The 113,651-nt window shown below is 67.6% G+C and carries 100 protein-coding genes, 2 tRNA genes, 2 pseudogenes and 2 riboswitches (1 of these 106 running past the window's edge); of the genes and pseudogenes, 61 read left to right on the forward strand and 43 right to left on the reverse strand.

Features of this window, described 5'->3' with window-relative positions; translation table 11 throughout:
* The 16 genes from AC1RAA_RS21830 to AC1RAA_RS21905 form a co-directional block, all read left to right on the forward strand.
* The coding region (locus tag AC1RAA_RS21830; RefSeq protein ID WP_487861899.1) for an EF-Tu C-terminal domain-related protein at window positions 1-73 on the forward strand (73 nt) is incomplete at its 5' end.
* Between the two features lie 21 nt (window positions 74-94).
* Window positions 95-170: transfer RNA gene (locus AC1RAA_RS21835), tRNA-Trp, on the forward strand.
* 101 nt (window positions 171-271) lie between these two features.
* On the forward strand, window positions 272-655 hold the full coding sequence (gene secE, locus AC1RAA_RS21840) for a preprotein translocase subunit SecE (RefSeq protein ID WP_062479313.1): 384 nt from the start codon (window positions 272-274) through the stop codon (window positions 653-655).
* Window positions 655-1,266 (forward strand): transcription termination/antitermination protein NusG, encoded by a 612-nt coding sequence (gene nusG, locus AC1RAA_RS21845; RefSeq protein ID WP_062479316.1) that lies wholly within the window; start codon window positions 655-657, stop codon window positions 1,264-1,266. The genes secE and nusG overlap by 1 nt, the downstream gene beginning before the upstream one ends.
* 141 nt (window positions 1,267-1,407) lie before the next feature.
* Window positions 1,408-1,839 (forward strand): 50S ribosomal protein L11, encoded by a 432-nt coding sequence (rplK, locus tag AC1RAA_RS21850; RefSeq protein WP_056584627.1) that lies wholly within the window; start codon window positions 1,408-1,410, stop codon window positions 1,837-1,839.
* Window positions 1,840-2,538: a 50S ribosomal protein L1 gene (gene rplA, locus AC1RAA_RS21855; protein ID WP_062479319.1), complete on the forward strand. Its 699-nt coding sequence runs from the start codon at window positions 1,840-1,842 to the stop codon at window positions 2,536-2,538.
* A 246-nt stretch (window positions 2,539-2,784) separates the two neighbouring features.
* Complete coding sequence (rplJ, locus tag AC1RAA_RS21860) at window positions 2,785-3,324, forward strand: 50S ribosomal protein L10 (protein WP_056584633.1); 540 nt, start codon at window positions 2,785-2,787, stop codon at window positions 3,322-3,324.
* A gap of 47 nt (window positions 3,325-3,371) precedes the next feature.
* The gene (gene rplL / locus AC1RAA_RS21865) at window positions 3,372-3,746 is read left to right on the forward strand and encodes a 50S ribosomal protein L7/L12 (protein ID WP_070063901.1); all 375 of its coding nucleotides are present in this window, start codon (window positions 3,372-3,374) and stop codon (window positions 3,744-3,746) included.
* A 300-nt stretch (window positions 3,747-4,046) separates the two neighbouring features.
* Entirely contained in the window at window positions 4,047-8,171 is a 4,125-nt protein-coding gene (rpoB, locus tag AC1RAA_RS21870; protein ID WP_095743426.1) for a DNA-directed RNA polymerase subunit beta, read from the forward strand.
* Between the two features lie 21 nt (window positions 8,172-8,192).
* Window positions 8,193-12,428, forward strand: a complete 4,236-nt coding sequence (gene rpoC, locus AC1RAA_RS21875; RefSeq protein WP_062479330.1) for a DNA-directed RNA polymerase subunit beta' — start codon at window positions 8,193-8,195, stop codon at window positions 12,426-12,428.
* Between the two features lie 115 nt (window positions 12,429-12,543).
* Entirely contained in the window at window positions 12,544-13,143 is a 600-nt protein-coding gene (locus AC1RAA_RS21880) for a LemA family protein (RefSeq protein ID WP_062479333.1), read from the forward strand.
* Between the two features lie 94 nt (window positions 13,144-13,237).
* Window positions 13,238-14,626 carry a 16S rRNA (cytosine(967)-C(5))-methyltransferase RsmB gene (rsmB, locus tag AC1RAA_RS21885; RefSeq protein WP_492732735.1) on the forward strand — a complete coding sequence of 463 codons (1,389 nt, stop codon included), beginning with the start codon at window positions 13,238-13,240 and terminating at the stop codon, window positions 14,624-14,626.
* On the forward strand, window positions 14,604-15,248 hold the full coding sequence (locus AC1RAA_RS21890) for a DUF4390 domain-containing protein (RefSeq protein WP_492732733.1): 645 nt from the start codon (window positions 14,604-14,606) through the stop codon (window positions 15,246-15,248). Before rsmB ends, AC1RAA_RS21890 begins: the two co-directional genes overlap by 23 nt.
* A complete protein-coding gene (locus tag AC1RAA_RS21895; RefSeq protein ID WP_062480362.1) occupies window positions 15,245-17,575 on the forward strand; it encodes a sensor histidine kinase in 2,331 nt (776 codons plus the stop codon). Before AC1RAA_RS21890 ends, AC1RAA_RS21895 begins: the two co-directional genes overlap by 4 nt.
* 77 nt (window positions 17,576-17,652) lie before the next feature.
* Window positions 17,653-18,354, forward strand: coding sequence for a response regulator (locus AC1RAA_RS21900; protein WP_062480363.1), 702 nt, complete (start codon window positions 17,653-17,655; stop codon window positions 18,352-18,354).
* 18 nt (window positions 18,355-18,372) lie between these two features.
* Window positions 18,373-18,448: transfer RNA gene (locus tag AC1RAA_RS21905), tRNA-Phe, on the forward strand.
* A 77-nt stretch (window positions 18,449-18,525) separates the two neighbouring features.
* On the opposite strand, the gene AC1RAA_RS21910 is transcribed toward AC1RAA_RS21905, so the two are convergent.
* Window positions 18,526-18,954 carry a low affinity iron permease family protein gene (locus tag AC1RAA_RS21910; protein WP_095743449.1) on the reverse strand — a complete coding sequence of 143 codons (429 nt, stop codon included), beginning with the start codon at window positions 18,952-18,954 and terminating at the stop codon, window positions 18,526-18,528.
* A gap of 266 nt (window positions 18,955-19,220) precedes the next feature.
* Here AC1RAA_RS21910 and AC1RAA_RS21915 point away from each other — a divergent pair, with 266 nt between their 5' ends.
* Window positions 19,221-19,712 (forward strand): ferritin-like domain-containing protein, encoded by a 492-nt coding sequence (locus AC1RAA_RS21915; protein WP_447740797.1) that lies wholly within the window; start codon window positions 19,221-19,223, stop codon window positions 19,710-19,712.
* Between the two features lie 29 nt (window positions 19,713-19,741).
* Complete coding sequence (locus AC1RAA_RS21920; protein WP_447740800.1) at window positions 19,742-20,068, forward strand: hypothetical protein; 327 nt, start codon at window positions 19,742-19,744, stop codon at window positions 20,066-20,068.
* On the opposite strand, the gene AC1RAA_RS21925 is transcribed toward AC1RAA_RS21920, so the two are convergent.
* The gene (locus AC1RAA_RS21925) at window positions 20,069-20,497 is read right to left on the reverse strand and encodes a DUF1810 domain-containing protein (protein ID WP_447740803.1); all 429 of its coding nucleotides are present in this window, start codon (window positions 20,495-20,497) and stop codon (window positions 20,069-20,071) included. It lies immediately after the preceding gene.
* A gap of 5 nt (window positions 20,498-20,502) precedes the next feature.
* A pseudogene (locus AC1RAA_RS21930) lies at window positions 20,503-20,868 on the reverse strand (hypothetical protein); the annotation flags it as partial.
* Here AC1RAA_RS21930 and AC1RAA_RS21935 point away from each other — a divergent pair.
* The 3 genes from AC1RAA_RS21935 (at window position 20,869) to AC1RAA_RS21945 (ending at window position 22,938) form a co-directional block, all read left to right on the forward strand.
* Window positions 20,869-21,102: a FimD/PapC C-terminal domain-containing protein gene (locus AC1RAA_RS21935; RefSeq protein WP_492732739.1), complete on the forward strand. Its 234-nt coding sequence runs from the start codon at window positions 20,869-20,871 to the stop codon at window positions 21,100-21,102.
* Window positions 21,103-21,673: 571 nt separating this feature from the next.
* Window positions 21,674-22,273 (forward strand): fimbrial protein, encoded by a 600-nt coding sequence (locus AC1RAA_RS21940; RefSeq protein ID WP_492732730.1) that lies wholly within the window; start codon window positions 21,674-21,676, stop codon window positions 22,271-22,273.
* A gap of 209 nt (window positions 22,274-22,482) precedes the next feature.
* Window positions 22,483-22,938, forward strand: a complete 456-nt coding sequence (locus tag AC1RAA_RS21945) for a hypothetical protein (RefSeq protein WP_492732728.1) — start codon at window positions 22,483-22,485, stop codon at window positions 22,936-22,938.
* On the opposite strand, the gene AC1RAA_RS21950 is transcribed toward AC1RAA_RS21945, so the two are convergent.
* The 7 genes from AC1RAA_RS21950 to AC1RAA_RS21980 form a co-directional block, all read right to left on the reverse strand.
* Complete coding sequence (locus AC1RAA_RS21950; protein WP_492732727.1) at window positions 22,929-23,972, reverse strand: helix-turn-helix domain-containing protein; 1,044 nt, start codon at window positions 23,970-23,972, stop codon at window positions 22,929-22,931. The two genes, AC1RAA_RS21945 and AC1RAA_RS21950, sit on opposite strands and share 10 nt — an antisense overlap.
* A gap of 269 nt (window positions 23,973-24,241) precedes the next feature.
* Window positions 24,242-26,881: an ATP-binding protein gene (locus AC1RAA_RS21955; protein ID WP_492732726.1), complete on the reverse strand. Its 2,640-nt coding sequence runs from the start codon at window positions 26,879-26,881 to the stop codon at window positions 24,242-24,244.
* 28 nt (window positions 26,882-26,909) lie between these two features.
* Window positions 26,910-27,647, reverse strand: coding sequence for a response regulator (locus AC1RAA_RS21960; protein ID WP_070063911.1), 738 nt, complete (start codon window positions 27,645-27,647; stop codon window positions 26,910-26,912).
* 183 nt (window positions 27,648-27,830) lie between these two features.
* Complete coding sequence (gene nadE, locus AC1RAA_RS21965; protein ID WP_492732724.1) at window positions 27,831-28,679, reverse strand: NAD(+) synthase; 849 nt, start codon at window positions 28,677-28,679, stop codon at window positions 27,831-27,833.
* A 26-nt stretch (window positions 28,680-28,705) separates the two neighbouring features.
* Entirely contained in the window at window positions 28,706-29,887 is a 1,182-nt protein-coding gene (locus tag AC1RAA_RS21970; RefSeq protein WP_492732722.1) for a phospholipase A, read from the reverse strand.
* Window positions 29,884-30,345, reverse strand: a complete 462-nt coding sequence (locus AC1RAA_RS21975) for a hypothetical protein (RefSeq protein WP_062476193.1) — start codon at window positions 30,343-30,345, stop codon at window positions 29,884-29,886. The genes AC1RAA_RS21970 and AC1RAA_RS21975 overlap by 4 nt, the downstream gene beginning before the upstream one ends.
* Window positions 30,342-32,438 carry an ATP-dependent helicase gene (locus tag AC1RAA_RS21980; protein ID WP_489060894.1) on the reverse strand — a complete coding sequence of 699 codons (2,097 nt, stop codon included), beginning with the start codon at window positions 32,436-32,438 and terminating at the stop codon, window positions 30,342-30,344. The genes AC1RAA_RS21975 and AC1RAA_RS21980 overlap by 4 nt, the downstream gene beginning before the upstream one ends.
* A gap of 149 nt (window positions 32,439-32,587) precedes the next feature.
* On the opposite strand from AC1RAA_RS21980, the gene AC1RAA_RS21985 reads away from it, so the two are divergent.
* Window positions 32,588-33,607: an AEC family transporter gene (locus AC1RAA_RS21985; RefSeq protein WP_492732720.1), complete on the forward strand. Its 1,020-nt coding sequence runs from the start codon at window positions 32,588-32,590 to the stop codon at window positions 33,605-33,607.
* Between the two features lie 9 nt (window positions 33,608-33,616).
* Here AC1RAA_RS21985 and AC1RAA_RS21990 read toward each other — a convergent pair whose 3' ends face one another.
* A complete protein-coding gene (locus tag AC1RAA_RS21990; protein ID WP_492732719.1) occupies window positions 33,617-34,267 on the reverse strand; it encodes a hypothetical protein in 651 nt (216 codons plus the stop codon).
* Window positions 34,268-34,543: 276 nt separating this feature from the next.
* On the opposite strand from AC1RAA_RS21990, the gene AC1RAA_RS21995 reads away from it, so the two are divergent.
* Together AC1RAA_RS21995 and AC1RAA_RS22000 are read left to right on the forward strand one after the other, a co-directional pair.
* Complete coding sequence (locus AC1RAA_RS21995; RefSeq protein ID WP_062476199.1) at window positions 34,544-34,753, forward strand: hypothetical protein; 210 nt, start codon at window positions 34,544-34,546, stop codon at window positions 34,751-34,753.
* 116 nt (window positions 34,754-34,869) lie between these two features.
* The gene (locus tag AC1RAA_RS22000; protein ID WP_492732717.1) at window positions 34,870-36,513 is read left to right on the forward strand and encodes a S41 family peptidase; all 1,644 of its coding nucleotides are present in this window, start codon (window positions 34,870-34,872) and stop codon (window positions 36,511-36,513) included.
* Between the two features lie 22 nt (window positions 36,514-36,535).
* Here the strand turns inward: AC1RAA_RS22000 and priA are convergent, their stop codons facing one another.
* Entirely contained in the window at window positions 36,536-38,683 is a 2,148-nt protein-coding gene (gene priA, locus AC1RAA_RS22005) for a replication restart helicase PriA (RefSeq protein ID WP_492732737.1), read from the reverse strand.
* A 413-nt stretch (window positions 38,684-39,096) separates the two neighbouring features.
* On the reverse strand, window positions 39,097-40,206 hold the full coding sequence (gene hemE / locus AC1RAA_RS22010) for a uroporphyrinogen decarboxylase (RefSeq protein ID WP_369631113.1): 1,110 nt from the start codon (window positions 40,204-40,206) through the stop codon (window positions 39,097-39,099).
* Window positions 40,207-40,347: 141 nt separating this feature from the next.
* Here hemE and AC1RAA_RS22015 point away from each other — a divergent pair.
* The 10 genes and pseudogenes from AC1RAA_RS22015 to AC1RAA_RS22060 all read left to right on the forward strand — a co-directional run.
* Window positions 40,348-41,940: pseudogene (locus AC1RAA_RS22015) on the forward strand (GMC family oxidoreductase); the annotation flags it as partial.
* Between the two features lie 79 nt (window positions 41,941-42,019).
* Entirely contained in the window at window positions 42,020-42,826 is an 807-nt protein-coding gene (locus tag AC1RAA_RS22020; protein WP_492732716.1) for an SDR family NAD(P)-dependent oxidoreductase, read from the forward strand.
* Between the two features lie 15 nt (window positions 42,827-42,841).
* On the forward strand, window positions 42,842-43,642 hold the full coding sequence (locus AC1RAA_RS22025) for a MoaF C-terminal domain-containing protein (RefSeq protein ID WP_492732714.1): 801 nt from the start codon (window positions 42,842-42,844) through the stop codon (window positions 43,640-43,642).
* A gap of 26 nt (window positions 43,643-43,668) precedes the next feature.
* Window positions 43,669-44,061: a nuclear transport factor 2 family protein gene (locus tag AC1RAA_RS22030; RefSeq protein WP_095949463.1), complete on the forward strand. Its 393-nt coding sequence runs from the start codon at window positions 43,669-43,671 to the stop codon at window positions 44,059-44,061.
* A 46-nt stretch (window positions 44,062-44,107) separates the two neighbouring features.
* Window positions 44,108-45,610, forward strand: a complete 1,503-nt coding sequence (locus AC1RAA_RS22035) for an aldehyde dehydrogenase family protein (RefSeq protein ID WP_492732712.1) — start codon at window positions 44,108-44,110, stop codon at window positions 45,608-45,610.
* Between the two features lie 42 nt (window positions 45,611-45,652).
* The gene (locus AC1RAA_RS22040; RefSeq protein ID WP_492732710.1) at window positions 45,653-46,918 is read left to right on the forward strand and encodes an ABC transporter substrate-binding protein; all 1,266 of its coding nucleotides are present in this window, start codon (window positions 45,653-45,655) and stop codon (window positions 46,916-46,918) included.
* Window positions 46,919-46,930: 12 nt separating this feature from the next.
* Entirely contained in the window at window positions 46,931-47,800 is an 870-nt protein-coding gene (locus tag AC1RAA_RS22045) for a branched-chain amino acid ABC transporter permease (protein WP_062476232.1), read from the forward strand.
* Complete coding sequence (locus AC1RAA_RS22050; RefSeq protein ID WP_492732708.1) at window positions 47,797-48,867, forward strand: branched-chain amino acid ABC transporter permease; 1,071 nt, start codon at window positions 47,797-47,799, stop codon at window positions 48,865-48,867. The genes AC1RAA_RS22045 and AC1RAA_RS22050 overlap by 4 nt, the downstream gene beginning before the upstream one ends.
* Window positions 48,864-49,571, forward strand: coding sequence for an ABC transporter ATP-binding protein (locus tag AC1RAA_RS22055; RefSeq protein ID WP_489060911.1), 708 nt, complete (start codon window positions 48,864-48,866; stop codon window positions 49,569-49,571). Before AC1RAA_RS22050 ends, AC1RAA_RS22055 begins: the two co-directional genes overlap by 4 nt.
* Before the next feature lie 7 nt (window positions 49,572-49,578).
* Window positions 49,579-50,286: an ABC transporter ATP-binding protein gene (locus tag AC1RAA_RS22060; RefSeq protein ID WP_354346711.1), complete on the forward strand. Its 708-nt coding sequence runs from the start codon at window positions 49,579-49,581 to the stop codon at window positions 50,284-50,286.
* Here the strand turns inward: AC1RAA_RS22060 and AC1RAA_RS22065 are convergent.
* A complete protein-coding gene (locus tag AC1RAA_RS22065; RefSeq protein ID WP_492732707.1) occupies window positions 50,283-51,215 on the reverse strand; it encodes a LysR substrate-binding domain-containing protein in 933 nt (310 codons plus the stop codon). The genes AC1RAA_RS22060 and AC1RAA_RS22065 overlap by 4 nt on opposite strands.
* Window positions 51,216-51,378: 163 nt before the next feature.
* On the opposite strand from AC1RAA_RS22065, the gene AC1RAA_RS22070 reads away from it, so the two are divergent.
* Together AC1RAA_RS22070 and AC1RAA_RS22075 are read left to right on the forward strand one after the other, a co-directional pair.
* On the forward strand, window positions 51,379-52,368 hold the full coding sequence (locus tag AC1RAA_RS22070) for a tripartite tricarboxylate transporter substrate binding protein (RefSeq protein ID WP_492732705.1): 990 nt from the start codon (window positions 51,379-51,381) through the stop codon (window positions 52,366-52,368).
* Between the two features lie 4 nt (window positions 52,369-52,372).
* Window positions 52,373-53,671 carry a hypothetical protein gene (locus tag AC1RAA_RS22075; protein WP_492732703.1) on the forward strand — a complete coding sequence of 433 codons (1,299 nt, stop codon included), beginning with the start codon at window positions 52,373-52,375 and terminating at the stop codon, window positions 53,669-53,671.
* A gap of 10 nt (window positions 53,672-53,681) precedes the next feature.
* Here AC1RAA_RS22075 and AC1RAA_RS22080 read toward each other — a convergent pair whose 3' ends face one another.
* The 5 genes from AC1RAA_RS22080 to AC1RAA_RS22100 form a co-directional block, all read right to left on the reverse strand.
* A complete protein-coding gene (locus tag AC1RAA_RS22080; protein WP_492732701.1) occupies window positions 53,682-54,662 on the reverse strand; it encodes an AraC-like ligand-binding domain-containing protein in 981 nt (326 codons plus the stop codon).
* A gap of 152 nt (window positions 54,663-54,814) precedes the next feature.
* A complete protein-coding gene (locus AC1RAA_RS22085; RefSeq protein ID WP_492732699.1) occupies window positions 54,815-56,122 on the reverse strand; it encodes an MFS transporter in 1,308 nt (435 codons plus the stop codon).
* A gap of 129 nt (window positions 56,123-56,251) precedes the next feature.
* Window positions 56,252-56,944, reverse strand: a complete 693-nt coding sequence (locus AC1RAA_RS22090; RefSeq protein ID WP_174250269.1) for a redoxin domain-containing protein — start codon at window positions 56,942-56,944, stop codon at window positions 56,252-56,254.
* Between the two features lie 127 nt (window positions 56,945-57,071).
* On the reverse strand, window positions 57,072-59,300 hold the full coding sequence (locus tag AC1RAA_RS22095; RefSeq protein WP_492732697.1) for a protein-disulfide reductase DsbD family protein: 2,229 nt from the start codon (window positions 59,298-59,300) through the stop codon (window positions 57,072-57,074).
* A 62-nt stretch (window positions 59,301-59,362) separates the two neighbouring features.
* Complete coding sequence (locus AC1RAA_RS22100; protein WP_492732695.1) at window positions 59,363-60,136, reverse strand: alanyl-tRNA editing protein; 774 nt, start codon at window positions 60,134-60,136, stop codon at window positions 59,363-59,365.
* Window positions 60,137-60,266: 130 nt separating this feature from the next.
* Here AC1RAA_RS22100 and AC1RAA_RS22105 point away from each other — a divergent pair, with 130 nt between their 5' ends.
* Window positions 60,267-61,619 carry a PQQ-dependent sugar dehydrogenase gene (locus AC1RAA_RS22105; RefSeq protein ID WP_492732693.1) on the forward strand — a complete coding sequence of 451 codons (1,353 nt, stop codon included), beginning with the start codon at window positions 60,267-60,269 and terminating at the stop codon, window positions 61,617-61,619.
* A 15-nt stretch (window positions 61,620-61,634) separates the two neighbouring features.
* On the opposite strand, the gene AC1RAA_RS22110 is transcribed toward AC1RAA_RS22105, so the two are convergent.
* Both AC1RAA_RS22110 and AC1RAA_RS22115 read right to left on the reverse strand, forming a co-directional pair.
* Window positions 61,635-62,210, reverse strand: a complete 576-nt coding sequence (locus AC1RAA_RS22110; protein ID WP_492732691.1) for a GNAT family N-acetyltransferase — start codon at window positions 62,208-62,210, stop codon at window positions 61,635-61,637.
* 19 nt (window positions 62,211-62,229) lie between these two features.
* Window positions 62,230-63,240 carry a zinc-binding alcohol dehydrogenase family protein gene (locus AC1RAA_RS22115; protein ID WP_492732689.1) on the reverse strand — a complete coding sequence of 337 codons (1,011 nt, stop codon included), beginning with the start codon at window positions 63,238-63,240 and terminating at the stop codon, window positions 62,230-62,232.
* Between the two features lie 89 nt (window positions 63,241-63,329).
* Between AC1RAA_RS22115 and AC1RAA_RS22120 the strand changes: the two genes are divergently transcribed.
* Entirely contained in the window at window positions 63,330-64,238 is a 909-nt protein-coding gene (locus tag AC1RAA_RS22120; RefSeq protein ID WP_095949478.1) for a LysR family transcriptional regulator, read from the forward strand.
* Window positions 64,239-64,542: 304 nt separating this feature from the next.
* Here the strand turns inward: AC1RAA_RS22120 and AC1RAA_RS22125 are convergent, their stop codons facing one another.
* The 5 genes from AC1RAA_RS22125 to pgaA form a co-directional block, all read right to left on the reverse strand.
* On the reverse strand, window positions 64,543-65,340 hold the full coding sequence (locus AC1RAA_RS22125; RefSeq protein ID WP_307582778.1) for an SDR family oxidoreductase: 798 nt from the start codon (window positions 65,338-65,340) through the stop codon (window positions 64,543-64,545).
* 119 nt (window positions 65,341-65,459) lie between these two features.
* Window positions 65,460-66,026, reverse strand: a complete 567-nt coding sequence (gene pgaD, locus AC1RAA_RS22130) for a poly-beta-1,6-N-acetyl-D-glucosamine biosynthesis protein PgaD (protein WP_492731638.1) — start codon at window positions 66,024-66,026, stop codon at window positions 65,460-65,462.
* Window positions 66,016-67,296, reverse strand: a complete 1,281-nt coding sequence (pgaC, locus tag AC1RAA_RS22135) for a poly-beta-1,6-N-acetyl-D-glucosamine synthase (protein ID WP_492731640.1) — start codon at window positions 67,294-67,296, stop codon at window positions 66,016-66,018. Before pgaC ends, pgaD begins: the two co-directional genes overlap by 11 nt.
* Window positions 67,293-69,359, reverse strand: coding sequence for a poly-beta-1,6-N-acetyl-D-glucosamine N-deacetylase PgaB (gene pgaB, locus AC1RAA_RS22140; protein WP_492731642.1), 2,067 nt, complete (start codon window positions 69,357-69,359; stop codon window positions 67,293-67,295). Before pgaB ends, pgaC begins: the two co-directional genes overlap by 4 nt.
* An 8-nt stretch (window positions 69,360-69,367) precedes the next feature.
* Window positions 69,368-71,911: a poly-beta-1,6 N-acetyl-D-glucosamine export porin PgaA gene (pgaA, locus tag AC1RAA_RS22145; protein ID WP_492740628.1), complete on the reverse strand. Its 2,544-nt coding sequence runs from the start codon at window positions 71,909-71,911 to the stop codon at window positions 69,368-69,370.
* Between the two features lie 310 nt (window positions 71,912-72,221).
* On the opposite strand from pgaA, the gene AC1RAA_RS22150 reads away from it, so the two are divergent.
* The gene (locus AC1RAA_RS22150) at window positions 72,222-73,058 is read left to right on the forward strand and encodes a creatininase family protein (protein ID WP_492731646.1); all 837 of its coding nucleotides are present in this window, start codon (window positions 72,222-72,224) and stop codon (window positions 73,056-73,058) included.
* 7 nt (window positions 73,059-73,065) lie between these two features.
* Here AC1RAA_RS22150 and AC1RAA_RS22155 read toward each other — a convergent pair whose 3' ends face one another.
* The 10 genes from AC1RAA_RS22155 to AC1RAA_RS22200 are packed head-to-tail and all read right to left on the reverse strand — an operon-like array spanning window position 73,066 to window position 80,827.
* Window positions 73,066-74,034, reverse strand: a complete 969-nt coding sequence (locus AC1RAA_RS22155; RefSeq protein ID WP_492731648.1) for a threonine dehydratase — start codon at window positions 74,032-74,034, stop codon at window positions 73,066-73,068.
* Between the two features lie 18 nt (window positions 74,035-74,052).
* Window positions 74,053-74,685, reverse strand: a complete 633-nt coding sequence (locus AC1RAA_RS22160) for a LysE family translocator (protein WP_062480600.1) — start codon at window positions 74,683-74,685, stop codon at window positions 74,053-74,055.
* A 4-nt stretch (window positions 74,686-74,689) separates the two neighbouring features.
* The gene (locus tag AC1RAA_RS22165; RefSeq protein WP_492731650.1) at window positions 74,690-75,385 is read right to left on the reverse strand and encodes a VOC family protein; all 696 of its coding nucleotides are present in this window, start codon (window positions 75,383-75,385) and stop codon (window positions 74,690-74,692) included.
* A gap of 13 nt (window positions 75,386-75,398) precedes the next feature.
* Window positions 75,399-76,322, reverse strand: coding sequence for a PhzF family phenazine biosynthesis protein (locus AC1RAA_RS22170; protein ID WP_172438398.1), 924 nt, complete (start codon window positions 76,320-76,322; stop codon window positions 75,399-75,401).
* Window positions 76,323-76,327: 5 nt separating this feature from the next.
* The gene (locus tag AC1RAA_RS22175; RefSeq protein ID WP_307696614.1) at window positions 76,328-76,969 is read right to left on the reverse strand and encodes a glutathione S-transferase family protein; all 642 of its coding nucleotides are present in this window, start codon (window positions 76,967-76,969) and stop codon (window positions 76,328-76,330) included.
* 5 nt (window positions 76,970-76,974) lie between these two features.
* Window positions 76,975-77,610: a DJ-1/PfpI family protein gene (locus tag AC1RAA_RS22180; protein WP_492731653.1), complete on the reverse strand. Its 636-nt coding sequence runs from the start codon at window positions 77,608-77,610 to the stop codon at window positions 76,975-76,977.
* 14 nt (window positions 77,611-77,624) lie between these two features.
* Entirely contained in the window at window positions 77,625-78,812 is a 1,188-nt protein-coding gene (locus tag AC1RAA_RS22185; protein WP_070060271.1) for an aminotransferase-like domain-containing protein, read from the reverse strand.
* Window positions 78,813-78,861: 49 nt separating this feature from the next.
* On the reverse strand, window positions 78,862-79,269 hold the full coding sequence (locus AC1RAA_RS22190) for a VOC family protein (protein WP_062471216.1): 408 nt from the start codon (window positions 79,267-79,269) through the stop codon (window positions 78,862-78,864).
* An 11-nt stretch (window positions 79,270-79,280) separates the two neighbouring features.
* Entirely contained in the window at window positions 79,281-80,231 is a 951-nt protein-coding gene (locus AC1RAA_RS22195; protein WP_492731655.1) for a DMT family transporter, read from the reverse strand.
* Window positions 80,228-80,827: a LysE family translocator gene (locus AC1RAA_RS22200; protein WP_492731657.1), complete on the reverse strand. Its 600-nt coding sequence runs from the start codon at window positions 80,825-80,827 to the stop codon at window positions 80,228-80,230. The genes AC1RAA_RS22195 and AC1RAA_RS22200 overlap by 4 nt, the downstream gene beginning before the upstream one ends.
* Window positions 80,828-80,957: 130 nt before the next feature.
* Between AC1RAA_RS22200 and AC1RAA_RS22205 the strand changes: the two genes are divergently transcribed.
* The 4 genes from AC1RAA_RS22205 (at window position 80,958) to AC1RAA_RS22220 (ending at window position 86,195) form a co-directional block, all read left to right on the forward strand.
* Window positions 80,958-82,379, forward strand: coding sequence for an aminotransferase-like domain-containing protein (locus tag AC1RAA_RS22205; RefSeq protein WP_489060962.1), 1,422 nt, complete (start codon window positions 80,958-80,960; stop codon window positions 82,377-82,379).
* Window positions 82,380-82,443: 64 nt separating this feature from the next.
* Entirely contained in the window at window positions 82,444-83,235 is a 792-nt protein-coding gene (locus AC1RAA_RS22210; RefSeq protein WP_492731659.1) for a PhaM family polyhydroxyalkanoate granule multifunctional regulatory protein, read from the forward strand.
* Window positions 83,236-83,284: 49 nt separating this feature from the next.
* Entirely contained in the window at window positions 83,285-84,565 is a 1,281-nt protein-coding gene (locus AC1RAA_RS22215) for an FIST signal transduction protein (protein ID WP_070060267.1), read from the forward strand.
* A gap of 214 nt (window positions 84,566-84,779) precedes the next feature.
* Window positions 84,780-86,195 carry an RtcB family protein gene (locus AC1RAA_RS22220; protein WP_492731661.1) on the forward strand — a complete coding sequence of 472 codons (1,416 nt, stop codon included), beginning with the start codon at window positions 84,780-84,782 and terminating at the stop codon, window positions 86,193-86,195.
* Between the two features lie 19 nt (window positions 86,196-86,214).
* Here AC1RAA_RS22220 and AC1RAA_RS22225 read toward each other — a convergent pair whose 3' ends face one another.
* Window positions 86,215-87,522, reverse strand: a complete 1,308-nt coding sequence (locus AC1RAA_RS22225; RefSeq protein WP_062471173.1) for a D-amino acid dehydrogenase — start codon at window positions 87,520-87,522, stop codon at window positions 86,215-86,217.
* Between the two features lie 91 nt (window positions 87,523-87,613).
* Window positions 87,614-87,720: riboswitch (glycine riboswitch) on the reverse strand.
* 44 nt (window positions 87,721-87,764) lie between these two features.
* Window positions 87,765-87,855, reverse strand: a riboswitch (glycine riboswitch).
* Window positions 87,856-87,973: 118 nt separating this feature from the next.
* On the opposite strand from AC1RAA_RS22225, the gene rfbB reads away from it, so the two are divergent.
* From rfbB to AC1RAA_RS22285, 12 genes are all read left to right on the forward strand, one after another.
* On the forward strand, window positions 87,974-89,053 hold the full coding sequence (rfbB, locus tag AC1RAA_RS22230; RefSeq protein WP_095743503.1) for a dTDP-glucose 4,6-dehydratase: 1,080 nt from the start codon (window positions 87,974-87,976) through the stop codon (window positions 89,051-89,053).
* On the forward strand, window positions 89,050-89,940 hold the full coding sequence (rfbD, locus tag AC1RAA_RS22235) for a dTDP-4-dehydrorhamnose reductase (protein ID WP_369631154.1): 891 nt from the start codon (window positions 89,050-89,052) through the stop codon (window positions 89,938-89,940). Before rfbB ends, rfbD begins: the two co-directional genes overlap by 4 nt.
* Window positions 89,941-89,979: 39 nt before the next feature.
* Window positions 89,980-90,867, forward strand: coding sequence for a glucose-1-phosphate thymidylyltransferase RfbA (gene rfbA, locus AC1RAA_RS22240; protein WP_492731663.1), 888 nt, complete (start codon window positions 89,980-89,982; stop codon window positions 90,865-90,867).
* The gene (rfbC, locus tag AC1RAA_RS22245; RefSeq protein WP_492731665.1) at window positions 90,864-91,412 is read left to right on the forward strand and encodes a dTDP-4-dehydrorhamnose 3,5-epimerase; all 549 of its coding nucleotides are present in this window, start codon (window positions 90,864-90,866) and stop codon (window positions 91,410-91,412) included. Before rfbA ends, rfbC begins: the two co-directional genes overlap by 4 nt.
* Before the next feature lie 248 nt (window positions 91,413-91,660).
* Window positions 91,661-93,625, forward strand: coding sequence for a glycosyltransferase family 4 protein (locus AC1RAA_RS22250; RefSeq protein ID WP_492731667.1), 1,965 nt, complete (start codon window positions 91,661-91,663; stop codon window positions 93,623-93,625).
* Window positions 93,618-94,385 carry a glycosyltransferase family 2 protein gene (locus tag AC1RAA_RS22255; RefSeq protein ID WP_487848611.1) on the forward strand — a complete coding sequence of 256 codons (768 nt, stop codon included), beginning with the start codon at window positions 93,618-93,620 and terminating at the stop codon, window positions 94,383-94,385. The genes AC1RAA_RS22250 and AC1RAA_RS22255 overlap by 8 nt, the downstream gene beginning before the upstream one ends.
* A 43-nt stretch (window positions 94,386-94,428) precedes the next feature.
* Entirely contained in the window at window positions 94,429-95,967 is a 1,539-nt protein-coding gene (locus AC1RAA_RS22260; RefSeq protein WP_492731669.1) for a hypothetical protein, read from the forward strand.
* Between the two features lie 103 nt (window positions 95,968-96,070).
* Window positions 96,071-97,015, forward strand: a complete 945-nt coding sequence (locus tag AC1RAA_RS22265) for a glycosyltransferase (RefSeq protein ID WP_492731670.1) — start codon at window positions 96,071-96,073, stop codon at window positions 97,013-97,015.
* Window positions 97,012-97,968: an NAD-dependent epimerase/dehydratase family protein gene (locus tag AC1RAA_RS22270; protein WP_492731672.1), complete on the forward strand. Its 957-nt coding sequence runs from the start codon at window positions 97,012-97,014 to the stop codon at window positions 97,966-97,968. Before AC1RAA_RS22265 ends, AC1RAA_RS22270 begins: the two co-directional genes overlap by 4 nt.
* Before the next feature lie 48 nt (window positions 97,969-98,016).
* A complete protein-coding gene (locus AC1RAA_RS22275; protein WP_492731674.1) occupies window positions 98,017-98,415 on the forward strand; it encodes a GtrA family protein in 399 nt (132 codons plus the stop codon).
* Window positions 98,416-98,694: 279 nt separating this feature from the next.
* On the forward strand, window positions 98,695-99,918 hold the full coding sequence (locus AC1RAA_RS22280; RefSeq protein WP_492731676.1) for a rhamnosyltransferase WsaF family glycosyltransferase: 1,224 nt from the start codon (window positions 98,695-98,697) through the stop codon (window positions 99,916-99,918).
* The gene (locus AC1RAA_RS22285; RefSeq protein ID WP_492731678.1) at window positions 99,918-101,093 is read left to right on the forward strand and encodes a glycosyltransferase; all 1,176 of its coding nucleotides are present in this window, start codon (window positions 99,918-99,920) and stop codon (window positions 101,091-101,093) included. Before AC1RAA_RS22280 ends, AC1RAA_RS22285 begins: the two co-directional genes overlap by 1 nt.
* 57 nt (window positions 101,094-101,150) lie before the next feature.
* Here the strand turns inward: AC1RAA_RS22285 and AC1RAA_RS22290 are convergent, their stop codons facing one another.
* Window positions 101,151-101,852: an ABC transporter ATP-binding protein gene (locus AC1RAA_RS22290; protein ID WP_153280756.1), complete on the reverse strand. Its 702-nt coding sequence runs from the start codon at window positions 101,850-101,852 to the stop codon at window positions 101,151-101,153.
* 6 nt (window positions 101,853-101,858) lie between these two features.
* Window positions 101,859-102,662 (reverse strand): ABC transporter permease, encoded by an 804-nt coding sequence (locus AC1RAA_RS22295; RefSeq protein ID WP_492731680.1) that lies wholly within the window; start codon window positions 102,660-102,662, stop codon window positions 101,859-101,861.
* A gap of 418 nt (window positions 102,663-103,080) precedes the next feature.
* Here AC1RAA_RS22295 and AC1RAA_RS22300 point away from each other — a divergent pair, with 418 nt between their 5' ends.
* Window positions 103,081-104,859 carry a glycosyltransferase gene (locus AC1RAA_RS22300; protein WP_492731682.1) on the forward strand — a complete coding sequence of 593 codons (1,779 nt, stop codon included), beginning with the start codon at window positions 103,081-103,083 and terminating at the stop codon, window positions 104,857-104,859.
* Between the two features lie 4 nt (window positions 104,860-104,863).
* Window positions 104,864-105,847 carry a glycosyltransferase family 2 protein gene (locus AC1RAA_RS22305; RefSeq protein ID WP_492731684.1) on the forward strand — a complete coding sequence of 328 codons (984 nt, stop codon included), beginning with the start codon at window positions 104,864-104,866 and terminating at the stop codon, window positions 105,845-105,847.
* Between the two features lie 3 nt (window positions 105,848-105,850).
* On the opposite strand, the gene AC1RAA_RS22310 is transcribed toward AC1RAA_RS22305, so the two are convergent.
* Window positions 105,851-106,600 carry a glycosyltransferase family 2 protein gene (locus AC1RAA_RS22310; RefSeq protein ID WP_492731685.1) on the reverse strand — a complete coding sequence of 250 codons (750 nt, stop codon included), beginning with the start codon at window positions 106,598-106,600 and terminating at the stop codon, window positions 105,851-105,853.
* Between the two features lie 45 nt (window positions 106,601-106,645).
* Here AC1RAA_RS22310 and AC1RAA_RS22315 point away from each other — a divergent pair, with 45 nt between their 5' ends.
* From AC1RAA_RS22315 to AC1RAA_RS22330, 4 genes are all read left to right on the forward strand, one after another.
* The gene (locus AC1RAA_RS22315) at window positions 106,646-107,737 is read left to right on the forward strand and encodes a glycosyltransferase family 4 protein (RefSeq protein ID WP_492731687.1); all 1,092 of its coding nucleotides are present in this window, start codon (window positions 106,646-106,648) and stop codon (window positions 107,735-107,737) included.
* Window positions 107,738-107,801: 64 nt separating this feature from the next.
* On the forward strand, window positions 107,802-108,695 hold the full coding sequence (gene argB, locus AC1RAA_RS22320) for an acetylglutamate kinase (protein ID WP_062471140.1): 894 nt from the start codon (window positions 107,802-107,804) through the stop codon (window positions 108,693-108,695).
* A gap of 88 nt (window positions 108,696-108,783) precedes the next feature.
* Window positions 108,784-109,434, forward strand: a complete 651-nt coding sequence (slmA, locus tag AC1RAA_RS22325) for a nucleoid occlusion factor SlmA (protein ID WP_062471138.1) — start codon at window positions 108,784-108,786, stop codon at window positions 109,432-109,434.
* Window positions 109,435-109,621: 187 nt separating this feature from the next.
* The gene (locus AC1RAA_RS22330) at window positions 109,622-110,503 is read left to right on the forward strand and encodes a DMT family transporter (RefSeq protein ID WP_492731689.1); all 882 of its coding nucleotides are present in this window, start codon (window positions 109,622-109,624) and stop codon (window positions 110,501-110,503) included.
* Here the strand turns inward: AC1RAA_RS22330 and AC1RAA_RS22335 are convergent.
* The 3 genes from AC1RAA_RS22335 to AC1RAA_RS22345 form a co-directional block, all read right to left on the reverse strand.
* Window positions 110,500-111,558 (reverse strand): malate/lactate/ureidoglycolate dehydrogenase, encoded by a 1,059-nt coding sequence (locus AC1RAA_RS22335; RefSeq protein WP_492731691.1) that lies wholly within the window; start codon window positions 111,556-111,558, stop codon window positions 110,500-110,502. The two genes, AC1RAA_RS22330 and AC1RAA_RS22335, sit on opposite strands and share 4 nt — an antisense overlap.
* 71 nt (window positions 111,559-111,629) lie before the next feature.
* Entirely contained in the window at window positions 111,630-113,156 is a 1,527-nt protein-coding gene (locus AC1RAA_RS22340) for a UxaA family hydrolase (protein ID WP_492731693.1), read from the reverse strand.
* A gap of 47 nt (window positions 113,157-113,203) precedes the next feature.
* Window positions 113,204-113,651 carry the 3' portion of a TRAP transporter large permease gene (locus AC1RAA_RS22345; RefSeq protein ID WP_095743531.1) on the reverse strand. 947 nt of this gene lie beyond the right edge of the window, so only the last 448 of its 1,395 coding nucleotides appear in the window; its start codon lies beyond the right edge, outside the window; its stop codon occupies window positions 113,204-113,206.

Consider the following 113,651-nt stretch of genomic DNA (forward strand, 5'->3'; position numbering starts at 1 on the left):
CCTGCGCTTCGCCATCCGTGAAGGCGGCCGTACCGTGGGTTCGGGCGTCGTGGCCAAGATCCTCGACATCTAAGCCGAGCGTAAAGAGTACCGGAGGGGTATAGCTCAATTGGCAGAGCGTCGGTCTCCAAAACCGAAGGTTGTAGGTTCGATTCCTACTGCCCCTGCCACCTAGGTGGCACCCCGACAAGCCCATCGCGATCCGATGGGCTTCGGCGTCTCAAGAGACGCATTGAATTGAAGGCCGCGAGGTCACAGGAAATCAGCCGACATGGCCACTTCTCAAATCGAAACCGTGAGCACGGGTGCCGACAAAGCCAAGCTGGCTGCGGCGGTGGTGCTGGCAGTGGGCGCCATCGTGGCGTTCTACCTGCTGTCGCGCCAAGGCTCGCTGGTGCAATGGGCTGCGCTGCTGGTCGGCCTGGCCGCGGCCGTGGGCGCCTTCGGCAGCTCCGAGAATGGCCGTCAGCTGTGGGCTTTCGGTCGTGACTCGTGGCGCGAGGTCAAGAAGGTCGTGTGGCCGACCCGCAAGGAATCGATGCAGATGACGGCCTATGTGTTCGCCTTCGTGGCGATCATGTCCGTCTTCCTCTGGCTCACCGACAAGACGCTCGAATGGGTGTTCTTTGACCTCATTCTGGGCTGGAGAAAATAATGACCGACGACGCAGTTGAAACCACGCAGAGCACGCCGGAAGAGGAGCAGAACCCTCTCCTGACCCCCGCTGCCAACCCTGATCTGCGTTGGTACGTGGTGCATGCCTACTCGGGCATGGAAAAGGCTGTCGAGCGCAACATCACCGAGCGCATCACCCGCGCCGGCATGCAGGACAAGTTCGGCCGCATCCTGGTTCCGACCGAAGAAGTGGTCGAGATCAAGAACGGCCAGAAGCGCACCACCGAGCGCCGTTTCTTCCCGGGCTACGTGCTGGTCGAAATGATCATGGACGACGAGAGCTGGCACCTGGTGAAGCACACCAACAAGGTGACGGGTTTCGTGGGCGGCGCCAAGAACCGTCCGGCCCCGATCTCGCAGAAAGAGGTCGAGGACATCGTCAACCAGATGCAGCAGGGCACCGAGAAGCCGCGCCACAAGGTCGAGTTCACCGTGGGTGAGTTCGTGCGCGTCAAGGAAGGCCCGTTCACCGACTTCAATGGCACGGTGGAAGACGTCAACTACGAGAAGAGCAAGGTCAGCGTGTCGGTCATGATTTTCGGCCGCGCCACCCCTGTGGAGCTCGAATTCGGTCAGGTCGAGAAGACCTGATCCCGTGGCCTGCCTTCGGGCGGGCCTGCCAGTTTCCGGCTGCGCGTTGTCCGACTCGGCGCGCGGCCTTGATCGAAGAGTCGTTTAACCCCGGGGAGCCGCGGCGAGAGCCAAGGCGATATCACCCGCAAGGAGCAAAGCATGGCGAAAAAAATCGTCGGCTTCATCAAGCTGCAAGTGCCAGCTGGTAAGGCCAACCCGTCCCCGCCGATCGGTCCCGCACTGGGTCAGCGCGGTCTGAACATCATGGAGTTCTGCAAGGCGTTCAACGCGCAAACCCAAGGCGTCGAGCCGGGTCTGCCGCTGCCGGTGGTCATCACCGCGTTCGCTGACAAGAGCTTCACCTTCATCATCAAGACGCCCCCGGCGATCACCTTGATCAAGAAGGCCATCAAGCTGGACAAGGGCTCGGCCCGTCCGCACACCGACAAGGTCGGCAAGATCACGCGCGCTCAGCTCGAAGAAATCGCCAAGGCCAAGATGAAGGACCTGACTGCCGCCGACCTCGACGCAGCAGTTCGCACCATCGCCGGCTCGGCCCGCTCGATGGGCGTGAATGTGGAGGGCGTGTAAATGTCCAAGATCACCAAGAAGCAAAAGTCGCTGCAAGGCAAGGTCGACAGCAACAAGCTGTATCCCCTGGCTGACGCCATCGTCATCGTCAAGGATGCCGCCACCGCCAAGTTCGACGAATCGATCGACGTGGCCGTGCAACTGGGCATCGACGCGAAGAAGTCGGACCAGGTGGTTCGCGGTGCTGTCGTGCTGCCGAACGGCACCGGCAAGACCAAGCGCGTCGCCGTGTTCGCCCAAGGCGCCAAGGCTGAAGAAGCCAAGGCCGCCGGCGCCGATATCGTCGGCATGGACGACCTGGCTGCGATGGTCAAGGCTGGCGACATGCCTTTCGACGTCGTGATTGCTGCCCCCGATGCCATGCGCGTCGTCGGTACGCTCGGCCAGATCCTCGGCCCGCGTGGCCTGATGCCCAACCCCAAGGTTGGCACCGTGACGCCTGACGTCGCCACCGCTGTCAAGAACGCCAAGGCTGGCCAGGTCCAGTTCCGCGTCGACAAGGCCGGCATCATCCACGGCACGATCGGCCGTCGCTCGTTCGACAACGACAAGCTGCAAGGCAACCTCGCTGCGCTGATCGACGCTCTGGTCAAGGCCAAGCCGGCGACCAGCAAGGGCGTGTACCTGCGCAAGGTGGCTGTGTCGTCGACCATGGGTCTGGGTGTCCGCGTGGACACGCAAACCATCTCGGCGAGCTAAAGAGATTTGCCCGATCCCGCAAGGAGAGGGCAGATGTGGTGGGTCGCGGCAGCTTCGGTTGCCGCGAGCCATCCAAGACCGCTGGTGTGCAGGGCGCTGCACTTAATGGCCGGATCGATCTTTCCGGTATCCAGCGCAGATGGCGACCCCACTGCAAGGAATTTGATTTTTGTTCCGAAACAGTTGGTCGCTGCATGAAGCGCGATCCGAGGCCCCGGCCGAAGGTCGCATTAAAAGGAGTAGACCTTGAGTCTGAATCGCAGTGAGAAAGAAGCGGTCATCAGTGATGTGACCAGCCTCGCCGCAAAAGCTCAAACGCTCGTGATGGCGGAATACCGTGGCATCACGGTGGCCGATATGACCAAACTGCGCAGCGAAGCGCGCAGCAACGGTGTGACCCTGAGTGTTCTGAAGAACACGCTGGCTCGCCGTGCTGTCGCTGGCAGCCCGTTTGAGATCGTCGGCGACCAGATGACCGGTCCGCTGATCTATGGCTTCTCCGAAGACGCTGTGGCTGCCGCAAAGGTGGTGGCCAATTTCGCGAAGACCAACGACAAGTTGGTGATTCGCGGTGGCGCATTCGGTGGCAAGGCCCTGGACGTCGAAGGCGTGAAGCAACTGGCCAACATCCCTTCCAAGGAAGTGCTGCTGGCGCAACTGCTGGGCTTGATGCAATCCCCGATTTCTCGTACCGCCCGCGTGCTCGCGGCGCTGGCCGAGAAGCGTGGTGGTGGCGAAGCTGCACCCGTCGCCGATGCACCGGCAGAAGAAGCGCAGGCCGCCTGAGCGCGCCCTCGTTTTTGAATATTCAACCCAATTGTTAGGAAACAAAAATGGCATTCGATAAAGACGCATTTCTGACCGCGCTCGACGCAATGACGGTCCTGGAACTCAACGACCTGGTGAAGGCCATCGAAGAGAAGTTTGGCGTGAGCGCCGCAGCCATGTCGGCACCCGCTGCCGGCGGTGGCGCTGCTGCTGCAGTCGCTGAAGAGCAAACCGAATTCAACGTCATGCTGATGGATGCTGGCGCGAACAAGGTGTCGGCGATCAAGGCCGTGCGCGAAATCACCGGCCTGGGCCTCAAGGAAGCCAAGGACCTGGTGGAAGCCGCTCCCAAGGCTGTCAAGGAAGGCCTGTCGAAGGCTGACGCTGAAGCCGCCAAGAAGAAGCTGGAAGATGCCGGCGCCAAGGTGGAACTGAAGTAATTCAGACCCCCTAGAGGGCTGGAGGTGCCTGAAAAGGCCCTCCAGCCTTTGCCGCTTTCAGAGCGCACCCAAAAGCCGGCTTGGCGCCGGTTTTCTCAGAGACCGAAAGGTCGATGAAAAAGCAAAAGCCAAGACGTTTTTGAGTGTCTTCTGAACCCGACTGCAGAAGACCCCTTGGTTCGGGCGATGTGCAATGCATCGCCGTCCGCCAACGGCTGGTAGTGGCCAGCCGCCAAGCAGTGGTGCCGTTCGCCCGGCACTGCTGACAAGTCGCTGAAGATCTCAAGCACCGGAGCTCTCATGGCCCAATCGTCCGCGTACAGTTACACCGAACGCAAGCGCATCCGAAAAAGTTTCGGTAACCGCGACAGCGTCGTCGAAATCCCCTACCTGCTGCAGATGCAGAAAGACGCGTACACCGCGTTCCTGCAAGCCGGCATCGCCCCCAAGCACCGCACCGTCGAAGGCCTGCAGGCCGCGTTCGACGCTGCCTTCCCGATCGTCTCGCACAACGGTTTTGTCGAGATGAAGTTCCTCGAGTACAACCTGGCGAAGCCGGCGTTCGATGTGCGTGAGTGCCAGACCCGTGGTCTGACCTTCGCCTCGGCCGTGCGCGCCAAGGTGCAGCTCATCATCTATGACCGCGAGTCGTCGACCTCGCAGTCGAAGGTGGTCAAGGAAGTGAAGGAACAAGAGGTCTACATGGGCGAAGTGCCGCTCATGACCGACAAGGGTTCGTTCATCATCAACGGCACCGAGCGCGTGATCGTCTCGCAGCTGCACCGTTCGCCCGGCGTGTTCTTCGAACACGACAAGGGCAAGACGCACAGCTCGGGCAAGCTGCTGTTCTCGGCCCGCGTGATTCCCTACCGCGGTTCGTGGCTCGACTTCGAATTCGACCCGAAGGACATGCTGTACTTCCGCGTGGACCGTCGCCGCAAGATGCCGGTCACGATCCTGCTGAAGGCCATCGGTCTGAACCCGGAATCGATCCTCGCGAACTTCTTCGTGAACGACAACTTCCGCCTGATGGACAGCGGCGCGCAGATGGAGTTCGTCTCCGAGCGCCTGCGCGGCGAAGTCGCGCGCTTCGACATCACCGACAAGTCGGGCAAGGTCGTGGTCGCCAAGGACAAGCGCGTCACCGCGCGCCACACGCGTGAACTCGAGCAGGGCGGCACCACGCACATCAGCGTGCCGGAAGACTTCCTGGTCGGCCGCGTCATCGCCCGCAACATCGTCGACGCCGACTCCGGCGAAATCCTGGCCAAGGCCAACGACGAGCTGACCGAAGCGCTGCTCAAGAAGCTGCGCACGGCCGGCGTGCAGGACATCCAGGTCATCTACACGAACGAACTGGACCAAGGCGCGTACATCTCGCAGACGCTGCGCATCGACGAAACGGTGGACGAGTTCGCCGCGCGCGTGGCCATCTACCGCATGATGCGCCCCGGCGAGCCGCCGACGGAAGACGCGGTGCAGGCCCTGTTCCAGCGCCTGTTCTACAACCCGGACACGTACGACCTGTCGCGCGTGGGCCGCATGAAGTTCAATGCCAAGGTCGGCCGCGACGAATCGACCGGCCCGATGGTGCTGACCAACGAAGACATCCTGGCCGTGGTCAAGATCCTCGTGGACCTGCGCAACGGCAATGGCGAAGTCGACGACATCGACCACCTGGGCAACCGCCGCGTGCGTTGCGTCGGCGAACTGGCCGAAAACCAGTACCGCACCGGCCTGGCACGTATCGAGAAGGCCGTGAAGGAGCGTCTGGGTCAGGCCGAGCAAGAGCCGCTGATGCCGCACGACCTGATCAACAGCAAGCCGATCTCGGCCGCGCTGAAGGAATTCTTCGGTGCGTCGCAGCTGTCGCAGTTCATGGACCAGACGAACCCGCTGTCCGAAATCACCCACAAGCGCCGCGTGTCGGCCCTTGGCCCGGGTGGTCTGACGCGTGAACGTGCCGGCTTCGAAGTGCGCGACGTGCACGTGACCCACTACGGTCGCGTGTGCCCGATCGAAACGCCTGAAGGCCCGAACATCGGTCTGATCAACTCGCTGGCCCTGTACGCCCGCCTGAACGAGTACGGCTTCATCGAGACGCCGTACCGCCGCGTGGTCGACAGCAAGGTCACGATGGACATCGACTACCTGTCGGCCATCGAAGAAGGCAAGTACGTCATCGCCCAGGCCAACGCGGTCCTGGACAAGGACGGCAAGCTGACCGGCGACCTGGTCTCGGCGCGTGAAGCCGGCGAATCGATCCTGGTCGGTGCCGAGCGCATCCAGTACATGGACGTGTCGCCCGCGCAGATCGTGTCGGTGGCCGCCTCGCTCGTGCCGTTCCTGGAGCACGACGACGCGAACCGCGCGTTGATGGGCGCCAACATGCAGCGTCAGGCCGTGCCTGTGCTGCGTCCCGAAAAGCCGATGGTCGGTACCGGCATCGAGCGCGTTTCCGCGGTCGACTCGGGCACCGTGGTCACGGCCACCCGCGGCGGTATCGTCGACTACGTCGATGCGACCCGTGTCGTGGTGCGCGTGAACGACGCTGAAGCGGCTGCCGGTGAAGTCGGTGTGGACATCTACAACCTGATCAAGTATCAGCGTTCGAACCAGAACACCAACATCCACCAGCGCCCCATCGTCAAGCGCGGCGACAAGATCGCCAAGGGCGACGTGGTGGCCGACGGCGCATCGACCGACCTCGGCGAACTGGCCCTCGGCCAGAACATGCTGATCGCGTTCATGCCCTGGAACGGCTACAACTTCGAAGACTCGATCCTGATCTCGGAACGCGTCGTCGCCGAAGACCGCTACACCTCGATCCACATCGAGGAGCTGGTGGTGATGGCCCGCGACACGAAGCTGGGCGCCGAGGAAATCACGCGCGACATCCCGAACCTGGCCGAGCAGCAGCTCAACCGCCTCGACGAATCCGGCATCATCTATGTCGGCGCCGAAGTGCAGCCGGGCGACACGCTGGTGGGCAAGGTCACGCCGAAGGGCGAGACCACGCTGACGCCGGAAGAGAAGCTGCTTCGCGCCATCTTCGGCGAGAAGGCTTCCGACGTGAAGGACACCTCGCTGCGTGTGGACCAAGGCTCGCAAGGCACCGTGATCGACGTGCAGGTGTTCACCCGCGAAGGCATCCAGCGCGACAAGCGCGCCCAGCAGATCATCGACGATGAACTCAAGCGCTTCCGTCTCGACCTGAACGACCAGCTGCGCATCGTCGAAGCCGACGCGTTCGACCGTATCGAGAAGCTCTTGACCGGCAAGGTCGCCAACGGCGGCCCGAACAAGCTGGCCAAGGGCACCAAGCTCGACAAGGCCTACCTGTCGTCGGTCGAGAAGTTCCACTGGTTCGACATCCGCCCGGCGGAAGACGACGTGGCCTCGCAGCTCGAGTCGATCAAGAACTCGCTCGAGCAGACGCGCCACAGCTTCGACCTCGCGTTCGAAGAAAAGCGCAAGAAGCTCACACAGGGCGACGAGCTGCCCGCGGGCGTGCTCAAGATGGTCAAGGTCTACCTGGCCGTCAAGCGCCGCCTGCAACCCGGCGACAAGATGGCCGGCCGTCACGGCAACAAGGGTGTGGTGTCCAAGATCGTTCCGGTCGAAGACATGCCCCACATGGCCGACGGCACGCCGTGCGACATCTGCCTGAACCCGCTGGGCGTGCCTTCGCGGATGAACGTGGGCCAGGTGCTCGAAGTGCATCTGGGCTGGGCCGGCAAGGGCATCGGCCAGCGCATCGGTGACCTGCTGCAGCAAGAGGCCAAGGTGGCCGAGCTGCGCAAGTTCATGGAGCAGCTGTACAACGGCTCGGGCCGCAAGGAAGAGCTCGACCAGCTGAGCGACACCGAGCTGCTTGCCATGGCGGCCAACCTGCAAAGCGGCGCGACCTTCGCGACGCCGGTGTTCGACGGCGCCTCGGAAGAAGAAATCCGCGGCATGCTCAAGCTCGCCTATCCGGACGACATCGCCAAGCTCAAGGGCCTGACCGAGACGCGCACGCAGGCCTACCTGTACGACGGCCGCACCGGCGACCAGTTCGAGCGTCCCGTCACCGTCGGCTACATGCACTTCTTGAAGCTGCACCACTTGGTGGACGACAAGATGCACGCCCGTTCGACCGGCCCGTACTCGCTCGTCACGCAGCAACCGCTGGGCGGCAAGGCGCAGTTCGGCGGCCAGCGTTTCGGTGAAATGGAAGTGTGGGCGCTGGAAGCTTACGGCGCCGCCTACGTCCTGCAGGAAATGCTGACCGTGAAGTCCGACGACGTGCAAGGCCGTACCAAGGTGTACGAAAGCATCGTCAAGGGCGAGCACTCGATCGAAGCCGGCATGCCGGAATCGTTCAACGTGCTGGTCAAGGAAATTCGTTCGCTGGGTCTCGACATCGAGCTCGAGCGTTCCTAAGTTGAAAAGGGAAAGAGTCTTATGAAATCGCTACTCGACCTGTTCAAGCAATTCACGCCCGATGAGCATTTCGATGCCATCAAGATCGGCATGGCTTCGCCCGAGAAGATCCGTTCGTGGTCTTTCGGCGAGGTGAAGAAGCCTGAGACGATCAACTACCGCACGTTCAAGCCCGAGCGCGACGGTCTGTTCTGCGCCAAGATCTTCGGCCCCATCAAGGACTACGAGTGCCTGTGCGGCAAGTACAAGCGCCTGAAGCACCGCGGCGTGATCTGCGAGAAGTGCGGCGTTGAAGTCACGCAGACCAAGGTGCGTCGCGAGCGCATGGGTCACATCGACCTGGCCGCGCCCTGCGCCCACATCTGGTTCCTGAAGTCGCTGCCGTCGCGCCTGGGCCTCGTGCTCGACATGACGCTGCGCGACATCGAACGCGTGCTGTACTTCGAAGCGTACGTGATCACCGACCCCGGCATGACCCCGCTGAAGAAGTTCGGCATCATGTCCGAGGACGACTACGACGCCAAGCGCAAGGAATACGGTGACGAGTTCATCGCCAAGATGGGCGCCGAAGGCATCAAGGACCTGCTCGAAGGCATCGAACTCGACAGCGAGATCGAACGCCTGCGCGGCGACCTGACCGGCTCCGAAGTCAAGGTCAAGAAGAACTCCAAGCGCCTGAAGGTGCTCGAGGCCTTCCGCAAGTCGGGCATCAAGCCCCAGTGGATGGTGCTCGAAGTGCTGCCCGTGCTGCCGCCGGACCTGCGTCCGCTGGTGCCGCTGGACGGCGGCCGCTTCGCGACCTCCGACCTGAACGACCTGTACCGCCGCGTCATCAACCGCAATTCGCGTCTGCGCCGCCTGCTGGAGCTGAAGGCTCCGGAAATCATCGCGCGCAACGAAAAGCGGATGCTGCAAGAGGCGGTCGACTCGCTGCTGGACAACGGCCGCCGTGGCAAGGCCATGACGGGCGCCAACAAGCGCGCGCTGAAGTCGCTGGCCGACATGATCAAGGGCAAGAGCGGTCGTTTCCGCCAGAACTTGCTGGGCAAGCGCGTGGACTACTCGGGCCGTTCGGTCATCGTGGTGGGCCCGACGCTCAAGCTGCACCAGTGCGGCCTGCCCAAGCTGATGGCGCTCGAGCTGTTCAAGCCCTTCATCTTCTCGCGCCTGGAAGCCATGGGCATCGCGACGACGATCAAGGCTGCCAAGAAGGAAGTCGAATCGGGCACGCCGGTGGTCTGGGACATCCTGGAAGAGGTCATCAAAGAGCACCCGGTCATGCTGAACCGTGCGCCTACGCTGCACCGTTTGGGCATCCAGGCGTTCGAGCCGATCCTGATCGAAGGCAAGGCCATCCAGCTGCACCCGCTCGTTTGCGCGGCCTTCAACGCCGACTTCGACGGCGACCAGATGGCTGTCCACGTGCCGCTGTCGGTGGAAGCACAGATGGAAGCCCGCACGCTGATGCTGGCCTCCAACAACGTGCTGTTCCCGGCCTCGGGCGAACCGTCGATCGTTCCTTCGCAGGACGTGGTGCTGGGTCTGTACTACACGACCCGCGACCGCATCAACGGCAAGGGCGAGGGCCTGATCTTCTCCGACATCGGTGAAGTGCAGCGCGCGCTGGACGCCAACGAAGTCGAACTCACCGCCAAGGTCGCGGTGCGTATCACGGAGTACACCAAGGACAAGGAAACCGGCGTGTTCACGCCGTCGACCTCGCTCGTGGACACCACCGTGGGCCGTGCCCTGCTGTCCGAGATCCTGCCGAAGGGCCTGCCGTTCTCGAACATCAACAAGGCGCTGAAGAAGAAGGAAATCTCCAAGCTCATCAACGTCTCGTTCCGCAAGTGCGGCCTGAAAGAGACCGTCGTGTTCGCCGACAAGCTGCTGCAAAACGGCTTCCGCCTGGCGACCAAGGCCGGCATCTCGATCGCGATCGACGACATGCTGGTGCCCGCTGAAAAGCACGGCATCATCGAGCGCTCGGCCAAGGAAGTGAAGGAGATCGAACAGCAGTACGTCTCCGGTCTCGTGACCTCCGGCGAACGCTACAACAAGGTGGTGGACATCTGGGGCAAGGCCGGCGACGAAGTGTCGAAGGTCATGATGGCCAAGCTCTCGAAGCAGAAGGTCATCGACCGCCACGGCAAGGAAGTCGAGCAGGAGTCGTTCAACTCCATCTACATGATGGCCGACTCCGGTGCCCGCGGTTCCGCAGCGCAGATTCGCCAGGTGGCCGGTATGCGGGGCCTGATGGCCAAGCCGGACGGCTCGATCATCGAGACGCCCATTACCGCGAACTTCCGCGAAGGCCTGAACGTGTTGGAGTACTTCATCTCCACCCACGGTGCCCGTAAGGGTCTGGCCGACACGGCGCTGAAGACGGCGAACTCGGGTTACCTGACCCGTCGTCTGGTCGACGTGACGCAAGACTTGGTGGTTACCGAGCAGGATTGCGGCACGCACGGCGGCTACCTGATGCGCGCCATCGTCGAAGGCGGTGAAGTGATCGAGTCGCTGCGCGACCGAATCTTGGGCCGCTCGGCCGCGGATGACGTGCTGCACCCGGAAAACCGTTCGGTGCTGCTCAAGGCCGGCGAGATGTTCGACGAAGACAACATCGAAGCACTGGAAGCCCAGGGCGTCGACGAAGTCAAGGTCCGCACTGCGCTGACCTGCGAAACGCGTTTCGGCATCTGCGCGACCTGCTACGGCCGCGACCTGGGCCGCGGCGGCCTGATCAACATCGGCGAAGCCGTCGGTGTGATCGCTGCCCAGTCCATCGGCGAACCCGGCACGCAGCTGACGATGCGTACCTTCCACATCGGTGGTGCCGCTTCGCGCGCTGCCATCGCCTCGAGCGTGGAAGCCAAGTCGAACGGCTCGATCGGCTTCAACGCCACGATGCGCTACGTGACCAACAGCAAGGGCGAGCTGGTCGTGATTTCGCGTTCGGGCGAGATCGTCATCCATGATGAGCACGGCCGTGAGCGCGAGCGTCACAAGGTGCCGTACGGCGCCACGCTGACGGTCAAGGCCGACCAGCAGATCAAGGCCGGCCACGTGCTCGCCAACTGGGACCCGCTGACCCGCCCGATCATTACCGAGTTCGCCGGCAAGGCGCAGTTCGAGAACGTCGAGGAGGGCCTGACGGTCGCCAAGCAGGTGGACGAAGTGACCGGTCTGTCGACCCTGGTCGTGATCGACCCGAAGCGCCGCGGCGCTGCCAAGGTCGTGCGTCCGCAGGTCAAGCTGATCGACGCCCAAGGCCTGGAAGTGAAGATCCCCGGCACCGACCACTCGGTGACGATCGGCTTCCCGATCGGCGCTCTGGTGCAGATCCGCGACGGCCAGGACGTGGGCCCCGGCGAAGTGCTGGCACGCATCCCGGTCGAAGGTCAGAAGACCCGAGACATCACCGGCGGTCTGCCGCGCGTGGCCGAGCTGTTCGAAGCCCGTTCGCCGAAGGACAAGGGCATGCTGGCCGAAATGACCGGTACCGTGTCGTTCGGTAAAGAGACCAAGGGCAAGATCCGCCTGCAGATCACCGATCCCGAAGGCGGCGTCTACGAAGACCTCGTGCCGAAGGAAAAGAACATCCTGGTGCACGAAGGCCAGGTGGTGAACAAGGGCGAAAGCGTGGTCGACGGTCCGGCGGACCCGCAGGACATCCTGCGCCTGCTGGGTTCGGAAGAACTCGCGCGCTACATCGTGGACGAAGTGCAGGACGTGTACCGTTTGCAGGGTGTGAAGATCAACGACAAGCACATCGAGGTGATCGTTCGCCAGATGCTGCGCCGCGTCGTGGTCGACAACATCGGCGACACGAGCTACATCTCCGGCGAACAGGTCGAACGCAGCGAAATGCTCAACACCAACGACGCCCTGCGCGCCGAAGGCAAGATCCCCGCGACGTTCACCAACCTGCTGCTGGGTATCACGAAGGCGTCGCTGTCGACCGACTCGTTCATCTCGGCGGCTTCGTTCCAGGAAACGACGCGCGTGCTGACCGAAGCCGCGATCATGGGCAAGCGCGACGAGCTGCGCGGTCTGAAGGAAAACGTCATCGTCGGTCGCCTGATTCCCGCAGGCACCGGCATGGCGTACCACCAGGCCCGCAAGGTCAAGGACGCCATGGACGAGGCCGAGCGCCGCGCCATCGCCGAGTCGGAAGCCGCCGAACTGGCCGGCTCCGGCGACAGCGATGCAGCGACCAGCACGGTGGACGCCAACGAAGGCGCTGCGACCGAATAACTGGTTAGCATCACCGGCATGACCGGTTGCCCACGCCCTCCGACCGCTCCGGTCGGGGGGCGTTTTTCTTTGTGTTCGCAGGGTTCCGACCGATGACCAAGAGGTTCTGTTTCCGATGAGCGTCCTGCCCGATTCGCTGGCCGGATGGCTCGTTGTCGCGCTGCTGCTGTTCTGGTTCGTGGGCGCCTACAACCGGCTGGTGCGTCTGCGCGCGGCCGTGCTCCAGGCCTACGCGGTGCTCGACGTGGCACTGCGCAAGCAGCTGGATTTCGTCCAGGCCAGCATCACCGCCGCGCCCCGGCCCGAGTCGCCGCCCGAAGGCGCGCCCACCGTGGCGCCGCTGCAGGCCGCCACGACGCAGCTCGCGACCCTGCTCGGTGCGACGCGGGTGCGCCCGCTCGACCCGGGCAGCATGGCGGCGCTGGCCACTGCGCTGCAGGTGCTCATCGCCGCATGGCGGCGCCAGTACCCGGGCGCGGTCACCGTGTTCGACGCGGACGGCACGCTGTCGCGGCCCGCGCCGCTGATGCCCGGCCTGGGTGGCGCGTCCGATCCGGCTGCGCCCATCGCCTGGCCCGAGCCCTCGGCGGCGGCGGAAATCGCGCGCGGCCAGTTCAACCAGGCCGTGGCGCAGTACAACGCGGGCATTGCCCAGTTCCCGGCGCTGCTGGTGGCCTGGATCGTGCGACTGCGGCCTGCGGCGCCCTTGCTCTGACCTGCCTCGACCCGACGACAGGCGGGTAACGCCTTCGTTTCCATTCCCACCGCGCGGCGTGCTGTCTTTCTCGCCCGTTACCATCGGCTCCAACTTGCCAGCAGATCTTTCCTCCGACCCCTCTTCGGGCAGCGCCTCCTCGGCGCCGCAACAACCGCCGCTCTGGCGCCAACTGCAACTGACCGCAGGGGCGCTGGCGTCGATTCGCGCCGGCACCTCGGGCACCGTCGCGTTCGAGGCGGTCGAGCCCACACTGCGCCCCGGCGTGCAGGCGCTCGGCTTCCAGGTGCTGCGCTGGCTCGGCCGCGCCGAGGCGCTGCGCCGGCACCTGGCCAAGCGCACGCCGCCGCCGCTGCCCGACGCCCTGCTGTGCACCGCGCTCGCGCTGGCCTGGCACAGCGACCACGCCCCTTACGAACCCTTCACGCTGGTCGACCAGGCCGTGGAAGCCGCCAAGCGCAACCCGGCAACGCGGGCACAGGCCAGCTTCATCAACGCCTGCCTGCGCCGCTTCCTGCGCGAGCGCGACGAGCTCGTGGCCGCCACCGACACCGAACCGGTCGCGCAGTGGAACCATCCGCGCTGGTGGATCGAACGCCTCAAGCGCGACCATCCGCGCGACTGGCAGCGCGTGCTGTCGGCCGACAACGCCCAGGCGCCGATGACCTTGCGCGTCAACGCGCTGCAATCGACGCCGGCCGCGTACCTGCTGGAACTGGAAGCGGTGGGCCTCGCGGCCACGCGCGTCGGCGCCGACGGCCTGCAGCTGGCCCGGGCCCGCCCGGTGCAGCAGCTGCCCGGTTTCGCCGACGGCGCCTGCTCGGTGCAGGACGCCGCCGCGCAACTCGCGGCCCCCTTGCTGCTCGACGGCCTGCTGCCGGCCACGCCCGGCGCCGCGCCGCTGCGTGTGCTCGACGCCTGCGCCGCCCCCGGCGGCAAGACCGCCCACCTGATCGAACGGGCCGGCCCTGGCGCCGTCGAGGTGACCGCGCTGGAGGTCGACGCCGTGCGCAGCCGCCGCATAGACGAGACGCTCGCGCGCCTCGGCCTGAAGGCCAAGGTCGTGGTGGCCGACGCCGGTCGCACCGCCGACTGGTGGGACGGCGCCCTGTTCGACGCCATCCTGCTGGACGCCCCGTGCACCGCTTCGGGCATCGTGCGGCGCCATCCCGACGTGCGCTGGCTGCGCCGCGAGAGCGACACCGCCCAGCTGGCGACCCAGCAGGCGATGCTTCTGGCCGCGCTGTGGCCGCTCGTGCGGCCCGGCGGCCGGCTGCTTTACTGCACCTGTTCCGTGTTCCGCGAAGAAGGCTCGCAACAAATTGATGCGTTTCTTGTACGCAACACCGACGCCCGTTTGCTGCCGTCCCCGGGACACTTGCTACCCCAAAGTGGGGCGAATGCCCGTGGCGTCCCGGACAATCCCTCTGGTGACCACGACGGCTTCTTCTACGCCCTGCTTGAAAAACCCGCGCCGCACTGACGGCCGCCGGTCGATCCTGCTGGCCGGCCTGTGGCTGGCCTCGGCCCTGTGGATGGCCCTGTTTCCGGTCGCCGCCACCGCCCAGGGCAAGCCCGGCGGCGCCACCATCACCCAGATGCGCCTGGAGCAGGCCGACGACGGCGTCTACCTGAGTGCCGCCGTGCAGTTCGAACTGCCCACGCTGGTGGAAGACGTGCTCGACAAGGGCATCGCCATCTATTTCGTGGCCGAGGCCGAGGTCTTCCAGGAGCGCTGGTACTGGACCGACCGCAAGGTCGCCCAGGTGGCGCGCCACATGCGGCTGGCCTACCAGCCTCTCACGCGCCGCTGGCGGCTGAATGTGTCGCCGGTGCCGATCACCGGCGCCGCTGGCTTCGGCATCTCGCTGAACCAGAACTTCGACAGCCTCGGCGACGCGCTCGAGGCCATCAAGCGCATCGGCCGGCTGCGGCTGGGCGACGCCGCCGAGATCGGCGACGAGCCACTGCACCAGGTCACCTTCCGCTTCCGGCTCGACACCTCGCAGCTGCCGCGTCCTTTCCAGATCGGCATGGTCGGGCAGGCCGAGTGGAACATCGCCGCCGAGCGCACCGCCCGGCTGCCGTTGGAGAAGCAGCGGTGAGCAGCAAGCCGCGCAGCGGCGCCGCGGCCACGCCTGCCGCCCGCCGCTCGCGCGCGCTGCGCTGGGCCGTGGGCGTCGGCGCCGCGATGGTCACGGCCATCGGCCTGGTGCTGATGTTCCTGCTGGCCCAGGCCACCAACAACCGCGCGCTGTACGAGCGCTACTACGTGCGCCTGTTCGGCATCAACGTGGTGGTGGCCGTGCTGCTGGTGCTGGTGATCGGCTGGGTCGCGTTCCGGCTGCTGCGGCGGCTGCGGCAGGGCAAGTTCGGCAGCCGGCTGCTGATCAAGCTCGCGGCCATCTTCGCGCTCGTGGGGGTGGTGCCGGGGGCGCTGGTCTACGTGGTGTCCTACCAGTTCGTCGCGCGCTCGATCGAGAGCTGGTTCGACGTCAAGGTCGAGGGCGCGCTCGATGCCGGCCTGAACCTGGGCCGGGCCACGCTCGACTCGCTGTCCGACGACCTCGCCGCCAAGACCCGCACCGCCAGCGCCCAGCTGTCGCAGGTGCCCGACGCGAGCGCGGGGCTGCTGCTGGAGCGCATCCGCGACCAGCTCGAAGCCAGCGACGTGATCCTCTGGACCGGTTCGGGCCAGCTGGTGGCCAGCGCGGGCGCGTCGCGCTTCCAGCTCAATCCCGAGCGGCCGACGGCGCAGCAGTTCCGCCAGGTGCGGCCCGACCGCGCCGTTGCGCACGTCGAGGGCCTGGAGGAAACCGCCTTGCCCAGCGCCACGCCGTCGAGCGCCAGCGTGCGCGCGCTGGCCATGGTGCAGCGCCCGGGCTTCGATTTCGACACCGCGCCGCGCTACCTGCAGGTCACGCGGCCGCTGCCGCCGGCGGTGGTCGCCAACGCGCTGGCCGTGCAGGAAGCCAACCGCGAGTACCAGGAGCGTGCGCTCGCGCGTGAGGGGCTGCGGCGCATGTACATCGGCACGCTCACGCTGAGCCTGTTCCTCGCCGTGTTCGGCGCGGTGCTGCTGGCCGTGCTGTTCGGCAACCAGCTCGCACGGCCGCTGCTCGTGCTGGCCGACGGCGTGCGCCAGGTGGCCGCCGGCGACTTGCGGCCCACCGCCGTGCTGCAGGGCAAGGACGAGCTGGGCGGCCTCACGCGCTCGTTCGCCGTCATGACCCAGCAGCTGGCCGACGCCCGCGGCGCCGTCGAGAAGACCATGGACCAGCTCGACGCCGCCCGCGGCAACCTGCAGACCATCCTCGACAACCTGACCTCGGGCGTGATCGTGCTCGACGCCAAGGGCACCGTGCTGTCCACCAATCCGGGCGCCACCCGCGTGCTGCGCGCGCCGCTCGCCGCCTATGAAGGCAAGGCGCTGGTCGATGTGCCGGGGCTGGCCGATTTCGGCGCCAAGGTGCAGCAGCAGTTCGACGAGTTCCTGGTCGAGCGCATGCAGCACGGCCTCGATCACTGGCAGCACGCCTTCGAGCTGCACGCCACCGGCAACGATCTGCCGCAGCAGGACGACGCCATCAACATCGTCGCGCGCGGCGCCGAGCTGCCGGGCGACGCGCGGCTGCTGGTGTTCGACGACATCTCCGAAATCGTCTCGGCCCAGCGCGCGCAGGCCTGGGGCGAGGTGGCGCGCCGCCTCGCGCACGAGATCAAGAACCCGCTCACGCCGATCCAGCTGTCGGCCGAGCGGCTCGAGATGAAGCTCTCGGGCAAGGTCGAGCCGCCCGAGCAGGCCATCCTGGTGAAGTCGGTCAAGACCATCGTCGACCAGGTCGATGCCATGAAGCGGCTGGTGAACGAATTCCGCGACTACGCGCGACTGCCCGCGGCCGACCTCAAGCCGGTCGACCTCAATGCGCTGCTGGCCGACGTGCTGCAGCTGTATCACGCCGAGAACCTGCCGATCACGCTGCGTTCGGAGCTCGACGAGCGCTGCCCACCCGTGCGCGGCGATGAACAGCAGATCCGCCAGGTCGTGCACAACCTGTTGCAGAACGCACAGGACGCCGCCGAGGCCGCCGCCAGCGGCACGGGCCGGGTGGGCGAGGTCGTCATCCGCACCCGGCTGGGCGATTCGGGCCAGCGCGTGCGCCTCACCGTGCAGGACAGCGGCCCCGGCTTTGCCGAAAACATCCTCAAGCGCGCCTTCGAGCCCTACGTCACCACGAAAACAAAAGGTACCGGTTTGGGCCTGGCCGTCGTCAAGAAGATCGCCGATGAACACGGCGCGCGCATCGAGCTTTCCAACCGTGTCGTCGACGGGGCTGTGGCGGGGGCGCAAGTCTCGCTATCATTCGCGCTGGCAGGCGAACCGCGGGCAGCGGTCGCTCACACCGAAGATTCGAAATCTTCGTCCGCCTGAGTACCGGCGAATCCAGCGCATAGGGGCTGGATCGGGAGCGGATCAATACACACCAGCGCATACAACAAGCAGCACTCATGGCAAACATTCTCGTGGTCGATGACGAGCTGGGCATCAGGGACCTGCTCTTCGAAATTCTCAATGACGAAGGCCACAACGTGGAGCTCGCGGAAAACGCCGCCGAAGCCCGCGCGGCCCGACAACGCGCCCGGCCCGATCTCGTGCTGCTCGACATCTGGATGCCGGACACCGACGGCGTCACCTTGCTCAAGGAGTGGTCCACCGCGGGCCTGCTGAGCATGCCGGTCATCATGATGAGCGGGCACGCCACCATCGACACCGCGGTCGATGCCACGCGCATCGGCGCCTTCGCGTTCCTCGAAAAACCCATCACGCTGCAGAAGCTGCTCAAGGCGGTGGAGCAGGGGCTGGCGCGCGAGAGCGCCCGCCGCACCGCCGCCGGCGTGGTGCCGCCGCCCACGGGCGCCCACCAGGCGGCCGCCATCACGACCACGGGCGACAGCCTGCTGATGGCGTCGCTGGCGGCCGTGCCGGTGGCCGACGCGGGTCCGCAGTCGACCCAGAGCTTCGACCTGGACCGCCCGCTGCGCGACGCGCGCGACGGTTTCGAGAAGGCCTACTTCGAGTTCCACCTGGCGATGGAGAACGGTTCGATGACCCGCGTGGCCGAGAAAACCGGCCTCGAGCGCACCCATCTTTATAGAAAACTCAAACAATTGGGCGTGGATCTTTCCCGAGGCCGCAGAAGCGCTGTATAATTTAAGGCTGCACACAATGGCCCGGTAGCTCAGTTGGTAGAGCAGCGGATTGAAAATCCGCGTGTCGGTGGTTCGATTCCGCCCCAGGCCACCAAATTCAGTCAAAAAGCCCGACCTTCCCAGGTTGGGCTTTTTGCGTTCTGGGGTCGTGTAGCGGGAATGCTGCTTCCGCTATCCGGCCCGATCCCCGTTGATGTCGTCATGCCCGCGGCGCCTGCGTTCGGCCCGCGTCTTCGCCAGCGTCGCTTGGCTCTGCTTGGCCGCCGCTTCGCAGCGCGCGTGCAGCGCGATCAGCTCCTTGTCCGTGAGCCGCTCGATGCCGATGAAGTCGTCCTCCGCGTCGGAGGTGCGGATCAGTTCGTCGAGCTTGGTCTGCAGGGCGACGCTGTCGCGGTTCTGCGTGTTCTGGATCAGGAACACCATGAGGAAGGTGACGATGGTGGTGCCGGTGTTGATCACCAGCTGCCACGTTTCCGAAAAACCGAAAAACGGCCCCGCGACCGCCCAGGCCACGACGACGACCACGCAGACCAGGAAGGCCGCCGGGCTGCCCGTCCAGCGTGCGACGGTGTTGGCGAAGGAATCAAAGAGTCGCTCCATGCGCGTGTCCTCCAGTCGGGGCGATGCTGCCGCGGCGGTGCGTGCGAGCGCGTCAGCCGAGGCCCGCCTCGCATGGCATCGCAATTCCCCTGAGGCTGTCGGCGCATGGCGGCGCGTGGCCGTGGCCTCGGACACGGCTTACACGCGTCGTCGGGTCGAGACGACAGGGCGCTTCCCGCACCGTGTCGACCATGAAGGCTCATTGCAGTCTTTCTTTCTCAACCCGGCCCTCGCTTTGGCGACCGGCCTTCAAGGAGCAACCACCCATGGCCAACGATACCCAGGCAACCACCGCAGACGCGGTGTCCAACGATCAGGTGATCGACGTTCTGAACGACCTTCTGGAGAACACGCGCGACGGTGAGTACGGCTTTCGCGCCTGCGCGAAGGAAGTCGACTCGGCGCAACTGAAGCCGGTGTTCGAAAGCCGCGCCTCGCAATGCGCCAGCGCGGCATCCGAACTCGCCGCACTCATCCGCCAGCTCGGCGGCAAACCCGACGACGGCGGCACGGTCAGCGGTGCCGTGCATCGCGGCTGGGTGCATGTGAAGGGCGCGGTTGGCGCGAACAGCTCGCTGTCGATACTTGAGGAATGCGAGCGCGGCGAAGACGCGGCACTCGCGCGTTACCGCAAGGCCCTCAAGACCGACCTGCCGGCCGAGGTGCGCATGCTGGTGCAGCGCCAGGCCGACGGTGCGCAAGCCAACCATGACCAGATCAAGGGCCTGCGCGATCAATTCCGCAGCGCCAAGGGCTGACCGGCCGGCACCTCGGGATGCCTTCCTCCATGACCGGTGACAGCCACGCGCCCGCCATGCCCGGTGCGCCGTCCGTGACGGAAGTTGCGGACGGCGTCGGCGAGCGCCTTCTCACCTTCAGCTACCTCGGCTGGTGGTTTTCGTGCGCCGCGCAGCAGGTGGACGATCAGACCTTCAGGCCGGTGGTCTTCTGCCGCGCCTATGGGGGCGGCGACGTCGAAGGCGCGGAGCAGCGCCTGCCGTCCGACACGGACAACGTCGCGTACGGCAGCGAAGCCGAGGCGCTGCGCCACGCCGAGCAGCAAGCCATTCGCTGGGCGCATGACCGCACGGGCGACGGCCAGGGCCGATTCTGATCACGCAGCTCGGATGAGCGCGATCGTCGCGTCGTCCCGCGAACCGTTGAAGTACTGCGCCAGCACATCGCCGAACACGGGGGCTTCAGGCGCCACGATCTCGAACAGCGTCATGCAGGAGCGCAGCTTGAGGTCGTCCGGCGAGCCGAAGACCTGATGCGCATCGGTGCCGGGCAGGGCGCGCACCAGCCCTGCGCAGTGGCGCAGTCGCTCACCGAGCACAGCGTGCTGCCAGTACGCCGTCGCCTCGGCGGCACCGTCGAGGCCGAAGAACTGCGCGGTCGCGCTGCGGCCCAGCGCCTTCAGTTGCGGAAACACGAACCACATCCAGTGCGTGCGCTTGCGTCCCGCCGCAAGTTCCGCGCAGACCTGTGCGTACACGGGCTCTTGCGCCGCCACGAAGCGTTCGAGGTGCCAGTCGATGGTCATGTGTGTCAAGCGCCCGGTGTGGTTGCGGTCGCTCGATCATGCTGCAACCGCGGCGGCAACCGAGGGTCGAGCCAGTCCATGCGCCAGGCCAGCAGCAGCACCGCACCGACCACGCAGGTGACGGCCAGTGCGCCCGCGAGGCCGTGCCGCTGGCGGTACGGGTCGGGCGCGATGCGCTGGGCGCCCGGCGGCACGCGTGCCGTCTGCGACAGCATGCCGCCCAGGCGCACGTTGACCTTCATGCGCCCATTGATGGCCCATCCGCTCGCGTCGAGGATCGGCCCCAGGCTGCGCTGGCGCAGCTTCAGCCACGCGATCAGCATGCTCGGTCCCGAGATCGCGATCACGATGCCGACGAGCGCCACCGGTAGCTGGCTTCGCCGAAGGGCGGCACCATGACGGACTCGGCGGGGCAGGAGGTAGGTACGGTGGCGCAGGACGGACGGCTTCTGCTGCGCAGCGTGGCTGTCGACGCCGCGCAGTACGAGCTGGCGTGGGGCGAGGAGAAGGGGCAGCGCTGCAGCTTGCCGCTTCTGTCGGGCGCGGCGCCGACCGATGCCCCTGCGTCGCCGTGGCAGGTGGTGGACGCTCAGTGCGCCCAGTGAGAGGGCGACCAGTCTCATGACAACGGACAAACAAGGACAAGCGATGAACTGCAAGAGATGGCTACCGAGATCGATCTATCGCATCGTGCGCTCGGCGCTGGCGTGTCTTGCCATGTGCTTGCTGGGGATGCCTTTTTCCGTGAGCGCGCAATCGAAATGCACGGCTTCGCCCAGCGTGGCCGCCGCAGTGCCTGCCACGATCTACGTGAACCCGAATCTGGGGACGGGAGGGGGGCTGACGTCTTGGTTGCCTCTAGTGCAGGGGGGAGGGGGGCTTATGTATACCTGCACCGGAAACGCGCTTCTTGGTGCTGCGATCAAGGTTGTGGGGTTGTCGAAATCGGGTATTCAGGTTCTATATTCCGGTACCCCAATCAGCGTCTTTGACACGAATGTCCAGGGCGTTGGCGTCGCGTTTGCCGCCTCCCTTTTCGTGGGGCCGTGCAACAGCGGTGTCGTCGACGCTGGTGGCCTGCCATCAACGGCCTCTGGATCGGGAGCAGCTGCAACGGTTCAGTTCACACCCTCTTCAGGCGTATGGGTCAAGTGCGGTACTGCAGGAGTTGGCCGAGTGAGCACCTCCGTATTGATGCAGTTTGTGAAAACGGGAGCAATCAGCGGAGGAACCGTGACGCCCTTTGTCCCCATGCTCGAGTCGAGCTACAGCCTCGACGGGGTGCTGACAAAGGGCACGTGGAGCGTTACGGCGGGGCCGACGGTGGTCCAAGGCCTTCCGACTTGCGCAGCGAAGGACGTGACTGTCGCGATGGGCTCGTACAAGAGTTCGGCGTTCACAGGCATCGGCACGACCACGCCAGCGAAGGACTTCGAAGTCTCGGTCACGTGCCCTCCGGGGATGATGCTTGTGGCCACGGGGACTTCGCCCCGACCTGTGTCTGTCGGGTACCGAATCTACTCAAGTGGCACCGAGACGCCGAACGCCACCGTGTTTGCGCTCTCCTCGGGATCGACAGCCAAGGGGATCGGCTTGCGCATCAGCAATTCGGCGTCTGTTCCAGTCCGCTCCGGGTCTGTTTATGCCTTGGACTACAACGCCACCTCCGGCAGCAGCCATTCGGTCAAGTTCCAGGCCGCCTATCAACAGATCGATGCAACGGTCACACCGGGTACGGCAAACGCCGTGTTGATCTTTGCGATGAACTACCAATAGGTGGTCATGCCCTTGACGGTCGACCTCGCGCATCGAGGTCGCGCGCGCTCAGCACAACACGCCATCTTGCACCGAGACAGCGTCGTCAGGTGAAGTGATTGCACTGAGAAGTACGTCACATTGCACGCTTAACATCGCTCCGGTCGCCTTGCCCAAGGCGCTCTTGAACGTGCCGCTTCGGCGGCAGAAGACAAGAAGAGGGAGCACCCATGGAACGACGCGCGGTTTCTCTTCGTCGGTTCGCCGCGATGGCCGGCATTGCCTGGCTGGGCGGCCTGGCGCCTGGCAGCCACGCCGGGGACGGCACCATTCATTTCACCGGTGCCATCGTCGCCTCGCCCTACCAGGTGGCCCTGGTGCAACCCCAGCAACATCAACGACAACAGCCGCAGCGGATGAAGGCGACATCGACGGGCGAACACCAGGCCGAGCTGGCCTTTTCCCGTGAAACCGTGGACCGGCCCAGCGCGCGAATGAAGGTCGAGATGGCGCGCACGCAGGCGGTGTCGGCGCGCTTCGTGGACAGCCGGGGGCGGACGCAGGCCATCGATCCCGCGCAGTGGCATGCGATTGGCCAGCAGGGTGGCACGCTGTCACTGCTTGCGTTGGCGCAGCCGCAAGCAGGCGGCCCATCGGCCGCACTGGTGACGCTCGCCTACGACTGACGCTGCGATATCGCGACGCTGGCGTGAACCGTGTCGGTGGCGGCCATCGCACCGACGCCGATGCCCGCCATGTCGAGCCGCGAGATCGGCAGCGTCTGGCTCTGGCTGTAGCGCATGGCCATCCGCAGGCGGAACTCCTTGGGCGTCATGCCCTTGATCTCCAGGAAGCGCCGGTTGAAGTTTGCGATGTTGTTGTACCCGGCGGCGTAGCAGATGCTCGAGATCTGCTGGTCGCTTTCCATCAGCAGCTGGCACGCCTTGCCGACGCGCAGCCGGTTCACGAAATCGGTGAACGGCACGCCCGTGGCCTGGCTGAACAGCCGCGAAAAACTGCCCTGGCTCAGGCCTGTCTGCGCGCAGACCTCCGAGAGTGACAGCGGCTGGTCGAGGTGCTGCCGGATGTACGCGACGGCCTTGCCGATGCCAGCGACCGTCTCCGCGTTGCCCTTGACCGGCAGCCAGCCCGACGAGAGCACGCGATGCTGCCTGCAGCGCGTGAGCAGGCTCAGCAGGCCGAGAAACTCGGAGAACCGTTCAGGCCCTTCGCTGCGCTGCAGGCGCTCGAGGTGCTCGCGCACGTCGTCGCTGACGCCAAAGAACTCGATCCCGTAGCGGGCCATTTCGAGCAGCGGAGCCGCCTCCTGGAGCTCGGCGAACACCTGCATGCCCTGGCGCAGCGGTGCGTCCGGAAACTGCAAGGCGAGGCTGCGAAGTTCCACGCCTTCGGACGGCAGGTTGAGCGACACCCAGTTGTGCGGCAAGCGCGGCCCGGTGAGCACCAGGTGGCCGGGCTCGAAGCGCCCGACGTGGTCGCCGACGAAGGCCCAGCCTCCCGTGTCGGCGATCAGGTGCAGCTCGTACGCGTCGTGGCAGTGCCAGCGCTCCTGCGGCGACGGGCTGCCGTGCTGCAAGCTGTGCAGGAAGCCGCGCTGGCCCGAAGGCACCGGACCGGTCTGCGGATGGTGCATGAAGCTGTGCTCGATCTCCGGGGCGGGGTTGCGGCGCACGCCCTGGGGCTTGATGGCGCTCCTCATCGCGGATGCGGCGCGGCGGCGCCCCGTGCGGTCTTCCTGCGTGTCCCTCGTCCTGGCATCGAGCACTCCCCTTTGTGTGTGTCTTGTGGCGGTTGCCGGGCCGTCCGGATTCGCGGCAGGCGAACGGTCGGCGCTCAAGACCTATTGGGGCGTAGCTCTGTAAATAAAAAGTAAACAATTCAAAAGCGCAAAGAAACACGCGCAATGCAAACAAGTGTTCTGCGCATGCGGAGGCCCGCGGCCCGGGGGCGCCCGCTCAGGTAACTCGGTCAGGCTGCGTGGGCCGTGGTCGCTGGTGCGTCTGTGCGGTGGTGGGCCAGGGCCTGCGCAATGGCCCGCACCAGGTCGGCCGTGAGGAAGGGCTTGCGCAGGATCCGCGTGCGCGGCGGCACCGCGTAGCGGTGCGCGAGCAGGTCGGAGGGAAGGCCCGAGATCAACACCACGGCAGTGCGCGGGTAGAGGCGCTGCACGTCGCGCATCAGCTGCAGGCCATCACCGCCGGGGCCCAGGCTGACGTCCGACAGCACCAGGTCGAAGGCCTGGTGTTCGAGCGCAGCGGTGGCATCGGTGGCCGACGCCACCGCCTGCACGCGTGCGCCGTGCTCCTTGAGGAATTCGAAGGTGGCGTCGCGCACGTCGGTGTCGTCGTCCACCAGCAGCACCTGCAGCGCATCGAGCGACAGCGCGGGCGGTGGCGGTGCGCAGGCCGGCGCAGCCGACGGTGCGGCCTCGGGCAGCACCAGCGTGAACGCGGTGCCCTGGCCGACGGTGCTGCGCACACGCAGGTCGCCGCCCGACTGCTTGACGAAGCCGTAGACGATGCTCAGGCCCAGCCCGCTGCCTTCGTTCTCCTTGGTCGAGAAGAAGGGTTCGAAGATGTGCTCCAGCACGTGCGGCGGCATGCCGTGGCCCGTGTCGCTGATGCGGATCTCGACCACCGGGCCGGGGCTGCCCTGCGCGCCGTTCACGCCATGCGCCGCAGCCGCCGCCGCGTGCCACGCGCTGTGCAGCGTGAGCACGCCCCCGCGCGGCATCGCAGCGCCCCCGTTCAGCGCCAGGTTGAGGATCGCGTTCTCGAGCTGTCCGCCGTCGGCCAGCACGCACGCCCCGTCGGCCTGCAGGTCGAGCTCGACGCGGATGCCCTGGCCGAGCGAGTACTCGATCAGGTCCTGCAACCCGGCCAGCATCTGGTCGACATCGATCACTTCGGCGCGCAGCGTCTGGCGGCGTGCAAAGGCCAGCAGGCGCGTCGTGAGCACGGCGCCACGCTCCGAGGCCCGGAACGCCCGGTCCACGATCCGGCGCATGTCGGGCGACAGGTCGTCGCGCGACTGCAGCAGCTGCAGGTTGCTGAAGATCGCCGCCAGCAGGTTGTTGAAGTCGTGCGCGACGCCGCCCGTGAGCTGGCCCAGCACTTCCATCTTCTGCGCCTGCCGCACTTGCCGTTCGAGCGCGCGGCTCTCGCTCTGGTCGCTGTACAGCGTGACGAAGCCGCCGGCCGGCATGGGGTGGTTGCGCACGGCCAGCACCTGGCCGTTGTCGAGCAGGTAGTCGTCGCGCCGCCGCTGTGCGTCGGGCGGCCCCAGCAGGTCGACGGCGGGGCGGCCGTCGGCCAGCGCCGGTAGCGCCGCGCGCAGCGTGTCGAGCGTCGCGCCGGTATGGATCGCCTGCGCGGGCAGGCGCAGCAGCGCGGCGAAGCGCGGGTTCCAGGCCACCAGGCGGCCTTCGGCGTCGAACGCGCCCAGGCCGTCGTCGATGCTGTCGAGCACCGTGCGCAACAGGCGCCGCTGCTCCGAAATGTCCGCGCCCATCCGACGCATCGACAGCGTGTTGTCGCGGAACACGTTGAAGGCACCGACGAGCGCACCGACCTCGTCGTCGCGCCGTGAGACATCGGGCGGCGCGCTGGCGTTGCCGTGCGACAGCTCGGTGATGGCGGAGGTGACCCGCGTGAGGTCGCGCAGCGATTCGCGCAGGCTCCAGTACCCGAGCACCAGCGCGGCGGCCGCGACCAGCAGCGCGAGCGTGACCGCGATCAGCCCCGAGCGCACGATCAGGCCCACCGAATGTTCGCGCGAGGACACCTCGGCGCTGAGCGCCGCCACATGGCGGTCGACCGAGCGCGTGAGCTCTTCCGAGAGCACGCGCGTGGAGGTCAGCAGCAGGGTTTTGCGATCGCGCAGCGCGAGGTGCTGCCTGCGCAGCGCGAAGATGCTGTCGGCCTGCGCGGCGATCTGGGCGCGGATCGCCGCATCGATGCGCAAGGCGTTGGCTGAGCCGGCGTAGGCGAGATAGACCCGCTCGGCCTCGTCCAGGTCGAGCGTGTTGTGGGCGTACAAGGCAACCCGCAGCAGATGCAGCGTGTGGTCTGCAACGAACCTGGAACGCTCGGGCAGATCGGCGATGCGGTGCTCCATCTGGCTCAGCGCGTGAATGCGCCCGCGGCCTTCTTCCCGCAGCGCGAGGTCCAGGCGCTTGAACTCGATCAGATCGTCCAGCACCACCTGCATGGCGCTCAGCACCTTCGGCACACCGGTGGCTGCGCCGCTCGCCGGCGGCAGTTGCGCCGCGAGCACGCGCACCTCCTCCTGTCGCTTCAGCAGATCGGCCTTTTCCTGGTTGAGCCGCGCCGATATCGACATTTCCGCCACGTACGGCGCTGCCGCCGCCAGGTGCGTGACGCGCTCCGACAGCGCGAGCGACTTCGCCACCGACGGCAGGATGCGCTCGTCGAAGCCCTGGATCGCGGCCTTGGCGTTGAACAGCGCCACCATCGCCACGGCGGCCAGCACCAGCGTGGTGATGGCCAGTACGGCGAACGCGGAGAGCCATCGCCCGCGCAGGCTGCACGAGCGCTTGCGCCCGCGCGCAGGCGCGTTCGCGTTCGAGGAGGTGCGGGGGCCTTGCATGGGGCGGGCGGGTGCGGGCGCTGCTGCCTCAGCAGCGCACCACGTTCGCTGCAAAGCGGTAGCCCGCGCCGCGTTCCGTGCAGATGAAGCGCGGATGGTCCGGGTCTTCTTCGATCTTGCGGCGCAGGCGCGACACCAGCACGTCGATCGTGCGGCTCACCGCGTCCGACTGGGCGCTGCGCGTCTTGAGCAGCAGCTGCTCGCGGTCGATGACGCGGTTCGCATGCAGCACGAAGACCTCGAGCAGGGCGAACTCGCCGTGCGTCAGGTCGCAGGGCGTGCCGTCGCCGTGCAGCAGTTCGCGCGCGGTGATGTTGAGGGTCCAGGGGCCGAACAGGTAGCGCTCGTGGCTCAGGCGGTCGGTGCGCAGCGAGCGCGGCATGCCGGTCTCGGCCGAGCGGCGCAGCAGCGCGCGGATGCGCGCGACCAGCTCGCGGTTGTCGAAGGGCTTGGCGATGAAGTCGTCGACGGCGGTTTCGAGGCCCAGGATGCGGTCGGCGGCCGTGCCCTGGCCGGTGAGGATGATGATCGGGATGCGCGAGCGCGTGCGCAGCTGGCGTGCGAGCTCGATGCCGTCTTCCTTCTTCAGACGCAGGTCGATGATCACGAGCGAGAAGGCGCGCTGGTCGAGCCGGGCTGCCATGGCCAGGCCGTCCGGCACGGCCTGTGCGCGAAAGCCCGACGACTCCAGCAGGTCGACCAGCGTCTCGCAGACTTCGGGATCGTCGTCGACCACCAGGATTTCGGGTTTCACTACGTCAAGCATGAGGTTCCAGAAGGCCGGACTGTGTGTCCGGTCGTCCAAAATTCTTGCAGACAAAAGCGCACCAATTGATACCTAAAGGTTAATCAAGTCCCTCTCAGGCTGGTATTTCGCGACTTTTTTTCGTCCGATGCTTTACACATGCATCGAAGCATCCCTTTCGGGGACTTCAATGTGATCCGTTTGTTACCCAAGTACGGGCGGTTCGACCGGCAGCGCCCGCTTGTGGGCGCTCTTGCGGTGCGTCGACAGGATCACCGCGCGCGCTGCGGCCGACACCGGCTTGCCTTCGAGGAAATCGTCGATCTGCTCGTAGCTCACGCCGAAGGCGTCTTCGTCGGGCTTGCCCGGCACCAGCGACTCGAGGTCGGCCGTGGGCACCTTGTAGACCAGCGCATCGGGCGCGCCGAGCAGCTGCGCCACGGCGCGCACGCGGCGCTTGTTGAGGCCGGTGAGCGGCGTGATGTCGGCCGCGCCGTCGCCGAACTTGGTGAAGAAACCCATCAGCGCTTCGGCCGCGTGGTCGGTGCCGATCACGAGGCCGTCGTGCGCGCCGGCCACCGCGAACTGCGCAATCATGCGCTGGCGCGCCTTGATGTTGCCGAGCACGAAGTCCTCGTGCGCCGCATCGCGAAACGCCTGCCCGCCCGCGCGCAGCGCGGCCAGCATCGCATCGGCGGCGGGGCGGATGTCCACCGTCAGCAGGCGGTCGGGGCGGATCACCGCCAGCCCGGCCTGCGCCTCGGCCTCGTCGCGCTGCACGCCGTAGGGCAGGCGCATCGCGATGAAGGTGGCGTCGCGGCCTTCGGCGCGCAGCTTCTCGACCGCGCGTTGCGCGAGGCAGCCGGCCGTGAGCGAATCGACGCCGCCGCTGATGCCCAGCACCAGCGTCTTCAGGCCGGTGCTGCGCAGGTAGTCGGCGAGGAAGTCGGTGCGCCGCGCGAGTTCGGCGGCGGCATCGAAGACGGGCGCCACGTGCAGGGCCGCGATGATCTCGCGCTGCGTGGCATCGACGGGGGAGAGGTCTGCACTCATCTGTGGGGCTCGGGAAGTGAGGAAGATCAGAAATCGACAAGACTGAGGCCGATGCTCAGCACCGTGCGCTTGCGGTTGTAGTCCACCAGCGTGTCGCCATAGCCGTGGAACAGCTGCGTGTGGAAACGCAGGTTGCTCTTGGTCGGGTCGCCGATGGCCTTCAGCCATTCGAGGCGCACCGAACCGCGGCCGCTGTCGCGCAGGTTGTTGCGCACCGTGATGCCCAGCTGGTTGTCGCGGTTGAGGTTCCAGCGGCCCGTGACTTCGGCGCGGCCGATGTAGTCGGCGATGTCGGGGTTGTCGTCCTTCGCCGCGCTTTCGGACATGCGCTTCCAGATGCGGCCGGTGACGGTGAAGCGGTCGTCCAGCTCCACGCCGCCCATCAGGTACACGCGGTTCCAGCTGCGCGACAGCGGCAGGCTCTGGCCGTTCGACTGGTGCACGATGCCCACGCCCGCATAGCGCCAGCGCCAGCCGCCGGGCAGGTGGACGTCGGTCGGGTAGACATACATCAGCTCGGGTTCGTGGTCGGTGGTGCGGAAGGGCCGCGAGATCGAGCCGTTGAACAGCTGCCAGGTCGACTGCTGCGAATAGGCGAACCACAGCGAGTCCTTCTTGATCGGGTCGTTCTGCGTGAGCATGCCCTGCGCGAGCTTGGTGCGCACCGACAGGCCGATGCGCATTTCATTCGCCTGGTAGGCCACGGGCTCGGCCGTGTGGCCGGCCGACGGCGAGGTCGGCGGCTGGGGCTTGTCGGTGGCGGCCGAGGCCGACACCGTGAGCGGGCGGTAGCCGCGGAAGCCGAAGGTGCCGCAGTCGGTGGCGTTCTCGAGTTCCCAGAAGCGCGACAGCGTCGAGTACTGGCGGTCGCGGCAGCCTTCGGTGGTGGCGACCGAGACCACGCGTGTGGCCGGAATCGCGCCGTCCACCGGCGGTTGCGTGCTCGCGAGCACCGGCGGCGCCACGGGCACCGACACCGAGGGCAGCGTCTGTTGTTGCGACCAGCGGTCGTAGCAGGCCAGGCGCGCTTCGTTGTTCGCGCCGAGTGCGGCGCACTGCTGCCAGGTGAGCTGCGCGTCGGCCAGCGGACTGGCGGGCTTGTCGACGGCTTGTGCTTGTGCGACAGATGCGGCGCCGAGGCATGCGGCCACGGCGGCGACGGTGCGCAGATCGAACAAAGAAGCAGGGTGTCGTCGTGTCGTCTTCATGGCTTTCCTTCCTGTGCGACGGTCTTGCGCAGCACGAACGGGTGCGTGCGCTCGGTCGCGGCATCGCGCCACGTGCCGCGGAACTCGCGGCCGCAGGCGCCGGGCTGCAAGGTGCCCGACCAGACGCCGCTGATGGCGCGGCCGTCCAGCGATTCGTCGATGGACAGCGCGCCCTCGTCGTCGACATCGCCCGCGAGCTGCGCGACGGTGGTCTTCGTGGCGGCACTGTCGGCGCGGCGCGTGATGGTGCCGCGCACGCCGGCGTATTCGGGGTGCTTGCCCAGCTGCACGACGGCCGTGCCGGGCAGGTCGTCGAAGCGGGCGTCCCACTGGCCGTACAGCGCCTGCAGTGGCAGCTCGCGTGCGTCGGCGGGGCAGTTGGGGTCGCGGGGCGTTGCGCAACCGGCCGCGAGGGCGGCGGCAAGCAGCGCGACCGCGACCGTCGCCGTCGTCCTCATGGCGTGGCGGCGGCCTTGGCCGCGCTGTCTTGCGCCTTGCGTGCGAACTCGGCGCGCAGCGCCTTCAGTTTCTCGCGCGGGTCTTCCTTGGTCGTGGCCTTGTCCAGGCCCATCTCGGCGATGAAGCGGCTGGGCATGCAGGGCACCATGTCGCGGCCCTGCTTGCGCTTCTTGGTCCAGCTCACGGCCAGGCTGCGCTGCGCGCGCGTGATGCCCACGTACATGAGGCGGCGCTCTTCCTGCAGGCGCTGCGTGGTCTCGTCGCTCACCACTTTCTGGCGGCCGTTGTCGTCGTCGAGCTTGAAGGGCAGCAGGCCCTCGGTCACGCCGATGAGCATCACGTGCGGCCACTCGAGGCCCTTCGATGCATGCAGCGTCGAGAGCGTGACCACGTTCTGGTCCTGCTCGCGCTCGCTGATGGTCGACAGCAGCGAGATGGTCTGCGCCACCTCGAGCAGGCTCTTGTGCTCGTTCGGGTTCGTGTCGTCGGCGCCCGAGGCGTCGTCGAGCGAACCGCCGGCGCGCTGCGACATCCAGTCGACGAACTCCAGCACGTTGGTCCAGCGCGTGGCGGCCGCGGCCTCGCTGTCTTCGCCTTCGTAGAGATGGCGCTCGTAGTCGATCTCCTTGAGCCATTCGAGCATGAAGGCGCGCGAGGCTTCGGCGCCCATGGTGCGGCGCGCGCGGTATTCCAGGTCGTTGATGTAGCGGCCGAACTCGTGCACGCCATCGAGCGTGCGCTTGGGGATCACGCTCGGCAGCGACGGGCTGAACAGCGCCGCGAACAGGCTCAGCTTGTACTGGCTCGCGAAGCTGCCCAGGCTGGCCAGCGTCGTGTGGCCGATGCCGCGCTTGGGCGTGGTGATGGCGCGCAGGAACGCCGGGTCGTCGTCGTTGTTGACCCACAGGCGGAACCACCCGCACAGGTCCTTGATCTCGGCGCGGTCGAAGAAGCTCTGGCCGCCCGACACCTTGTAGGGAATCTGCGCCTTGCGCAGCGCCTGTTCGAAGATGCGCGCCTGGTGGTTGGCGCGGTACAGGATCGCGAAGTCGCGGAACTCCTTGTACTGCTTGCCCTGCGACACCGTGTCGCCTGCGCGCAGGCTGATGATGCGCGCCACCGTGCGCTCGGCCTCGTGCAGTTCGGTGTCGGCATCGACGATGCGCACCGGCTCGCCTTCGCCGAGTTCCGAGAAAAGCGTCTTCGGAAACAGCTTGGGGTTGGGGCCGATCACGTTGTTGGCCGCGCGAAGAATGGCGCTGGTGGAGCGGTAGTTCTGCTCCAGCTTGATGACCTTGAGCGTCGGGTAGTCGACCGGCAGCTTCTTCAGGTTGTCCAGCGTGGCGCCGCGCCAGCCGTAGATCGACTGGTCGTCGTCGCCCACCGCCGTGAACTGGCCACGCTCGCCGGCCAGTGCCTTGAGCACTTCGTACTGCGTGGCGTTGGTGTCCTGGTATTCGTCGACGAGGATGTGGCCCAGCATGGCCTGCCACTTCGCGCGCACCTCGGGGAACTCGTACAGCAGCTTCAGCGGCATGCCGATGAGGTCGTCGAAGTCCACGCTCTGGTAGGCCTGCAGCCGCTCTTCGTACTGGACCATGATCTCGGCCGTGATGCGCTCGTTGTCGTCCACCGCGGCGGCTGCAGCCTGCGCAGCGTTCAGGCCCATGTTCTTCCACTTGCTGATCGTCCACTGCCAGATGCGCGCGGTGGCGATGTCGACGGTGCCGCCGCAGTCTTTCAATATCTTGGTGACGTCGTCGGCGTCCAGGATGCTGAAGGCCTTCTTCAGGCCCAGCACGTGGCCGTCTTCTCGCATCATGCGCACGCCCAGTGCGTGGAAGGTGCACACCACCACCTTGCGCGCGTCGCGCCCGATCAGGTCCTTGGCGCGCTCGCGCATTTCGGCCGCCGCCTTGTTCGTGAAGGTGATGGCCGCGATGCGCTCGGGCTTCAGGCCCGACTGGATCAGCCGGCCGATCTTGTGCGTGATCACGCGCGTCTTGCCCGAGCCCGCACCTGCGAGCACCAGACAGGGACCGTGCATGTAGTTGACCGCTTCTTGCTGGGCGAGATTGAGACCGTGGGACATGGGGGAGGGGGAACCGGGAAAGCGGGAACGCGAAAAAGGCAGGAGGGGCCGCAGGGCGCGGCCGTCGCAAAGCGGGCAATGATACGGGCCCGGCTGCGGCCGTCCGTGTCAGCGGGCATCGCGCGACGAAGGAGGACGACAATGCCGGCGTGCTGCCTGTTTTCCTTGTTACTTTTCCTTTCTTCGCCCTGATCGCGGCCGGTTACGCCGCCGCCCGCACCCGCATCCTGCCGCTGGATGCGATCCCGGGGCTCAACACCTTCGTGCTGTATTTCGCGCTGCCCTGCATGCTGCTGCGCTTCGGCGCCGGCACGCCCATCGCGCAGCTGCTGGACGGCAGCGTTGCACTGATTTGGGGCATCTGCGCGCTGGCCGTGGTGGCGGGCGTGGTGCTGTTCACGCGCAATGTGCGTATCGGCTGGAACGACGCGGCCTTCGGCGCGCTGGTAGCGGCCTTTCCGAACACCGGTTTCATGGGCGTTCCGCTGCTGGTGGCGCTGCTGGGCGCGCAGGCCGCCGGGCCGATCATCATCACCATCGCGTTCGACCTGGTCGTGACCTCGTCGCTGTGCATCGCGCTGTCGCGGCTCGACGGTGCCGGCAGCGCGGGCCGGCACGGCGCCACGCTGGCCGCGCGCAAGGCGCTGCGCGGCATCCTCGTGAACCCGATGCCGTGGTCGATCCTGCTGGGCGTGCTGCTGTCGGCCGTGCGCTGGCAGCTGCCCGGGCCGGTCGAACGCACCATCGCCATGCTGGCCGACGCGGCCTCGCCGGTGGCGCTCTTCACCATCGGCGCGGTGCTGGCGCGCTCGGCGCTGCTGGCGCGCGAGCACGGCGCCAGCGCCATGGTGGCGGCGGCGATGGGCACCGGCGCCGGGCCCACGCCGAAAGCGCCGCTGGCCGACGTGCTGCCCGTGGTGCTCGTGAAGCTGGTGCTGCATCCGTTGGCGGTCTGGGCGTTGGGGCGTGGCGCCATCGCGCTGGGGCTGCCGCTGGCACCGTCGGCGCTGGCCGTGATCGTGCTGGTCGCGGCGCTGCCGAGCGCGAGCAACGTGTCGATGCTGGCCGAGCGCTTCGGCGCCGACAACGGCCGCATCGCACGCATCATCCTGTGGACGACGGTGGCGGCGTTCTTCACCTTTCCGGTGGCGGTCGGCGCGCTGCGCTGACCGGGGGCGTCACTCGGTCAGCACGCCCAGCTTGTACGGATCGGCGTCGGAGAGCCGCTCGCACTTCGAGAAGTCGCGGCCCTGCGTGCCGTCGCAGTAGTAGGTGTTGTAGATGCGGCCGAACAGCGTCGGGCTGGCCGTGAAGAGCACGCCGTGGTCCGGCTGCCAGTTGTCCTTGGGGGCGGGCGCGGTGGCTTCCATCGGGCGGGCCGCGTCGGTGGTGCCGGGGGCGGGCGTGAAATCGGCCAGCGTCTTGCGGGCTTCCTCGCCGCGCCAGCGCACCGCCAGCTCGGCCGCCGTGGGGCGGCTCGCCACCGGCACCAGGATGCCGTTGACCTGCAGGCCGTGGCCGAAGCGGTGCGTCTTGCCGGCCAGGAAGGCGTAGGCGCAGGCCGCCATGCAATGGCCGCGCACCTCGGTCTGCACGCCGCTCTCGCGGATCGCGTCGGCGTACGCGCCGGCCGCTTCGGCGGTGCCCCCGAACGAGTCTTCGAAGACCACGGTGCGCACCGTGCCGCTGCTCAGGAGTTCGGTGAAGGCCTTGACCTTGCTGCCGTCGAGCGTGCCCGACACCACCAGCCGCCGACCCTGCAGTTCGAGTTCCGCCGCGCCCGCGGACCCCGCAGCGGCAAGGTACGAGAGCGACACGGCGACAGCCACAGCAACCCCAGCCAGAAGAGACGACGATTTCACGGCGACCTTTGCATCAAGCGAGCGGGCACGAAACACCGCGGACCCAGCGATGGAACCGCACAGGCACAGCTTGTGCAAGGGCGGAGGTACCGTCAACTCTTTTTGCAGATTATTTCGGGGTAATCCCAGGGCATGTCTAAAGGCATACCGTGCGTTATCTCTTCAGATGAATGCTTGCGTATGCAGTTGCACTGCTACAGTGGTTCCGAGTCCAAGGTGTGAAGGGTCCAAGTGGGGCGCGCGATGGCAATACTGGTTCGCATCCTGATGTGGTTGGCCTGGCTCGCTGCGGTGGGCTGGTTCTGGCATGCCGGCACGATCGGCACGGGCGCCGCGCTCGCGCTGGCCGCGCTGAGCCTCGTCGTGTTCGCCTGGCCGAACAGCATTGCACGGCGACGGCACAACGAGCTGCGATACGTCGACATGGGCAAGGAGCCCACCGGCTACCACTGACGACGGCTGACGACCGACGCGGCGCGTTCGTGCAGCGCCTAGGACTTTGGTCCAATGCGCAACGACGCAGAGCTTCCTAGGATGGCGGCGCCTTCCCGCCCTCCAGGAATCTCGCCGTGCCTCTTTTCTCCCCACGTTTTCGTTTCGCCCGTCTTCTGCTGCTGGCTGTTCCGACGGTCGTGCTCGTCGCCTGCGGGGGCGGCGACGGCGGCTCGGCCGTCGGCTTCTGGCCGAACGGCGGCACGACCACCCCGCCGCCCGTCACCACCACCCCACCCGCGACGCCGCCCGACGTGCCCGACGACGGCGATGCCTTGCGCAACGCGCCCTGGGTCGAAGGCGTGTTCCGCACCGCGAGCCTCTACAAGGACCGGTGCGCAGCCCCGCGCACCGGCACGGGCTACGACGGCAAGCCCTTCGCCGACAAGGCCGGGCGCACGGTCGACGAGAACAACTGGCTGCGCGCGTGGACCAACGACACCTACCTCTGGTACGACGAGGTGCCGGACCTGGACCCGGCGCTGTACGCCACGGCCGACTATTTCGACCTGCTCAAGACCTACGCCGTGACGCCGTCGGGCAGGGACAAGGACCAGTTCCACTTCACATACACCACCGAGGAGTGGAATGCGCTCTCGGGCGCCGGCTCGTCCGTCGGATACGGCGCGCAGTGGGCTTTCTTTGCCCTCTCCCCGCCGCGCGATCTGCGCGTGGCGTACGTGGAGCCCGGCTCTCCCGCGGCCACGATGGGCGCCGGCCTGCCGCGCGGCGCCCGGGTGCTCGGGGTCAACGGCGTCGATTTCGTGAACGACCCCACGCAGGAAGGCGTCGATGTCATCAACGCGGCGCTCTTTGGCGCTGCACCGGGGACGTCCACGCGGTTCACCGTCGTCGACGCGGGCAGCAACACCCCGCGCGACATCACGCTGACGGCGGCGCCGGTGATCTCGACCCCCGTCCAGAACGTCAAGACGCTCCCGAACGCGGGCCGCACGGTTGGCTACCTGCAATTCAACGACCACATCGGCACGGCGGAACTGCAACTGAAGGCCGCCATGGAGTGGCTGCGCGCGCAGCGGGCCACCGAGCTGGTCGTCGACCTGCGCTACAACGGCGGCGGCTATCTGGACCTGGCCAGCCAACTGGCCTTCATGGTCGCCGGCGAGGCGCAGACGCGCGGCAAGACCTTCGAGACCATGCGGTTCAACAACAAGCACGCCGAGCGCGATCCGGTGACCGGCGACGCGCTCGCGCCCACGCCGTTCTGGACCACCACCCTGGGCTTTCTTTCTCCCATCGACCCGCCCCTTCTCCTGCCCAGCCTCGACCTGCGACGCGTCTACGTGCTCACGGGCCCCGACACCTGCTCGGCCAGCGAGGCGTTCATCAACGGCCTGCGCGGCATCGACATCGACGTGATCCAGATCGGTGGCACCACCTGCGGCAAGCCTTACGGCTTCTATCCGCAGGACAACTGCGGCACCACCTATTTCAATGTGCAGTTCCAGGGCGTGAACGCCAAGGGGTTCGGCGACTACCCGGACGGCATCGCCCCCACCTGCGCCATGCCCGACGATTTCGGCCATGCGCTCGGCGATCCGGCGGAGGCGCGCCTGGCCGCCGCGCTCTCGCATCAGGTCACGGGTGTCTGCCCTGCCGTGCCCGGCGGTCGCCTCGCCAGGAGTGCTGCCACCGGCCCCGCCGCACCCCTGCTGCACAAGCCCGAAGGCCTGCGCAACCGCATCCTGCGTCCGCGCTGAAGCAGGCGTCCGCGCGCCGCGCTCAGATGCTGTGCGGGTCCACGTCCACCAGCCAGCGGATCACGCCCTTGCCCTCGGGCGTGCGCCGCAGTTCGTGAAGCAGCGGCTGCCAGGCGGCCAGCAGGCGCTGCAGCGCGGCGCGTGAGGGGCTTTCGATGAGCATCTGCGCGCGCTCCACGTTGGCCACGCGCTGGATCGCCAGCGGCACCGCCGGATAGCGCGTGACCAGGTCGGCGCCGGGCAGCGCCTCGGCCTGGTCGGCCGCGAGGTTCAGGAAGCCCTGCGCCACCGCCTGCTCGCGCGCGTCGGCGCGCACCAGCGCCTGGAACGCGAAGGGCGGCATGGCGGCGGCCTGGCGTTCTTCGAGCTGCTGCTTGGCGAAGGCCTCGTAATCGTGCCGGCGCAGCGCCGCGAACAGCGGATGCGGCGCGTGGTGCGTCTGGATCCACATCTCGGCCTTGGCGCCTTGCGCCGCGAGGTAGGCGGCGTCGCGGCCCGCGCGGCCGGCCGACTGCATCAACAGGCTGAACAGCCGCTCGGGCGCGCGGAAGTCGCTGGAGAACAGCGCGCCATCGGGGTTCACGGCGGCCACCAGCGTGATGCGGCGGAAGTCGTGGCCCTTGGCGATCATCTGCGTGCCGACGAGCACGTCGACCTCGCCTGCGTGCACGGCCGCAAGCTGCGATTCGAGCGCGCCCTGTTTCTTGGTGCTGTCGGCGTCGATGCGCGCGATGCGCACCGCGCTGCCGTCCGCATGCTTCACGCCCGCGAACAGCTCGGCCAGGTGCTCTTCGAGCCGCTCGGTGCCGCGGCCCACGGGCGCGATGTCGGGGTTGCCGCAGGCCGGGCAGGCGCGCGGCACGCGCTCGGTGAAGCCGCAGTGGTGGCAGCGCAGCGTGCGGTCGATCTTGTGGAACACGCGGTAGGCGCTGCAGTGCGGGCATTCGCTCTTCCAGCCGCAGTCGCCGCAGGCCAGCACCGGCGCATAGCCGCGCCGGTTCAGGAAGATCATGCTCTGCTCGCCGCGCGCGATGCGCTGGCCGATGGCGTCGAGCAGCGCGCCCGAGATCACCGTCTTCGGCGGCTGCAGGTTCATGTCCACGAGCCGCACCGCCGGCAGCGCGCCCGCGCCGATGCGCGACGGCATCGCCAGCCGCACGTAGCGCCCGCCCGGGTCGTCTCCCTCGGGCGGCCGGCTCTGGTGCCAACTCTCGAGCGAAGGCGTGGCCGAGCCCAGGATCACCTTGGCCTTTTCGCGCTGGCCGCGCCACACGGCGAGGTCGCGTGCCGAATAGCGCGCGCCTTCCTGCTGCTTGTAGCTCGGGTCGTGCTCCTCGTCGACCACGATGAGCTTCAGCCCCGGGATCGACGCGAACACCGCCATGCGCGTGCCCAGCACGATGCGCGCGGCGCCGCTGTGCGCCGCCAGCCAGCTCGCCAGCCGCTGCGGGTTGGTCATGCCGCTGTGCAGCGACACCACGGCCTCGTCGCCGAAGCGCGCCTTGAAGCGGGCCTCGAGCTGCGGCGTGAGGTTGATCTCGGGCACCATCACCAGCGCCTGCGCCTCGGGGTCGCGCGCCAGCAGGTCGGCCACGCAGCGCAGGTAGACCTCGGTCTTGCCGCTGCCGGTGCTGCCCACCAGCAGGAAGGTGCCGGTGCCGGCCTCGATGCGGGCCAGCGCGGCCGACTGTTCGTCGGAGAGCGCGATCAGGTTCGCGGATTCGGCCGTCTCGGCCACCGGCCCGGCCGTGGTCTTGCGCTTGAGGCGGCGCGCCAGCTGCGTCGTGCTCAGGTCGCGCAGCTGCGGCGGCAGGGCGGCCAGCGCGATTTCGCCGATCGAGCGCTGGTAGTAGCGCCCGGCAAACGCCACCAGGTCGCGCCAGGCCTCGCCCAGCGGCGCCAGCGCGTCGAGCGCCGCGCCCACGGGTTTGAGCGCCATGTCGGGCTCGGCGCCCTCCAGCGAGGTCGGCTCGTTCCAGACCACGCCCAGCACCTCGCGCTTGCCCAGCGGCACCCGCACCAGCGTGCCCGGCACCAGCGGCTCGGCGCCGGCGTAGCTCAGCAGGTCACCCAGCGCGGCATGCGCGGGCGTCTGCACCGCGATGTCGAGTCGCCAGGGGTAGGAGACGTTTGTGGCGGATGTGACCGTCGGCGCGCCGGCTTCGGGCAGCGATTCGGCGGAGGGGCTGGGCGTCCTTTTTGGCAAGGTTTGTTAATGCGTTTTGGAGCAAGACCGCTTAAGTTGTTGATTTCACAGCGCTTTGGCGGTCATCCAGAGTTTCTGTGGATAACTTTGTTGACAAGACGGCTGGATAGTCGCCGAAGCCTTGATTTTCAAGGCTTCCGCTGGAATGCCTGTAAAAAAAGCAAAAATCAAAACCTATATAAATCAACCACTTAGCGTCGCTATTGGTTTAGGAGCAGAACCAATGCCCCCTCAGATAATCTTGCGCAGTGCAACACGCGTTTTGTGCATAAGTCGGGCGTCCGGGGCCGTTTTAGGGCTTGACAAACGCCGGGCGACTGGCTTTCAGGGGGCGCTGAGTCTGCCAACCGGGCGGTCGGCAGTTCACATTTGTTAGCTCAAGTGCGCAGCGCGCGCGACTGGTCGTGCACCGCCTGGACCAGCGCCGCGACGTGGTCGGGCGGCGTGAACTGGCTGATGCCGTGGCCCAGGTTGAAGATGTGCGTCGGGCCCGCGGTGGTGCGGTCGGTGTGGGGCTTGCCGAAGGCTTGCAGCACCTTGCCGACCTCGGCCTCGATGGCCGCGGGCGGGGCGAACAGCACGTTCGGGTCGATGTTGCCCTGGATCGCCTTGGCCTTGTCCTCGGTGCCTTCGGCCACGAGGCGGCGCGCGGCGGCCAGGTTCACGGTCCAGTCGACGCCGAGCACCTCGCAGTCGAGCGCGCGCATGGCGCCCAGCCACAGGCCGCCGCCCTTGGTGAAGACGATGCGCGGCACCGGCTGGCCGTCGGGGCCGTGGCGCTTCAGGCCGGCGAGCACGCGCGCGGTGTAGGCCAGGCTGAATTCGTGGAACGCGCCGTCGGCCAGCACGCCGCCCCAGCTGTCGAAGATCATCACGGCCTGCGCGCCGGCGTCGATCTGTGCATTGAGGTACGCGGCCACCGAATCGGCATTGACCGCGAGGATGCGGTGCATCAGGTCGGGGCGGCCGTACAGCATGCTCTTCACGAGGCGGTAGTCGCTCGAGCCCGCGCCTTCGACCATGTAGCAGGCCAGCGTCCACGGGCTGCCCGAGAAGCCGATCAGCGGCACGCGGCCGTTCAGCGCCTTGCGGATCGAGCCCACGGCGTCGAACACGTAGCGCAGCTTGTCCAGGTCGGGCACTTCGAGCGCGGCCACGGCCGCTTCGTCGCGCACCGGGCGCGCAAAGCGCGGGCCTTCGCCGGCCTCGAACGACAGGCCCAGGCCCATCGCGTCGGGCACCGTGAGGATGTCCGAAAAGAGGATGGCCGCGTCGAGCGGGTAGCGCGCCAGCGGCTGCAGCGTGACCTCGGTGGCGTAGTCTGTGTTCGTGGCCAGCCCCATGAAGCTGCCGGCCTTGGCGCGCGTGGCAACGTATTCAGGCAGGTAGCGGCCGGCCTGGCGCATGAGCCAGACGGGCGTGTGATCGGTGGCCTGGCGCCAGCAGGCCCGCAGGAAGGTGTCGTTTTGCAAAGGGGCGAAAGGCATGGCCCGATTGTCGCAGGGCCCCCGCATTGATCGTCTGTTGACCCACAGCGCACTTTGCGTTGCATCAACCCGCCCCGATGCGCCAGGGCGCGCGCCAGCCGCGAGCATCCGTTCCCGACACAACTTCAGTCTGGAACAGACATGGCGCAGCAGGTTTTCGATGTGGTGGTGGTGGGCGCCGGCTCGGCCGGCTGCGTGCTGGCGCACCGGCTGGTGCGCGCCGGGCGGCGCGTGCTGCTGCTGGAGGCGGGGCCGCCCGACGACGACCGCTTCATCCACATGCCCGCCACCTTCGTGCGCGTGATCGGCACCGAGCGCACCTGGGCCTACGAGAGCGAGCCGCAGCCCGCCGCCGCCGGCCGCAAGATGTTCGTGCCGCAGGGCCGCACGCTGGGCGGCGGCAGCTCGGTCAACGCCATGGTCTACGTGCGCGGCACGCCCGCCGACTACGACGGCTGGGAGGCGCAGGGCTGCGAGGGCTGGGGCTGGCGCGACGTGCTGCCGTGGTTCCGCAAGGCCGAGGGCAACGCGCGCTTCGCCTGCGAACTCCACGGCACGAACGGGCCGCTGAAGGTGAGCGACACGCGCTTTCGCCATCCATTGAGCCTGGCCTTCCTGCGCGCCGCGCAGCAAAGCGGCCTGGCCTACAACGACGACTTCAACGGCGCCGCCCAGGCCGGCGTGGGCTTCTACCAGACCACCACCTTCGAAGGCCGGCGCGCGAGCACCGCCGCCACCTACCTCGCGGCCGTGCGCGACGACCCGAAGCTCACCGTGGTGACCGGCGCGCACGTGCTGCGCGTGCTGATGCAGGACGGCGCGGCCACCGGCGTGGTCTACCGCACGGGCCGCAACGGCGGCGGCGAAGAGGTGATCGCCACCGCGCGCGACGAAGTGATCCTCTCGGCCGGCGCGCTCGCCTCGCCCAAGCTCCTGCTGCTCTCGGGCATCGGCCCCGGCGCGCAGCTGCAGGCGCTGGGCCTGCCGGTGGTGAAAGACCTGCCCGGCGTGGGCGAGAACTTCCAGGACCACCTGGAGGTGTCGGTCTACGGCCGCACGCGCGAGCCCGTGAGCCTGCTGGGCAACGACCGCGGCCTGGCGGCGCTGAAGCACGGCCTGCAATGGATGATGTTCGGCTCCGGCCTGCTCACCTCGAACGTGGTCGAGAGCGGGGGCTTCGTCGACACCACCGGCGAAGGCCGGCCCGACCTGCAGTTCCACGTGCTGCCCGTGCTCGTGGGCGACGTCGACCGCGAACCGCTGGCCGGCCACGGCCTGTCGATCAATCCCTGCTTCCTGCGCCCGCAGTCGCGCGGGCGCGTGGCACTGCGCAGCGCCGACCCGATGGCGCCGATCCTGTTCGACGGCGGCTACCTGCAGGCGCAGGCCGACGTCGACACGCTGGTGCGCGGCGTGAAGCTGGCGCGCCGCATCCTGCGCGCGCCGGCGCTGCGCGAGGTGGTGTCCGAAGAGCTGGCGCCGTCGGCCGCCGACGACATGTCCGACGAGGCCCTCGAGGCCTACGTGCGCGAGCGCGCCAAGACCGTCTACCACCCGAGCGGCACCTGCCGCATGGGCCGCGACGCCATGGCCGTGGTCGATGCGCGCATGCGCGTGCACGGCGTGGCCAGGCTGCGCGTGTGCGATGCCTCGGTGATGCCTTCGCTCGTCAGCGGCAACACCAACGCGCCGACCGTGATGCTGGCCGAGCGCTGCGCCGACTTCGCGCTGTCAGGCAACTGAGATTGCACGGTCGGTCAATCGCCGAAGCGCACTGAAACCTAGAGTCCTTCCCAACCAGGAGACACAGCGAATGAGTTCCCCGAATTCCATGGCCGGCAAGGTCGCCTTCATCACCGGCGGCGGCACCGGCATCGGTGCGGCGGTGGCCGCGCAGTTCGTCGCGGCGGGCGGCCGCGTGGTGCTGATGGGGCGCCGCCTCGCGCAGCTCGAAGCGGTGGCGTCGAAGCTCGGCGGGCTCGCGGTGGCGGGCGACGCAGCGAACACTGCCGATGTGCAGCGCGCCCTGACCGCCGCACGCGAACGCTTCGGCGGCGTCGACGTGCTGGTCGCCAACGCGGGCGGCCACGGCGTGGGCGATGCGCTTTCGACCGACGACGCCTCGTGGGCGCTGTCCACGCGCCTGAACCTCGACACCGCCTTCGTCTGCGCACGCGAGCTGCTGCCCGAGCTCATCGCGCGGCGCGGCAACATCGTCGTGCTCTCGTCGCTCGCGGGCCACTTCGCGGGGCCGGGCGTGGTCGGCTACGTGACCATGAAGCACGCGCTCATCGGCCTCGTGCGTTCGCTGGCGCGTGACTACGGCCAGCAGGGCGTGCGCGTGAACGCCGTGTGCCCCGGCTGGGTGCGCACCGAGATGGCCGACGAGCAGATGCAGGTGCTCGTCGACAAGCACCACCTGCCGAACACCGATGCGGCCTACGACCTCGTCACGCGCGACGTGCCCATGGGCCGCGCCGCCAGCCCCGACGACGTGGCGAACGCCGTGCTGTTCCTCGCCTCGCCGCTGGCCGCGATGGTCAGCGGCAGCTCGCTGATGGTCGATGGCGGCGCGTCCGCGGTCGACCTGCCCACCATCGCTTTCGCGCACGACGCCTGAAGAAGGAAAGACGCCATGAGCACCGACACCACCAAGCCCGCCGACTGGAAGACCTACGACCAGTTCGCCCTCGGCATCGCAACCAACCGCCTGCCCGCCACCGACGCACTCGCCGGCCAGACGCTGCGGCTCGCGCTGCCCGGCTTCCAGCTCACGCTGCAGCCGCGCGCGCAGCACACGCTCGACTGGCATGAAGACGGCGCACGCGGGGGCGAAGGCCAGGGCGACTGGTACGAGGCCATCGAGGTCGCGCCCGACACCTTCTTCCTCGACATCACGCAGGCCAGCCGCCCGAGCGAGGCGCTGACCGTGGTCCTCAACACGCGCACGCGCCGCGTGCTCGCCATCCGCTGCCGCATCGTCGGCGCCGACGAGGCCGCGGGCCAGCCGCGCGTGCCGCAGGACTTCTGGCCCGGCACGCTCGAAGGCGGCACTGCCACTGGCAGCGCACCGCACGCCACGCGCGACCTCATCGGCCTGCGCACCTGGCAGACCTACAGCCCCAACCACACCTACGAGCACACCTACCTGAGCGCCGAGCGCTACGCCTGGCAGTGCCTCGTGGGCGTGCAGCGCGGCCACGGCGACGTCGACCTCGCGAGCTACTGGAAGTTCGACGACGACCAGTACGTCTTCACCTTCCGCGAGTTCCTGATCCCGGTCGCGTCGGTGTTCTTCTTCGACTTCGCGAACGGCCGCTCGACCGGCAAGTTCCTCGGGCTCACCGGCACCGGCGCGATCGCCAACAACCCCGCGGGCGCCTTCATGCGCAAGGCCTCGCAGACCTTCTACCCGTCCGAGTTCGGGCCCGTCTGACTTCACCGTTGTCCAGGAGCTTTTTCATGCGCACCCCTTACCAGATCGTGGCCGACCACTACGCGGCCTCCGACCGCCACGACCTCGCCGCGATGTTCGCCGACGTGGCCAACGACGTGCAGTGGACCGAGATGGCCGGCTTTCCCTGCGCCGGCACGCACGTCGGCCCCGCGCAGGTGGTCGAGAAGGTCTTCCAGGTGCTTGGCGCCGAGTGGGAGGGCTACCGCTTCGTGCTCGAGCGGCTGGTCGATGGCGGCGACACCGTGGTCGGCATCGGCGACTACCACGCGCGCCACCGCACCACGGGCAAGCCGATGCAGGCCCGCGTCACGCATGTGTGGCAGGTGCAGGGCGGAAAGGTGCGGCGCTTCGAGCAGTTCACCGACACGCTGCTCGTCGCGCGCGCCATGCAGCCGTGACGCCGCTTTCATTCGCATCCCTCGCATCCCTTCCCGGAGCCCGCCCATGAATCTGCGCGACCTGTCGATCGAACACCTCGGCCAGGTGGGCCTGCTGGCGCAGCGCCGCCGCGGCAACCACATCGACGGCCACGAGGTCGTGCCCCGCAACGGGCAGTACCTGCCGGTGGTCGACCCGGCCACCGAGATGACCGTGGCCGAGGCGCCCGACAGCGACGCGGACGACGTGCACGCCGCCGTCGCCAGCGCGCGCCGCACCTTCGAGAGCGCCGCCTGGAAGTCGCTGCGCCCGGCCGACCGCGAGCGCCTGCTGTACACGCTCTCGATGCTCATCGAGTCGCACGCCGACGAACTCAGCGCGCTCGAAACCTTGCAAAGCGGCAAGCTGCGCGGCATCGCGCGCATGGTCGACGTGGGTGCGGGCGCGGAGTTCGTGCGCTACATGGCGGGCTGGGCCACCAAGCTCGAAGGCCAGACGCTCGACAACTCCATCGGCATCCCCGGCGCGCAGTGGGTCACGTACACGCGGCGCGAACCGGTGGGCGTGGTCGCGGCCATCGTGCCGTGGAACTTTCCGCTCGCCATCGCGCTGTGGAAGGTGGCGCCCGCGCTCGCGGCCGGCTGCACCGTGGTGCTCAAGCCCTCGGAAGAAACGCCGCTCACCGCGCTGCGGCTGGCCGAGCTGGCGCTGGAGGCGGGCTTTCCGCCGGGCGCGCTCAACGTGGTGTGCGGGCGCGGCGCCACGGCCGGTGCGGCGCTGGCGGCGCACCCGGACGTCCGCAAGATCAGCTTCACCGGCTCGACGGCCGTGGGCCGGCACATCGGCCACGCGGCCGTGGACAGCATGGCGCGCTTCACGCTGGAGCTGGGCGGCAAGTCGCCGCTCATCGTGCTGGGCGACGCCGACCCGGTGGCGGCGGCGCAGGGCGCGGCCAACGGCATCTTCTTTCACCAGGGCCAGGTGTGCACCGCGGGTTCGCGCGTGTACGTGCAGCGCAGCCTGTTCGACGAGGTGGTGCGCCGGCTCGCGCAGGCGGCCGAGGGCCTGCACATCGGCTCGGGCTTCGACCCGAAGGCGCAGTTCGGGCCGCTGGTGTCCAAGCGCCATCTGGCGCGCGTGATGGCGCACATCGACGGCGCCGTGGCCGAAGGCGCGACGCTGGTCACCGGCGGGCGCCAGGCCTTCGACGGCGGCTGCTTCGTGCAGCCCACCGTGTTCGTCGACGCGCAGCCGTCGATGCGCATCGCGCGCGAGGAAGTGTTCGGCCCGGTCGCGACGGTCGTGCCCTTCGACGACGTGGACGACGCAGTGCGCCTGGCCAACGACAGCGCTTACGGCCTGGCGGCCAGCGTCTGGTCGAACGATCTCTCGGCCGTACACCGCATCGTGCCGCGCCTGCAGGCGGGCGTGGTCTGGGTCAACGCGCACAACGTGCTCGACAACGCGCTGCCGCTGGGCGGCGTGAAGCAGTCGGGCAGCGGGCGCGACCTGGGGCGCGCGGCGGTGGAGAGCTTCACCGAACTCAAGAGCGTGTGCATGGCGGTGTAGCCCCGCCCCGGTTTCGATCACCCAGAAAGAAGGAGACACCTCATGCAAAGCAAAAGACGAATCGCGCTGTCGGCCGTTGCGGGCGCGCTGGGCCTGGCCGGTTTCAGCGGCGCCTGGGCGCAGGCGGGCCCCGACTGCGGCCTCAACACCGGCAAGCCCGCCACGGGCGAGCCCATTCCCATCGGCGCCGTGGTCGGCAAGACCGGCCCCGACGACTTCAGCGCCTCGGGCCAGGCGGCGGCTGCGTACTTCAAGTGCGTCAACGCCAACGGCGGCATTCATGGCCGGCCGGTCGACTACCTCGTGCTCGACGACCAGTGGAACCCAGAGACCGCGGCACAGGTCGCCTCCAAGCTCGTGAAGGACCGCAAGGTGGTCGCGCTCGTGGGCAGCACCAGCTTCGTGGAGTGCGGCGCCAACGCCAAGATGTACGCCGACGAGGGCGTGATGGTCATCGCCGGCACCGGCGTGCCGCGCGAGTGCTTCAACGCGCGCAACTACGTGCCGGTGAACGCGGGGCCGCGCGTGTCGGCCACCATCGCCGCGATGTACGCCGCGCAGAAGTACAAGGCGAAGAAGATGGTCTGCATCATTCCGAACATCCCGAGCCTGGGCAACTGGGCCTGCGAGGGGCCCAAGGAATGGGGAAAGAAGAACGGCGTGACGGTCGAGACCCTCACCATCGACCCCGGCTCGGCCGACGCCACCTCGACCATGCTGCAGGCCGCCGCGAAGAAGCCCGACACCATCATCATGAACGTGCCCAAGGGCATCCTCGTGCCGATGCTGGCCGCGGCCGAGCAGCAGAACCTGGGCAAGAAGATCCACTTCGTGTCGGCCGCGCCGGCCTACAACGTCGACGTGCCCAAGGCCATCGGGCCGTACTGGAAGGGCAACTTCGACGTCAACCTCGAATTCAACCCGCTCGAATCGGCCGGGCCCGACAACAAGAACTGGCTGGCGGTGATGGACAAGCATGGTGCGAAGAGCGACCCGCGCGACACCTTCTCGCAGGCCGGCTACCTGGCCGCGCGCCTGGCCACGCAGGCGATGCTGAAGATGGACCCGAAGAAGATCGACCGCGCCGGCGTGACCGACGCGCTGCGCAAGGTGAGCGACTTCCGCAGCGACATCCTGTGCAAGCCCTTCTACGTGGGCAGCGGCAACCGCCACAACGCGAACAACAGCGGCCCCATGGCCAGCCCCGACGGCAACGGCTGGCGCTTTGCGCCCGGCGGCTGCCTCACGGCGGACGACCCGGAGCTGGTCGACATCCGTGCCGACGAGCAGAAGATGGGCCTGAAGTAAGCGCGCCGGGCCATGGAGGACTACCTGCCTTTCGTCATCTCGGGCCTGGGCCTGGGCGCGGTCTACGCGCTCTCGGGCGTGGGGCTGGTGGTGCTCTATCGCTCGTCGGGCGTGCTGAACTTCGCCTTCGGGGCCATCGGCGCGCTCGGCGCGTATGTGGCCTGGACGCTGCTCGAAGCCGACTGGCCGCAGGGCCTGGCGTGGTGCGCGGCGGTGCTCGCGGCCATGGCGCTGTCGCTGGCCTACGGGCGCCTGCTGGCGCCGCGCCTGTCGCACCGCGACCCGACCATCCGCAGCATCGCCACGCTGGGCTTCGCGCTCGTGGTGGTGGGCTTCACCGAGTGGACCTGGGGCGAGCAGCCGCGCCGCCTCGTGCTGCCGACCGACGGCGGTGCGCTCGAGTTCGTGTTGGGCGAGGTCGAGGTGCGGCTCACGCACACGCGCGCACTGGGCCTGGCGTTGGCGGTGCTGATGATGGGCGGCGTCGGCCTGCTGCTGTCGAAGACGCGCGTGGGCCTGAAGATGCGCGCGCTGGCCAACGACCGCGACCTGAGCGCGCTGCTCGGCATCCGCGTGCTCGGCGTCGACACGGTGGCGTGGATATTGAGCGGCGCCTTCGCGGGCGTGTGCGGTCTGCTGCTGGCGAACATCGTGCGGCTGCAGGCCACGCTGCTGACCTTTCTCGTGATTCCGGCGTTCGCCGCCGCGATCATCGGCCGGCTGCATTCGCTGCCGGCGACCGTGGCGGGCGGCATCGCCATCGGCGTGCTGGAGGCGCTGGCGATCACGGTGCCGGGCTTCGCGGCCTTTCGCACGGCCACGCCGTTCCTCATCGCGCTGGCGATGATCGTGTTCTACCGCGCGGGGACGCGGTCGGCATGAACGCGTCGGTCCTCGAAGGCGCCATGCCCGCGTCCGACGCCGCACCTGCCGCGCTGGCACAGGCCACGCGCCGCGCCCGCCGTTCGCTCGTGCTCATGGTGGCCTGCGTGCTGCTGATCGGCTGGGCCGTGCCGTGGTTCGCGAACGCGTACTGGATCAAGACGCTCACGTCGTCGCTCGCGCTGTCGGTCGCGGCGGCCGGCGTGGCGCTGCTCTACGGCCAGCTCGGGCTGGTGTCGCTGTGCCAGTACGCGCTGCTCGGCGCGGGCGGCTGGGTCGCGCTGCGCGCGGGGCACGGGCTGGGCTGGCCCTTCGAGCTGTCGGTGCTCGCGGGCGGGCTGCTGTCGTGCGTCGTGGGCATGCTCGCGGGGCTGCCGGCGCTGCGGCTCAAGGGGCTGTACCTGGCGCTCGTCACGATGATGATGGCGGGCGGCTTCCAGGTGGTCGTCAACGTGACGGGCTTTCCTGACGGCGGCGCGGGCTGGCTGGGCCGCGTGTTCGGTAGCGAGCGGCTGATGATGCCGCGCCCCGCGCTGGCGCTGTCCGACACCGCGTACTTCCGCTACGTCGCCGTGTGGCTGGCGGCGGTGCTGGCGCTGATCGAGCTGCACCGGCGCACGCGCGCGGGCCGCTCGTGGGCGCTGATTCGGCGCGGCGAGGCGGCGGCCGTGGCGGCCGGCGTGAACATCCTGCGCTACCAGACCTGGGCCTTCGGGCTCGCGGGCTTCTGCGCCGGCGTGGCCGGTGCGCTGCTCGCGGGCGGCGTGGGGCAGCTCGACGGACGCGCCTTCACGGCCGGCGAATCGGTGATGCTGTTCGCGCTCACGGTGGTGGGCGGCGTGTACCACTGGGCCGGCGCGCTCATCGCAGGCTTGCTGCTGCGCGCGGTGCCGGCGCTGCTGACCGACTTCGGCGTCAACGGCTACCTCGCGATGATCTTCTTCGGCGTGGCGCTGCTGCATGCGCTCATCACCGCGCCGAGCGGCATCGCGGGGCAGCTGGCGGGCGTGTTCGATGTGGTGCGGCAACGCTTCGCTGCATCGAAGGACAAGGACGCCGCGCCATGATCCGCATCGACGATCTCACCGTCGCCTTCGGCGGCGTCAAGGCCATCGACGCGCTCACGGCGCAGCTCGATGCGCCCGTGTGCGGCCTCATCGGGCCGAACGGCGCGGGCAAGACCACGCTGGTCAACGTGCTCAGCGGCCTCGTGTCGCCGAGTGCGGGTCGCGTGGCGGTGGACGGCGCCGACCTGCTGGGCCTGAAGCCCATCGCGCGCGTGCGCTTCGGCCTGCGCCGCTCGTTCCAGACCGAGCAGGTGGTGGAAGACCTCAGCGTGTGGGACAACGTGCGCGCGCTGCTCGACCATGTGCCGCATGCGCGCGGCGAAGCAACATCGCAGGTGGCGCGCGCGCTGTCGCACACGGGCCTGCTCGACGTGGCGACCGTCATGGGCCACCGCCTCAACCTGTTCCAGCGCCGCATGCTGGAGCTTGCGAAATCGCTGGTCGGTGCGCCCAAGCTGCTGCTGCTCGACGAGCCTGGCGCCGGCCTCACCGAGCAGGAGGCCGGCGTGCTGCGCCGCACGATCGGCGCGGTGCATGCGTTCTGCGGCGCGCAGGTGCTGCTCATCGACCACGACGTCGACCTGATCGCCGCGACCTGCACGCAAACCCTGGTGCTCGACTTCGGCCGCCGCCTCGCGCTCGGCCCCACGCGCGAAGTGCTCGACGATCCGGCCGTGCGCAAGGCCTACCTGGGAACGGAGTGACCACCCCATGCTGAACGTGACGGATCTGCGCCTGCAGCGCGGCGGCAAGGCCGTGCTGCACGGCATCGACCTGCAGGTGCCGCCGGGTGAGGTGACGGCGCTGCTGGGCGCCAACGGCGCGGGCAAGTCGAGCACCGTGATGGCCATCGGCGGCGTGCTGCCGCTCACGGGCGGGCGCATCGAGGTCGAAGGCCACGCGCTGCATGGCCAGCGGCCCGAGCGCGTGCGCGCGCTGGGCGTGGCGGTGGTGCCCGAGGGGCATCGCGTGCTCGGCGAGCTGTCGGTGCTCGACAACCTGCGCGCCGCCGCCACCGCACTGCCTGCGGCCGGCGTGGCCGATGCGGTCGAGCGTGTGCTCGGCGTGTTCCCCGAGCTGCGCGTGAAGCTCGCGCTGCCCGCGCGCTCGCTGTCGGGCGGACAGAAGCAGATGGTCTGCATCGCACAGGCGCTCATCGGCAAGCCGCGCTACCTGGCCATCGACGAACTCTCGCTGGGGCTCGCACCCGCGGTGGTCAAGCGGCTGGTCGAGGTGGTGCAGCAGGTCGCGCGCGAGGGCGTGGGCGTGCTGCTGATCGAGCAGTTCACGACGGTGGCGCTGGCCGTGTCGAGCCGCGCCTACGTGCTGGAGCGCGGGCGCATGGCCTTTGCGGGTTCGTCGGAAGAACTGCGCAGCCGGCCGGAGATCCTGCACAGCAGCTACCTCGCGGCGGCCTAGGCGCGCTCCTTCTGCGCCCTCCGTGCGGTGGGCATCACGAAGGACTGGAAGTGGTCGCGCAGCCGCGCGGTGAACTCCTCGGCGATGGCCGAAGGCGCCGACTGCGGCGAGAACGCCATCGACACCTCCACCGGGCAGCGCGGCGACAGCGGCAGGATCTTCAGGTCGCGCGCGAACACGGAGGCCACGTAGGGGTTGACGATGCCGACGCCGGTGCCCTGCGCCGCCATCATGCAGATGGTGACCGAGTAGGTCGTCTCGACCGTGGCGGCGCATTCGATGCGGTGCTGCTGCAGCGTGCGCTGGAACTGCTGGTGGATCTCGTCGTCGGCATTGAGTGTGAGCAGCACCTGCTGCTTCAGGTCGCGCACATGGACGGCGTCGCGGTGCGCCAGCGCATGCCCGGGATGCACGACGCACACCGCGCTGGCCTTGTGCAGGCTGACCGCGTCGAGCTGCGGGTCGTGGAAGGCTGCGGTGCTGAGCGCGACGTCGTACAGGCCGTAGAGCAGGCCTTCGCGCAAGGCGTGCGTGCCGACGGTCTGCAGGTTGACGTGCACCTCGGGATGCAGCCGCGAGAAGGCATGGATCACCTGCGGCATGACGCCGAGCCCGAGCGCTGGCGTGCAGCCCACGCGCAGCGAGCCCGCGCCCGACTTGCGCAGCACCGCCACGCTCTGCTCGATGCGGTCCAGGCCCAGGAAGTGGCGCTGCACCGTGTCGAACAGCTGGCGCGCCTCGTGCGTGGGGCGAAGCCGCCCCTTGTGGATGTCGAACAGCTTGAGCCCGGTGGCATGCTGGATCTGCGAGAGCAGGCGGCTCACGGAGGGCTGCGTGGTGTGCAGCAGGGCCGCCGCGGCGGTGGTGGTGCCGGTCTGCATCACGGCGCGGAAGGCCTCGATCTGGCGGAAGTTCAATGGGCGCGACATGCGGGGGCTCCTGGGGCTGCACGGTGCAAGGCGGAAAGCATGGCATATCTTTTCTGCATAGCCTGTGAATGAAAATGAATTTTTCAGAATGATGCTGCGTTCCTAGACTGCGCCCTATCCACCCCCTCCATCGCGCCGTCGCGGCGCACAGCAAGGAAGACGCATGACACAGCACTGGCCCCGCAGGGCCGCCGGCCTCGGCCTTCTCGCACTGGCCCTGGGCGTCGCTTCGACGTCGCAGGCATCGCCGCCGCAGGCCTACCCCGACCGGATGATCCGGCTCGTGGTGCCCTTCACCGCCGGCGGCAGCTCCGACGTGCAGGCCCGCATGCTGGCCGACCGCCTGGGCAAGCTGTACAAGCAGTCGGTGGTGGTCGACAACAAGCCCGGCGCCGGCGGGCACATCGGCGGCAAGTTCGTGGCCGATGCACCGGCCGACGGCTACACGCTGCTGCTCGGCTCGATCGGGCTGCACGCGACCTACGGCGTGTTCAAGAAGCTGAGCTACGACCCCGCGACCGACCTGAAGGTGGTCACGGTGCTGGCCGAGATGCCGCACGTCGTGGTCGCCAACCCTGCCTTGCCGGCCAACGACCTGAAGCAGCTGGTGGCGCTGGCGCGCAAGCAGCCGGACACGATCAACTTCGGCTCGGCCGGCGTGGGCTCGTCGGTGCACATGATCGGCGAGCTGTTCAAGCTCACGGCCAGCGCACCGATCGTGCACGTGCCCTACAAGGGCAGCACGGCCGCACTGAACGACCTGCTGGCCGGGCAGATCCAGCTGATGTTCGAGAACCCGCCGACCACGCTGGCCCACATCCGCGGCGGCAAGCTCAAGGCGCTGGCCGTGACCGGCAAGACTCGCCTGCCGGCGCTGCCCGAGGTGCCGACCGCGATCGAGTCGGGCTTCCCGGCCTTCGAGGCCACCTCGTGGACCACGGTGGCGGTGAGTGCCAAGGTGCCCGATGCCATCGCCGACAAGCTCAATGCCGACATCCGCAGGATCGTTGCCGCGCCGGAGTTTCGCCAGGGCCTGTCGGAGCAGGGCATGACGCCGGTGGCCAACACGCGCGACGCCGCGACGCGCTTCATCGCCGCCGAGAAGCTGCGCTGGGACAAGGTGATCCAGCAAGGCCGCATTGCCGCGGAGTGAGCCCATGTCGTCGAACCCACTTCTTGAACAACCTCGCCTGGCGCCGGCACCCTGCCGCCGCGTGGGCGATGGCGCGCAGCACCATTTCTTCGGCTACTACAACAAGAGCGCCTGGGACCGCAGCGGGCGCTACCTGCTGGCGCAGCAGGTGCCCTGGATGGACGCCGAACTCACGCCGACGGCCACCGCCCGCATCGGCTACTTCGACCTGCAGGACAACGACCGCTTCCACGCGGTCGGCGACACCACCGCGTGGAACTGGCAGATGGGCAGCCAGCTGCAGTGGCTCGACGGCGCGCCGGGCCGCCAGCTGATCTACAACAGCCGCACCGGCGATGCCGATGCGTTCTACCCCGGCTTCGGCGCCACGGTGCTCGACGTCGACACCGGCGCGAAACGCCTGCTGCCGTTGCCGATCTACGTGGTGGCGCCCGACAGCCGCTGGGCCTTGAGCGTGGACTACCGGCGCCTGTACATCACGCACCGGACCATCGGCTACAGCGAGGCCGGCGGGCCGTTCGAGCTGCCGCTCGCACCGGCCGACGACGGCATCCACGCGACCGACCTGGCCACCGGCACGGCGCGCCTGCTGTTGAGCTACCAGGACCTGCGCCGGTTTCATCCGCGCGCGTCGATGGACAAGGCGATCCACTGGGTGAGCCACATCGAGGTCAACCCGTCGTCGTCGCGCGTGCTGTTCCTGCACCGCTGGACCGAGCGCGTCGAGGACGAGACCTGCTTCCTGCACCGGCTTCTCACGATGAACCCCGACGGCTCCGACCTGCGCCTGCTGGAGTGCTCCGACCACCCGCTGCCGCAGCTGGCGGACGACTTCGACCCGACGGCCGTGGGCACCTTCGACTACGAGAAGTCCGAGTACCAGATCTCGCACCCGCTGTGGCAGGACGACGAACACATCATCGTGTGGGGCCCGCACGCCGGGAAGATCCACTACCACCTGTACCACGACCGCGCGGGCGGGGAGGTCCGCGTGATCGGCGACGGCGTGCTGGTGGAGAACGGCCACATGACCTTCTCGCCGGTCAATACGCGCTGGCTGCTGAGCGACACCTACCCCGACGCCCGCACGCACGAGCGCGTGCTGTTCCTGTTTGACATGGCCACCGGCCGTCGCCACGACCTGGGCAGCTTCTACGCCACGCCGGAGCTGAGCAAGGAGAACCGGTGCGACCTGCACCCGCGCTGGCGCCGCGACGGCCAGCAGGTGTGCATCGACTCCGTGCACGAATCGCAGCGGCAGATGTACATCGTCGACGTGTCGGGGATCGTGGGCAGCCCCTGAAAGGCGTTGCCTAGTGCGTGAGCGCCGGCGACATCGCCCGTTGCGCCTCGCGCCGCTGGAACTCGCGCGGCGACACGCCGTACTGCGCCTTGAACACGCGGCAGAAATGCGCGCTGCTGTTGAAGCCCCAGGCGAAGGCGATCTCCGACACCGAGGCGCGGCCGCCCGCGGCCTGGCGCAGCGCCTCGCTGCAGCGCTCCAGGCGCATCTGCCAGATGAAGCGGTCGAGCGTCTGGTCTTCGTCCTCGAACACGCGGTGCAGGTAGCGCTTGGAGCAGCGCAGCTGCTGTGCGATAAGGTCGAGCGACAAGGCAGGGTCGGCCAGGTGCGCGTGCACGAACTGCTTCACGCGCGTCTTCAGTACGCCGGGCAGCGGCTGCGCGCCGAACTGTTCGTCGGCGTGCGTGGCGAGCGTGGAGGCCAGCAGGCCCAGCACGGTGTCGCTGACCGAGCGGCCAACGGCGTTGGGCAGCGACGGCAGCTGGTCGGCCAGCGAGGTGAGGAACGACCCGAGCACCGCGTACAGCCCTTGCATGGCGGGCGTGTGGGCCTCGCAGGTGTGCAGGTCGGGCATCTTCATGCCCTTGAACTGCTGGCGCGGGATCGTGATGGCCAGCAGGCGCGAGCGCTCGGGGTTGGTGATGGCGTAGGGCACGCGCGGGTCGTACAGGCTCCAGTCGCCCGGGTGCAGGTGGAACTCGCGGTCACGCTGCGAGATGTGGCCGTGGCCTTCCAGCTGCAGCACCAGCTTGTAGTGCTCGTCGAGCGCGATCTCGCGGTGCGTGTCGGGCCGCGCGACGCGGTGCGAAGGCGCCTCGATCATGAACATGCCCAGCGGCCCGAGCTCGTAGGCGTCCATGCGCGCGTCGAACGGGCCGGGGTCGAGGCACTGCACGCGCAGCGCGCCGAAGTACGACTCGTTGATGCGGCCCCAGCAGGCCTGCCGGTCGGCCGGGTGTTCGAGCCGGGTGCTGAAGTGGTGTGCGTTCATGCCGTGGTTCCCAGGGGGCGCCGGAAGCGCTGGTGCAGGATAGGCAGGTCGGCGCGCGCCATCATCGGTACTTCCACCCGGGGCGGCAGGGGCGGTGCGCTCCCGGTCAATGGCCGGTGCGCGCTGGGTCAATGCCCGCGGTTCACACCTTCTCAGACGACGGGCACGCGGCCCGCGTCGGCCGGGTCGACATTGCGGCGGTACAGCATGAGCGTCGCGATCAGCCCGCAGGCCGCGGCGGCCGTCATCCACAGGCCGGGCGCGCCCTTGTCGCCGGTCATCTCGATCAGGCCCGTGGCGATGGCCGGCGTGAAGCCGCCGAACAGCGCCGTGGCGAGGCTGTAGGCCAGCGAGAAGCCCGCGGTGCGCACGCTGACCGGCATCACCTCGGTGAGCGCCACCACCATCGCGCCGTTGTAGCTGGCGTACAGGAACGACAGCCACAGCTCCACCTCGAGCATGCGCGCGAAGCTCGGTGCGGCGACCAGCCACTTGAGCGACGGGTAGGCCGTGAGGATGGTCAGCACGGTGAACAGCACGAGCAGCGGCTTGCGCCCCACGCGGTCCGACAGCGAGCCCATGACCGGCAGCCAGAAGAAGTTGGAAATGGCCACGCACAGCGTGACGATGAGCGCGTCGGTCGTGCTCAGGTGCAGCACGGCCTTGCCGAAGGTGGGCGTGTAGACGGTGATCAGGTAGAACGACACGGTGGTCATTGACACCAGCATCATCCCGGCGACCACGAGGCCCCAGTTGGCCACCATCGAGCGGAAGATCTCGCGCGCGTCGGGGCGGTGCTTGCGCGCCATGAACTCCTCGGTCTCCTGCAGCGAGCGGCGGATGATGAACAGCACCGGCACGATCAGGCAGCCGACGAAGAAGGGAATGCGCCAGTAGAAGTCGCCGATCTCCTGGGGCGTGAAGGTCACGTTGAGCCAGTAGCCCAGTGCGGCGGCGACGACGATGGCCACCTGCTGGCTGGCCGACTGCCAGCTCACGTAGAAGCCCTTGCGCCCCGGCGTGGCCATTTCCGACAGGTACACCGACACGCCGCCCAGTTCCACGCCGGCCGAGAAACCCTGCAGCAGCCGTCCGACCAGCACCAGCAGCGGCGCGATCACGCCGATGGTCGCGTAGCTCGGCACGCAGGCGATGAGCAGCGTGCCGACGGCCATCAGCGCGAGCGTGACGATCAGCCCCTGGCGGCGGCCCACGCGGTCGACGTACGCACCGAGAAAGATCGCGCCCAGCGGTCGCATCAGGAAGCCCGCGCCGAAGGTCATGAAGGTCAGCATCAGCGACGCGAACTCGTTGCCCGCGGGGAAGAAGGCCTTCGAGATCTGGGTGGCGTAGAAGCCGAACAGGAAGAAATCGAACATCTCCATGAAGTTGCCGCCGGTCACGCGCAGGACGGTGGCGAATTTCGAGGAGGAATGCGCGTTGGCAGGCGCGGAAGTCATGGTGTGTCCCCTGGGGCGGTGTTGTGGGCCCAAGGGTAGGTCGGGGTTCCCGACCTGCACCTGACGAGGGGAGTCAGGTAGCTGTCAATGCAGCGCGCCGCGCAGGCCGGCGGCGCGCGTGTGGCACGCTCAACTCTTGTACTTGATCGAACACCCGTACGGCCGCGTGCTCGCCATCGACACCGGTTTTCCGCCGGTCACTTCGCCCAGCGCCTGGTTCACGTAGTTGGTGGCGGTCTTGATGTCGTCCACGCGCGCCGAGGCGATGCTGTCGATGCCGCCGGCATACACCAGCGTGCCCTTGGGGTCGATGATGAAGATGTGGGGCGTGGTGCGCGCGCCGTAGACCTGGCCGATCACGCCGTCTTCGTCCATCAGCACGGCGGTGGGCGCGGCCTTTTGCGACTTCATCCAGGCGTCGAGCGCGTCGGCCTTCAGGTAGTCGCTGGCGGCGCGTTCGGTGGAGTTGATCGCGAGCCAGACCACGCCCTTGTCGGTGGCCGCCTTCTGCGTGGCCGGCATGTTGCCGCTGCCGTAGTGCTTGCGCACGAAGGGGCAGCCGGGGTTGGTCCATTCGAGAACCACGAACTTGCCCGCGAAGTCCGAGAGCTTGTGCTTGGCGCCGGTGGTGTCGACGGCCACGAAGTCGGGCGCCTGCTGGCCCACGGCGGGCGCGGCGAAGGCGTTGGTGCCCATGAGGAAGGTGGCGCCCAGCGCGACGGCGGCGGCCACGACGGCGCGGCGGGAAGCGCGGCTGAGGGCGGCGCGCGCCTGGCGCGCGGCGCGAAGGGAGCGTGAGTCGACAGTGGGCGAGAGCGTCATGGCCAGCTTGAACTCCAAAAAAACAAAATTCCAAACAACAACTGCAGCTTAGAACGGTTTCTTCAAGTGCGTGTGACAACCCATGACAGCGGCGTTGTCATCTCGTTTCAATTCACCGCATCGGCGCTCAAAGCGCTGCCAACGCGGCGCGCACCTCGTCCTTGCTGAGGATTTCGGTCAGCACGACGGGCGCCTTGCCCGGCGCCTGCAGCACGTACACCGGCACGCCACTGCGGCCCAGCGCGGTGAGCGCGGCGGTGATGGCGGGGTCGCGGCGGGTCCAGTCGGCGCGCAGCATGGCGACCTGCTTCGTGTCGAAGTCGGCGAGCACCTCGGCGTCGGCCAGCGTGCTCTTCTTGTTGTACTGGCAGGTCACGCACCAGGCGGCGGTGAAGTCGATGAACACGGGCCGGCCCGCGGCCGCCATGTCGCTCACGCGCTGGGCCGACCACGGCTGCCAGCGCTCGCCGTCGTTCGGTGCAGCCGAGGCCAGCTTGGCCGTCGGCTCGGGCACCTGCACGATGTTGCGGCCGATGGTGCCGGCCAGCACGGCGGTGAAGGCGATCATCACGGCGGCGATGACGACGCGCGTGCGTCCGGTCAGCGTGAGCGCCCAGACCACGGCGGCCAGGCACACCAGCAGCGCGAGCAGCGTGCCCGCGCCGTCGATGCCGCTTTGCTGGCCCAGCACCCAGACCAGCCAGGCCACGGTCGCGAACATCGGGAAGGCGAGCAGGCGGCGCAGCGTGTGCATCCACGGGCCCGGCTTGGGCAGCAGGCGCGCCACGGCCGGCACGAAGCCCGCCACCAGGTAGGGCAGCGCCAGACCGAGGCCCAGCGCGGCGAACAGCAGCAGCGCCTGGGCCGCCGGCAGGCCGATGGCAAAGCCCAGCGAGGCGCCCATGAACGGCGCGGTGCAGGGCGAGGCGATCACCACGGCGAGCACACCGGACAGGAAGTCGTTGGCCAGCGGATGCTTGGCCTGCGCGCTGCACACCGACTGCGGCGCGGCGCGGCCGAACTCGAACACGCCGGCCAGGTTCAGGCCGAGCAGGGTGAAGAGCGCCGCCAGCGCCGCCACCACGCCGGGCGACTGCAGCTGGAAACCCCAGCCGAGCTGCGCGCCGGCCGCGCGCAGCGCCAGCATGGCGCCGCCCAGCGCGAGGAACGACAGCATCACGCCGCCCGTGTAGGCCAGGCCCGCCTTGCGGTGCGCGCTGGCGTTGCCGGCCTGCCGCGCGAAGCCCAGCACCTTGATCGCGAGGATCGGGAACACGCAGGGCATGAGGTTGAGCAGCAGGCCGCCGAGCAGCGCGCCGAGCAGGGCGACGATGAAGGTGCCGGCGGGCTGGGCCTGCGCAGCGGCAGCGGGGGCCGCCGCCTGGGCCGCGTTGGCGGCCAGCGCCGCCTGCAGCGCGGGCGACACTTCGGCGGCGCGCGGTGCGGCGGTGGCGGCGGGCCAGGTGCCCGACACCGGCGTCTCGGCGCGCCAGGCCACGGGCTGGCCGGCCTGGCGGTCGGCCTCGGCCAGCACCACCACGACTGGCATGACGGCGGGGCTTTCGCTGCGCTGATCGGCCAGCGGCACGGTGGCGGTCCAGGTCGCGCCGTCCCAGGCCTGCGTCCAGTCCTTGCCGGACACGGCCGCGGTGCGGATCACCTCGGGCGTTTCGGGGAAGAACTCGAGCGTCTTGCCGCGCACGGCGGCGGGCAGGCCTTCGAGGCGCACCTTCAGCTGCTGACCCTCGACGGCGATGGCGCCGGGCGTGCCCAGCGGCTGCGGCTGCGCGGCCTGCGCGGTGTCGAAGGCCGCCTTGTTCAGCGCGGTCGAGCCGCGCGTGGGCAGCGAGAGCGTGAACTCGCCCTCTTCGGGAATGCATTCCTTGCGGCAGACCAGCCAGGAGGCCTGCAGCTTGATGTCCATGGCCGGCGAGCCGCCGGTGAGCGCCACGTCGGGCTTGTAGAGCGTGGAGACCTCGAGCGGCACCGGCAGCAGCACGGTGTTCTCGTAGCCGTAGTTGGCGAGCGTGCCGACCGGGATCTTCTTGGGCACCGGCCAGGCGATCTCGCCGGTCGAGACGCCGGCGGGCAGCGTCCACTTCAGCTCGGTGGGCAGGCCGGAATCGCCGGCGTTCTTCCAGTAGGTGTGCCACTCGGGCTGGTGAGTGATCTGCAACCCGACCCAGACCGGCGCGCCGGGCGCCACGCCCTGGGGCGCATGGGCGACCAGTTCGGCGCGCACGTGGGGGGTGGTGACCACGGCCCCGGTCTTCGGGGCCAGCTGGGCCGCAGCCGGCATGCAGGCTGCGGCGGTAGCTATCAGAAAAGTAGCGAAAGAGATGCGCGAAAAGGTCATGCCGGTCAGTCGGAGCCAGAGGGCGGGGCGAAGTTCCTGGGGGCCGGGTCTTTCCGGGGGGCTCAGACGGCGGTGGCCGAGGGCCAGCCCAGGACCACGCGCCGGGTGGTCGCGCTCTTCTTCTCGATCTTCGTGACGACCATGGCGCCGATTTCCGCCGTGTTGGCCACGTGCGTGCCGCCGCAGGGCTGGAAGTCGATCGACGGCGCGCTGCCGTCTTCGCCCGTGCCGCCGATGCGGATGGTGCGCACCGTGCCCGTGCCGCGCGGCGGCTGCACGCTCATGCTCTTGACCAGCGCGGGGTTGGCGTCGAGCTCGGCGTCAGTGATGGCGCCCACGGTCAGCGGGTGGGCGGCCTCGACCAGCTTCGCGAGGCCGGCGGTGAGCGTTTCCTTGTCGAGCGGGTCGGTGATGTGGAAGTCGATGCGCGCGTACTCGGGCGTGATCGAGCAGCCGTTCACCGGCACCGGCACGAGGTGGCACAGCAGGTGGCTGGCGGTGTGAAAGCGCATCAGCCGGTGGCGGCGCTCCCAGTCGAGGCGGGCGGTGACGGTGTCGCCGGGCGCCAGCGCGGCCAGCAGCTCGGCCTGGTCGGGCGCGGGCACGTGGACAAATTCGGCGGTCGGCTGGCCTTCGGCGTCCTTGGCCTTGCGGGTGTCGGCGATGGCGATTTCGCGGCCGTCGGCGAGCGCCAGCACGCCGGCATCGCCGGCCTGCCCGCCGCCCAGCGGATAGAACACGGTGCGGTCCAGCACGATGCCGGTGTCGTCGATGCGCAGGATGCGGGCTTCACAGGTGCGCAGGTAGGCGTCGGCGCGGAACAGGTCGTCGGTCATGCGGCGATGGTAGCGACGATGTGCGAAGGAGGTGCGCGCACGCCGGAAAGCGCCCACGACCGACACGCCCGCGCCGCGCGATTGCGCATGATCCGGCGGTCTGCGGCCGCCCGCCGCGCAAGGAATCCGCATGAACGCATCGCCGCACCTTCCCGTCCGCCTCGCTGTGTCCGCAGCGGCCGTGGCCGCCGTGCTGCTCGTCGCCGGCTGCGGCGAGACCGCCAAGCTCGCGCCCGAGCTCACGACCGGCCCCCGGCCGCAGCTGGCCGACCCGAACAAGACGCTGATCCCCACCGTCAACGTGGCGCCCGCCGTCGGCTGGACCGACACCGCCGCGCCCACGCCCGCCGAAGGCCTGCGCGTGACGGCGCTGGCGCGCGGGCTGGACCACCCGCGCTGGGTCTACACCCTGCCCAACGGCGACGTGCTGGTGGCCGAGAGCAACAAGCCGCCCAAGCCCGAGGGGAGCGGCGCCGGCGGCCCGGTCGCCAAGGTGCGCAACTGGGTCATGGGCAAGGTCATGGGCCGCGCGGGCGCCGGCGTGCCCAGCGCCAACCGCATCACCCTGCTGCGCGACGCCGACGGCGACGGCCTGGCCGAGGTGAAGCAGGTGTTCCTGGCGAACCTCAGCTCGCCCTACGGCATGGCGCTGGTCGGCAACGAGCTCTTCATCGCCAACGCCGACGCACTCGTGAAGGTGCCCTACACCGAGGGCCAGACCTCGGTCAGCGCCACGCCCACCGTGGTGACGGCGCTGCCCGCCGGTATCAACCACCACTGGACCAAGAACGTCATCGCCAGCGCCGACGGCAGCAAGTTGTACGTCACGGTCGGCTCCAACAGCAACATCGGCGAGAACGGCATGGCGGCCGAAGAGGGCCGCGCCGCGATCTGGGAGGTCGACGCGAAGAGCGGCGAGAAGCGCCTGTTCGCCAGCGGCCTGCGCAACCCCAACGGCCTGAGCTGGGAGCCCGAGACGAACGTGCTGTGGACCGTGGTGAACGAGCGCGACGAGATCGGCAGCGACCTCGTGCCCGACTACCTCACCTCGGTGAAAGACGGCGCCTTCTACGGCTGGCCCTGGAGCTACTGGGGCGGCGTGGTCGATGCGCGCGTCACGCCGCAACAGCCCGAGCGCGTGGCCAAGGCGCTGGCGCCCGACTACGCGCTGGGCGCGCATGTCGCGCCGCTGGGGCTGGTGTTCTCGCACGCGCGCGGCATGCCGCCCGAATTCGCGAACGGCGCCTTCATCGGCGAGCACGGCTCGTGGAACCGCAAGCCCAAGTCGGGCTACAAGGTGGTGTTCGTGCCCTTCATCGGCGGCAAGCCGAGCGGGCCGCCGGTCGACGTCCTCACGGACTTCCTGAGCGCCGACGAAAAGGCCCACGGCCGGCCGGTCGGCGTGGCGCTGGACAAGGGCGGCGCGCTGCTGGTGGCGGACGACGTGGGCAACGCGGTGTGGCGCGTGTCGAAGGCGAAGTAGCCCGGCGCGGTCGTTTCAGCGCCGCGGGTTGCCGATCCGGAACAGCCGGTGGCCGCGCAGCACATGGCCTTCGGGCACCGCCGGGTGCTCGAAGGCGCCGGCCACGTCCTCGTGCATGCCCAGGCGCGCCATCACGGCGGCCGAGCGCAGGTTGCCGTTGGCGGTGAACGCCACGATCTCGTCGAGCCCGAGCCGTTCGAAGCCGACCTGCAGCGCGCCGCGCGCCGCCTCGGTCGCGAAGCCCTGGCCCCAGCTGGCGCGCGACAGGCGCCAGCCGATCTCCACGCAGGGCGAGAAGGGCAGCGTGGCCATCGGCACGTTCAGGCCGGTGAAGCCGATGAACTCGCTTGTGTCCTTGCGCTCGACGGCCCAGAAGCCCCAGCCCTTCTGCGCGATGAGCGCGCGGGCACGGTTCGCCGCTGCGTCGCTCTCGGCGCGAGTGGGCAAGGGCAGCAAAAATTCCATCACCTGCGGGTCGCAGGCCAGCGCGAAAAATGGCGCGAGATCGCTCTCGCGCCATTGGCGCACCCGCAGGCGCGGGGTGTCGAATTCGATGAGGAGGGACGGGGTGGGTGTGCTTTCGTCGGTCATGCGACCGATTGTGCGCAGATCAGAACCCGGCCAGCACCACCTTGCCCTGCGCCTTGCCGCTCTCGATGAGCGCATGTGCCTTGCGCAGGTTCGCGGCGTTGATGGTGCCGAAGCTCGCATTCGCCGTGGTGCGGATGCGGCCCGCGTCGACCAGCGCGGCCACTTCGGCCAGCAGCTTGCCCTGCTCGGCGATGTCGGGCGTGGTGAAGCGCGAGCGCGTGAACATCATTTCCCAGTGCAGCGAGATGCACTTGGTCTTCAGCGGCATCGCGTCGAGCACCTTCATGTCGTCGATCACTGCGAGCTGGCCCTGGGGTTTGAGGCTTTCGATGAGCTGCGCGTAGTGCTGGTCGGTCTGCGTGAGGCTGGCGACCATGTCGACTTCGTCGATGCCGGCGGCCTTCAGTTCGGCGGCGAGCGGCTTCGAATGGTCGATGACGACGTGCGCGCCGAGCGCCAGGCACCAGGCGCGCGTTTCGGCGCGCGAGGCGGTGGCGACCACGCGCAGCTTCGTGAGCTGGCGCGCGAGCTGGATGAGGATGGAGCCCACGCCGCCTGCGCCGCCCGTGATCAGCAGCGTCTGGCCTTCGCCGCCGTCCTTGGGCACCTGGAGGCGGTCGAACAGCAGTTCGTAGGCGGTGATGGTGGTCAGCGGCAAGGCGGCGGCTTGCGCGTCGTCGAGGCTCTTCGGGGCGAGGGCGGCGATGCGCTCGTCGACCGCGTGCAGCTCCGAATTGGCGCCGGGGCGAATGATCGAGCCGGCGTAGTACACGCGGTCGCCGACCTTGAAGCCGGTCACGTCGCTGCCGATGGCCTCGACAGTGCCGACCGCGTCCCAGCCCAGCACCTTGGCCTGGCCGGCTTCGGGGGCGGCGTTCTTGCGGACCTTGGTGTCGACCGGGTTGACCGACACGGCCTTCACGCGCACCAGCAGGTCGCGCGCGCCGGGCACCGGGGCGGGGAGCTCGATGTCCTGCAGCGATTCGGGGTTGTCGATGGGGAGGGGTTGGTGGTAGCCGACGGCTTTCATGGGAAGAGACCTTCTTTCTGGAACGATGGCTGGACTGTAGGATGACAACGTCTGTTTGATAAGGTGGTCTGAATCACCAACACTTTCAAATGAAGATTGAAAATATATCGGACCTGCAGGTGCTCGTGCAGACAGCGCGTGGCGGCACGTTGACGGCGGCGGGGCATGCGCTGGGGATCACGCCTGCCGCGGCCAGTGCGACCTTGAAGCGGCTGGAGGCGCAGTTGGGGGCGCGGCTGTTCGAGCGGTCGACGCGGGCGATGCGCCTGACGCCGCAGGGGCAGACGCTGCTCGACTATGCGGTCCGTGCTTTTGAGCTGCTGGACGAGGGGGAGTCGCTGGTCACTGCGGATCGCGGCGAACTTGTCGGCACCTTGCGGGTGGCCTCGCCGTCGGACCTGACGCGCAGCACGCTGCTGCCGTGGTTCGATGAGTTTCTGGCGTTGCATCCGGGGGTGCAGTTGTCGCTCTCTGTCGGGGATCGGCCGCTGGACGTGATGCGGGACGAGGTGGATGTGGCGCTGCGCTACGGGGCGCTGGCCGATTCGCGGCTGGTGGCGCGGGCGTTTGCGCTGACGAACCCGGTGCTGACGGCTTCACCGGACTATCTGCGTCGGCATCCCTTGCCTCGGGTTCCGCAGGATCTGCTGCAGCACAACTGCCTGACGTTCAACCGGAGTGGGCGACGGCACCGGGTGTGGCGGTTTGCGCAGTTGGGGCAGTGGACGGAGGTGCGGGTGAATGGGGATCGCAGTGTGGATGATGCTTCGCTGGCGCGGGAGTGGACTGTGGCGGGGTATGGGATTTCGCTGAAGTCCGCTTTGGATGTGCGCAATGACATTCGGGAAGGGCGTCTTGTGCGGCTGCTGCCTGACTGGGAGACGGAGCCTTATCCGTTGCATGCGCTGTTGCCTAGTGGGAGGTTTGTGCCGGCTCGGGTTCGGGGGTTTGTGGATTTCCTGGCGTTGAAGTTCGAGGGGTTGTTGGCTTTGGGGTGAGTGTTTTGTTTCCGGGGCCGGGTCTCGCCCCGGCGGGCGACTCACTTTCTTTGCTTCGCCAAAGAAAGTAAGCAAAGAAAGGCGACCCCACTGTCCGCGTCCCTCCGCTTCGCTGCGGGCAACCTGCGGTGCTCGCGTTTCGCGGGGTCTCGCCCAAACTCGCTTCGCTCAAACAAGGGCGAGCCCTGATCCGCGAAACGCTGCGCTCCTCGGCGCGGCCAGAGGGGAGGGGGAACGGACGGGCCGTCGCTGCGCTCGGCCTGGGGATCGCTTCACTGCGTTCGCTCCCTCGTGCTGTTCGTTGTCAGATCATCGGTGTCACCGCGCCATCCATTGCCACGATCGCGCCGGTCACATAGCTTGCCTTCGGCGACGCCAGGAAGAGCACGGTGTTGGCGACTTCCTCGGGCGTCGCGATGCGGCCCAGCGGCAAGCGTGCCGTGGCGCGCTCCAGCGCTTCGTCGGTGTCGATGCCCTGCAGCTTGGCGTCGGCCTTCATGCCCTCCTGCAGCCGCGCGGTCAGCGTGAGGCCGGGGTTCACGGCATTCACGCGCACGCCCTTCGCGGCGTAGGCGGCGGCCATGCCGGCGCTCACGAGCATGAGCGCGGCGTTGGCGGCGCCGCCGGCCATGTGCACGGGGCTGGCGACCTTGCCGCCCTGGCCGATGACGTTGACGATGGCGCCGCGGCCGCGCTGGCCCATGCGCTTAACGACCGGGTCGATCATGTGGATGTAGGTGAAGTACTTGGCGTCCATCGCGTCGTGCCACGCAGCAGGCGTGAGCTCGTCGGGTGGGGTGCGGCGCGCGGCGCCTGCCGAGTTGACGAGCACGTCGACAGGGCCGAAGGCCTGTTCGGCGGCGTCGAGGGCGGCCACGGCGCTGGCGGGGTTCTTGAGGTCGGCGGCGTGCAGGCTGACGCGGCCTTCGGCTTGCGGGAACGCGGCGATCAGCGACTGCTGGCCCTGCTGCAGGTTCTGCAGGTCGCGCGAGACCAGGCTCACGCGCGCGCCTTCGCGCAGGAAACCCAGCGCGCAGGCCAGGCCGATGCCCTTGCTGCCGCCGGTGATGAGAACGTGCTGGTCCTGGAGCTGGAGATCCATGTCGGGGTCCTTGAAAGAAGGTGAATCTGTCTGCGGCGCTGCCGCCGCGCGATTGAAGCACCGCCCCGAAACCCCTGCAGCGACGCGGCCGAAAAGGCCGCGTCGGTTGCCTCTGCGCGTCAGGCCTTGCGGCGCTTTGCTGGCGCTTCTTCTTCCAGCGCAGCCGGCGCGGTGTCGGTGGCGTCGCGCAGATGGCCGTGGTGGTCGTGGTGCGCCAGCAGCTGGCGCGTGCGTTGCCAGGTCGACAGGCGCGCGGGCGCGACTTCGATGTACGACGCCAGCGCGAACAGCGACGACTGTTCCTTCTCCGGCGGTGTCTCGCTGCGGTGCTGGCGGCGGCGCAGCGGGCCCATGATCAGCATCGAGGCAAGGATCACGCCGATGACGATGGCGTACAGGCCCAGCAGCTGAAGCACCTCGGGCTGGGAGCGCGCACCCATCACGTAGGGCCAGGCGTACCAGATGGCGCAGAACCAGATCGCGACGGTGATCGCGGGGCGCAGCACGCGCAGCCACAGGTACATGGCCAGGGTGCGCGCCGGCGAACGGCCGTTGCCGAAGGCGTGCAATGGAATGCGCGCGGCGTCGATGATGGGTTCGTCCACCGCGGGCTGGCCCCACGAACGGGTGCGGGGCGGCGGGGCTTCGTGCAGCGCCGGCGAAGAGAGCGGGTTCTCAGGATGCATCGGAAGAAACTCCTCGGTCAGGGCTCGTCCACACCGCGCGCTTGCCGCGACGACGCATCAGAGCGTTGGGAAGGGCGACCACCGTGGTGGCCATCGTGATCGTCCAGAACGCGATCGGGTACCAGATCGTTCCGGCGAAATAGCGCATGAGGTCGCGGTCGTAGCGACGGTCGATCCACAGGCTCAGCAGCATCTGCAGGATGCAGGTCATGGCCAGCAGCGTGCCCTGCCAGTGCGGCAGCAGCGCCGAATGCCAGGCCGACTCGTGCGGCAGGAAGGGGCGGATGAAGCTGATCAGCAGCACCAGCGCCATCGCATAGGCCCACACCACGCTCACCATGTACTCGCTGTAGATGAGCCACAGGCGCCAGCTGCGCAGGCGCAGGATGGACGGCGTGATGCGCAGCATGGTCTGGATGCCGCCGACGGCCCAGCGCAGGCGCTGCTTCCACAGGCCGCGCAGGGTCTCGGGCATGAGGATCCAGCACAGCGCGCGCGGCTCGAAGCGCAGGCGCCAGCCGGCGAGCTGGAGCTTCCAGCTCATGTCGATGTCCTCGGTGAGCACGTCGGGGCTCCAGAAGCCCACTTCGAGCACGGCGCGGCGGCGGAACATGGCCAGCACGCCCGACACCGTGAACAGCGTGCCGATGAGCTGCTGCGAGCGCTTGATGAGGCCGATGATCGACGAGAACTCGCCCACCTGCATGCGCCCCAGCAGCGTGGTGCGCGTGCGGATGCGCGGGTTGCCGGTGACGGCGCCGATGCGATCCGAGGCCAGCATGCGCTTGAGCATCCACGCAATGGCGTTGGGGTCGACCAGCGCGTCGCCGTCGATGCCCAGGATGTACTCGCCGCGCGCCAGCTGGCAGGCGGTGTTCAGGCCCACGGCCTTGCCCTGGTTGCTGGCGTTGTGGATCACGCGCAGGCGGCTGAACTCCAGCGTCATCTCGTCGAGCAGCTCGCCGGTGCCGTCGGTGCTGCCGTCGTTGACGGCGATCACCTCGTAGTTCGGGTAGCGCGTGCGCATCAGCTGCTCGATCACTTCGCGCAGGTGCGGCGCCTCGTTGAAGCAGGGCACCACCACGGTCACGAGCGGCTGCGAGGGCAGCAGCGGCAGCGGGTCGATCTCGACGTCGCGCTTGCGCTCGAACGACCACGCGTGCGAGAGGCCGCCCGCGATCCACACCCACGCCATGAAGAACGGGTAGTAGAAGACGAAGCCGAAGAGCACCGGCGGAATCAGGTCCACCAGCATCTGGAGCGTGTTCATCGGGGCTTCCCTCCTTCAGGCGGCAGCGTGGCGGCGTCGTGATTGCGCCGGGGTGCGCGCGACAGCAGCGAACGCACCGAGATCGCGCGGCGCACGGTCTCCAGCGAGGGCTGGTTGTTCAGGAAGTCGTCGGGGTAGTAGCCCAGGTGGCGCACGCCGGCACGCTGCAGCAGGGTCCACTGGCGCGTGAGCTCGGCGTCGGCCACGGGTTTCCCGGTGCGCCAGTCGCGTGCCTGCAGCTCGAACACGGTGTGGTCCAGGCCGTGCGGCGTGGCGGCCGCGCGCTGGGCCAGGCGGCCCAGCCAGGCGTCGCTGTCGGCCGGGGTGCGGGCCTCCTGCTCCATGCGCGGCATGGCCATCAGGCCGACGTAGTCGTAGGCGGCAAGCGAGGCTTCATAGTTTTGGGCAAACCATTGCTCGGCCGCGGGTTCGAGCACCGGCCGCGCGTAGAGGTTGCGCGCCGTTTCCAGGGCAGGGCGCCAGGTGCCCACGCGCGCCGCGAGTTCGTGCGTGAACTCGATCAGGTGGCGGGTCTTGGCGCTGGTCCAGCGCGCCATGAGCGCGGGGTCGGCGCGCAGCGCGGCCACGTCGGCCGGCAGACCCCAGCGGCGGTAGGTGTCGAGCGCGGCGGGGCCGGCGTCCTCGTCGTCCGAGAGCATGGCGTCGTCGTGGAACAGCAGGCCTTCGAAGAAGGTGTGGCGGCCCAGGTCTTCGTACAGGTCGCCGACCAGCGTGCGCACGGCCGGGTCGAAGGGCGAGAGCCGGTGGTAGCGGTCGGCCGGCGCGTCGCCCTTGAGCGTGCGCACCGTGTGCGTGGCCAGCGGGTTCGACGCCGGCAGCCGGTAAGCTGTGACGGGCATCCACGCGTAGACCTTCACGCCGGTGCGGCTGCGCAGCTGCCAGGCGGCGCGGGCGAACAGGTCGGCGCGCATCGGCAGGTGGCGGTTGGGAAAGTACAGCGCGTCGGCCACGCCGTCGCCATCGGGGTCGGCATAGGCCTGCAGGAACACCGAGCGTGGGCGCACGGCGGCCACGCGCTCGATCAGCGCCGAGAGGTTGCGCTCCTGTTGGGCCGGGTCGGCGTCGTACACGTAGTCGAGGTCGACGTGCATCACGCGGTTGATCGGGCGCACCTCGCCGCCCACCGGGCTGCGCAGCATCTGCACGTAGTCGGGCGCCTCGTTGTCGTAGGCGGCCAGCGCGCGGCGGATGCGGCTGAGCGGAATCTCCTTCGTGTTCGCGCCGTCGTCGAGCGTGAAGGTGATCGGCATGCCCACGCGCGCCGAGGCTTCCAGCGCGGGCGTGTTGTAGGCGCCGTAGGGCCACACGGTGGCGCGCACCTTGGCGCCGGTGCGCTTCTCGATCAATTCGCGGCTGCGGCGCAGGTCGGTCTCGATGCGGCGCAGGTAGGCGGCGTCGTCCTCGTAGCGGCCGGTCGTCGGGTCGTAGCGGTGCGTGGCCGCGGCGGGCAGCATGTTGCCCTGCGGGTTGGCCTGGATGCCGGTGTGCATCGCGTCGGTGTGGCTCGCGAACTCGACCAGCGGCGAGCGCGCCATCTCGGCGGCTTCGCGCCACAGCAGGAAGTTCTCGCGCGGCGCGGGCTTGTCGCCCCAGTGCACGGGCTGGCCTTCAGGCACCTCGAGCCAGCTCGTCACGAGGGCGAACAGCGCGGGGTAGTTGAAGCGCTGGAGCAGCGGGAACACGTGGGTGTAGGCGCTGCGGTAGCCGTCGTCGAAGGTCAGCAGCACGGGCTGCGAGGGCAGCGGCTTGCCGCCTTTGCGCGCATCGATGATCTGCTGCAGGCTGACCGGGTGGTAGCCGTTGTGGCGCAGCCAGGCGAACACTTCGGCGAGCGTGCGCTCGTCGATGGCGGTTTCGTCGGGCGAGGTCTCGAAGCTGGCGCGCACGTTGGGGCGCACGTCATGGAACGAGATCACGCGGAAGTCGACGCCGTTGTCGGGGTCGGCGGGCAGCACCGGCGCCGCCAGTGCAGGCAGCGCTGCCGCCAGCAGCAGCCCGAGCAGGGCCGCGCGCAGCCGGAGGAAGAAGGTGGGGGCTTGCATCACGGACATCACTGCAGGGGCATCGAAAGGTTCAGGAACACGCCGCGCTGTTTTTCGCGCACGCCGTCGTAGGGGTGGCTGCCGAAGGTCAGGCCGTAGCGCAGCGTGAGCTTCTGGCCCAGGGCCCAGCGGTGCTCGTAGCGCAAGTTCCACAGCGGGCCGCTGCCGAAGCCGGCCTGCTGGTAGCTGCCGCCGCCGAGCTCCAGTACCTGGAAGAACTGGCGGTCGTCGCTTTTCCAGGTGAGCCACTGGCCGCGCACCGACAGCTGTGCGCTGGCATCGCGCGAGGGGCTGAAGTAGCGCACGTCCTGCAGGCGGCTGCGGCTGGCATCGACGCCCAGCCGCGTTTCGACCTGGAAGCGCGGCGTGCTGACCCAGCGCTCGCGCCAGCCGAAGTCGAGGCCGTCGCGCAGGTTGCCGTCGCTGAAGTCGAGGCGGCGCCATTGCAGGTCGAAGCGGCGCGACTCGTTGACGACGTAGGCCGCGCTGGCGCCGAACTCGCGCGCGCCGATGGCCTGCGCGCCGAAGGGCACGGCGCGGGCCTTCCACGGCAGCTCCTTGCTGTCGCCGTCGTAGGTGGCCGACAGGCGCCAGGCATCGCTGGCGCGGTAGTCGACGCGGCCGGCCACGCTGTTGCGGTAGCGCCCGCTGTTCGCATGCTGCAGCACGCCTTCGGCCAGCCAGCGGCCTTGCTGCCAGCTCGCACCGAGGCCGCCGCGCGCCCACTGGGCCGTGCCCTCGGAGGTGTAGCCGCGGCCCAGCGTCTGCGCGTAGAACACGCGCCAGGCATCGCCGATGAGGCCGGAGCTGAGCCGGCTGTCGACGCGCCATTCGCGGCTGGCCAGCGTGCCGCCGCCGCGCGAACCTTCGGCATCGATCTCGAGCTGCGGGCCGACCAGCGAGCGGCGCTTGCGTGCCATCTCGCGCACTTCGGCGGCGTCGGGCGCATCGGCCTCAAGCGCTTCGGCGCGCAGCCGCGCGGCGCGGAATTCGTCGGCGTCGAGCAGCGCCTCGACATGGCCGGTGCGCACGCTCAGGTCGTCGGGGTGGTCGGCGCTCAGCGCCTCGAAGCGCGCCACGGCCGCCTCGGGGTGCTCGCGCAGCCGCTCGGTGAGCGCGGCGCCGTAGGCGTAGCCCGCGTTGAGCGGGGCCTCCTGCGTGAGCGTCTCGAAGCGCGGCTGCGCGATCTTCGGGCGGTCGCCGTACAGCTGCAGCAGCGCACCCAGGCCGCTCACTTCGGAGAACTGGTCGTTGGGGCGGCCGGCTTCCGGCGCCAGCCGCATCAGCACGGGCGTGGCGCTTTCGATGCGCTGGAGCAGCGCCTCGGCCTCGTCGAAGCGGCCGGTGTCCAGGTAGGCATAGACCAGGCCGAAGTGCAGGCTGTCGGGCATCGGCAGGTCGACGACCGCTTTCTCGAACAGCGGCACGGCATCGGCCGAGCGGCGCTCCTGCGCCAGCGCGCGGGCGGCGGTGCCCAGCGCGTAGGGCGGCAGCGCGGTGCCGTCGCCACGCAGGCTGTCGTACAGCGCGATGGTGTCGGCGGGACGGCCGCGCTCCAGCAGCGCCATCATGCGGTCGGACTGCAGCCGCATGCGCAGCGTGCGCCAAGTGTCGGCGTCTGGCGGGGCGGGCTGCGCGAGCGCGGCGTTGACCCGGGCCAGCGCGGCACTCTGGGCGGCCAGCACCTTGTCGAGGTCGGTGACGCGCGCTGCGCCCAGGCGCTGGTCGCGCGCCTTCACGGCCCAGCGCAGCTGCTGCGCCAGCGCCTGCTGTTCGAGCAGCGCGAGCGTCAGCGGCGCGAGGCTGCCGGGCTGCTTGCGTTCGGCCGCCTGCGCGTCTTCGAACGCGGCAGTGGCGCCGCCGTACTCGGCCAGCAGGAAGTCGGCGTCGCGCTGCGCATCGCGGCGCGTGGGTTGCAGCGCGGTGATCTCGCCGTAGGCCGTGAGCGCCTGGAAGGGCTGGCCCTGCGCACGTGCCAGTGCGGCGCGCAGGTCGAGCAGCGCGACGCGGTCGGCCACGGCGGTGGGCGCGGGTTGTGCCAGGGCCCGATAGATCGTCTGCGCGCCGGCCGTGTCGCCGCTGGCCAGTCGCCAGAAGGCTTCGTGGATGCGCGGTTCGCGGGCCGCCGGCTGGCGCGCACGCCAGACCTTGACGGTATCGCCTTGCAGGGCGATGTCGCCCGTGCGCCGCGCGGCACCGGCCAGCGGGCCGAGCGCGTAATCGCCCAGCTCGCCTGGCGGCACCTGGTGGCCCACGGCCACCGCGTCGGCGAAGCGGCCGTCGGCCACCGCGATCGCGATGGCGTCGGACGCCACGCGCCGGCGCTGGTCGTCGGCCAGGGGCGCCGCCAGCCATTGGCGCAGCTGCTGCAGGGCTTGGGCCGGCGCGATACGACCGGCGCGGCGCGCGACGATGAGGGCGTCGTGCTGCGGGGCGTCATACGCCAGCGCGCTGCCCAGGGGGGCGGCCGACGGGGGCGCGACAGTGGATTCCGCGTACGCGGTGCTGCTTCCGAAGACCAGCACGCACACGATCGGCGGCAAACCCCGCACGGCTCGTGCGAGATGGTGAGGCAATGCCTTGAAGGGCGCGACTTTGCGCCCGGCAACGACGGTGCCTCCATTTTTTTGTGGATGGATGGACACGCTACTCCCTTTTGCGTGAACTCTCCTGGGCCGTGACAAGCCGTGGCGGAAAGTTCGTGAAAAGGGACTCTAGGCCAATTTGTAAACAATAGGACCGAACATCGGGAAAGATGAGAACTAATCGTGAACAGATTCGCGATCAATTCATCCGATGTTGGCAAGTTGTATGCAAGTGTTGCCCCATGCGCCGCCCATGGCCCCGTCCTAAGATCGCGGCATGAACGCACTTCCGGTCTCTTCGCCTCGTTGGCCCCGTTTCTGGTCCCAGTTGACGACGCGCGACTTCGCCGCGCTCGACGCGGCGACCACCGTGGCGGTGCTGCCGCTGGGCGCGACCGAGCAGCACGGCCCGCACCTGCCACTGGGCGTGGACACCGTGCTGGCCGACGGCATCGTGGCCGCGGCGCTGCCGCTGCTGCCGCCGGAACTGCCGGCGCTGTTCCTGCCGACCCAGCAGATCGGCCTGAGCCCCGAGCACGCACGCTTTGCGGGCACGCTCACCTTCTCGGCCGAGACGCTGATCCGCATGTGGAACGAGATCGGCGCGGGCGTGGCGCGCGCCGGCGTGAAGAAGCTGGTGCTGTTCAACGCCCACGGCGGCCATGTGGGCGCGATGGACATCGTGGCGCGCGAGCTGCGTGCCGCGCACGGCCTGATCGTCTACAGCGTGAGCTGGTTCAACCTGCCGCTGGGCGATGCGAACGCGCAGTTCAGCGCCCGCGAGCATCGCTTCGGCGTGCACGCGGGCGAGATCGAGACCTCGATGATGCTGGCGCTGACGCCCGCGCGCGTGCGCATGGACGAGGCGAAGGATTTCAGCTCCACCTCGGAGCAGCGCGCGGCCGACTGCGCGATCCTCGGCAACGGCAAGAGCGCCAAGCTCGGCTGGGCCATGGAGGACTACAACGCGCAGGGGGCGGCGGGCAATGCCGCAGCGGCCACGGCCGAGAAGGGGCAGGCGGTGATCGATGCGGCCGCGCAGCAGTTGGCCTTGCTGCTGGCCGAGGTGTCTCAGCTGCCGTTGAGCACGGCGAACACAGGGCCGCTGCCCTGAGACCGGATCAGGCGCTGCGCCCCAGCACCCCGGCGAACATGTCCGCGTCGACATTGCCGCCGCTCAGCGCAACGCCCACCGTCTGCCCGCGCCAGCGCTCCTTTTGCTGAAGCGCCCCCGCCAACGCAGCCGCACCCGCGCCTTCGGCCACGTTGTGCGTGTCGCTGAAGAGCACGCGCATGGCTTCGGCCACCTCGTCGTCGGTCACGGTGATCACGTCGTCGGCTTCGCGCAGGATCACCTCCAGCGACTCGGGCACCGGCGTGCGGCAGGCCATGCCGTCGGCCAGCCGCGTGGTGGCGGGCGACTCGACCGCACGGCGCGCGCGGAAGGAATCGCGGTAGGCCGTGGCATGCGCCGACACCACGCCGATGAGCTTCGTCGACACGCCGCAGTGCGCGCGCGCTGCCGCCGCGCCGGCAAAGCCGGAGCCCAGGCCGATGGGCACGAACAGCACGTCGGGCGGTGAAGCTTTCAATGCGCTGAAGAACTCGACGTACGCGGTCGACACGCCGCGCACCAACTCGCGATGGAACGAGGGCACGCGGTGCAGCGCGTCGCGTTCGGCCAGCACCGCGGCGTGTTCGGCGGCCGCTTGAAAGTCGTCGCCATGCTCGACCAGCGTCACGCCGAGCGCGCGCATCGCCGCGTTCTTCTCGCGCGAATTGCCGTGCGGCACCACGATGGTCGCGGCCAGCCCGTGGCGCTGCGAGGCGAAGCCGACCGACTGGCCGTGGTTGCCGCGCGTGGCGCTGATCACGTGGCGCACGGCGGGCTGCTCGCGCGCGAGGGTCTCGAAGTAGGTCAGGCCGCCGCGGATCTTGAAGGCGCCGACCGGCGTGTGGTTCTCGTGCTTGGCCCAGACCGTGGCGCCCAGGCGCTGCGACAGCTGCGGCCAGGTGTACTGGGGCGTGGGCGGCATGGCCGCATGCACGGTGCGCTGCGCGGCTTCGATCTCTTCGCGGGTGAATCGCATCGACGTCCTTCGGGTTGCTTACTTGCGTTCGGTGAGCGCCACGCGCACGGCCAGCGCGGCCAGCACGCTGCCCATGATGTAGCGCTGCGCGCGCAGCCAGCCCGCGCTTTGCGACAGCACGGCCGTGATGCTCGCGGCGCCGACGATCATCACGGTGTTGACCAGCGCGCTGCTCGCCATCTGCGCCATGCCCAACTGCAGGCTCTGCAGCAGCACGGAGCCGCGCTCGGGGTGGATGAACTGCGGGAAGAACGACAGGTAGAACATCGCCACCTTCGGGTTCAGCAGGTTCGTGAGAAAGCCCATGCGGAACAGCTTGGCCGGCGGATCGGCCGGCAGCGCGCGGGCCTCGAAGGGCGCGTTGCCGCCGGGCTTGACCGCCTGCCATGCGAGCCACATCAGGTAGGCCGCGCCGGCGAAACGGATCGCGTCGAACGCGACCGGCACCGCCAGCAGCAGCGCCGTGAGGCCCAGCGCCGCGGCGAACAGGTGCACGAGGAACGCCATCAGCACGCCGCCCAGCGAGATGAGCCCCGCGCGGCGGCCCTGGATCAGCGTGCGCGACACGCAATAGATCATGTTCGGCCCCGGCGTGAGCGCCAGCAGCAGCGAGGCGAGGGCGAACCAGGCGATTTCGGTCAGGGTGAGCATGGGGTCAGAGTCCTTGCGATTCGAGGGTGACAGGGCCGCGCGGCGTGTCGAGCACGGCGACGAGGTTGGGCGGCCCGGCATCGACCGGCAGGCCGCCCATGCCGATGGCCGTGAGCGCGGCCGACAGCGCCGGCGCGCGCGGATGCGCCACGCGCAGCGAACGCAGCGCCAGGCCCGAGGCGGGCATGGCGTCGGTGGGGTGCACCGCGCCCCACTGGATCAGCGTGGGCAGCGCGCCGTAGAACAGGCGCTGGCCGTCGTCGCGCACCGTGATCTGCCACTCGAGCCGGCCGGCCGGCGTGTCACGCGAGGCTTCGAGCAGGTGGCCGCGGTCGATGTGCGCATGCTCCTCGCGCGCGAGCGCCTGCGTGGCGGCGTGTGCGTCGGGCACGCGCGCCACGAAGTGGATGAGGCGCGGGCCGCGCTGCGCGAGCGCGGCCTGCAGCGCGGCGTCGTCCAGGTCGAACCAGCGGCGCGTCTTCGGCCGCGAGGGCGCCTTGCCGGGCTCGATGGCGATGATCTCGGCATAGGCGCGCGGGAACGCGTCGCTCGCGATGTTCAGCAGCCGGTTGTGCGTGCCCATCAGCGGGTGCACGCCGCCGGGCGCGGGCGTGACGCCGAGCGTGGCCTCGCACCATGCCACGCCCTCGGCCAGCGAGGCGGCGGCGATCACCAGGTGGTCGATTTCGGCGGGGGCCATGGCGTGCCTTGGTTCAGAGGGTGACGTGGCCGTCGACGCAGGTCACGGCATCGCCGCCGACCCAGATCGTGCCGTCGCTGTCGCGCTCGATGTGCACGCGGCCCGCGCGGCCCAGGCACTGGCCTTGCGCGGCCAGGTAGCGCTCGGGCATGTGGCCGTCGGCGATCAGCCATTCGGCCAGGCTGGCGTTGAGGCTGCCGGTGACCGGGTCTTCCTGCACGCCGATGGGCTCGGCGAAGGCGCGCACCTCGAGGTCGATCTTCGCGCCGTCGTCGTTCGGCGTGGCGGGGCGGTTGCCGAAGGCGCGCGCCTCGCGGTTCGAACGGCCGATGAGCAGCGAGGTGTCGTGCGCCGAGGGCACGCCCGCCACGCCGGCCTTCACGCCCAGTTCCTTCAGCGCGCGGTGGTCGGGCTGCAGCGCCAGCACGGCGTCGGCGTCGTTCAGCAGCAGGCCGAACCAGACCGGGCCGTTGTCGAGCACCTGCGCCGCGATGACCTGCTGCGCCTTCAGGCCCAGCGCGCCGGCCACCTTGGCCAGCAGCGCGGGGCTTGGGGCGCTGCGCTTGAGCGGCGGCGCGGCAAAGGCCAGGCGCTCGCCGTCGCGCCGCAGCGGCACCAGGCCCGCGCCGCACTGCTGCACCACGCGGCCCGCCACCTTGGGCTTGCCGCCGGCCTGCAGCCACGCATGGCAGCTGCCGATGGTCGGGTGGCCGGCAAAGGGCAGCTCGCCGCCGGGCGTGAAGATGCGCACGCGGTAGTCGGCGCCCGGGTCGGTCGGCGGCAGCAGGAAGGTGGTCTCCGACAGGTTGGTCCACTGCGCGAAGCGCTGCATGGCGGCGTCGTCCAGGTCCTGGCCGTCGATCACCACCGCGAGCGGGTTGCCGTAGTAGGCGGTGGCGGTGAAGACGTCGACTTGCTTGAAGGGGCGGGATTTCATCAGGGTCATTCGAGGGAAAGGTCGAGCACGCCGCGCGTGCCCGGGCGGGAAAGCAGTTCCGAATACCAGCGCTCGACGTTGGGCCAGACCGGCCGGCGGTACTCGGCACCAGGCAGGCCGAACCAGCGGTGCGCTTCGCAGCCGATCGGGATGTCGGCCATGGTGAAGCGCTCGCCCGCCATGTAGGGGCGCTGCGCGAGGTGCGCGTCGAGCATCGCGAACAGCGCCTCGCTCTCGCGCACCGACGCGGCGATCAGCGCGGGCTGCCGTTCCGAAGGCGCCGTGCGCACCCATTGCACGAAGGCATCGCGGCTGGCGCGGTTGAGCGTGGTCTGCTGCCAGTCCATCCAGCGCTCGGCGTCGAAGCGCGCGGGCAGCTCGCTCGGGTAGAGCGTGCCGTGCGAGTAGCGGGCGCACAGGTAGCGCACGATGACGTTCGACTCCCACAGCGTGACGCGCTCGGCGCCTTCGCCGTCGTCGATGGTGGGCACCATGGCGTTCGGGTTGAGCGCGCGGTATTCGGGCGTCTGCACCACGCCGAACTTGCCGCCGGCCTCGGTGCGCTGGAAGTCGAGCCCGAGCTCCTGCGCGCACCACACGACCTTGCGCACGTTGATCGAACTGATGCGGCCCCAGATGTTGAGCATGGTGTTCAGTGTCCTTGTGCGGAAAGGGCGTCGGCCGTGGCCTGCAGGTACGGCTCGATGTTGCGCATCGCGCGCGCCACGTAGTCGTCTTTCTCGCCGACCGGCGCGACGTAGTGCAGCGCGCTCTTCGCGGCCTCGAGGCCTTCGGTGCGCGCGATGAGCCAGGCCGCGAGGTAGGGCGCCGAGAAGCAGCCGCCCGCGGTGGCCACGTTGCCCTGCGCGAAGAAAGGCTGGTTGAGCACCTCGACGCCGGCTTCCTGCACCCAGGGCTTGGTCGTGAGGTCGGTGCAGGCCGGCACGGTGCCCAGCAGGCCGAGCTTGGCCAGCAGCAGCGTGCCCGAGCACTGCGCGCCAATGAGCTGGCGCGACGGGTCGAGCCCGCGCAGCACGCCCATCAGGCCCGCGTCGGCGGCGATCTCGCGTGTGCGGATGCCGCTGCCGACGATCACCGCGCCCGCCTCGCAAGCCGCCTCGAGCGTCGCGGTGGCGTGCACGGTGACGCCGTTCATCGAGGTCACGGTGGCGCTGGGCGAGGCCAGCGTCACGCGCCAGCCGGGCTTCTTCACGCGGTTGAGCACGCCGAGCGCGACCAGCGAGTCGAGCTCGTTGAAGCCGTCGAAGGTGAGGATGGCGATGTGCATCGTCGTCGGCCTTGTCAGGCGTGGGCGGGGGCCAGCAGCGCCAGTTCTTCGCGCAGCGTGACGGCGAGCGCGGCGATGGCGGTGTCGATCTCCTCGACGCTGGCGGTCACGAACGACAGGCGCAGCGTGCGCGGATCGCCTTCGCCCGCGTAGAACGGCGCGCCGGGCACGAAGGCCACGTTGCGCTCCACGGCCTTGGGCAGCAGGGTCACGGTGTCGATGCCCTCGGGCAGGCGCGCCCACAGGAACATGCCGCCCTTGGGGGCGTTGAACTTCACGTCGAGGCCGGCCATCTCGCGGTGCAGCGCGGCGATCATGGCGTCGCGCTGGCGCTTGTACAGCGCGCGGATGGTGGGCACGTGGCGGTCCAGGAAGCCGTCCTTCATCACGGCCGAGACCATGCGCTGCGTGAAGATCGGCGTGTGCAGGTCGACCGCCTGCTTGGCCTGCAGCAGCTTGGGGAAGATGGCCTTCGGCGCCACCAGGAAGCCCAGGCGCAGGCCCGGGGCCAGCACCTTGGAGAACGAGCCCAGGTAGATCACGCCCTCGGGGTTGCGCGCGGCCAGCGGCAGCGGCGGGGCTTCGTCGAACCAGAGCTCGCCGTAGGGGTTGTCCTCGACGATCGGCAGGTTCGCGGCGGCTGCGGCAGCGGAGACGGCGGCGCGGCGCGCCTCGGTCATGGTGCGGCCGGTGGGGTTCTGGAAGTTGGGCAGCAGGTAGACGAAGCGCGCGTCGGCCGCCTTGCTCACGAGGTCGTCGACGATCACGCCGTCGTCGTCGCTGGCTACGCCCACGGGGTGCGGCTCCATCGGGCCGAAGGCCTGCAGCGCGCCCAGGTAGGTGGGCGTCTCGACGAGCACCTTGCTGCCCGGATCGATCAGCACCTTGGCCACGAGGTCGAGGCCCTGCTGCGAACCGGTGGTGATGAGCACCTGCGAGGCGTCGACGTCCCAGGGCAGCATGTCGGCCACGGCCTGGCGCAGCGGCGCATAGCCTTCGCTGGCGGCGTACTGCAGCGCGGCCTGGCCGTCGTTGTGCAGCACTTCGGCGCAGGCGTCGGCGAACTCCTGGATCGGGAAGGTCTTGGGCGAGGGCAGGCCGCCGGCCAGGCTGATGATGCCGGGGCGCTCGGTGACCTTGAGGATTTCACGCAGCACCGAAGGATTCATCTTGGCGGCGCGGGCGGCGAGTTTCCAGTTCATGGGAGGCTTTCTTCTTTCTGGCGAATGAGAGGTGAGTCTGAGTGTGTCGTCAGGATGGCGGGATGTCGCCACGGTGCACGACATGGATTTTGTTGCCGTCCGGGTCGCGCAGGTAGGCGCCGTAATAGCCCTGCCCGTAACGGGGGCGGGGCCCGGGCGCGCCTTCGTCGCGGCCACCGTGGCGCAGGGCCGCCTCGTGGGCGGCATGAACGGCCTGCGGCGAGGGCGCGCAGAACGCGACCATGCTGCCGTTGCCGGCGCTGGCGGGTTCGCCGTCCAGCGGGATGTACACGTAAAAGCGCGGCAGCGTCTGGCCCGGCGCGATCCAGCAGGCGGCGTCGGGGCCGCCGTCGGGCGTCACGGGGCGGCGGATGAGGCCGAGCGGGGCCAGCACCGCGTCGTAGAAGGCGGCGGCGCGCGGCAGGTCGGTGCAGCCGACGGTGACATGGCTGAACAGCGTCATGGTGGTCAGCTCCTGGCTTGCGGCTCGGCGCCGCGTGGAACAGCGGCAGGCGCCGCCGGTTGCGACAGCCGCTTGCCCGCGACCACCGTGGCGACCACGGCGGCGGCGAAGCCCAGCGTCACGAGGTCGAGCGGCTCGCCCAGCAGCGGGATCGACGCGAGGATCGACAGGAAGGGCTGCAGCAGCTGCGTCTGGCTCACGCGCAGCGCGCCGCCCAGGGCCAGGCCGCGGTACCAGGCGAAGAAGCCGATCCACATCGAGAACATGCCCACGTAGGTGAAGCCGACCCAGGCCGAGGCGGCCACGGGCTGCTGCGGCCACAGGGCGATGGTGGCGGGCAGCGTCACGGGCAGCGCCATCACGCAGACCCAGCAGATCACGCGCTCGGCGCCCAGCGACGGCGTGACCTGCGCGCCGTAGATGTAGCCGACCGAGGCCGCGACGACCGCGCCGACCAGCAGCAGGTCGGCCCATTCGAAACCGAAGCCGTGGCCGCTCTGCTGCGCGCGCAGCACCGAGAACACCACCACCAGCAGGCTGCCCGCGATGGCGCAGAGCCAGAAGCCCAGCCGCGCGCGCTGGTGCAGCACCCAGGCCGCGACCGCGGCCGTCACCAGCGGCAGCAGCGCCGTCACCACCGCCGCATGGCTGGCCGTGACCACGCGCAGCGCAAAGGCCAGCAGCAGCGGAAAGCCGATGCAGTTGCCCAGCACCGCCATGCCCAGCGGCTTCCACTGGTGCGGCGCCGGACGCGGCGAGCGCGTGACCAGCAAAAAGACGGCCGACAGAACGCCCGCCAGCGCCGCGCGCCCGAGCGTGACGAACCACGGCGACAGCTGCGGCGCCTCTTGCGTGCCCGTGGCCAGCCGCGTCATCGGCAGCGTGATGGCGAACAGCGCCACGCCGACCACACCGAGCCACATGCCCAGCGTTTCGTCCTTGAGGGCGAGCTTCATACGCCCACCATCCACCAGGCCGTGAGCACGAGGATCAGGCCCATCGCGCGGTTGAACCACAGCAGGCGTTGCCCCTTGGCCAGCCACTCGCGCAGCAGCGCGCCGACCAGCGCATAGGCGAAGTTGCTGGTGAAGGCGTAGGTCAGCATCACGGGCGCGACGATGGCGAAGCGCGCGAGCGCGTCGGGCTGGCCGGCGATCCAGCCCGCCACCAGCGTGAGCGCCAGCAGCCAGGCCTTGATGTTCACGAACTGCAGCATCACGCCTTGCCCGAAGCCGACCGAGAGGCGGGCGCTGTCGGCCTTGCCGAGCTGGGCGCTGCCGCTGAGCTTGTAGGCCAGCCACAGCAGGTAGGCGATGCCCAGGCCCTTGATCGCCAGGCGCAGCGGCGGCATGGCCACCACCAGCGCGCCGAGGCCGGCCGCGCAGATGGCGAGCAGCAAGGTCCAGCCCACCGGCACCGCGACCACGAAGCGCATCGCACGCGGCAGGCCGCCGTTGGCCGCCAGGGCGGTGGAGAGCGTGGTGTTGGGGCCGGGCGAGAAGCTCATCGCCGTGGCCAGCACCAGCAGCGCGGTGAATTCTTGCCAGTTCATGTCACAGACTCTAAACTTTGGACCATTACAGTTCCAGTACAGATGATCGAACAAATCTGAAATCTGTATTGGTCATTCCTTCGACACACGCCGCCCTTTTCTTGCTCTCTGTGCGATGCAGCCCGATCCGATGCTGACCCGAACCTCCACCCAGTCCCTGACCGGGCAGCTGGCCGACCGCCTCGCCGAGCGCATCCGCAACCGGCTGCTGGCGCCCGGCGCGCGCCTGCCCTCGGTGCGCGAGTGCGCGCGCCAGCAGGGCGTGAGCCCGTACACCGTGGTCGCCGCCTACGACCAGCTGCTCGCGCAAGGCCTCGTCGAGGCGCGCCGCCAGCGCGGCTTCTACGTGCGCGACGCGGCGCCGGTGCCCGAGAGCTCGCGCAACCCGGCGCATGCCGCGCCTGAGGTCCCACCGATGATGGCGTCGCGTGTACCGGCCGATGCCAGCTCGCTGATCCGCAGCATGTTCCACCGCCCGAGCGACAAGCCGCAGCCGGGCATGGGCGTGTTCCCGCCCGACTGGATGGCCTCGACCTTCCTCGCGACCGCGGTGCGCCGCGTGACGACCACGTCGGCGCTGCAGGAACTGTCGCTTCAATACGGCGAGCCTTCGGGCGACCTCGCGCTGCGCCGCAGCCTGTCGCAGAAGCTGGTGCGCATCAACGTGCCGGCCGGGCCGGACCAGATCGTGACCACCATCGGCGCCACGCATGCGCTGGACATCGTGAGCCGCACGCTGCTGCGCGCGGGCGATCCGGTGATGGTCGAGGAACCCGGCTGGGCGCTGGAGTTCGCGCGGCTCGAGGCGCTGGGCATGCGCATCCTCCCTGTGCCGCGCCGCGCCGACGGGCCCGACCTCGACGTGATGGCGCAGTATTGCAAGCTGCACAGCCCCAAGCTCTTCGTCAGCGTGAGCGTGCTGCACAACCCGACGGGCTACAGCCTCACGCCGGGCAGCGCGCACCGCGTGCTCAAGCTGGCCAACGAGCATGACTTTCACATCGTCGAGGACGACACCTACAGCCACCTCGCGCCCGAGCACGCCACGCGGCTGAGTGCGCTCGACGGGCTGCAGCGCACCATCTACGTCAGCGGCTTCGCGAAGATCCTGGCGCCCAACTGGCGCATCGGCTTCCTGGCCGCCTCGCCCGCGCTCAAAGAGCGGCTGCTCGAGACCAAGCTGCTGGCCACGCTGACCTCGCCCACGCTGTTCGAGCGGGCGCTGTCGTGGTGCATCGACCAGGGCCAGCTGCGCCGCCATTCGGAGCGCGTGCGCATCCGCCTGGACGGCGCGCGCGGTCGCGCGGTGAAGCTCGCCATGTCGCACGGCTGCACCTTCGCCTCGGAGCCGGCGGGGCTGTTCGGCTGGGTCGACACGGGCGTGGACACCGACGCGCTCACGCAACGCATGCTCGACCAGGGCTACCTGCTGGCGCCGGGTTCGCTGTTCCATGCGCGCCGCCCGCCGAGCACGATGATGCGGATCAACTTCGCGACCTCGCAGGACGCGAATTTCTGGAAGGTTTTCAGCCGGGTCAGGGACGAGCTCTGATTCGCTTGCAAAGGGCTTGGAGTAAGCTGGCAGCACAAGAAAACCCAGCCAGGAGACCTCCCGCATGAGCAACGCCAGCAAACCCTTCGACTTCAGCCAGTTCGTCCCCGGATTCGACTTCCTGAAGAACCTCGCCGGCGGTGCCGCCGCGGGCTCCGGGTCGGTGCCCGGCATCCCCAGCCTCGCGAGTTGGGTCGCGCCCACCATGAGCGTCGAAGAGGTCGACAAGCGCATCCAGGAACTCAAGACGGTCCAGTACTGGCTCGAACAGAACGGCCACGCGCTCAAGGCGACCATCCAGGCGCTCGAGGTGCAGAAGATGACGCTGTCGACCCTGCGCGGCATGAACGTGCGGATGGAAGACATCGCCAGCGCGTTCACCAAGCAGGCCGCGGCCATGGCGCCGGCACCGGCTCCCGCCCCGGCCCCCGCACCGCGGCCCGAACCGGAAGCTGTCGAGGAAGAGGAAGAAGAGTTCGACGAGGCCGAGGAAGAAGCGCAAGAGGTGGAAGAGGAAACCCCGGCGCCGAAGAAGACATCGCGCGCCAAGCCCGCAGCGTCCAACGGCGCCGCCGGCGTGGTCGACCCGATGCAATGGTGGGGCTCGCTCACCGAGCAGTTCCAGCAGATCGCGAGCACCGCGCTGCAGGATGCGGCGCAACTCAAGGTGCCCGCCATGGCGCAGCCGCTGGCCGACGCCGTGGGGCAGGTCATCGGCAAGGCGACGGCGGCGCGCAAGCCGGCCGCCAAGGCTGCTCCGAAGAAAGCTGTCGCCAAAAAAGCCGCGCCGGCACCCGCCGCGCGCAAGAAAACCACGTCCACCGCCGCGCGCAAGCGAACCTCCGGCCGGCGCTGACGTCTTACAGACACCTTTCCAGACGACGACGCACGGGTCGGTACGCACCATGAAACTGTTTCCCACCGGCCATGCCACCCACCCGCAATGGCGCATGGCCGCCGGCCTCGTGCTGGCCCAGTTGCGCGCGCAGATGGCGCTGCCCGACTACGCGTCGAACCCGACGCTCGGGCTGCTCTACATCACCGACCACTACGCGGCCGAGGCGCAGGAGATCCTCGATCACCTGAGCGCCGAGCTGCCCGAGGTCACCGACTGGTCGGGCACCGTCGGCATCGGCGTGTCGGCCAACAACGCCGAGTACTTCGACGAGCCCGGCCTGAGCCTGATGCTGTGCGCGCTGCCCAGCGACCAGTACCGCGTGTTCTCGGGCGTGGCGCCGCTGGGCAGCTCCGAAATGAGCGGCTTCGAGGCGCACACCGCGCTCGTGCACGCCGACCCCGCCACGCCCGACCTGGGCGAGCTCATCGGCGAGATGGCGGGCCGCACCGACACTGGCTACCTGTTCGGCGGGCTCTCGTCCGGCCGCGGCGGGGCGCTGCAGTTCGCGGTCGGCGGCAACGGCAACATCCGCGGCCACGGTGCGGCGGGCGGTGTGTTCTCGGGCGGCTTGTCGGGCGTGGTGTTCGGCGAGGGCGTGCGGCTGGTGTCGCGCGTCACGCAGGGCTGCCAGCCGCTGCGCACCGGCGGCGCGCGCGAGCGCGAGATCACCGAGGCCGACGGCAACCTGCTGCTGTCGCTCGACGGCGAGCCGGCGCTCGATGTGCTGCTGGCCGACCTGCAGGTGTCGCTCGACCGGCCGCAGGAAGCCATCGACGCCGTGCGCAACACGCTGGTCGGCCTGGCCGACGCGGGCAGCGACGGCATCCGCCGCACCGGCGACCTGGGCGCCGACGTGTTGGTGCGCCACATCATCGGGCTCGACCCGACGCGGCGCGGCATCGCCATTGCCGACAACGCCGAGGCCGGCATGCGGCTGAGCTTCTGCCGCCGCAACGCGCAGGCGGCGCGCGCCGACCTGATGCGCATCTGCGCCGAGATCCGCGAAGAGCTCGAACCCGAAGAGCAGACGCTGGCCACCGCGCGCGCCGTGGCGGCCGGCGAGGCCGAGGCCGCGCCGCATCCCGCGCGGCGCATCGCGGGCGCGGTGTACGTGAGCTGCTCGGGGCGCGGCGGCCCGCACTTCGGCGCGCCGGGCGCCGAATTGCAGATCGTGCGGCATGCGCTGGGCGACGTGCCGCTGGTCGGCTTCTTCGCCGCCGGCGAGATCGCACGCCACCACCTGTACGGCTACACCGGCGTGCTGACGGTGTTCACCGCGCCGGACTGACTGGCTGACTGACGGGAAAAAACGACGCGTGCATCCGCGCACTGTGTTCGCAGGCGCTTCGCGTCGCTAGAATCCGCCCGCTTTCTTGAATCTCTGCTGCTGCAAGAAAGAGTGATCCGCGCGCCCCGAGGCACGCGGTCGATCTCTTTCGCCCCGCCACGCGATGTGACGGGGCCCGGAAACCGACACGGTTTCCCCGAATGGAATTGCAGCCATGGGCAGCCCTACCAACAGTCATTTTTCGAGACTCCAGCGCGCCTTTTCGCGCGCGAACATCGCCGTCGATTACCGCGACGGCATCTATCACCTGCGCAACGAAGCCGCGCAGGCGACCGTGCTTCTGCCGCAGAGCCTGCCGCTGGAAGAAAAAGCCGTGAACCAGCTGCTGGCCTTCGCCAGCGTGCGCTCGCCCGACGGCGCGCACGGTGTGTGCAAGGCCTGCGCGACGCCGGACTTTCATCCGGGCTCGGTCGCGCCGGTGGGCAGCGTCGTCGCGACCGATGGCGACTTCGTGATCCCCGCCGCGGTCGGCACCGACATCAACTGCGGCATGCGTCTGCTGACCACCGGCCTCACGCTGGACCAGGTGGCGCCGCACAAGACGCAGCTGCTCGCGCGGCTCACGCGCAGCCTGCTCGACAACGGGCGCGACGTGCCGGTGCACACGGCGGCGTTTCGCGCGCTGTTCGACGACGGGCCGGCCGCGTTCCTGGACGCCGTGCGCAACGAGGGGCTCTGGGCGGCCTGCGACCGCGACCGGCTGCAGGCCGAGATCGGCGCGTGCATCGGCCTGGCGAGCTTCGGCGGGCAGTCGCGGCACGCACCGCTGGCCTACACCGGCGCGCGCCACGAGGTGTTCCGCGACCCGTGCCTGGGCACGCCGGGCAGTGGCAACCACTTCGTCGAGTTGCAGGTGGTCGACCAGGTGATGGACCGGCACGCGGCGTACCGCGCGGGCCTCAAGGCGGGCGAGGTCGTCGTGATGATCCACAGCGGCTCGCGCGACATCGGGTTCCATGTCGGGGGCCGCTGGATGGACCGCGCGCGGGCCGAGTGGCCGCAGGGCCTGCGCCATCCGAAGAGCGGGCTGTACGGGCTGGCCGGGCCGCTGGCGCAGGAGTACCTCGAAGCCATGGGCGTGGCCGCGCGCTATGCGTGGGCCAACCGGGTCGTGCTGGCCGAGCTGGTGCGCAAGGACTTCGCCGAGCTGCTGGGCGCCACGGCGTCGACGCTGGTGGTCGATGTGCCGCACAACGTGGTGCTGCGCGAGCACGGCATGAACATCCATCGCAAGGGCGCGACGCCGGCGCATGCGGGCGACCTGGCGCTGATTCCCGGGTCGATGGGCGATCACTCGTACCTCGCGACCGGGCTGGGGCATGAGGACTGGCTGTGGTCGTGCAGCCATGGTGCCGGCCGGCGCATGCGTCGGCAGGAAGTGCGCGCGATGCGGCCCGCACCCGACGACGCCGATGCCAGCTGGCAGTGCGTGACCTTGCGCGAGGAGCGCCGCATCGAGGAGGCGCCGCAGGCCTACAAGCCGATCGGCGCGGTGATCGAGGCGCAGGAAAGCGCGGGGCTCATCCGCTGCGCCGTGCGGCTCAAGCCCTGGGTCACGTTCAAGGCATGACCCGAGGGCGCGTGTCGTGTCAGCCCAGTGCGGGCTGCACGGCGCGCGGTGCGGGTGCCGGCATGCCGGCGAACGCGAAATCGACCTCGGGCGCCAGCCCGCTCACGATGCGCGCGATCGACTTGCCCGAGCCGCAGGCGTGCGTCCAGCCGAGCGTGCCGTGGCCGGTGTTGAGGAACAGGTTCGGCAGCTTGGTCTTGCCGATCAGCGGCACGTTGCTCGGCGTGGCCGGACGCAGGCCGGTCCAGAACTGCGCGCGTTCGGTGTCGCCGGCGCCGGGGAAGAGTTCTTCGACGCGCCGCACGATGGCTTCGCAGCGCACGCGGTTCAGGTCGCGGTCGTAGCCGTTGAGCTCGGCCGTGCCGGCGATGCGCAGGCGGTCGCCCGACTCCGACGTGTAGCGCGAGAACACCAGCTTGTATTCGTCGTCCGTGAGCGAGACCTGGTGTGCCTTCGATGCGTCCTTGACGGGGAGCGTCACCGAGTAGCCCTTGGCGGGGTAGATCGGCAGGCGGATGCCCAGCGGCGCGGCGTACAACGGACTCAGCGAACCCATCGCGAGCACGAAGGCATCGCCGCGGATGCGCTGGAAGCGGCCTTCGTTGTCGGTCGCCTCGACGTGGTCGATGCTGCCGCCGGCTTCGCGCAGCGCGGTCACCGTGTGGCTCATGAGGAACTTCACGCCGGCCGCCTCGGCCAGCTTCACGAGTTCGCGCGCGAAGCGGTTGGCGTCGCCCGATTCGTCTTCGGCGGTGTAGGTGGCGCCGGCGAGTTGGGGGCGGATGTGGGCGAGGGCGGGTTCGATCTTGATGGCCTCGTCGGCCGAGATGACCAGGCGTTCGCAGCCCAGAGCACGCATCTGCTCGGCGGGCGCGAGGGCACCGTCGAATTCTTTTTGCGTCGTATAGAAGTGCAGGATGCCTTGCGTGCGCTGGTCATAGTTCAGGCCCGTGTCTCGACGCAATTGCTGCAACATTTCCCGGCTGTATGTACCGAGACGAACGATCTGTTCGATGTTGTGGCGGGTGCGTGCGGGGGTGCATTCGCGCAAGAACTGCAGGCCCCAGAGCCACTGGCGCATGTCGGCGCGGATGCGAAACAGCAGCGGCGCATCTTCCTTGCCGAGCCATTGCAGCACCTTCAGCGGCGCGCTCGGATTGGCCCACGGTTCGGCATGGCTGACCGAGATCTGGCCGCCGTTGGCGAAGCTGGTTTCGGCGGCCGGGGTGGCCTGCCGGTCGATCACGGTCACCTCGTGGCCGAGTTGCTGGAGGTAGTAGGCCGAAGTCACGCCGAGCAGGCCGGCGCCAAGAACGATCACACGCATTGCAAGTACCTTTGAGTTTGCAGCGCTTGAACGGCGGGCGTGGAGTGCTATTGAAAAAATAGCAAGCAACCGGACGACCGATGTCCAAGTTGCCGCTCCCCCTGTCCTCGGTACCTGAGAGATTCACCCTGCTGCACCCGCAGCGGGTTTGCTCCTTCGGTGCGCCACATGGCGTGGCGGCTCTCCAGACGGCTGTATCGATGAGTGCAGTACTGACCCCTTGCCGAAGTTCCTGGGCGTTGCCTGGAATTTCGTCGGGCCGACCTGAGCGTTTATGGGAGTTTGCGCCTTCGGTAGGGCCTCCGTGGAAGCCCGCTCTCCTGCAATTGTTGGCGATTGTAGGCGGGCCCCGCAAGCCGGCCAAGCCCTGTACATCGGCACTTCACACCGATGGGATAATTGAATGTTGATTTTTGGTAAAGCAAACTTTTTTCTACATGCAGGGGACTCCATGATCCTGGTTACCGGCGGCGCAGGCTTCATTGGCGCCAATTTCGTGCTCGACTGGATCGCGCAGGGCAACGAGCCCGTCGTGAACCTCGACAAGCTGACCTACGCGGGCAACCTCGAGACCCTCGCGTCGCTCAAGGGCAACGCGAACCATGTCTTCGTGCAAGGCGACATCGGCGACAGCGCGCTGCTCGATCGCCTGCTGGCCGAGCACAAACCCCGTGCCGTTGTGAACTTTGCCGCGGAATCGCATGTGGATCGTTCGATCCACGGCCCGGAAGACTTCGTGCAGACCAATGTGCTCGGCACCTTCCGCCTGCTCGAATCGGTGCGCGGCTACTGGAACGCCCTGCCGGCCGACCAGAAGGCGGCCTTCCGTTTCCTGCATGTGTCGACCGACGAGGTCTACGGCTCGCTCTCCAAGACCGACCCGGCCTTCACCGAAGAGAACAAGTACGAGCCCAACAGCCCGTACTCGGCCAGCAAGGCCGCCAGCGACCACCTCGTGCGCGCCTGGCATCACACCTACGGCCTGCCGGTGGTCACCACCAACTGCTCGAACAACTACGGCCCGTTCCACTTCCCCGAGAAGCTGATCCCGCTGATGATCGTCAACGCACTGGCCGGCAAGAACCTGCCCGTGTACGGCGACGGCATGCAGGTGCGCGACTGGCTCTACGTGAAGGACCACTGCAGCGCCATCCGCCGCGTGCTCGAGGCCGGCAAGCTCGGCGAGACCTACAACGTCGGCGGCTGGAACGAGAAGCCCAACATCGAGATCGTCAACACCGTGTGTGCGCTGCTCGACGAACTGAGCCCCCGCGCCGACGGCAAGCCGTACAAGGAGCAGATCACCTACGTCACGGACCGCCCGGGCCACGACCGTCGCTACGCCATCGATGCACGCAAGCTCGAGGCCGAACTCGGCTGGAAGCCCGCCGAGACCTTCGACACCGGCATCCGCAAGACCGTCCAGTGGTACCTCGCCAACGGCGAGTGGGTGCGCAACGTGCAAAGCGGCGCGTACCGCGAATGGGTCGAGAAGCAATACGACGCTGCGCCTGCAAAGGCTTCCGCATGAAGTTGCTGCTGCTCGGCAAAGGTGGACAGGTCGGCTGGGAGCTGCAGCGCAGCCTCGCGCCGCTCGGCGAAGTGGTCGCACTGGACTTCGACAGCACCGACTTCCACGCCGACTTCAGCCGTCCCGAGCAGCTGGCTGCAACCGTGCTGGCGGTGCGCCCCGACGTCATCGTCAATGCCGCCGCGCACACCGCCGTCGACAAGGCCGAGAGCGAGCCCGACTTCGCGCGCAAGCTCAACGCCACCTCGCCCGGCGTGGTGGCCGAGGCGGCGCAGCAGATCGGCGCGCTGATGGTGCATTACTCCACCGACTACGTCTTCGACGGCAGCGGCACTAGGCCCTGGAAAGAAGAAGACGCGACCGGCCCGCTCAGCGTGTACGGCCAGACCAAGCTCGAAGGCGAGCAGCTGGTGGCGCAGCATTGCGCGAAGCACCTGATCTTTCGCACCAGCTGGGTGTACGCCGCACGCGGCGGCAACTTCGCCAAGACCATGCTGCGCCTGGCCAAGGAGCGCGACAAGCTCACGGTCATCGACGACCAGTTCGGCGCCCCCACCGGGGCTGAGTTGCTGGCCGACATCACTGCGCACGCCATCCGCGCCACCTTGCAAGACCCGACCAAGGCCGGGCTGTACCACGCCATCGCCGGCGGCGAGACCACGTGGCACGGCTACGCGCGCTTCGTGCTCGAGATGGCGCAGCAGGCCGGCGTCGAACTCAAGGCCGGCCCGCAGGCCGTGGAGGCCGTGCCCACCAGCGCCTTTCCGACGCCCGCGAAGCGCCCGCACAACTCGCGGCTCGACACCACCAAGCTGCAGACCACCTTCGGCCTGCGTCTGCCGCCCTGGCAGGAAGGCGTGGCACGCATGCTGCGCGAGACGCTCTGACCGACTGATTTTTCCTGCCCCTCACAGAAGAAGACTCCCATGACGCAACGCAAAGGCATCATCCTTGCCGGTGGCTCCGGCACCCGCCTGCACCCGGCCACGCTCGCCATGAGCAAGCAACTGCTGCCGGTGTACGACAAGCCCATGATCTATTACCCGCTGAGCACCCTGATGCTCGGCGGCATGCGCGACATCCTGATCATCAGCACGCCGCAGGACACGCCGCGCTTCCAGCAGCTGCTGGGCGACGGCAGCCAGTGGGGCATCAACCTGCAGTACGCGGTGCAGCCGAGTCCCGATGGCCTGGCGCAGGCGTTCATCATCGGCGACAAGTTCGTGGGGAACTCGCCGAGCGCGCTGGTGTTGGGGGACAACATCTTCTATGGGCATGACTTTGCCCATCTGCTGTCGGACGCTGATGCGAAGCAGAGTGGTGCGACCGTGTTCGCGTACCACGTGCACGACCCCGAGCGCTACGGCGTGGTGGCCTTTGACGCCAACGGCAAGGCCAGCAGCATCGAAGAAAAGCCCGTCAAGCCTAGGAGCAGCTACGCCGTGACCGGCCTGTACTTCTATGACAACCAGGTCGTCGATATCGCCAAGGCCGTGAAGCCGAGCGCGCGCGGCGAACTGGAGATCACGGCGGTCAACCAAGCGTACTTGGACCTGGACCAGCTCAACGTGCAGATCATGCAGCGCGGCTATGCGTGGCTCGATACGGGCACGCACGAGAGCCTGCTCGAAGCCGGCCAGTTCATCGCGACGCTGGAGCATCGGCAGGGGCTGAAGATCGCCTGCCCTGAAGAAATTGCGTGGCGCAATGGCTTCATCGACAGCGCCCAACTCGAAAAGCTCGCTGCACCGCTGCAGAAGAACGGGTACGGAAAGTACCTGAAGCACCTGCTGACCGAAGAGGTGCGTTCGTGAATGTCATCCAAACCGAGATCCCCGACGTTCTGATCATCGAGCCGAAGGTCTTTGGCGATGCCAGAGGGTTTTTCTACGAGAGCTTCAATCAACGCGCATTCGAGGAGGCGGTTGGATCGAAGGTCGACTTCGTTCAGGACAACCATTCAAGGTCATCCAAGGGCGTGCTTCGGGGGTTGCACTATCAGGTCCAGCAAGCGCAAGGAAAGCTGGTGCGCGCGGTACGCGGCGCGGTGTTTGATGTGGCCGTCGACATTCGGCGCTCTTCGCCCACGTTCGGGCGTTGGGTGGGCACGGAGTTGAGCGAAGGCAATCACCGACAGTTGTGGGTTCCGGCGGGCTTCGCGCACGGATTCTTCGTTCTCACGGACTCTGCGGACTTTCTGTACAAGACGACGAACTACTACGCGCCTGAGCACGAGCGATGCATTGCTTGGAACGACGCGAGCCTGCAGATCGCGTGGCCTGACATTGGCATGGCGCCGCAGTTGTCCAGGAAGGATGCCGAAGGCAAATCGCTTCAAGCGGCGGACGTCTTCGAGTAAACAGAATTTTTGAACGAGGCACCTGAGTGCCTGCCGAATTCGAGGCTTCATTTCTTGATCGCGCATCAATGAACGAATGCCGAAAGTGAGATCTTCTTGCTGTATTTGAAATATTCCCGCTGCCCGTGAATGTGAGTTGCTTCTGATGGAGTGAGCCGAACGACTCCGGCCCCATGCGCATTCGATCGACGGACAAAGGCCTGCGCGTGTGAACGCGAGGAAGCGCATCAATTTTCATGAAACCCGGAATGAATTTCAAAAAGCTACTGAAGCGCAGCGCTCAGCTTGTGAACGAGTATCGCGATGCCGGTCTGCTCCGGCAGTCGGATCTGTTCGATAAAAATTGGTATCGGGAGCGCAATCCGGATGTTCCGGAAGGCGCTGAGATCCAGCATTTCCTTCGATTCGGCGGCAGGGAAGGGCGTGCACCGAGCGAAAAGTTCGATGCAGCAGGGTATTTGGAGGCCAACAAGGACGTGGCGTACCGGGGCCTCAATCCCTTGGTGCACTATCTCAAGTGGGGTAAAGAGGAGGGGCGGAAGATTGCAGTTGGCTCCCCGCCGATGCGCTCGCCCCCCCCCGAGAAGCGACGTTCGGCGCCAGCCATCGATCTCAGTCGCTATTCAAGAAATGGCACGTTGCTCGTCACAGAGCAGGAGATTCGCGATCTCGAATTGCTCCATGAAACCGACCTCTTCGATGCCGAGTGGTACCTCGAAAACTACCCGCATCTGAAGAATCAGGACCCTTACCTTCATTTCCTGCGGCATGGCGGTTTCGAAGGATTGAAGGCCAGTGAGAATTTCGATTGCGAGTGGTATTGCGACATCTATCCGGATGTCGTCTTGCACGGCGTGCACCCACTGCTTCACTACCTGAAACACGGGATGAAGGAGGGGCGCTTCAAGGGCATGTCGCCCAAGATCGCATCGGTCGTCAAGCGAACCGTTGCCGACCTGATGGCGCTCGACCCCGAAATCGAATCGTGCCATCCGTTGCACGGCAAGCACTTGAGGCTGCGCCCGAATTTCAGCATCCCGACCGATGAACTCGGTGCAGCGTGGACTGAAATTTTTCATGACCTGCCTGCCGGAATCCGGCACGTCGTTTTCATGCCGTGGCTCGTCAAGGGCGGGGCGGATCTCGCCGGGGTCAACATCCTGCGTGCAGCGCAGGAGGCGGTCGGCGTTTCTGCCACGCTGCTCGTCTTGACCGATCATGACAAGGTGGATGCCTTCGACTGGCTGCCCTCGGGGTCGCAGGTGCTGGTTTTGTCCGATTACGACGCCGATCTCAATCAGCGGAACAGACAACGCATTGTCGAGGCGCTGATATTCGCGCTTCAACCCGAGTCGATCACGAACGTAAACAGTTTGGCGTGCTGGGCCGCTCTGGTTGAAAAGGGCAAGGCTTTCCAGTCGATATGCAAGGTCTACACGACGCTGTTCTGCCGCGACTTCACGGAAGATGGCCGCGGGGCGGGGTATGCGGATACGCACCTTCGGGCTGCGATCCATAACGTCGACAAGATCTATTTCGATACCAACGTCTTCCTTGAAGAAGTGGTGGCGAGGTATGGATTTACTCCTGCATTGACGCAGAAGCTCCAGTTCTTGCCTCAGCCTGCATTGGACGATCTGCGAGAGATTTCCAAGAAATCCCAATCCGACGAACAGCGACCGGCCATCTTCTGGGCGGGCCGGTTCTGCCATCAGAAAAATACGGAGTTGTTGGGGCGGATCATCCGGTCTCTGCCGGAGGTCGCGCTGGACGTCTACGGCGGCGGTGAGCCTCAGCGCGAAGCCGAATTGGCGGCGCTCGCAGACACGCAGCCCAAGCTGCGTCTGCTGGGGATGTTCGCCTCGTTCAGCAAGCTTCCCCTGGAGCGGTATGCCGCCTTCCTCTTCACGTCGCGTTTCGAAGGCATGCCGACGGTCCTGATCAATGCCGCCGCCGCAGGCGTCCCCATCATCGCGAGCAATGTCGGAGGCGTCTCTGAACTGGTGACCAGCGAAACCGGATGGCTGATCGATGCCCTGGACGACGAGCGCGCTTACTGCGCGGCCATCCAGGAAATTCTCGACAATCCGGAAGAGGTGGAGCGTCGCCTGCAGGCCATGAGGAAAAAGTTGGGCCTCGAGCGTTCCTGGTCCGCATTCACAGCAGGACTCCCTTTCTCGTCCATGTCCTCCAGCGAGGCTGAGCATGTCTAAGTTTCACGTCACTGCGATCGTCAATGCGCACAAGGAGGGCCTGTGGCTCAAGCCGGCATTGGACAGTGTCTGGGCGTGCTTCGAGGCGGCCCGGGAACGGGGTTTGACCACCGAACTGCTCGTCGCGATGGACCGCGCGGACGCACTTTCTGTCGAGATCGTCAGCGACAGCGTCGCAAGATTTCCCCATGTGCGCGTGGTTCCCATGAACCATGGTGATGTCGGGCATGCCCGGAATGAGGCGGCATTGATGGCCGAGGGCGAGTATGTGGCGTTTCTCGACGGCGACGATCTTTGGGGCCCTGCCTGGCTTTCGGACGCCTATGCCATGGCGAGTGCGGACGAGCGGGAACTCGTGCTTCACCCGGAGGTGAATGTCTATTTCGGGCACGACCCTCATGTTTTTGTGCATATCGATGCCGAAAGCAAGAATTTCGACACGGCTGCACTTGCATTGGTGAACTACTGGACGTCACTTTGTTTTGTGCGCAGGGAATTTCTTGTGGAGAATCCCTATCCAGAAACAGATCTGGCAGCACAAATAGGCTACGAAGATTGGGCCTGGAATCTCAAGGTGATGTCTGCGGGTGCCGTGCACAAATGCGTTCCAGGAACCGGGCATGCCATCCGGATGAAGAGAATTTCTTTGGTTCGTCAAACAAGTTCGGCAGGTTGTATCGCGGCGCCCAGTGATATTTTCAGGAAAGTCCTGAAAAATCAGACAAGAAGACCTGATTCGAAGCTTCGCATCGCAGTTTAGTTCGCGCTTCCCGAGAAGCTTTTTAATTTGGCTTCAATGTGTGATGGAAAAAACAAAATTCAAAATTCTTGACGGGTGGGAGAGTACTCATGTCAAGTTGCTGTTGATCGTATTTGGTGCAGCGCTGATTGCAAAAGGCGGGGTTCTGGCGCGCGGTTTTGCCGTCGATGACTACGCGTTCGGGCAGGGGTTCACAAAGGGCGAGCTGAGCACATTTTTGACGCAGGGCCGGTTCTTGCTAGGAGGCATTGACAGTTTCATCGACTCCCTCGGTGTGAACATCAATGACTTGTACGTGTCGCTCGGCGTCTGCGCACTGCTTCTTCAGGCCGTGCTGGTCGTTTCCATCTTGCGATTCGTAGGTGTCGCGAATGCGCGAGGTGCGGCGTTGGTGGGCGCTGTCATGGTGGCCCATCCATATCTGGCGGAAATACTCACCTTCCGCATGGTGTTGCCTGGATATTGCGTGGCGGCGGCGTTTTCCATCGTGTCGCTGGAGATGATTTCGAGAAAGCCGTTGAGGTGGCCGTACATCGCGATTGCACTGGCTGCCACGGTCGGCATGCTGTTCATCTACCAGGGGTTTCTGAACTATTTTTCCGCAGCCATCGTTTTTGCCTATCTGTTTGGCGCAATTTCCTGGAAGCGGATCGGTTTTGAAGTAACTGATGGACAGGATCTCAAACGACGCGCTGTGGTGTTGATGCTCGTTTGCCTTGTTTCTGCGCTCATTTTCTTGGCCATTCTCAGCGTATCGAAGAGCCTGGGATGGATCGAGCTGACAGGAAGAGCGAACTTCATTGAACGCGGGTTCATTGCGGAGAGAATGGGGCAGATCAAGGATCTACTGCTTCGGATCTACTGGTCGGGTGAGCCGGTGTCCCCTCGGTGGTTGAAGGTTCTTGTTGCCGCGATGATTTCCATCGCCGTGATCTTGATCGCAAATATTTTCTGGTCTCAAGAAAAAAATTCAAAGAAGCCGCTTGATATTCTTGGCATTGCATTGGGTTTGCTCTTGCTGATTCCAGTGACTGTGGGCGTGATTGCTCCATTCAAGGACTGGCATCCGGTGCCGAGAGTGCTTCCCCAGGTTGCATTGATTGTTGGATTGTTTCTGCTCGTCGGTTATTCGGCGGTGCGAGGGTTCTTTGGAAAAATTCCGGGAGATGTTTTCTCGGGTTTGTTGGTTGTTTTGCTGGTGGTGTTTGTTTTTGTAAACAATCAGATATTCGCAGATCAACAAAGAATCAATTCTTGGGACGGAGCTGAGGCGAATCGAGTGATTGCTCGTCTTGAGCAACAAGAAGAGTTCTCGAAGATTGAATACATCTTCGTAAGCGACGGTGGCTGGCGCCATCCTTCCCGGTTGAGCACGATTCAAGGGGATATGAATATTTCGGCTTTTTCTCCAGAGTACTCAAGGGCGCCATTGCTGGTTGAAATTTCTGGTTATGCCTTCAAGAAATCCTCTGGTGATAAAAATCTGATTGGCGAAAGGTATTGCGAAAAATCCAAGCCATGGCCAAGTCGGGAGTCTGTTTTCGTTATTGAAAATCTGGCTATTGTTTGCTTGAAGAAGTGAGCTTTTGATTTCGACAGGGGTTTCTGACTTGAGTTCTATTTCAATGGCGAAAAATTAAACTGTTAGAATTATTAAAATGAGCAGGTTAGAACGAGTTTCCATAGTGATCCCGGTTTATTCGGGGGAAAAGACGCTGCCAATTCTCGTGGCCGAAATCGAGAAACTGACGCACCCGCAAGTCACTGCGGCCGGAAACTCGTTCGTCGTCAGCGAAGTCGTGCTGGTCCACGATTGCGGCCCGGACCGATCGGACCTCACCATGACCGCGCTCGCGGAGAGCCATGCCTTCGTTCAGCCGGTATGGCTGTCCCGAAACTATGGACAGCACGCCGCCACCATGGCCGGCATGGCCAGCGCCACGGGGGACTGGGTCGTGACCATGGACGAAGACGGCCAGCAGGACCCCACGAGCATCGGTGCGATGCTGGACCTCGCCCTGAGTGCTTCGCTCCAGCTCGTCTACGCTCAGCCCACGAATCCGCCGCCGCATGGCTGGTTGCGCAATCTGATGAGCCGGACGGCGAAGGGCATCAGCACGCGTCTACTCGGCAACAAGACCATTGGTCGCTTCAACAGCTTCCGGTTCATCGATGGCGAAATTGCCAGGACGTTGTCCGCCTATTGCGGCAACGGTGTCTATCTGGATGTCGGACTGTTCTGGATCACGGGCCGTGTGGGGCACTGCCCATTGCGTCTCAGGGAAGAACTGGGCCGCCCTTCGGGTTATTCCTTCCTGTCGCTGGTCAGACATTTCTGGAGCCTGGTGCTCACGACCGGCACCCGACCGCTGCGTCTCATCACCATCATGGGATTCTTCTCGATTCTGTTGGCGATGGGATTTGCGATCTATGCCCTCTACGAGAAGTACACGGGGCAGGTGCCCGTCGAAGGGTGGACATCGCTCGCCGTCGTGGTGGCATTTTTCTCTGGGGTCATCCTGACAGCGCTTGGCGTGATCGCGGAGTACCTGGCGGTGACGATGGGCATCGCGATGGGCAAGCCGCTCTACGTCGTGAGTTCGAAGCCGACCCGGCCAAACCGTCCATGACGTTGACCTGGGTGCTCGGCAGCCGAGGTTTGCTGGGTTCCGCTTTCTGCCGAGCGCTTCGACTCGATGGCGCCACGGTATTCGCTCCTGCTGTGCATTTCAGCTGGGCGGATGAGGCGCAACTGGCATCGCAGATCGACGCCGCGGTGGACGCCTTTTCTCTCCAGGCGCGTCAGGCATCCGGATGGGAAATCTACTGGGCCGCCGGGATCGGGACAATGGGCAGTGCGGAAGAGTTGCTCGAGCCGGAAGTCCGGGCGCTGGCATCGCTCATTCGACGAATCCAGTCGAGCGACGTGTTGATGACGATGCCGGGTGCGCTGGCGCTTGCGAGTTCAGCGGGTGCAATCTACGCATCGTCCAAAGACGAAGTCATCACCGAAAACTCCGTGCCGGCGCCCAACAGTGCCTATGCGCGAGCCAAGCTGCGACAGGAAGACCTTCTGCGCGCTTTCGGGGCCGTACACCCGCAAGTTTCTGTGCTGCTGGCCCGGATATCGACGCTCTATGGCACAGGGCAGGCTGTCGGGAAGGCGCAAGGGTTGCTGACGCACATGGCCCGCAGCATCGTGCGCAACCGTCCCGTGGGCATCTATGTCCCGATCGACACCATCCGCGACTACATCTCTGTGGACGACGCGGCCTCCGAGATCATCGGGACCTTGCGTGAACCGGGTCTGTGGCCGGGTGTGCTCTTGAAGATCGTGGCGTCGGGACGGCCGACGACGATCGCCGAGATCATCTCCATCTTCAAGAGAATTTCCAGGAAGCCACCCAAAATCACCACGGGCGTCAGCAAGGCTTCCAGCCTCTATCAACGGAAAATTCAATTTCAGTCCATCGTTGGAAATGGAAAGCGATTGTCACAGGCTCGCAGTTTGGGCGTAGGGATACACCAGATTCTCAGCGCCGAGCGGGCTGCGCACGCCAATCCTGGGAAAATCTCGAAATGATGGAGCCCTATCTCTTTGAGATTTTTAATTCCTTGAATTCGAATAAAAATGAAGCGAACTGAAATTTTTTCTTTTCAGTTTGTTCGTTTTCTCGTGGTCGGGGTTGCCAATACGCTGGTGGGATTGTCGGTGATATATGCCGCCAAATATTTCTTCCATGCAGGCGATGTCATGGCCAATGCCATCGGGTACGCCGTGGGAATCTGCGTGAGCTTCAACTTGAACAGCCGTTGGACGTTCGCCTACAAAGGGCTCATGGTGCCAGCGGCGATGAAGTTTTTTCTGGCCACCGCCGTGGCGTACGCGGCCAACCTGTTAACAGTCATGACGGCAATCGATGGTTTTGGTATAAATACTTATCTGGCTCAGGCGTTGGGCATGCCGGTCTATACGGTCGTGGCCTACCTGATCAGCAAGTATGTGGTGTTTCGTTTAAAAATAAAATAAAACACATTGAATTTTTTGAGGGAGATTTTTCAATTATTCTTCTTTGGCGATTGATCCGATGTTAAGGTTGATGATTTTTTAATTCCCCGTGAGTTTTGATTTTCAATCCACGATTTTGCATTTCTCGATGGTTTCTGATTGAGATTTGATAAATAAAAACAGGAAAATAAAATGAGTGTGCGAGGTCGGCGTTTCGTAGAGTTCTGGCGGGAGAACGGTTCGCGGGCGGCTGCGAGATTGATTCGCGAGAAGCTGGGAGACGCGATCGCAGGACGTGCCGTGTTCAGCAAGGAGGACGACGAGTCCAATGCCGAATCGGTGCCGCAGCTTCGGGCCCGCCGGTTCATTTCCCAGCAGGCGCTGGAGGTCTACACGATCCCCCGGCCCTCGGTGCCCCGCATCAGCCTGGTGACGGACAGCATCGGCTCCGAGAGCCTGTTTGGCGGCGTGGGGACCGCCCTGCTTTTTTCGGCGCAACTGGCGAATCAGATGAATGCGACGCTGCGGGTCGTCACGCGAACCGAGGTCCCGTCACCAGCCAATGCGTGGCAGATCCTGAATGCATATGGGATTCAGCTTCAGCAGGAGATCCAGTTCGCTTTTGCACCGCTCAAGAGCGACGAAACCGACGCGTCGCCTGTTGTGGAGGCTGCTCCCGGCTTGGACATCCATCCTGACGAGATCTTCGTCACGACCTCCTGGTGGACCACGGCCGCCACGCTGCCAAGCGTTCCGGCCGCATCGATCATCTATCTTCTCCAGGAAGACGAGCGCATGTTCTACCCGTTCGGGGAAGACCGCGTGCATTGCGAGCGGGTCTTGCGCAACCAGGACATCAGGTTCGTCGTGAACACGCGATTGCTCTACGACCACCTGATGGCCACGGGCCTGGCGCACCTCGGGCGCAACGGGTTCTGGTTCGAGCCGGCATTTCCGAAATCGTTGTTCCATCCGCGCCCCCGTGAGGCCAACGGGAAGAAGCGATTCTTCTTCTACGCAAGGCCGAACAATCCACGCAATCTTTTCCAGATCGGGCTCGGCGTCATCGATCACGCAGTGAACGAGGGCATCCTCGACCTCGAGCAGTGGGAGATTTTTCTTGTCGGCAAGGACATTCCCCACGTGAAGTTCGGCGCGGGCTACACGCCACACCGCTGCGAGGGCCTGGGATGGGAGGCTTATGCCGATCTCGCGGGCTCCATCGATCTGGGGCTCAGCCTGATGTACACGCCGCATCCCAGCTATCCGCCGTTTGACCTTGCCGCGAGTGGCGCGGTGGTCGTGACGAACAGCTTCGCCAACAAGCAGGATCTGTCGGGCTATTCACCCAACATCATTTGCGCCGAGCTGGAGACGCGGGCTTTGCTGGATGCACTTCGTTCGGGCGTGGCGATCGCCAACGACAGGGACACTCGCAATCGCAATTTTGCGGCGAACGGGTTGGGAACGGACTGGACGCTGGCGTTCGCAGATGTCCTTCGGGCGCTCACGGCAGGGCGCTGATGTTTTCTCTCGACGTTCCTGCGGTTCCTTATGCCGACCCATGGCTCTTGCCGGTCTCGGCGCGTCTGGCGATGCTGCACCAGCGCCGCGGTGCAAAACGCATTGCCTATTTCTACGAAGAGCCGAACAACAGCACCTTCCGCTACCGTGCGTACAACATGGCGCAGGTGCTCAACGAGTCCGACGTCGAGAACGTCTCGGCCAGCTACTTCTTCCTGTCGGACAGCGAACGATTCGATGAAATCGCCGATGCGGCCGACGTGCTGGTGATCTGCCGTTCCCGCTACTGCCATCGCGTCAACGGGCTCATCACCAAGTTCCGCTCGCGCCGCAAGCGGGTGCTGTTCGATGTCGATGACCTTGTCTTCGATACCGATTACGCCCACCTCGTGATCGCCACCTTGGGCCTCGACCTGACCCAGGCGGGGGTCTGGGATGACTGGTTCGCGATGATTGCGCGCATGGGGCAGACGCTGAGACTCTGCGACGGTGCCATCACCACCAACGAATTTCTTGCCCGGAAGCTTGCAGACTATGCGGGCCTTCCGGTCGCCGTCGTGCCGAACTTCATGAACCGGGAGCAGCTGGCGCTGGCGGAAAAGGTCTATGCAGCCAAGGAGCGCATGCGCTTCACCGGCGATGGCAAGGTCTGCCTCGGCTACTTCAGTGGCTCACCTTCGCATCGTCTCGACTATGCGATCGTGGAGCCGGCGCTGATCGAGGTGATGGCCGAGCGGCCGGACGTGGAAGTCATGGTCGTCGGCTATATCGACCACGGCCCTGCGATGAAGGAGTTCGCCCACCGCATCAGCCGACAGCCGTTTCACGACTACGTGAACTTGCAGCGGCTGCTCGGGACGGTCGAATTCAACCTCATGCCGCTGCAGTCGAACGCCTTCACCGATTGCAAGTCCGAGCTGAAGTACTTCGAGGCCGCCAGTGTCGGGACGCTGAGCATTGCATCCCCGGGCTTCACTTACCGGCATGCGATCCGTGATGGCGAGAACGGCTACCTCGCAAAGGCCCATGAATGGACCGAGGCGATATTGAAGGCCGTGGACCGCAGCGGTGCGAACTACGGCACGATGGCCGCGTTGGCGCGGCAGGACGCGCTGGCGAAGTTCGGTTGGCAACACCAGACCGAGGCGATTCTCACAGCCTTGCAGATCGCCTAGAGGCCCCTGGGGCGGCCCCTGGTGCGCACACGGGGAGTCCCGCCCCCGCGCGCCCTTTCAGCGCTCGACGATCCGCCCGTGCTCCAGGTGAATGACCCGGTTGCATTCCTTGGCGATCAATTCCGGCGAATGCGAGGCGAGGATCAGGATGCCGGACTTGGCGACCACGTCCTTCATGCGCTGTTCGGCCTTCTCGGTGAAGGCGGCATCGCCGACCGACAGCCACTCGTCCATCAGCAGGATGTCCGCTTCGACGCTGGTGGAAATGGAGAACGCGAGCCGCATCAGCATGCCGGTGGAATAGGTTCGCACAGGCATGTGCACGTATTCGCCCAAGCCACTGAATTCGCAGATCTCCGGGGTCAGCTTGTCGAGCTGCTTCTTGCTCATGCCCATGACGAGGCCGCGCAGCATGATGTTCTCGATGCCCGTGGCATCGGCTTCGATGCCCAGCGAAGGATCGATCAAGCTGGAGACCGAGCCTTGGCGGGTGAATTCACCTGACGAAGGCTCATAGACCCCGGCCAGGGTGCGCAGGAGCGTGGACTTGCCCGCGCCGTTGTGGCCGACCAGCCCCAGGCGGTCGCCGCTCTTCAATTCGAGGTTGATGTTGCTGAGCGCCTGAACCACGGTGACGCCGGTCTCCTGGCCGAACCGGCCGCCGGTGACCGAGGCCGCGATGGTCTTCTTCAGCGAGTTGGCGCCCGCCCCATAGATGGGGAAGTTGACGGAGACATCTTTGAGTGAAATGAAAGCCATGTTTCTTCAGAGCCAATAGACGACGCGGCGGCGGTACCTTGCGAACAGCAGGCACGAAACGGCGACACAGGCCGCAGTCCATCCGAGGATGCCCCACCAGCTGTGGGCTTGGGCGACCCCGCCCATCAGTGGCGTGCGCAGGAGGTCGAGCATTTGTGCAAACGGGTTCCAGAGGATGTACTTGGCGCGGCCCGGCAGGCTCGAGGGCAGCCAGAAGACGGGCGTCAGGAACATCAGCATCTGCATCACGCTGGTGACGATCTGGGTGACGTCGCGGAATCGGGTACAGACAAGGCCCAGCGCGAGACCCAGGGCGTGGGCGTTGATCAGCAAGAGGACGAATGCCGGCACGAAGAGCAGTGCAGACCACGACAGTGAAATGCCTGCCCAGAGGGCCACCGGGACGTACAGAACGATCTGGTGCGCAAACTGGATGATGTTGCGTCCCATGCTGCGCCAGACGAAGAGGCTGATCGGGAAATAGCTCTGCTTGAGGTAGTTGCCCGAGCTGACGAACGCGTTGCATGAGTCGGTGACCATGCTCGAGAAGAAGCCCCAGAAGATGATGCCGAGCGCCAGGTGCGGGAAGAACGTGGACAGCTCGGTGCCGAACAGCGAGCTGTAAAGCGGCCCCATGCCCCCGATCATGGCGCCCATGCTCAGCGTGAGCCACAGCGGGCCCAGCATCGAGCGCCTGTAACGCAGGACGATGTCGGACCAGGCGAGGGTCCACCAGATGTCCGTGCGGCGTGTGCCCTCCCACCAATCAGCCCAGGCGCTGCGGTGGAGGTTGGAGTGAACTTGGCTCATGTGCGTCTGTACGAGTCTGCGGGGGGTGGACGGTGGTGTCTTCGCCCGAAGAGCTCCGGGCTGTGTCGTGACGGGCAGGAGTCGCCGCGTCAGCGATGCCGGAGGGCGGCCTCATTTTCTATCCTTTGTGTGAACCGCGCGATTTTACCGGGCGGGGTGAACGGCCTGTGTCGGCGGCTTGCGGCCTGCACAGCCTCGGGCGGAAAGGGGAAGCGAAGATAATCGCCTACCGACGGACATCGAGCCCTCGCTTCTCCTTCGAGCCGCCTGTACGGCGCGTATTCCACGAAAAAGTTCCCTCCTTGCCGTTTCAGCCGGCAGGTCGTCTATGAAATCTGTATCTCGGCTCTTCGACTTCTTCCTGACCGTGCTCTGGAGAACCCCCGGTGTCGGGGGGCGGCTCCAACGGGCGTGGCGGATGTTCCGCAAGGCGGGCTGGCGCGGCATTCAGTGGGAGCTCGGACGGCGCGTCACGGGGTTCAACGACTATGCGCGCTGGGTCCGCGACCACGACACCCTGACGCCCGCCACCAGGGACAGGCTGGCCCAGCGCGTGGCCGCCATGGCCGATCGGCCGTTGATTTCCGTGCTCATGCCCTCGTACAACCCCAATCCGGTCTGGTTGCGCGAGGCCATCGAGTCGGTGCGCGGGCAGATCTACCCGAATTGGGAGCTGTGCATCGCGGACGACGCGTCGCCGTCGGCGGAGGTCCGGACGATCCTGCAGTCCTATGCCGACAGCGACCCTCGCATCAAGGTGGTGCTCCGGCCGAAAAACGGCCATATCTCCGCTGCATCGAACAGTGCGCTCGAGCTGGTCGCCGGCGCATGGATCGCGCTCATGGACCATGACGACCTGCTGCCGGCGGACGCGCTGTTCTGGGTGGCTGACTGCATTGCCAGCCATCCCGATGTCCAGTTGATCTATTCCGACGAGGACAAGGTCGATGAAGCCTTGAACCGTTCCGGCCCGTATTTCAAGTGCGACTGGAATGCCGATCTTTTCCGCTCGCAGAACATGTTCAGCCACCTGGGCGTGCTGTCGGCCGACCTCGTGCGTGCCGTCGGCGGCTTCCGGTTGGGCATGGAGGGTTCGCAGGACTGGGACCTCGTGCTTCGCTGCATGGAGCGCGTCGAGGCAAGGCAGGTGCGCCACATCCCCCGGGTGCTCTATCACTGGCGTGTGCATGCGGAAAGCACCGCGAAATCGATGGACGCCAAGCCCTACGCCGTCGTGGCCGGCGAGCGCGCGCTCAATGAGCATTTCGAGCGGACCCAGACGCGCGCGACCGCAGAACACATCGGGTTCGGCTACAGGGTGCACTACGCGTTGCCTGATGCACCGCCGCTCGTGTCGCTGGTCATTTCGACGCGCAATGCCGCGGTGTCGCTGCGTCGGTGCGTGGACGCGATCGTCGCAAAGACCGTCTACCCGCGCTACGAAATCATCGTGGCCGACAACGCCTCGGACGATGCTGCGGCGCAGGCCTGCCTGGAATCTGTGGCCCGGCGTCCGAACGTGCGCGTGCTGCGCCACGCGCAGAAGCAGGGCGCCGCCGCGCTGCGCAACGCGGCGGTCGAAGCCGCGACGGGCGACGTGATCGCATTGCTCGACGACAGCCTCGAGGTCATCACGCCCGAATGGCTGTTTGAAACGGTGAGTCTGGCGTTGCAGCCGGGTGTCGGCGCGGTGGGCGCGAGGCTGATGGACCGGCGCCGGATCCTGACGCACGCCGGCATCATCCTGGGCCTCGGACCCGATGGCGTGGCCGGCTGTTCGCACCGCGGCATGCCTGCAGGGCGTGAAGGCTACGGCGGCCGTGCCGCGCTGATCCAGTCGCTGTCGGCCGTGACATCCGCCTGCCTCGTGATCCGCAGGGACCGTTATCTTCAGATGGGGGGGCTCGACGAGACCCATCTGAAGGAAGCGTTTGCGGATGTGGACCTCTGCCTGCGACTGGGAGAGACCGGGCTGCGCACGCTCTGGACCCCCTACGCGGAGCTGCTCGACCACCGACCTGCGGCGCGCGCCAGAAAGAGCACCGAGCCGGCAAGCGGGCCGTTTCAGGACGATGTGGCCTACATGAAGCGCCGATGGGGCGCTTGGCTGCAGAACGACCCCGCCTACAGCCCCAACCTCATGCTGGAGCGCGAAGACTTCAGCTACGCCTGGCCGCCGCGCGTGGCGCCGGCCTGACGCGATGGCGTCCGGCGTTTCCGTCGCGCTGTGTACCTACAACGGCGCGCGCTATCTTCCCGACCAGGTCCGCAGCATCTGCACGCAGGTGCCGCTGCCGCTGGAGATCGTGCTGTCCGACGACAACTCCAGCGACGACACGCTGGCGGTCGTGCGCGACACCCTCGCCGAATGCGGCGTGGCGGATCGCGTGGCGCTGCGGGTGTTCAGCAACAAGCCGTCGCTGGGCGTCACGCGCAACTTCGAACAGGCCGTGCGTGCCTGTCGCCATGACCTGATCGTGCTGTGCGACCAGGACGATGTCTGGCATCCCGGCCGGCTCGCACGCATGGTGGCGCAGTTCGAAGCGCGCCCCGACCTGCTGCTGTTGCACACCGACGCCCGCCTGGTCGACGACCGGCTGGCGCCGTTGGGCTCCACCCTTTTCCATGCCCTGGAGGTGCAGCCCGGCGAGTTGGCGGCCATTGCACAGGGCGAGGCCTTCGACGTGTTCCTGCGACGCAATCTGGTGACCGGCGCGACCACCATGTTCCGCAGGACCCTGCTCGACGTGGCCCTGCCGTTCGCGCCGGAATGGGTGCACGACGAGTGGCTGGGGGCGGTCGCCGCCGCCATCGGGCGCGTAGACGTCCTGCCGGAGCCGACCATCGACTACCGGCAGCACGCCAGCAACCAGATCGGTGCGCGGCGTCTCACGCTGTCCGAAAAGATGGCCAAGGCCTTCGCCGAACGCGGCGACAAGCACGTGGGGCGCCTGCACCGGGCAGAGGCACTGCTGCAGCGCCTGCAGCAACTCGGCGACCGGGTGTCTGCGAGGTACGTGGCATCGCAGCGTGCCAAGGTGGCGCACCAGCGCTTCAGGGCGCAGCTTCCGGCTGCGCGGGTCCTGCGGCTGGTGCCGATCCTCATCGAGGCCGCCCGGGGGCGTTACGCGCGTTTTGGCCGGGGCGGGCACGCCATGGCGCAGGACCTGTTCGAGCGCGGGTAATCGCTAGCGCTGCAGCCGCCAGTAGCGCCAGAAAGCGCCCGACAGCCACACCTTGAGCAGGCTGGTCACGTGCCAGTACAGGTACTTCTTGCTGCGGTGGCTGGCGCGCTGGGCGTCGTGGCGCGCGCGCAGGTCTTCGGTCACCTGGAGCTTCCAGCCGGCCAGCCGGGTGCGGGCGCAGATGTCGAAGTCTTCCCCGTACATGAAGAAGCGCTCGTCGAAGCCGCCGATGCGGCGGTAGGCTTCGCTGCGAAACAGCATGAACAGCCCGGGAATCCAGGCCGGCACGGCCGGCGGCTGGTAGCCGGGCTTCTTGCGGCCCAGGATCTCGAAGGGGGTCAGCAGCGCACGGTGCGGCTCGGGCTCGGGCCGGCCCGACTCCAGGATGCGCGGCGTCATCAGGCCGGCGTCGGGCGCGGCCTGGGCGAGCATCGGGGCGAGCACGTCGGCGTCGAAGCGGATGTCGGGGTTGAGCACCAGGAACCAGGGCGTGTCGCAGTGCGCGAAGGCCTGGTTGTGGTTGGCGCCGAAGCCCAGGGGCGCCGCGTTCTCGATGCGCTCGATCGGAAAGCCCCACTGTCGTCCTGCGAGCAGGTCGGCCTCGGGAATGTTCAGCGTGAGCACGACCTTGGCGATCGCGTCCCGGCTGTGCCGGTCGAGCTGCTCGAGCAGCGGCAGCACCAGCGCGAGCTGGCCGTGGCTCACGATCGACAGGGTGACCGGGGCGTGGGGTGAAGAAGGGGGCGTGGGCATGGTCTAATTTCGCTCGGGAATTCTAGGGTTCCCCCAACCCCACTCATGATTGCCCTGATCATCCTCAGTTTCTTCGTCTCCGCCATCGCGGTGCAGCTGTTCATGCGCCGCGCGCGCAGACACGCGCGCCGCTACGGCGCCGACATGCCCCAGCGTTTCCACAAGGGCCACGTGCCGCGCCTGGGCGGGGCCGGCATCATGCTCGGCATGAGCGCGGCCTGGCTGGGCGCCGGCCTGATCGAGCCACTGAACATCGCCTGGCCGCTCAAGTCCTCGATGCTCACGCTGGTGTGCATCCTGCCCGCCGTGCTCGGCGGCATCGTCGAAGACGTGACGCAGCAGGTCAAGGTGCGCTACCGGCTGGGCCTGACCATCGGCTCGGCGCTGCTGGTGTGCTGGGTGCAGGGGCTGGGCGTGGCGCGCACCGGCTTCGAGACGCTCGACGGCTGGCTCGCGTTGCTGCCCTATGCCTCGCTGGTCTTCGCGGCCCTGGCCATCGGCGGCCTGCCGCATGCCTTCAACATCATCGACGGCTACAACGGGCTGGCCGGCACCGTGGCCGTGCTCGTGTGCCTGGCGATCTCGCACGTCGCGCTGCAGCTGGGCGACCGGCAGCTGGCCGCGATGGTGATCTGCCTGGTCGGCGCCACCTTCGGCTTCCTGGTCTGGAACTACCCGCGTGGCAAGATCTTCGCCGGCGACGGCGGCGCCTACGTCTGGGGCATGGTGATCGCCGTGGCCTGCGTGACGCTGGTGCAGCGCCACCGCGTGGTGTCGCCGTGGTTCCCGATGCTGCTGCTGATCTACCCGGTGTGGGAGACGCTGTTCTCCATCTACCGCAAGCTGGCCCGCGGCCAGTCGCCGGGCACGGCCGACGCGCTGCACTTCCACCAGCTGATCTTCCGGCGCATCGTGCGCGTGGCCTTCGCGGACGACGAGGCGCGCCAGCTGCTGGCGCGCAACAACCGCACCTCGCCCTACCTGTGGATGTTCGCCGCGCTGTCGGTGGTGCCCGCGGTGCTGTTCTGGAACAACACCTTCGTGCTGATGCTGTTCTGCTTTCTGTTCGTCACGACCTACGTCGGGGCGTACCTGATGATCGTGCGCTTCAAGGTCCCGCGCTGGCTGCGGCCCTGACCGCCGGCGCCGCCTTGTTGCGAGAATTCTTCCCATCGTCCACCGCTTTGGAGCCTGACCGCCCATGACCGACCCCGTCCTCAACATCCCTCCGCGCGACAAGGCCGAGATCCTGGCCCAGGCGCTGCCGTACATCCGCAAGTTCCACGGCAAGACCATCGTCATCAAGTACGGCGGCAACGCCATGACCGACCCGGCGCTGCAGGCCGACTTCGCCGAAGACGTGGTGCTGCTCAAGCTGGTCGGCATGAACCCGGTGGTGGTGCACGGCGGCGGCCCGCAGATCGAGGCCGCGCTGAACAAGCTGGGCAAGAAGGGCAGCTTCGTGCAGGGCATGCGCGTGACCGACGCCGAGACCATGGAAGTCGTCGAATGGGTGCTGGCCGGCGAGGTGCAGCAGGACATCGTGGGCCTGATCAACCAGGCCGGCGGCAAGGCCGTGGGCCTCACGGGGCGCGACGGCGGCCTCATTCGCGCGCAAAAGCTCAAGCTGGCCGACCGCACCGACCCGAACGTGCACCACGACGTGGGCCAGGTCGGCGACATCGTTTCCATCGACCCCAGCGTGGTCAAGGCGCTGCAGGACGACGCCTTCATTCCCGTCGTGAGCCCGATCGGCTTCGGCGAGGAGAACGAGAGCTACAACATCAACGCCGACGTCGTCGCCGGCAAGCTGGCCACCGTGCTCAAGGCCGAGAAGCTCATGCTGCTGACGAACACGCCCGGCGTGCTCGACAAGAACGGCAACCTGCTCACCAACCTGAGCGCGCGCGAAATCGACGACCTGTTCGCCGACGGCACCATCTCGGGCGGCATGCTGCCCAAGATCGAAGGCGCGCTCGACGCGGCCAAGAGCGGCGTGAACGCGGTGCACATCATCGACGGCCGCGTGCCGCACGCGATGCTGCTCGAGATCCTGACCGACCAGGCCTACGGCACGATGATCCGGGCGCGTTGAGCGCCCTCCGCGTGCCTTCCGTCGGCGGAAGGCGCGCGCTCACTGCGCTGTGCGAGAATCAATTGATTACATCTTTGCACGCGCTCCCATGCAGAACGAAGAGACAGCTGCCCCCGGCGTAGAGACCCCGGCCGACACGCCCGCCGCCGCACCGACGCGCAAGCGCCCCAAGCCGGGCGAGCGGCGCGTGCAGATCCTGCAGGCGCTGGCCGCCATGCTGGAGCAGCCCGGTGCCGAGCGGGTCACCACCGCCGCGCTGGCCGCGCGGCTCGAGGTGAGCGAGGCGGCCCTGTACCGCCACTTCGCGAGCAAGGCCCAGATGTTCGAGGGCCTCATCGACTTCATCGAGCAGAGCGTCTTCACGCTGGTCAACCAGATCCTCGAGCGCGAAGGCGCCACCGGCAGCCAGCAGGCGGCCCGCATCCTCGTGCTGCTCGTGCAGTTCGCCGAGCGCAACCCCGGCATGACGCGCGTCATGGTCGGCGATGCGCTGGTGTTCGAGAACGAGCGCCTGCAGCAGCGCATGAACCAGTTCTTCGACAAGATCGAGGCCACGCTGCGCCAGGTGCTGCGCGGCGCGGCCGCCGCCGACGGCTCGGCCACGCCCAGCGTCGACGCCCAGGTGCGCGCCGCGGCGCTCACGGCCTTCGTGGTCGGGCAGCTGCAGCGCTTTGCGCGCTCGGGTTTCCGCCGCGCGCCGTCCGAACACCTGGAAGCCACGATCGCCCTGATCGTTTGACGGCCTTGCCGGCAAGTCCGGCGCCGCCACGCTGAACTCGACGCGGCCCCTGGCGGCGCGTACGATCAATTTCCTCCCTTGCCGCCACGCGGTGCCGCGGTGACAAGCCCGTTTCGCATGACCTCTGGATCGGAGGCTCGCATGAGTGCTTGTCCTTCCCGCAGCCGCTGGCCTTCCGGGGCGCGCCATGCCTGACGCCGCCGCCCGTCCGGCCCTTCTCCTGCATGCCGTTGCGCTCACCGCGGTCGCCATGGTCGCGTTCGCGGCCAACTCGCTGCTGTGCCGGCTCGCGCTGCAGCACGGCGGCATCGACCCGGCCAGCTTCGGCAGCATCCGGCTCGCGTCCGGGGCGATCACGTTGGCGCTTGTCGTGCGCTTCCGATCGCAGCCGTCCGCCCTCGGGCGCACCGGCTGGCTTCCGGCCGTCATGCTGTTCGCCTATGTGGCGTTCTTCTCCTTCGCGTACCTCAGCCTTTCGGCGGGCACGGGCGCGCTGATCCTCTTCGGCGCGGTGCAGCTCACGATGCTGGGCGCGGGGCTGGGCGGCGGCGAGCGCTTCGGGGTGCTGGCGTGGTGCGGCTTCGTCCTTGCGGCGGCCGGCCTCGTCTACCTGGTGTCGCCGGGCATCGCCGCGCCGCCGTTGCTGGGCGCCGTGCTGATGGCGGTGGCGGGCGTGGCGTGGGGCGTGTATTCGCTGCGCGGCCGGGGCGTGGCCGACCCGCTGGCCGCGACCGCGCGCAACTTCCTGCGCGCCGTGCCGCTGGCCCTGGCGCTGAGCCTGGTGTTCGCCACGCGCGCGCACGCCGATGCGCGCGGCGTCGCGCTGGCCGTGGCCTCCGGCGCGCTGACCTCGGGGCTCGGCTACGTGGTCTGGTACGCGGCGCTGGGCCGGCTGTCGGCGTTGCGGGCGGCCACGGTGCAACTGTCGGTGCCGTTGCTGGCGGCGTTCGGCGGCGTACTGTTCCTGTCGGAAGCGATCACGCCGCGGCTGGCACTCGCCTCGGTGGCGATCCTTGGCGGCATCGCGCTCGTGCTGAGCCAGAAGTCGCGCCAGGCGGCGCGACGCTAGGCGACGGCCACGCCCACCTTGGCGCCGGCGGCGACGATCTCGCCCCAGGTCGCGTCATCGACCCACACGCCGTCGCGCCGGCGCGCCACGCGCGCCTGGCGCTCCGGTTCGCCTGCGATCTGCACGGCCTCGAAGCCCTGGCCCGGCGGGCTTTGCCGCAGCCAGCCGATGAACTCGCGTGCCTCCTCGTCGAAGGCCTTCTGCGTGCCGAGCTTCACGGGGTCGATCAGCACCGTCAGCATGCCGTTGAGCACCGTGCGCGCCGTGTCCGCCGGCCGGTGCCAGGTGCCGCCGCCCGTGAGCGCGCCGCCCAGCAGCTCGCAGGCCACCGCCATGCCGTAGCCCTTGTGTTCGCCGAAGGTCATGAGCGCGCCGAACAGGCCGTTGCCCTGCGGCACCACGACCACGCCCGGGTCGTTGGTGGGCGCGCCGTGCTCGTCGATGAGGTAGCCGTCGGGCACCTGCTCGCCCTTGTTGTGGGCCACGCGCATCTTGCCCTGCGCCACGCGGCTGGTCGCGTAGTCGAGCACGAAGGGCTCGGCGCCCGCCAGCGGAATGCCGATGCAGCACGGGTTGGTGCCGAAGCGCCCGTCGCCGCCGCCCCAGGGCGCCACCACGGGCCGCGAGAGCACGTTGACGAAGTGCATCGCCACCAGCCCCTGCGCCGTCGCCATTTCCGCGAAATGGCCGATGCGCCCCAGGTGGTGCGCGTTGGCGAGCGTGAAGATGCAGCTGCCGTGCTGCTTCGCGCGCGCGATGCCGAGCTCCATCGCCTGCACGCCGACGATCTGCCCGTAGCCGTGCTGGCCGTCCAGGCCCATCAGCGTGCCGATGTCGAGGTTGACCTTCACGGCGGCGTTGGGCACGAGGCCGCCTTCGGCCGCCGCATCGATGTAGCGCGGCAGCATGCCCACGCCGTGCGAGTCGTGGCCGCTCAGGTTGGCCAGCACGAGGTTGGCGGCCACCTGCTGCGCCTCGGCGGCCGTGCTGCCTGCGGCTTCGAGGATGCGGGCGACGTTGGCTTGCAGGCCGTCGGCCGGCAGGGTTCTGGACATGGATCAGGCTCCTCTTGCGTTCAATGGGATGGCGTGGCCGACGGGGCGGGCGGGCAGGGGCTGCATTGGCCTCACATCACCGCGCCGACTTGCCACGGCACGAACTCGTTCTGCCCGTAGCCGTGCTGTTCGCTCTTCGAGTGCGCGCCCGAGGCGGTGGCCAGCACCAGCTCGAAGATGCGCTGGCCCATCTCCGCAATTGAGGCCGTGCCGTCCACGATCTCGCCGCAGTTGATGTCCATGTCTTCTTCCTGCCGCTGCCACAGCGCCGAGTTGGTCGCCAGCTTGAGCGAAGGCGAGGGCGCGCAGCCGTAGGCCGAGCCGCGACCGGTCGTGAAGCAGATCAGGTTCGCGCCGCCGGCCACCTGGCCCGTGGCGCTCACCGGGTCGTAGCCTGGCGTGTCCATGTAGACGAAGCCGTGCGCGGTGACGGGCTCGGCATATTCGTACACCGCCTCGAGGTTGCTGGTGCCGCCCTTGGCGACCGCGCCCAGCGACTTCTCGAGGATGGTGGTGAGCCCGCCCGCCTTGTTGCCGGGCGAGGGGTTGTTGTTCATCTCGCCTTCGTTGATGGCGGTGTAGTGCTCCCACCACTTGATGCGCTCCACCAGCTTCTGGCCGACCTCGCGCTTCACCGCGCGGCGTGTCAGCAGGTGCTCGGCGCCGTACACCTCGGGCGTTTCGCTCAGGATGGCCGTGCCGCCGTGCGCCACCAGCAGGTCGACCGCCGCGCCCAACGCCGGGTTCGCGCTGATGCCCGAGTAGCCGTCGGAGCCGCCGCACTGCAGCCCGATGGTGATGTGCGCCGCGCTGCACGGCTCGCGCTTCACTGCGTTGGCGCGCGGCAGCATTTCATTGATGAGCGCCACGCCCTTCTCGACCGTCTTGCGCGTGCCGCCCGTGTCCTGGATGTTGAAGGTGCGGAAGTTCTCGCCCTCGGCCAGGTGGCCGGTCGCGAGCCAGGCGTTGATCTGGTTGGCCTCGCAGCCGAGTCCGACCACCAGCACGCCCGCGAAGTTCGGGTGCGTGGCGTAGCCCGTGAGCGTGCGCTCCAGGATCTGCATGCCCATGCCCTGCGTGTCCATGCCGCAGCCCGTGCCGTGCGTGAGCGCGACCACGCCGTCGACATTCGGAAACGCCGCCAGCGCCTGCGGATTCGTCTTGCGAGAGAAGTGGTCGGCAATCGCGCGCGCGGCCGTGGCCGAGCAGTTCACGCTGGTCAGCACGCCGATGTAGTTGCGCGTGGCCACGCGGCCATCGGCGCGCTTGATGCCCATGAAGGTGGCCTCGCGTTTTGCGGGCGCGGGCTTCACGTCGGCGCCGAAGGCGTAGTCGCGTTCGAAGTCGCCCTTGTCGGGGCCCATGTCCAGGTTCTGCGTGTGCACGTGCTCGCCGGCGGCAATGGGCTTGCTCGCGAAGCCGATGATCTGGTTGTAGCGGCGCACCGGTTCGCCCTGCGCGATGGCGCGCATGGCGACCTTGTGCCCCGGCGGGATCAGGCCGCGCACGGCCACGTTCTCGACGAGCGTGCCGCCCAGCAGTTGCGAGCGCGCGATGACGACGTCGTCGGCGGGATGGAGTCGGATGTAGGGGGTCATCGTGGGTATCGTTCTCGGAGCCGGCGCGGGTGCGCCGGCGGTGGTCGTTACTGCATGATCTTCGGCAGCCACAGCACGGTGGCAGGCCAGTAGGTGATGATGCCCAGGCTCAACAGCAACGGCACCAGCCAGGGCAGGATCGCCATCGTCGTGCGCTCGATGCTGAGGTTGGCGATGCGTGCCAGCACGAACAGCACCATGCCCATCGGCGGATGCAGCACGCCGATCATGAGGTTGAGCACCATCACCACGCCGAAATGCACCGGGTCGATGCCCAGCTGGTTCGAGATCGGCAAGAGGATCGGCACCAGGATCGTGATGGCCGCGGTGGTCTCCAGGAAGCAGCCCACGAACAGCATCAGCAGGTTCGCCAGCAGCAGGAACACCCAGGCTTCCTTGGTGAAGTTGAGCACCCAGCTCGCGATGTCGGCCGTGACGCCGGTGGCCGTCAGCATCCAGCCGAAGATCGAGGCGGCCGCCACGATGAAGAGCACC

This window comes from Variovorax sp. GW823-FHT04F07 (assembly GCF_058795995.1).

Bases quoted from the DNA above. Each gene is read 5' to 3' on its own strand.
- rplA (WP_062479319.1), top strand. From the start codon at position 1,840: ATGTCCAAGATCACCAAGAAGCAAAAGTCGCTGCAAGGCAAGGTCGAC.
- AC1RAA_RS22080 (WP_492732701.1), bottom strand. From the start codon at position 54,662: ATGAACGCACACCACTTCAGCACCCGGCTCGAACACCCGGCCGACCGG.
- AC1RAA_RS22260 (WP_492731669.1), top strand. From the start codon at position 94,429: ATGGAAAAAACAAAATTCAAAATTCTTGACGGGTGGGAGAGTACTCAT.
- AC1RAA_RS21945 (WP_492732728.1), top strand. From the start codon at position 22,483: ATGGAACGACGCGCGGTTTCTCTTCGTCGGTTCGCCGCGATGGCCGGC.
- AC1RAA_RS22125 (WP_307582778.1), bottom strand. From the start codon at position 65,340: ATGGATCTCCAGCTCCAGGACCAGCACGTTCTCATCACCGGCGGCAGC.
- AC1RAA_RS22100 (WP_492732695.1), bottom strand. From the start codon at position 60,136: ATGACCGACGACCTGTTCCGCGCCGACGCCTACCTGCGCACCTGTGAA.
- AC1RAA_RS21970 (WP_492732722.1), bottom strand. From the start codon at position 29,887: ATGAAGACGACACGACGACACCCTGCTTCTTTGTTCGATCTGCGCACC.
- AC1RAA_RS22025 (WP_492732714.1), top strand. From the start codon at position 42,842: ATGAGCACCGACACCACCAAGCCCGCCGACTGGAAGACCTACGACCAG.
- AC1RAA_RS22070 (WP_492732705.1), top strand. From the start codon at position 51,379: ATGACACAGCACTGGCCCCGCAGGGCCGCCGGCCTCGGCCTTCTCGCA.
- AC1RAA_RS22155 (WP_492731648.1), bottom strand. From the start codon at position 74,034: ATGCGATTCACCCGCGAAGAGATCGAAGCCGCGCAGCGCACCGTGCAT.
- AC1RAA_RS22075 (WP_492732703.1), top strand. From the start codon at position 52,373: ATGTCGTCGAACCCACTTCTTGAACAACCTCGCCTGGCGCCGGCACCC.
- AC1RAA_RS22220 (WP_492731661.1), top strand. From the start codon at position 84,780: ATGGGCAGCCCTACCAACAGTCATTTTTCGAGACTCCAGCGCGCCTTT.
- AC1RAA_RS22335 (WP_492731691.1), bottom strand. From the start codon at position 111,558: ATGTCCAGAACCCTGCCGGCCGACGGCCTGCAAGCCAACGTCGCCCGC.
- AC1RAA_RS22110 (WP_492732691.1), bottom strand. From the start codon at position 62,210: ATGACCGACGAAAGCACACCCACCCCGTCCCTCCTCATCGAATTCGAC.
- AC1RAA_RS21960 (WP_070063911.1), bottom strand. From the start codon at position 27,647: ATGCTTGACGTAGTGAAACCCGAAATCCTGGTGGTCGACGACGATCCC.
- AC1RAA_RS21920 (WP_447740800.1), top strand. From the start codon at position 19,742: ATGACCGGTGACAGCCACGCGCCCGCCATGCCCGGTGCGCCGTCCGTG.
- AC1RAA_RS22030 (WP_095949463.1), top strand. From the start codon at position 43,669: ATGCGCACCCCTTACCAGATCGTGGCCGACCACTACGCGGCCTCCGAC.
- AC1RAA_RS22085 (WP_492732699.1), bottom strand. From the start codon at position 56,122: ATGACTTCCGCGCCTGCCAACGCGCATTCCTCCTCGAAATTCGCCACC.
- AC1RAA_RS22210 (WP_492731659.1), top strand. From the start codon at position 82,444: ATGAGCAACGCCAGCAAACCCTTCGACTTCAGCCAGTTCGTCCCCGGA.
- rplL (WP_070063901.1), top strand. From the start codon at position 3,372: ATGGCATTCGATAAAGACGCATTTCTGACCGCGCTCGACGCAATGACG.
- argB (WP_062471140.1), top strand. From the start codon at position 107,802: ATGACCGACCCCGTCCTCAACATCCCTCCGCGCGACAAGGCCGAGATC.
- AC1RAA_RS22310 (WP_492731685.1), bottom strand. From the start codon at position 106,600: ATGCCCACGCCCCCTTCTTCACCCCACGCCCCGGTCACCCTGTCGATC.
- AC1RAA_RS22285 (WP_492731678.1), top strand. From the start codon at position 99,918: ATGTTTTCTCTCGACGTTCCTGCGGTTCCTTATGCCGACCCATGGCTC.
- AC1RAA_RS22105 (WP_492732693.1), top strand. From the start codon at position 60,267: ATGAACGCATCGCCGCACCTTCCCGTCCGCCTCGCTGTGTCCGCAGCG.
- AC1RAA_RS22065 (WP_492732707.1), bottom strand. From the start codon at position 51,215: ATGTCGCGCCCATTGAACTTCCGCCAGATCGAGGCCTTCCGCGCCGTG.
- AC1RAA_RS22195 (WP_492731655.1), bottom strand. From the start codon at position 80,231: ATGAAGCTCGCCCTCAAGGACGAAACGCTGGGCATGTGGCTCGGTGTG.
- AC1RAA_RS22040 (WP_492732710.1), top strand. From the start codon at position 45,653: ATGCAAAGCAAAAGACGAATCGCGCTGTCGGCCGTTGCGGGCGCGCTG.
- AC1RAA_RS22160 (WP_062480600.1), bottom strand. From the start codon at position 74,685: ATGCTCACCCTGACCGAAATCGCCTGGTTCGCCCTCGCCTCGCTGCTG.
- AC1RAA_RS22330 (WP_492731689.1), top strand. From the start codon at position 109,622: ATGCCTGACGCCGCCGCCCGTCCGGCCCTTCTCCTGCATGCCGTTGCG.
- rfbB (WP_095743503.1), top strand. From the start codon at position 87,974: ATGATCCTGGTTACCGGCGGCGCAGGCTTCATTGGCGCCAATTTCGTG.
- AC1RAA_RS21975 (WP_062476193.1), bottom strand. From the start codon at position 30,345: ATGAGGACGACGGCGACGGTCGCGGTCGCGCTGCTTGCCGCCGCCCTC.
- AC1RAA_RS22165 (WP_492731650.1), bottom strand. From the start codon at position 75,385: ATGGCCCCCGCCGAAATCGACCACCTGGTGATCGCCGCCGCCTCGCTG.
- AC1RAA_RS22115 (WP_492732689.1), bottom strand. From the start codon at position 63,240: ATGAAAGCCGTCGGCTACCACCAACCCCTCCCCATCGACAACCCCGAA.
- AC1RAA_RS22255 (WP_487848611.1), top strand. From the start codon at position 93,618: ATGTCTAAGTTTCACGTCACTGCGATCGTCAATGCGCACAAGGAGGGC.
- AC1RAA_RS22300 (WP_492731682.1), top strand. From the start codon at position 103,081: ATGTTCCGCAAGGCGGGCTGGCGCGGCATTCAGTGGGAGCTCGGACGG.
- AC1RAA_RS22035 (WP_492732712.1), top strand. From the start codon at position 44,108: ATGAATCTGCGCGACCTGTCGATCGAACACCTCGGCCAGGTGGGCCTG.
- AC1RAA_RS22315 (WP_492731687.1), top strand. From the start codon at position 106,646: ATGATTGCCCTGATCATCCTCAGTTTCTTCGTCTCCGCCATCGCGGTG.
- AC1RAA_RS22225 (WP_062471173.1), bottom strand. From the start codon at position 87,522: ATGCGTGTGATCGTTCTTGGCGCCGGCCTGCTCGGCGTGACTTCGGCC.
- AC1RAA_RS21880 (WP_062479333.1), top strand. From the start codon at position 12,544: ATGAGCGTCCTGCCCGATTCGCTGGCCGGATGGCTCGTTGTCGCGCTG.
- AC1RAA_RS22305 (WP_492731684.1), top strand. From the start codon at position 104,864: ATGGCGTCCGGCGTTTCCGTCGCGCTGTGTACCTACAACGGCGCGCGC.
- AC1RAA_RS22090 (WP_174250269.1), bottom strand. From the start codon at position 56,944: ATGACGCTCTCGCCCACTGTCGACTCACGCTCCCTTCGCGCCGCGCGC.
- AC1RAA_RS21910 (WP_095743449.1), bottom strand. From the start codon at position 18,954: ATGGAGCGACTCTTTGATTCCTTCGCCAACACCGTCGCACGCTGGACG.
- rpoC (WP_062479330.1), top strand. From the start codon at position 8,193: ATGAAATCGCTACTCGACCTGTTCAAGCAATTCACGCCCGATGAGCAT.
- AC1RAA_RS22270 (WP_492731672.1), top strand. From the start codon at position 97,012: ATGACGTTGACCTGGGTGCTCGGCAGCCGAGGTTTGCTGGGTTCCGCT.
- AC1RAA_RS22150 (WP_492731646.1), top strand. From the start codon at position 72,222: ATGAACGCACTTCCGGTCTCTTCGCCTCGTTGGCCCCGTTTCTGGTCC.
- AC1RAA_RS22290 (WP_153280756.1), bottom strand. From the start codon at position 101,852: ATGGCTTTCATTTCACTCAAAGATGTCTCCGTCAACTTCCCCATCTAT.
- AC1RAA_RS21955 (WP_492732726.1), bottom strand. From the start codon at position 26,881: ATGCAAGGCCCCCGCACCTCCTCGAACGCGAACGCGCCTGCGCGCGGG.
- nadE (WP_492732724.1), bottom strand. From the start codon at position 28,679: ATGAGTGCAGACCTCTCCCCCGTCGATGCCACGCAGCGCGAGATCATC.
- AC1RAA_RS22175 (WP_307696614.1), bottom strand. From the start codon at position 76,969: ATGCTCAACATCTGGGGCCGCATCAGTTCGATCAACGTGCGCAAGGTC.
- AC1RAA_RS22170 (WP_172438398.1), bottom strand. From the start codon at position 76,322: ATGAAATCCCGCCCCTTCAAGCAAGTCGACGTCTTCACCGCCACCGCC.
- pgaB (WP_492731642.1), bottom strand. From the start codon at position 69,359: ATGCAAGCCCCCACCTTCTTCCTCCGGCTGCGCGCGGCCCTGCTCGGG.
- rfbA (WP_492731663.1), top strand. From the start codon at position 89,980: ATGACGCAACGCAAAGGCATCATCCTTGCCGGTGGCTCCGGCACCCGC.
- AC1RAA_RS22045 (WP_062476232.1), top strand. From the start codon at position 46,931: ATGGAGGACTACCTGCCTTTCGTCATCTCGGGCCTGGGCCTGGGCGCG.
- nusG (WP_062479316.1), top strand. From the start codon at position 655: ATGACCGACGACGCAGTTGAAACCACGCAGAGCACGCCGGAAGAGGAG.
- AC1RAA_RS21950 (WP_492732727.1), bottom strand. From the start codon at position 23,972: ATGAGGAGCGCCATCAAGCCCCAGGGCGTGCGCCGCAACCCCGCCCCG.
- secE (WP_062479313.1), top strand. From the start codon at position 272: ATGGCCACTTCTCAAATCGAAACCGTGAGCACGGGTGCCGACAAAGCC.
- slmA (WP_062471138.1), top strand. From the start codon at position 108,784: ATGCAGAACGAAGAGACAGCTGCCCCCGGCGTAGAGACCCCGGCCGAC.
- AC1RAA_RS22185 (WP_070060271.1), bottom strand. From the start codon at position 78,812: ATGAACTGGAAACTCGCCGCCCGCGCCGCCAAGATGAATCCTTCGGTG.
- AC1RAA_RS21980 (WP_489060894.1), bottom strand. From the start codon at position 32,438: ATGTCCCACGGTCTCAATCTCGCCCAGCAAGAAGCGGTCAACTACATG.
- AC1RAA_RS21995 (WP_062476199.1), top strand. From the start codon at position 34,544: ATGGCAATACTGGTTCGCATCCTGATGTGGTTGGCCTGGCTCGCTGCG.
- AC1RAA_RS22200 (WP_492731657.1), bottom strand. From the start codon at position 80,827: ATGAACTGGCAAGAATTCACCGCGCTGCTGGTGCTGGCCACGGCGATG.
- pgaD (WP_492731638.1), bottom strand. From the start codon at position 66,026: ATGCATCCTGAGAACCCGCTCTCTTCGCCGGCGCTGCACGAAGCCCCG.
- AC1RAA_RS21925 (WP_447740803.1), bottom strand. From the start codon at position 20,497: ATGACCATCGACTGGCACCTCGAACGCTTCGTGGCGGCGCAAGAGCCC.
- hemE (WP_369631113.1), bottom strand. From the start codon at position 40,206: ATGCCTTTCGCCCCTTTGCAAAACGACACCTTCCTGCGGGCCTGCTGG.
- AC1RAA_RS22050 (WP_492732708.1), top strand. From the start codon at position 47,797: ATGAACGCGTCGGTCCTCGAAGGCGCCATGCCCGCGTCCGACGCCGCA.
- AC1RAA_RS22180 (WP_492731653.1), bottom strand. From the start codon at position 77,610: ATGCACATCGCCATCCTCACCTTCGACGGCTTCAACGAGCTCGACTCG.
- AC1RAA_RS22275 (WP_492731674.1), top strand. From the start codon at position 98,017: ATGAAGCGAACTGAAATTTTTTCTTTTCAGTTTGTTCGTTTTCTCGTG.
- rplK (WP_056584627.1), top strand. From the start codon at position 1,408: ATGGCGAAAAAAATCGTCGGCTTCATCAAGCTGCAAGTGCCAGCTGGT.
- AC1RAA_RS22340 (WP_492731693.1), bottom strand. From the start codon at position 113,156: ATGACCCCCTACATCCGACTCCATCCCGCCGACGACGTCGTCATCGCG.
- AC1RAA_RS21900 (WP_062480363.1), top strand. From the start codon at position 17,653: ATGGCAAACATTCTCGTGGTCGATGACGAGCTGGGCATCAGGGACCTG.
- AC1RAA_RS22205 (WP_489060962.1), top strand. From the start codon at position 80,958: ATGCTGACCCGAACCTCCACCCAGTCCCTGACCGGGCAGCTGGCCGAC.
- AC1RAA_RS22060 (WP_354346711.1), top strand. From the start codon at position 49,579: ATGCTGAACGTGACGGATCTGCGCCTGCAGCGCGGCGGCAAGGCCGTG.
- AC1RAA_RS22055 (WP_489060911.1), top strand. From the start codon at position 48,864: ATGATCCGCATCGACGATCTCACCGTCGCCTTCGGCGGCGTCAAGGCC.
- AC1RAA_RS22020 (WP_492732716.1), top strand. From the start codon at position 42,020: ATGAGTTCCCCGAATTCCATGGCCGGCAAGGTCGCCTTCATCACCGGC.
- AC1RAA_RS22250 (WP_492731667.1), top strand. From the start codon at position 91,661: ATGAATTTCAAAAAGCTACTGAAGCGCAGCGCTCAGCTTGTGAACGAG.
- AC1RAA_RS22295 (WP_492731680.1), bottom strand. From the start codon at position 102,662: ATGAGCCAAGTTCACTCCAACCTCCACCGCAGCGCCTGGGCTGATTGG.
- AC1RAA_RS21915 (WP_447740797.1), top strand. From the start codon at position 19,221: ATGGCCAACGATACCCAGGCAACCACCGCAGACGCGGTGTCCAACGAT.
- rfbD (WP_369631154.1), top strand. From the start codon at position 89,050: ATGAAGTTGCTGCTGCTCGGCAAAGGTGGACAGGTCGGCTGGGAGCTG.
- AC1RAA_RS22120 (WP_095949478.1), top strand. From the start codon at position 63,330: ATGAAGATTGAAAATATATCGGACCTGCAGGTGCTCGTGCAGACAGCG.
- AC1RAA_RS22095 (WP_492732697.1), bottom strand. From the start codon at position 59,300: ATGACCTTTTCGCGCATCTCTTTCGCTACTTTTCTGATAGCTACCGCC.
- AC1RAA_RS22215 (WP_070060267.1), top strand. From the start codon at position 83,285: ATGAAACTGTTTCCCACCGGCCATGCCACCCACCCGCAATGGCGCATG.
- rpoB (WP_095743426.1), top strand. From the start codon at position 4,047: ATGGCCCAATCGTCCGCGTACAGTTACACCGAACGCAAGCGCATCCGA.
- pgaC (WP_492731640.1), bottom strand. From the start codon at position 67,296: ATGAACACGCTCCAGATGCTGGTGGACCTGATTCCGCCGGTGCTCTTC.